We start from the raw sequence: 83,430 nt of genomic DNA on the forward strand, positions 1-83,430 counted from the left end.
CCGGCGTTTCGAGGGTCATCGTGGGAGAGATGACCGGGAACCCGGCGCGGCGGTCGACGCCGAGCTGCGGCACGCAGCCGAGCAGCGCCCGGGTGTACGGGTGCTTCGGCCGCGTCAGGACCTCGTCGCGTGACCCCACTTCGACCAGGCGCCCGCGGTACATCACCGCGATCCGGTCGGCGACCTGCGCGGCGACGCCCATGTCGTGGGTGATGAACACGCAGGCGGTGCCGTGGTCGCGGCGCACGCGGTCGAACAGCGTGAGGATCTCCGCCTGTGTGGTGACGTCGAGCGCGGTGGTCGGCTCGTCGGCGATGAGCAGGTCCGGGTCGGCCATCAGGGCCAGCGCGATCATCACGCGCTGCTGCATGCCGCCGGACATCTGGTGCGGGTACAGCCGCAGGATCCGGTCGGTGTCGGTGAGGCCGACCTCGGTCAGCAGCCGCCTCGCCTTGGCCTCGGCGCGGTGGCGCAGCGGGCTCCCGCGGCGGGCCGCCCGCCCGGGCGGCGATCCCGGCTCGCGGTAGGCCTCGGCCAGCTGGTGACCGACGCGGCGGCTCGGGTTCAGCGAATCGAGGGCCTCCTGGAAGATCATGCCGATCCGCGGCCCGCGGTAGGCACGCATCGCGTCGGCGGGCAGCTTCGCCAGGTCCACGCCGTCGAAGGCGATCTCGCCGCGGGTGCGCACGGGGGCGACGAATTCGAGCAGGCGGATGATCGACAGGGCGGTCACGGTCTTGCCGCTGCCGGACTCGCCGACCACGCAGAGCGTCCGCCCTTGCCCGAGGTCGAGGGAGAGCTCCCGCACGAGTTCACGTTCGATGTCGTCGGTGACGACGTCGACGGTGAGCTCCCGGATTTCGAGCAGCGTCATGGATTCCCCTTCCTCGCGCCCGCCGCGAGCGGGCGGGCCGGACTGCCGGGCACCGGCAGGGGTAGTTCTACGCATGTTGACACTGGCCGGGGGCCGTGTCAATGGTTTTATTCTACGAGTGTAGGAAGTTGAAACATCACGGCTTTTTGTTGCTGCACGGGGGAAATTCGTCCCTGGACTCTTTTATCTACGCATGTAGAGTGTCCGGGTCGAACACAAGGAGGACGACGTGACGCCCACCCCCGCCGCGCCCGACCGGATCGTGGACACCGCCATCGGCTACATGGCCGCCCAGCAGCTCTTCGCCGCCAACCGGATCGGCCTGTTCCCGGCGCTGGCGGCCGGCCCGCTCGGCCCGGCCGAGCTGGCCGAGCGCACCGGCAAGCCGGAGAAGATCGTCCGGATCCTCGGCGACACCCTCGCCGCGCGCGGCCTGCTGTCCCGCGTGGACGGTCGCTACGCGCTCACCCCCGACACCACCGAGTACCTCGGCGGAGGAGGTCTGGACCTCGCGCCGTTCCTGACCTTCCTCGAGACGATCAGCTACCCGCACTGGCTGCAGTTCGCGCACACCACCGACACCGGCGAACCCGGCGAGCTCGACCTCGGCGGCGACCGCTGGACGACATTCCTCGGCGGTGTCATGGTGTATAACGCCCTACACGCGCGGATGCTGACGCGGAACTTCGACTTCGGTGGGTACAAGAACCTCCTCGACCTGGGCGGTCTTTCCGCCGAGTTCGCGCTCCAGGCCCTTCACGCCAACGACGTCCTGCGGGCCACGTTCGTCTACGACCCGCGGTCGGTGGACTCGGTCACCGCGGCCGTCGCGGAGTTCGCCGGCCGGACGACCGTCGCCGGCGCGGCGACCCCGGACGCCGAACCCGAGGGCGAGTTCGACCTCGTCATGGTCAACCACGTGGTCCACCGGTTCTCCGTCGACGAGAACCGGGCCATCCTGCGGCACGCGCGGGCCGCGGCGGCGCCGGGTGCCCGGCTGCTGCTGCTGGACTTCTTCCTGGACGAGGACGATTCGCCGCGGGCGCTGGACGCGCTGCACGCGGGGGAGTACCTGGTCATCGACGGCACGGTCGTGTACCCCGAGCGGGACGTCCGGGGCTGGCTGACCGGGGCCGGGTGGCGCCCGGTGGACCGGCTCGCGCTGCCGGGTTCGCCGCGGGTGCTCGTCGCGGAGGCGGTGTGACCATGGGTCTCGACCCCGCGGTGCGGGAGCTGCTGGCCCGCACCCCCGATGGGCCCGCCCGCCCGATGACGGCCGCGGAGCTGCGGGCGGCGTTCGCGGCGTCGCGGCCGGAGCCCGGCCCGGTGGCGCCGGTGGCTTCGGTGACCGAGGTGTCCGTGCCCGGCCCGGGTGGCGACCTGCGCGTCCGGCTGTACCTGCCGGACGTGCCCGGCCCGGTGCCGGTGTTCGTGTGGATCCACGGCGGCGGCTGGACGATCGGCTCGATCGACGAGAACGAGGTCGCCTCCCGCGCGGTGTGCGCGGCGGCGTCGGTCGCGGTCGCGGCCGTCGAGTACCGCCTCGCCCCGGAGGACCCGTACCCGGCGGCGCCTGCGGACTGTTACGCGGTGGTCGAATGGCTGGCGGCGGGCGGCGCGGGCCCGGCGGTTTCGCCGTCCCGGCTCGCGGTCGGCGGCGAGAGCGCCGGCGGCAACCTGTCCACTGTGGTCTCCCTGATGGCCCGCGACCGTGGTGGGCCGCCGATCGCGGCGCAAGTGCTGATCTGCCCGGTCTTCGGCCACCCCGACGACGGCTACGCGTCCTATGTGGACTTCGCGACGGGCTACGGCATGACGGCCGACGCGATGCGGTTCTTCTTTGCCCAGTACGCCCCGCCTTCGCTGGGCGACCCGTACGCGCTGCCGTCGCGGGCGTCCGATCTGAGCGGCCTGCCGCCGGCGCTGGTGCTGACGGCGGAGTACGACGTCCTGCGGGACGAGGGGGAGGCGTTCGCCCGCCGGCTGGTGGAGGCCGGGGTGGCGGTGGACCTGCACCGGTACGCCGGGCAGATCCACGGTTTCTACGGGCTGTACACCGGCTTGCCCGCGTCCGCCCGGTCGCACGCCGAGGTGGCCGCGTACCTGCGGGGGATCTTCGCCTGAGGTCAGGGGCGGGTGAGGCGGTCCAGGAGCGACTCCAGGTGCCGGTGCTGGAGGTCGATCGTGGAGAACTCACCCGCCACCAGGCTCATCACGTTGGCGCCGGCGTTGAGCAGGACGATCTCGTCGACGATCTGCTCGTCGGGGGTCTCGGTGACGATGTCGCCGTCTTCGCGGCCCTCGGCGAGGAAGCGGTGCAGCAGCCCGCGCCACTCCCGGACGTGCTCGAGGTACTTGTCGTGCATCCGCCGGTTGCCCAGCGACATCTGCCAGAAGATGAGCAGCACCCGCCCGGCGGTGATCCGCTCTTCGTCGATCGGCATGGACGAAACGCAGATCTCGCGCAGCGCGGTGAGCCCCCGCAGGCCGTCGAGCTCGACGTATTGGCGCATCATGTCGAGGGCCCGCTCGTAGGTGGCCGCGATGATGTCTTCCTTGCTGGGGAAGTACAGCTTGAGGGCCCCGTTGGCGAACCCGGCCGAGGCGGCGATTTCGCGCATGGTGGCGGCTTCGATCCCGCCCTGCACGATCAGGTCCCAGGTGACGTCGACGATGTCGCTGCGCCGCTGGTCGTGGTCGATGATCTTGGGCACCCGGCACCTCCCGCACTGGTTTCTCTACCAGTGTAGGAGAAAGTGTGCGCGAGGACAGCTCCGGGGTCAGCGCCGGAACACGCGCCGCCCCGCGAACCACGTCTCCACGGCCTGCGTCTCCGCCACCTCCGCCGTCCGGAAGGGGTTGCGGTCCAGGACCACGAAGTCCGCCGACCGCCCCGGTGTCAGCGCGCCCGTCACGTCGTCCAGGCCGCACGCCCGCGCGCCGCCCAGGGTGAACACCTCGATCGCCTCGGCCAGGGTGATCGCCTGCTCCGGCCAGAGCGCCCCCGGCCGCCGTCCGTGCGGGTCCGCACGCGTCACCAGGCCCGCGATGCCTTCCCAGGCGTTCGGCGACTCGCTCACCGGCCAGTCCGAGCCGCCCGCCACCAGGGCACCGGTGTCCAGCAACGTCCGGTTCGGCTGCATCCGCGCCGCCCGGGCGGCCGGCAGCACCTCCGCGATCGCCGCCGGGATGACCCCCGGCACCCACAGGAACGGCGAGATGTCAGCCGCCACGCCCAGCGCGGCGAACCGCGGCAGGTCGTCCGGGTGCACGAACTGCCCGTGCGCCACCTGGAACCGGGTGCCGGCATACCCGGCCGCGCGCACCTCCTCGACCGCGTCCAGGAACTGCCGCACCGACGCGTCGCCCGTGCAGTGGACCTTCGCCGAGAAGCCCGCGGCGGCCGCCGTGAGGAGCCACTCGGTCAGTTCGGCCGGGGGCATCGTCGTGGCGCCGTGGAAGCAGCTGCCGTGGGTGTCGTCGGGCAGGTACGGCTCCAGGAACGCCGCCGTGCGGGTCGGCGGCACGCCGTCGAGGAAGATCTTCACGAAGTCCGGCCGGTGGTGCTCGGTGCGGTACTCGCCGGCGAGCTCCAGCAGGGGCGCCCCGACCGGGTCGAAGCCGAAGATCGGGTCGTTGACCAGCAACGACGACACCACCCAGGCGTCGAGCTCGCCGGCGGAGTCCAGCGAACGGAGCGCGCCCAGGATGTCGGTCGAGACCCCGGCGTCCTGGAACGCGGTGACGCCGAAGCCGTGCAGCACCTCGATCGCCCGCCGGGACGCCCGCCGGTGCTGCTCCGGGGTCAGCCCGGCGATCACGCGCTCGACCAGCACCCCGGCGGCCTCCAGCAGCAGCCCGCTGGGCTCGCCGCCGTCGCGGACGACGACCCCGCCGGGCGGGTCCGGCGTCGTCGCGGTGATCCCGGCCAGCTCCAGGGCCCGGCTGCTCACCCAGCGGTTGTGCCGGCTGTCGTCCGACAGCGACACCGGGCGCCCGCCCGCGGCCTCGTCCAGGGCCCGCCGGGCCGCCGGAACCGACAGCTCCGCAACCAGAGTGGACGCCCAGGCGCCCCCGGTGAGCCATTCGTCCGGTCCCAGTGCCGCGGCCCGCGCGCGGACGGCGGCCAGGATGTCCTCGACCCCGGCGTCCGCGCCGAAGGTGAGTTCGAACAGCTCCGCCCGTCCGGCCATCGCGTGGTGGTTGTGCACGTCGACGAGCCCCGGCATGACGAACGCGCCGCCGAGGTCGAGCACCTCGGTGTCCGGGCCGGCGACGTCGTCGACGACCTTGCCGCCGGTGACGGCCAGCGAGGACGCCCAGGGCCGCGCGGTGTCCACTGTGTACACCACCGCGTTCGTGAGCACCAGGTCGGCGGCCATCGTCAGCGCTCCGCGGGGTCGAACTCGGCGGGGTGGACGGTGGCGCTCAGCAGCTGCCCGTGCGCACCGAAGGTGAAGTGCGTCGGCCGGTCGCCGGTGGCGTCGAGTCCGAACAGGACGCCGTGCGAGCGCAAGGCGCGGGCGTTGCGGTGGTCCGCGACGGTCACCGACGCGCACGGGATGACCTTCTCCCGCCAGGCGAACACGTGGATGCCGGGACGTAGCTGGTAGACGGTGTTCTCGTCGGTGTCGGCCAGCCCGCGCTCGGGCCCGGCCAGGCACTGCCACGTGTACCAGTGCGGGCTGAGGTACACGTGTTCGTAGGCGTGTTCGGGGCTGTACACCCACAGGACCCGGCGGCCGATCAGCGCGGTGCTCGGGGCCATCGGCTCGCCGCGGGTTTCCTGGCCGTCGATGGTTGCGGGCCGGAACCGCTGGGTGACGCGCGGGGTACCGCGGTCGCCGATCGTGGTGGTGACGACGAGGGCTCGCCCGTCGCGCAGGTCCAGGAAGAGCGACACGGCCTCGCGTGCGTCCGGCGACGGGTGGTGCTGGACGTAGTAGAGGTCGTCGTCGACGAGGAACGTATCGCCGGTGCCGCGCCAGGTGAAGATCGGTCCGTGGTCGTCGCGCAGCACGAAGGAGCGGCCGTGCAGGTCGTCGACGGCCGGCGCCTTGTTGGCGTCGAAGCCGGGGGCGAGGCCGTCGAGCGGCAGCCAGGTGGAGGTGTCGGAGAGCGTCATCGTGTCCTCAGGGGGTGGCCTCGGCGGCGGTCAGCGGGTCGAGGGGGTGCGGCGTGCTCACCCTGACGAGTCTCGGCTCCGGTCGCCGCGCGCGCCATCGACCTTGCGGCGCCGGACAACAACGCTGCGCTCGCGGCCAACCGCCCGGCGGCCGCAAGCGGTGAGGATGGGCGGATGCGAACCGAACTCGCCGGGAAGGCGGTGCTGGTGACCGGCGGCGCGTCCGGCATCGGCCTGGCCTGCGTCCAGGCGTTCCGCGCCGAGGGTGCGCGCGTCGGCGTCGTCGACCGCCGGGCCGGTCCGGGCGTCGTCGAGGCGGACGTCACCGACGAACCCGCGCTGGCCGCCGCGGTCGACGCCGTGGCCCGGGGCTTCGGCGGCCTGGACGCCGTGGTCGGCTGCGCCGGGATCTCCGGCCCGGTCGGCACGCCGGTGTCCGCGACCACGGCTGCCGACGTCGCCCGGGTGCTCGCGGTGAACGTCACCGGGCAGTTCCTGCTGGTCAAGCACGCGCTGCCGTGGCTGGCCGACGGCGGCGCGGTGGTCCTGCTCGGCAGCGACTCGGCGTTCACGGCGGCGCCGGGCATGGTGCCCTACTGCGCGTCCAAGGGCGCGGTGGTCGCGATGACCCGCGCGCTGGCCGTCGAGGTGCCGGGCATCCGGGTCAACTGCGTCTGCCCGTCGGTGGTGGACACGCCGATGGCGCGCGCCGACCTCGGCACCGTCCTGGACGACCCGGTGTTCCCGGTGCAGGCGGCCGAAGACGTCGCCCGGCAGGTGCTGTTCCTCGCGTCCCCGGCTTCGCGGCCGGTCAACGGCCAGGCCCTGCTGGCCGACTTCGGGATGTCGGCGCGTTCCGCGTTCCCCGCTTAGGAAAGGATCCACAGTGGACTCATCAGGCAAGGTCGTCGCGATCACCGGCGGTGGCACCGGCATCGGCGCGGCGGTGGCCCGCCGGTACGCGGGCGAAGGCGCGCGCGTGGTCGTGCTGGGACGGCGTCGCGAGCCCCTCGAGAAGGTGGCCGCGGAAACCGGCGCGCACGTCATCACCGGCGACGCGAGCGTGCGCGAGGACGCCGAAAGCGCCGTCGCCGAGATCCTCGGCAAGTACGGGTGGCTGGACGTCGTGGTCGCCAACGCCGGCGGCCACGGCCTGTCGTCGGTGGTCGACACCGGCGATGACGAGTGGGAACTGGCCCTGCGCTCGAACCTCTCCAGCGCGTTCGTGTTCTGCCGGGCCGCGCTGCCGTCGCTGGTCGAGACGGGCGGGCAGGTGGTCGTGGTGTCGTCGCTGGCCGGGCTGTTCGCCGGGCCGAACGTCGCCGGCTACACGGTGGCGAAGCACGCGCTGATCGGCCTGACCCGCTCGATCGCCCGCGACTTCGGGCCGCGCGGGGTGCGGGCGAACGCGGTGTGCCCGGGCTGGGTCCGCACCCCGATGGCGGACGGCGAGATGGCCCAGTTCGCCGCGGCGGCGGGCTTCACCGGCGGCCACGACGAGGGCTACCGCCGCGTGACGGCCGAGGTCCCGCTGCGCCGCCCCGCCGAGCCCGGGGAGATCGCGGCGATCGTCCGGTTCCTGGGCTCGGCGGAGTCGTCGTACATCACCGGTGCGGTGATCGTCGCCGACGGCGGCGCCCACGCCGTGGACCTGCCGACCCTGGCCTTCGAGCGCGCCGGGATGTGAGTCAGGACCCGAGGTAGGCGGAGTGCAGGGTGGCGGGGGAGTCGAGGAGGGTCCGGGCGTCGCCGGTGTGGGTGACGCGGCCCGACGAGACCACCACCGCCTCCTGCGCGACGCCGAGGGCCAGGTGGGTGAACTGCTCCACCAGCAGGATCGCCGCGCCCTCGGCCGCGAACCGCGTCACGACCGGCAGCAGGCGGGTGAAGACCACCGGGGCCAGGCCCAGCGACATCTCGTCGATGAGCAGGTAGGCCGGGCGCGCGGCGAACGCCCGCGCCAGCACGACCATCTGCTGCTCGCCGCCGGACAGCAGGGCCGCGGGGGAGTCGCGCCGCTTCTCCAGCTCGGGGAACAGCTCGAGGACCTCGTCGACGGCCGCGGGCGTGCGAGCGGTCAGGCGGAGGTTCTCCAGCACCGTCAGGCCGGGGAACACCGCGCGGCCCTGTTCGATGTGGGCCAGCCCGAGCCGGGCCCGCGCCACCCGGGAATGCCGGGTCACGTTCACCCCGCCGAGGTGGACACTGCCCGCCGACGGTGGCACCACGCCCGACACCGCCTCCAGCAGGCTCGTCTTCCCGGCGCCGTTGGGCCCGACCAGCGCCGTGATCCGGCCCGGTTCGAGGACCAGGTCGACGTCGCGGATGACCGGGCCGGCCCCGCGCTTCACCGTCAGCCCGTGGACTCGCAACGCGTTCACAGCAGCTCCGTTTCGCCCATGTACGCCTTCAGCACGGCCGGATCGGCCAGGACGTCCGCCTGCGGCCCGCTCGCCAGCACCCGGCCGAAGTCGAGCACGGTGAGCGTGTCGCAGACCGACCGGACGAGGTCGAGGTCGTGCTCGATGAGCAGCACCGACACCCCGAACCGCGCGGGCACCTGCCGCAGCCGCCGCCCGAACGCCACGTGCTCCTCGTGCGGCAGGCCGGCCGCCGGCTCGTCGAGCAGCAGCACCCGCGGGCGGGCGAGCAGGTGCCCGACGACCTCGACGAGCCGCCGCGCACCCGCGTCGACCCGCGACAGCGGCGTCCGCGCCGCCGGGCAGCCGAAGAACGCCAGGGCGTCGTCGACCTCGCGGCCGGTGAGCCGCCGCCGGGCGACGAACCGGACGTAGGCGCCGACGGTGAGGCCGGGCGGGACGCGGTCCTGCTGGAACGTCCGCCGCAGCCCGCTGCGGGCCCGCCGGGAGGGCGAGCCGGTGAGCGGCCGGCCGCCGAGGGTGGCGGTGCCGGTGGCCCGGGGCAGGAAGCCGCTGATCGCGTCGACCAAAGTGGACTTGCCGGCGCCGTTCGGGCCGATCACGCCGAGAATCCCGTGTTCCGGCACCGTGATGTCCACAGCGGACAGCGCGGTGACGTGTCCGAAGGAGACGCTCAGCCCGCGGACCTCGAGCACCGGGTCGCCGGGTGGCAGTGGCTCGACGTCGGGGACGCCTTCGGTGAGCCCGACCCCGGCGGTCCGGCCGGAGCGGCGGCGGTACCAGAGGGCCCGCACGGCGGTGCCGAGGTTGCCGCGGCCGGTGAGGGCCTGGACGCCGAGCACGCCGAAGACGACGAAACCCCAGTCCTGCGGCACGCCCCAGCGCTTGAGCAGCTCGGGCACGGCGACCCAGAGCAGCGCGCCGAACACGGCCATGTCGATCAGGTGCGCGCCGGACATGATGGCCAGGACGTACAGCGCGAGGGACTGGATGGCGGTGAAACTGGCCGGGAAGGCCAGGCCGACCTGCCCGGTGAGCAGGCCTCCGCTGATCCCGCCGAGGGCGGCGCTGACCGCGAAGGCGGTGAGCTTCGACGTCCGCACGCCCGCGCCGACCGCCGCGGTCCCGCGCTCGGAGAAGGCGACGAGGTGCCAGCTGCTGCCCCACCGCCCGCGCCGCAGGAAGTGCACGATCAGCCCGCAGGCGACGAGCACCAGCACGGCGAACAGGAAGTAGGAGCGGTCGTCGGAGAACGCTTCGGGCCGCTCGACGGAGAGACCTTCGGTGGCGCCGGGGAACTGGATCTGCACGAGCGTGAGATCGGCGGCCGCGGCGAGCCCGAGGGTGACGACGGCGAGGGTGATGCCCCGCAGCCGCAACGCGGGCAGCCCGACGAGCACCCCGGCCACGGCGGCGGCGAGGCCGCCGAGCAGCAGCCAGGTGCCGAACCCGCCGGGCACACCGGCCACGTTGCAGGCGGAGACGACGAAGGCGCCGACGGCGGCGAAGGTCAGCTGGCACAGCGAGATCATCCCGGCGGTCCCGGTGACGACTCCCAGCCCGAGCAGCGCGATGGCCGCGACGACGGCACCGACCCCGAGGTAGACGAAGTACCCGGCGAGCCCGACGCTGAGCGCGTAGCCGACGGCGACCGCCGCCGCGGCGACGGCGAACGGCACGAGCTTCTCAGCGAGCCGCATCCCACACCTCCTTGCGCTGCGTCCACAGCAGCAGGGCCACGATCACCAGGAACGGGAGGAAGTACCGCAGCACCGACAGCCGGTCGCTCTGGGCGACCGCGCCCTGGGCCATGCCCAGCACCAGGCCGCCGAGCACCGCCAGGTCCAGCCGCCGGAAGCCGCCCAGCAGGGCCGCCGCCGCGGCCGGGACCACCAGCATCGCCAGCGAGGTCGGGTCGTTCGACTGCGACGGCGCCACGATCGACACCGCCAGGGTCGCGATCACCCCGGTCGCCGTCCACACCCCGACCGACAGCGGCCGGGCCGGGATGCCCAGCAGCTCCGCCGTCGTCGAGCGCTCCGACAGGGCCCGCAGACGCACCCCCAGCGCCGTCCGGGCCAGCACCGCCCGGCAGCCCAGGGCGACCAGGATCGCCAGCGCGACCGTGAGCACCGTGACCTGGCTGACCACCACACCGCCGATCGTGAACGCCGGGCCGGCCAGCAGCGGATGGAACGGCTGCGGCTTGTTCCCGAACAGGATGAACGCCAGCGAAATCAGCAGCAGGAGCACCGCGACGGTCGTCGCCGAGCGCGTGCCGGTGTCGGCCTCGGCCAGCCAGGTGGAGACGATCCAGCCGAGTACCGCGCTCAACGCGCCGCCGAGCAGGATGCCCGCCAGGGTGGCCAGCCACGACGGGACGCCGAGGTGGACGGCGAGGAAGACGGCGACGTAGCAGCCGAACATCCCGGTCGCGGACTGGGCGAAGTTGACCACCCGCACCAGCCGCGACATCAGGGTCAGGCACACCGCGAGCACCGCGTAGAGCCCGCCGGCGGCGAGACCGGCCAGAGCGCCCTGCAGCATCGACGTCCCCCTACTGTTTCGGGATCCGGAGCCAGTCCTGCGCCACGAGTTCCCACTTGCCGGCACCGGTGGCGAGCTTGATCGGCCAGCCCGCGGTGTTGTCGTGGTGCGCCTGCGCGGGCCCGAACACGTACGGCGTGCCGACCATCGGGTCGCTGATCGGCTTCATCTCGCGCAGCGCCTTCGACACCGTCTCGCGCGTGATGTCGCCCTTCATCCCGCGCAGCACGGCGAGGAAGTACTTCGCCGCCAGGTAGCCGCCCTGGCTGAACGACGTCAGCGGGATCCGGTTCTTCGCCATCAGTTCTCGCCAGTCCTTGTTGGCCGGGGCAGCCGCGTCGGTGAACGGGTAGAACTCCGCCGGGACGTACACGCCGGCGCCCGCGTTCGAGATCGCCTTGGCGTAGTTCTCGCTGTAGACGCTGGTCAGCAGCAGCCAGGTGACGTCGGTCCAGCCCTGCGCCTGCGCGGCCTTGAGCTGGCCGATCGAGTCCGGTTCCACCGGGTTGACGGTGATCGCCTTGCAACCCGCCGCCCGCGCCTTGACGATGTAGGGCGTGTAGTCCGATCCGCCGTAGGGCACGGTCGAGTCGACGTACTTCAGCTTCTTGCCGGTGATCTTCGTCCACTCGTCGATGGCCGCCCGGTAGGCCGGCAGCGTGTTGCCGGCGATCTCCAGCAACGCGCAGATGTCGTCCTGCTTCAGCACTTCCGAGCCGTAGAGGAGGGTGAGCGTCATGTCGTGGAACGGGCCGACGTTGACCGGCGCGATGTTCGGGCTGGAGAAGCACGCCGGGTCGACGCCGATGCCCGGCATCGACAGGATCTTCTGCTGCTCGTAGTACTTCTCGTTGATCTCGCACTCGATCAGGCTCGACGACCCGACGAGCGCGACGGCCTGGTCGCCGCCGACCACCTCGCGGGCGGCCGCCGCGGCGGCCGCCGGGTCGCCCTTGTCGTCGATCGCCTTGTACTCGATCTTGCGGCCGTTGACCCCGCCGGCCGCGTTGGCCGCGTCGAACACGGCTTTCGCGGCCTGGGACGCCTCCGGGAAGGTGGCCGCGCCGGACAGCGCGTTGACCGAACCGACCACGATCGGGCCGTTCGCGCCGGCGTCGGAACCGGCGCAGCCCGCGGCCGCCAGCAGGACGGCGATCGCGAGTACGGAGAAGGTTTTTCTCATTGCTGCTCCCGGAGGGCGGCCACGACGGGCGCGGAGTCGACGATCTGCTCGAAGGACACGACCTCGCCGCCCGCGAAGCGCCACAGGTGCGCGACGCGGGCGGTGAAAGACCGGCCGGTCCGGCGGTGGGTGCCGGTGTAGGTGCCGACGCCGATCACCGCGTCCCCGGCGTCGAGCAGGTCGCCGAGGGTGAAGCGGTAGCCGTCCCAGTCCCGGCCGATGGCCTCGAACACGTGCTCGCGCACCTCGTCCGGGCCGGTGTACGTGCCGGCGTAGGGGAACCCGGCCGCCTCCGTCCACGTCGTCGCGGGGCCGAGCGGGGCGAGCATGCCGGGCAGGTCGCCGGCGTCGCTGGCGGCGTAGTGCGCGCGGATGACGTCCACATTGGACACGAGTGGCTCCTTCAGACGGGCTGGGCGTCGGGGTAGGCCACCGCGCCCAGCGGGTAGATGTGCCCGCCGGCGCGGGAGTGCTCGGACTCCCCGTCGCCGGTCAGGCCGAGGAACACTCCGGTGGTGCGCAGGGCGTGGCCGAGGTCGTGCAGCCAGACGCTCGCCACGGCGATCCGGAACTCGCGGAAGCAGAACAGGTACAGCCCGTCGGCGAACTTCCACACCGTCGAGAGGTCCATGTCGCCGTGGCCGCGCTGCACGCCTTCCAGGCACTGCCAGGCGTAGCGCTGCGAAGAGACGTAGACGTGCTCGTACAGGTGGTCGGGGCTGTAGCGGTAGAGGTTCCGCTTGCCGATCAGGTCGCGCGACGGCCCGGGCACGGCCCCGGAGGGTGCGCCGCCGTCAGTGACACCCGCCCGGAAGGTCTGCGAAACGCGGGGAACGCCCTCGACGTCCTCGGCGCCGATCACCGAGCGGACGGCGAGGGCCCGGTGGGTGGCCGTCGAGTAGACGACGGTCAGCGCTTCGCCGTCGACGCTCGTGAGCGGCAGGTTCACGAAGAAGACGTCGTCGCGCACGGCGATGGCGTCGTAGGGGTCTTCGACGCCGTTGCACACGACGTGCCCGGCGTCCTTGAAGGTCAGCGCGAGGGTTTCGCCGTCGTCGAGGGTGATCGTGACGTCCCGGCCGGTGAGGTCGGCGTTCGGCAGCCGGTAGGTGGCGATGCCGGCCGCGAACTCGTCGTAGGTGCGCCAGTCGTCGGAGGGGGCTTCGGGCATGGCCTCATCGTCGGGCGGCCCCGGGATCCGGGCGAGCGGTCACGCGCTGGCAGGCAACTACCGGACGCTGACGGTCAACTCCCGGCGCACCTCGCTCGGCGCCCGGCCGAACGCGCTCTTGAACACCCGGCTGAAGTGCGCGGCGTCGACGAACCCCCAGCGGGCGGCGATGGCCGCGACCGGGCGGCCGGCGTGCACCGGGTCCAGCAGGTCGCGGCGGCAGTGCTCCAGCCGCCGGGTGCGGATCCAGCCGGACACCGTGGTGCCCTGCTCCTGGAACAGCCCGTGCAGGTGGCGGGTCGAGATGAAGTGCTCGGCGGCTATCCGCGCCGGCGTGAGGTCGGTCGACTGCAGGTTCGCGTCGATGTGGGCGCGGATGCGGCGCATCAGCTCGTGGTGCGGGTCGGCGTTCGCGCGCGCGAGGTCGAGCTCGGTGGCGACCAGCGTGGACAGCAGGTCGACGGCGCTGTGCGCCAGCCGCGCGCCCGCGGGGCCCGCCAGCTGCTCGAGGTTGCCGCCGAGCTGGGCGAGGAACGGCACGACGACGTTGCCGACGCCCTCCTTGCCCGACATCCGGACGGCGGTCAGCCGCCCGACGAGCTCGGTGGGCAGGTCGATCAGCCGCTGCGGGAACATCACGACGAGGGTCCGGAAGTCCTCTTCGAACACCAGCGAGTACGGCCGGTGCGTGTCGTAGAGGGCGACGTCGCCGGGGCGCAGCACGGCCTGCCGGTCGTCCTGCACCAGCAGCCCGGTGCCGGCCAGGATCAGGCTCAGCTTGTAGTAGCGCCGCTCGCCGCGCGCAATGAGTTCCGGCGTGCGCTCCACGACGTGGGGCGAGGCGGTCACCTCGGAAACCTGCACGTCGTCGGCCGCCGACGAGCGGATCCGGCCGCGAAAGCCGTCACCACCCGCGGTCACGTGCAGCGGCACGAAGGACTGGGAGACGGCGGCGCGGAATTCGGTGAAGTCACGGGCGATGAGGGTCGTCGGGGCAGACACGGGTCACCTCGCAGCGTCGGGAGGATGCAGCGTCGTATACGATAAGCGATACGATCTCCGCCGACAATGCTCGCCGTCCCGGCTCGGACAACCGCGCCCACGCTGCCCCGGAGCCGGGCGAGTTCTACCGGCCCTGCCTGGGCGCCGTGGTTACTGCGCTGCTCGGCCTGGTGGCGGGCTGGATCCCTCCAAGCGGTGCAGTCGAGGGTGTTTGGCCGTGCGCTGGTCCCCGGAAGACTGGCCGCGCAAGCGCCTGCCGAGCCAGGGGCCGAGAAAGGTGGCTGCCCATCGCAGTTCGGCGGCGGCGCGCGTGTGCGTCGACGGCGGGGTGGGCAACGGTGGTGCCGGTTCGCTCCAGGAATCGTTGCTGCCCGGCACCTGCAGGGCGTGCGCGACCGCGTCGGCGATCAGCTGGTGCCCCAGGGGGCTGCAGTGCAACCGGTCCTCGCTCCAGAACCGGCGGTCGGCGACGGAGGGGTGCCGGGCGATCTCCGCGACGGCGACTCCGTGCCGGGCGGCGGCGACGCAGATCCGGTCGTTGAGGTCGAGGATGCGGGAGCGAACCGGCCGGGCGAGGGGGATGATCCTGGTGATGTCGGGGAAGGTCAGGGTCGCCACGCGGGCTCCGGAGCCGGTGAGCGCGGCGAACATCGCTTCCAGGTGATCGGCCACCGTGGAAACCTCGACGCGGAGCCGAAGCAGGTCGTTGACCCCGGCGACCACGGTGGCCAGGTCGGGACGCAGCGCCAGAGCCGGCTCCAGTTGCCCGGCCCGGACCTCGTCGGCGCGGCGCCCGCGGACGGCGAGGTTGGCGTACTGGAGATCGGGGTTGTCGACGGTGAGGCGTTCGGCGAGCCGGTCGGCCCAGCCACGAAGGCCTGCGACGTCGTCACCGTCACCGACGCCTTCCGTCTGGCTGTCACCCAAGGCGACGTAGCGCCGGTACTTGCCGCTGCCTGTCACGGCATCCTCCTAGTCATAAAGTTGACTAATCATAACCTTGGCTATGATGGGCGTGCCCCCATGTCGACGACGAGGAGATGCGCCGGTGAGCCTGCGGCATGCTGTGCTCGCGGCCTTGCTGTCCGGCGAGTACAGCGGCTACGAGCTGGCCAAGGCGTTCGACGTGGGCGTGGCCAACTTCTGGTACGCCCGGCCGCAGCAGCTGTACCTGGAGCTGTCCAAGCTCGAGAACGACGGCTTGATCAGCGGCCGCGAGGTGGTGCAGCGGACGCGTCCCACCAAGCGGCTGTTCATGGTCACCGACGCCGGCCTCGCCGAGCTGGCGGACTTCGCCGCCGCCACGAGCAAGCCGTCGTTCATCCGCGACGACCTGCTGGTCAAGGTCCAAGCCGTCGACCACGTCGACCCGGCACCGGTGATCGCGCAATTGGACCGACGAGCCGCGGCGGCCGCGGCCAAGGTGGAGCTCCTCGACAAGATCCTGCGGCGGTTGCGCGGCGACCTCGACGAGGAGACCTACCTGCAGCGCGGATCTCCGATCGGGCCCTACCTGACGTGCTTGCGCGGTCGCCGGTTCGAGCAGGAACACCACGAATGGTCGGTACGGGCCGCGGCGATCCTGCGTGAACGGGCGGCTCGGTGAGGCACCCTCGGCACAGGACGTCGACGCAAGCGATACACGGCGTCAGCGGCTGAGGGCGGTCTCTCGCTCCACATGCGACAGCTTCTCGGGATTGCGCACGTGGTAGGCGGCGGTGACGTAGCCGTTCTCGAACCGTACCGCCACCACGCCGGTTTCGACCGCTCGCTGGAAGGCCTGGAGCGCGGCGCGGATCTCCGCGGGGGGAGGCGGTGCCACGTGGCCGGCGCGCGGAGACGTGGGCCCGCGCCCAATAGGCGAGCTGGCGGACCGCGGCCGGGGTCTTGCCGACGGCTTCGGCGATCTCGTCGTAGCCGAGGTCGAACACCTCGTGCAGCACGAACACCGCACCGGCCCGGCGTGATGGCCGGTGCTCTCTATGTCTTCCATCATACATAGCAAGCGGTAAGCTTTGAGTCATGGCTCGACGTTCGGACACCAAACAGCGCATGGTCGGGGCCGCCCGCCAGCTCATCCGCGAACACGGCTACCACTCCATGGCACTGTCCGACGTGGTCGAGCGCAGTGCCTCCCCGCGCGGGTCGCTCTACTACCACTTCCCCCAGGGCAAAGTGCAGATGGCCGCCGAGGCGGCCGAGGTGCACACCCGGGAGCAGGTCGATCTGATCAACCAGCTCGCCAGGGAAGCCGTCACGGTCGAAGGGCTGGTCCGGGCCTACGTCGACCTGGCCCGTGAAGGCATGCTGACCAGCGGTTATGGGCGGGGTTGCGCCATCGCCCCGCTGGTGCTCGAGGTGGGAGAAGCGTCCGAAGAACTGGGTGCCGCCAGTCGGCGCGCCTTCTTTCTCATGGTCGAGACGCTGACACTCCAGTGCGTCGTGCTCGGAGTGGACAACCCCGGCGCCCACGAGCTGGCGCACGCGACCATCGCGGGTGTCCAGGGTGCGATGGTGACCTCGCGCGCGTTGCGCAGCACCGAGCCGTTCGATGCGATCCGAGACGTCCTGGCCGCCCGCGCGCGCAGTCTGGTCGCCGACCACAGCTGACGGCGAATTATGTCGGTCGACATAGATAGATGATAGTGTCGCCGAGACGGCACCGGCGCGATCTCACCGCCTCTGCCGCAGATCACTCAGCGAACCGGGAGATCCCGACATGTCGTCCATCCTCATCACCGGCGCCTCACAGGGGATCGGCCGCGCCATGGCACTGGAGCTGACGAGCCGTGGCCACCGCGTGGTCGGCACCGCGCGCAATCCGGACAGCCTGGCCGACCTGCCCATCGCCGCGCGGCTCGCTCTCGACGTCACCGACCCGGCCAGTGTCGACGCCGCGGTCAAGGCCGCGGGCCCGATCGACGTCGTGGTCAACAACGCCGGCGAGACCATGCGCGCCCCGCTGGAGACCGTCCCGGTGTCCGAAGTCGCCCGGCTGTTCGACCTCAACACGCTCGGCGCGCTGCGCGTCGTCCAGGCCGCTCTGCCCGGCATGCGCGAACGGGGCTCCGGCCACCTGGTGTTCATGTCCAGCATCCAGGGCCGGATGGTGCTACCGATCATCGGCCCGTACGGCATGAGCAAGTGGGCGATGGAGGCCATGGCCGAGGCGCTGGCCATCGAAACCGGCCACTTCGGCGTGAAGGTCAGCGTGATCCAGCCGGGCGTGGTGGCCACCAACGGCGGCGCGAAGGCCAAGGTCTACCGCACCGACGACGACCCGTACGGTCCGCTGTTCGATCAGCTGGGCGAGATCCGGGGCGAGGTCGTGACCCCGGAGGAAGTCGCCACGGTCGTGGCCGACACGATCGAGCGGGAGAACCCACCGCTGCGCGTCGCGGCCGGCCCGTCGGCGACCAAGGTCCTCGCCGCCCGCAAGAGCTCACCGGAAGACCAGGTCTTCTTCCCCTACGAGATCAACTGGTGACCGCGCCGGCGGGCCGCGGGAGGCCGTCGTGAACCGGTCGTCACCCGGGGCGCAGGCGGCCGGGCGACGACCGGTGCCGGAAGGCCCGACGTTGGCCCTCACCTGCCTCGCCACGGCGCTGGCCATGGTCATGTTCACCATGCCGATGAGCACCCTGGTCGAGCTGGCGAGCACGCTGGGCGCGAACGTCACCGAGCGGACCTGGGTGCTCGCCGCGGCCAGCGTCGGGCTGGGCGCCGGGTTGCTGGTCAGCGGCGCGCTCGCGGACCGGTCGGGCCGCCGCACCGTGTTCGTGACCGGCGCCGCCGTCCAGGCGTTGTTCCTGTTCCTGGGCGCCTCGTGGCCGAGTCCGATCCTGTTCACCGTGGCGCGGGTCGGCCAGGGGCTGGGCGCGGCCGCCCTGATCGCGACCAGCCTGGGGTTGATCGCCCAGGTCACCCCGCACGCCGGACACCGCCGCACCCGCGCGACCGGCATCTGGGGCGCAAGCCTGGGCTGCGGGATCCTGATCGGGCCGTTGCTCACCGCCCTCCTCGGGCCCGTGACCGGCTGGCGCGTCCCGTACGTGCTCGTGGCGGTGCTCAGCCTGGCGCTGATCGCCTTCGCGCGTGTTCTGCCCGCGAACCCGCCGCCCTCCTCGGCCGCCCACGGCCGGATCGACTACCTCGCCGTGGCCTGCTTGGTCCTGGGGCCGAGCCTGCTGCTGGCCGGGCTGACCCTCGGCCGGGGCGGCTGGACCCGGCCCGCCGTGCCGGCCCTGCTGGTCGCCGGTCTGCTCGTGCTGGCCGTGTTCGCGATCCACGAGAGGCGGACCGCGGCACCGCTGGTCGACATCCGGCTGTTCGCCAACCCGCGGTTCGTCATCGTCACCGTGGTCGCGTTCGCCACCGGACTCGGCATCATCGCGGTCGCCTCCTGCACCCCCATCCTCGTCGACCAGGGCATGCACGGCTCCGCATTGGCCGGCGCCGTCCCCATCCTGGTGTGGTCCGGTGTCAGCGTCGTCGTCGCCGTGCTCGCCCGGCACCTGCGCCGGTGGATCAGCGCGGACGTGCAATTGGCGATCGGCTTGGTCGTCACCGGCGCCGGTCTGGCCACCCTCGGGCCCTTGCACGACGGCGACACGGTGGTCCGCCTGCTTCCCGGCTTCGCCATCGCCGGACTCGGCACCGGACTGCTCAACGCCGCCCTGGGCGGGCAAGCGGTGGCCACCGTCCCGGCACACCACGCAAGCATGGGCAGCGGCACGAACAACACCGCGCGCTACCTCGGCTCCGGCCTGGGGGTCGCCGTCGTCACCTCCACCGTCGACCCCACCTCCGCGGCCACGCTGCTGGACACCTGGGAGACGCCGATCCTGTTCGGCAGCGCGGTTTCCCTGCTGATCGGCATCGCCATTCCGATCTACCTCGTGCGGGCGGCGGCACCACCGGGCCCCTGAGGGTGCGTCACAGCAATTTGTCGAGGGTGATGGGGAGGTCGCGGATCCGCTTGCCGGTGGCGTGGTGGACCGCGTTCGCGATGGCCCCGGCGACGCCGGTGATGCCCACCTCGCCCACGCCGAGCGGCATCGTCGGGTCCGGGTCGTCGAGGTAGCCGACGTCGATCGGCGGGATGTCGGCGTGCACCGGGACGTGGTACTCGGCGAGGCTCGGGTTCATGATCCGGCCCGTGCGCGGGTCGACCAGGGTCTCCTCGGCCAGTGCCATGCCGATGCCCATCACGATCCCGCCCCGCAGCTGGCTGGACGCGGTCTTCGCGTTGATCACCCGGCCGACGTCGAACACCCCGACCCACCGCGACACCCGCACCTCGCCGGTGTCCGGATCGACGCGCACCTCGCAGAACTGGGCGCCGCAGGCGGCCTTCATCCAGCGCCGCTGGTCGCGCACGAACTTCGCCATGAACTTCAGCTGGCCGGCCATCCGGCCGAACCGGGTGTCCGAGCCGATGGCCGCCTCGACCGACGGCACGCCGGCCTCGGCCAGGATCGCCGCCGGGCTCTTCCCGGCCGAACCCGAGCGTTTCGCCAGTGCTCCCAGTTCCCGCTTCAGCTTCTCGCACGCGGCCAGGAGACTGTTGGCGATGCTCGCCGTCTGCATGGACCCGCCGGCTCCGGGGCTCACCGGCAGCGTGGAATCGCCGTACTCGACGCGGACCGCTTCGAACGGCACGCCGAGTGCGTCGGCGGCGATCTGCGCCTGCGCCGTCGCGCCGCCCATGCCCATCTCCTGGAAGCCGCACCGCACCAGGACGGTGCCGTCGACCGAAAGCCGGACCGTGACGCCGGCGGTGAACTGCCAGGACGGGTGGTACGCCGACGCGACGCCCATGCCGACCAGCCATCGCCCGTCGCGCATCGAGCCCGGTTCCGGCGTCCGGTCGGCCCAGCCGAACCGCTCGGCGCCCTGCGCGTAGGCCTCGCGCAGCATCCGGTGCGCGAACTTCTTGCCGTCGATGGGGTTGACCGCCGGTTCGTTGCGCATGCGCAGCTCGATCGGGTCGACGCCGACCCGGTAGGCGAGCTCGTCGATCGCCGCCTCCAGGGCGTAGGTCCCGATCGACTCGCCGGGCGCGCGCATCGAGGTGTTCGGGATCAGGTCCAGTTCGACCAGGTTCTGCTGCACCAGGATGTTCTCGGCGGCGTAGAGGTGCTTCGACTGCGACGTCACCTGCTCGGGCCCGCCGCCGACCCGCCCCGTGCGCGTCACGCTGGTGTGGATGAGCGCGGTCAGCCTGCCGTCGGTGCCGGCGCCGAGCGCCACCCGCTGCGTGGACGGGGTGCGGCCGCCGACCGTGCGGTAGACGCCTTCCCGGGTGAGCATCAACCGGACCGGCCGCCGGGTCGCGCGGGCCGCCAGTGCGGCGATGATCGTGCCGGGCCAGACCATGCCCTTGCCGCCGAAGCCGCCGCCGACGAACGGGGCGATCACCCGCACGTTCGCGGCCGGGACACCGAACCGCAGGGCCAGGTGCGTGCGGACCCAGTCGATGCTCTGCGTGCCGTCGTGGACGGTCAGCCGGTCGCCGTCCCAGGCGGCGGTGGTCGCGTGCGGCTCGATCGCGTTGTGGTGGTGCGTTGGCGTGGTGAACCGCAGGTCGAGCGACACCGGTGCCGCGGCGAGTGCGGCCTCGGCATCCCCTTTCTTCGCCGCGCCGGACATGATCAGGTTGCTCTTCTGGGGTTTGGCGTTCTTCTCCTCGGCAGCGAAGTCCACAGTGGATGGACGGGTTTCGTAGGTCACGGTGACCAGCCCGGCGGCTTCGCGAGCGGCGTCGAGGGTGTCGGCGACGACGACCGCCACCGGCTGGCCGTCCCAGTGCACCTCGTCGGTGTTGAGGTAGTCGACCGAGGTGCCGGAGGCCAGGGTGCTGAGGTCGAGCGGGCTGACCTTCGGGGCCGGTTTCAGCGGGGGAGCGTTCAGGTGGGTGAGCACGGCGACGACGCCGGGGACGGCGGCCGCGGCCTCGGTCCCGATCGCGGTGATCCGGCCGCGGCTGATCGTCGAGTGCACCAGCGCCGCGTGCGCCAGGTCGGGGAGGGGGTATTCGGCCGAAAAGCGCGCGGCGCCGGTGGTCTTGGCCGTGCCGTCGACCCGGTCGATCGGACGGCCGACGACCGGGCCGGCGATCTCCGTCGCGGGCAGGGTGGTGGTCATGCCGCACTCCCGTCGGTGCGCAGGCGGCGCAGCGTCGCGACGATCGTGCGCTGCGCCAGCTCGATCTTGAAGGTGTTGTCCGGCCGGGCCGCCGCGGGCGCGAGCTCGGCCGCGGCCGCCCGGCGGAAGGACTCTTCGGTCGCCGGTGCGCCGAGCAGGATCCGCTCGGCCTCGTGGGCTCGCCACGGTTTCGCGGAGACGCCGCCCAGGGCCAGCCGGACGTCGGTCACGACGCCGTCTTCGCTCTCCATCGCCGCCGCGACGGAGACGAGCGCGAAGGCGTAGGACGCGCGGTCGCGCACCTTGCGGTACCGGGAGTTCGCGGCCACCGGGAGGGCCGGCAGCTCGACGGCGGTGATCAGCTCGTCCGCGGCCAGCGCGGTCTCGACCTGCGGTGTGCTGCCGGGCAGGAGGTGCAGCTCGGCCAGCGGGATGCGGCGGACGCCACGCGTGCTCTCCACCTCGACCACCGCGTCGAGCGCGGCCAGCGCGACGGCCATGTCGGAGGGGTGGGTGGCGATGCAGTGGTCGCTGACCCCGAGGATTCCGGCGTTGCGGGCGAACCCGCCGATCGCCGCGCAGCCGCTGCCCGGTGCGCGCTTGTTGCACGCGGCCGCGCCGTCGTAGAAGTACAGGCACCGGGTGCGCTGCAGGAGGTTGCCGCCCACGGTCGCCATGTTCCGCAATTGCGCCGAAGCCCCGTTGAGGACGGCCTGGGCGAGCACCGGGTAGCGGGTCCGGACGCTCGCGTGGGCCGCCAGCCCGCTGTTGCGGACGAGCGCGCCGATCCGCAGGCCGCCGCCGGGCAGGTCCTCGATCCCGGTCAGCGGCAACCGGGTGATGTCGACGACCACGTCGGGCTGCTCGATGTCCTCCCGCATCAGGTCGACGAGGTTCGTCCCGCCGCCGAGGAACTTCGCGTTCGGCTCGGTGGCGATCGCGCGGACCGCCGTCTCGACGTCGGGGGCGCTCAGGTAGGTGAACGACCTCATCCCGCGACCTCCCGGATGGCGTCGACGATCCCGTTGTAGGCGCCGCAGCGGCACAGGTTGCCGCTCATGCGCTCCCGGATCTCCGCGCCGGTCAGTTCGGCGGGGCCGGCGAGGTGCTCGGTGACGGCGCTCGGCGCGCCCTGCGCGTGCTCGGCCAGCATTCCGATGGCCGAGCAGATCTGGCCGGAGGTGCAGTACCCGCACTGGAAGCCGTCGTGGCGGACGAAGGCTCGTTGCAGCGGGTCGTCGACGCCTTCGATGGTGGTGATTTCGCGGCCGGTGTACTGCACGGCGAGCGCGAGGCAGGAGTTGATCCGCTCGCCGTCGGCGAGCACCGTGCACGCCCCGCAGGCACCCTGGTCGCAGCCCTTCTTCGTGCCGGTCAGCCCCAGCCGCTCGCGCAGCGCGTCGAGCAGGCTGACCTGTGGTGGGAGATCGAGCAGCTCCTCGACCCCGTTGACCCGCAACCGCACCTCGACCACGTGAATCCCCTTCGCTCGTGACGGCGCCGCCAATTTAACAGAACGACGTTCTCCTAACAAGAGGACGTCGTTCTGTTAAGTGGACCGTATGATGGCTGAGAAATGTCTCAGTCGATGTTCATGCGGGCCAGGCGGCCGGAGCAGAAGGAGCAGCGGCGCGCGGCCATCCTCGAGGCGGCCCGTGAGCTGGCCCTGGAATCCGGCGTGCGCAACGTGACCCTGGGCAGCGTGGCCACGGCCGTGGGGCTCGCCAAGTCCAACGTCACCCGCTACTTCGGCACCCGCGAGGAGATCTACCTCGAGCTGGCGTCCGCGTGCTGGCGCGACTGGGTGGCCGAAGCCGCCCGCCGGCTCGCGGCCGGGGAAGACGTCGTCGACGTGCTGGCCGAGACGCTCGCCGAACGGACGCTGTTCTGCGACCTGCTGGGCCACACCGCGACGTCGCTGGAGCACAACGTCTCGGTCCCGGCCGCCCGCGACTTCAAGCGAGGGGTGCTCGCCGCCGTCGCCGAACTCGGCACGGCGGTCGCCGAGGCGAGTCCAGACCTGACCGAGGGCGAAGGGTTCGAGCTGGTGGCGGCGGCCAGCGGCTTGGCCGGGATGCTCTACCCGGCCGCGAACCCGCCGCCGACGCTGCTCGAGGTCTACGCCCAGAACCCGGAACTGGCCGTGGCGTGCCGGCCGCTCGCCCCGACGCTGAAGCGCGCCCTCGCCGCCTTGGCCGCCGGATTGCCGTCCTTGCGCTGAAGGCCGGGTGAGCCGGGCGTGCACCGGGGTTGTCCCTGCGTGCAGCACGCCTACCGGACCGGCCGCCCGGGCGGGCAAGGTCGGACCCATGACGAAGCTGAGCGCCGAGCAGATCGCCCGGCACGCCTACGCGGCCGGGTTCCGCGGTCAGGGCCTGACCACCGCGGTCGCGGTCGCGCTGGCCGAGTCCGGCGGCCGGACGACCGCGCACAACGCCACCCCGCCGGACGACTCCTACGGCCTCTGGCAGATCAACATGCTGGGCGCACTCGGGCCCGAACGGCGCCGGCAGTACCACCTGAAGTCCGACGACCAGCTGTTCGACCCGGACACCAACGCGCGGGTCGCGAACCGCATTTCGGGCGACGGCCACGACTTCACGCCCTGGTCGACGTACACGAACGGCGCGTACCGGCACCATCTGACGGCCGCGCGCGAGGCCGCCCGGGACGTCACGAAGCACCACGGGACAGCCGGCGGTGGCGCGCACCCGGGTGGCGGCCCGCTGCGGGTGGACGACGCGGTGCTGCACTCCTACGTGCACCGGACCCGGCACGTCGCCGACGCGCTGGGCACCGCGACCGGGCAGCTGCGCGACGTCCGCGAGATCGCCCGCGACAGCTTCGGGAAGATCGGCGAGGAGTCGGGGTTCGCCGACGCGCTGGCCGGGTTCGGCCTGGCGCTGCAGCGCCAGGTCAAGGGCGTCGGCGCGCACGCCGACGGGCTCGCGTCGGCGGCCGGGAAAGCCGCGAAGTCCTACCGCGACCACGAGACGGCGACCGCCGTCGCGCTGACCGGAAAGGGCTGACATGGACACCGCCGCGCTCGCGCGGTCCTTCGCGAAGGACCTCATCGCGCACCGCAACAAGCTCGCCGGGAAGGCCGAAGACGCCGTCCGCGCCGAATACGCCCTGCACCGGGTGGCCGCGGCGCTGGACGCCCAGCACGACGCCTACCACAAGGAAAGCACGACGGTCCTGGGCCATTGGCAGGGCCACGGCGCCGACGGCTTCCGGCACAACAGCGCGAAGCTGACGAAGGAACTGAAGGTCACCGGCGCGGCCGGTGCGGCGGCGGAGAAGGTCGTCGCGCACGTGGCATCCACAGTGGACAGCGGGCACACGGCCGTGCAGCGCCTGGTCGACGAGTACATCGCCCAGGCCAAGCAGGTGCTCGACGCCGGTGTCGCGGCCGGGACGCAGGCGGCGCTGATGCGGGCCGTCGGGCACGCCGCCGACCTGGCCCCGCGGTACACCCGGCAGTCGGCGTCGACCCTGCGGCACGTCGACGCGGAACTCGAGGCGGCGGCGAAGAAACTGCACGAGCTGCGCACGGACCTGACCCACGACGGGGTCGGGGACAAGACGGCGAAGGCGACGCACCCGAGCAAGGTCTCCGGGCGGGGCAAGGACATCGTCCACGCCGCCCGGAAAGAGCTCGGCACGCGCGAGAACCCGCCGGGCACCAACCGGAACCCGTACGGGCCGGCCGCCGCGTGGTGCTCGTCGTTCGCGACGGCGATGTGGCGCAAGGCCGGCGTGAAGATCCCGGTCCTGCCCTTCAGCGGCGACGTCTACCACTGGGGCGAACGCAACGGGCACGCCTACGGCAAGCACGCGCTGCACGAAGCGCGGCCGGGGGACGTGCTGATCTTCGGCACCGGCCCGCAGAACCCGTCGACGAGCACGCACATCGGCATCGTCGAGAAGGTCGAAGGGAACCAGGTCACGATGATCGAGGGCAACTCCGGGGACGCCGTCCGCCGGAACACGCATTCGCTCTCGGCGTCGACGTTCTACGGAGGGGTCCACCCGTGATCACCGGAAAAGCCGCCGACCGGACGGTCGCCGTGGAGGTCGCGCCCGGAGGGGCGCTGCAGGAGCTGACCCTGGAAGCCGCGGCGCTGCGGCTGGAGCCGGACGAGCTGGCGCGCCGGATCCTGCTGCTGACGGCGGCCGCGTCGGCGCGGGCCACGGCTTCGCTGTGGCACACCCACGACGGTGTCGGCGCCCTCGGCCTGCCCGAGCCGGGGGAAGCCGCGGAAGAGACCACTCCGGACAGCTGGCGGGCCCAGTGACCAGGACGGCGGTGGAGCTGGCCGACGATGCCTTCGCGGCCCCGGAGCCGGGCTACGGGGCCCGGCTGGCCGCGATCCGCGCTTCGGCGGCGGACGACGGCGTGTCGGTGGTGGTCGACCTGCACGGGGGACTGGTCGACCTGCGGTTCGACCGGTGGGCCCTGAACAAGCCGCCGGGGGAGCTGGCCCGGCTGATCCGCCGGCTGGCCGCGGAGGCGGGCGCGGACGCCCTGCGGCAGGGCCGCGAGCTGCTCGGCGACCTGCTGCCGGACGACCCTGACGACACCGACGGCCCGAAGATCGCGTCGCGGCCGGCGAGCGTGACCGACGCCGGGCCGCGGATCCGGCCCCGGCCGGACCCCGGACCCGCCGGCTTCCTGCCCGCGACCTGGGCGACGTGACGGCTCAGCGGACGTCGTCGACCATCCGGGCCAGGCGGTCTTCGAGCCAGGGGCCGTCGGCAGGGGTGAGGGTCACCCACGGCTCGCCGCCCACGTCCTCCGGGGTCACCGCATACCGGCCGGCCGCCGTGTCGAACCACGCCAGCACCGGGCCGCGGCCCGCGGGGCCGGTCGCCGCCAGCTGACCGGCCGTGTCCCGCTGCGCCGTCACCAGCGTCGCCAGCGGCCGGACCGCGCGGCCGGTGATCCCGGCCGTGCTCAGCGCCCGCTCGAACGCGTCGTACCCGCTGCGCGCGTAGGCGTCCATCGCCGCCGAGTACGCGGCCCGGGGGAGGCGCAGCTGGTCGCCGGGGCCCGGCTCGGCGGCGCCGAGCATCCGGGCCACCGCCGGGACAAGGCCGTCCGGGCGCACCGGCTCGAGCACCAGGTCGCGGTCGTCCAGCACGGCGACCACGCCGGCGCCGTTGCGCGCCGCCGCGAGCAGCCGCCACGGCGCTTCCCCCAGCACCAGCCCGTCGATGCTCAGCGACGGCGAACCCAGCAGCACGAGCAGGTCCGCCAGGTCGGGGTCGACGTCGTCGCCGTCGGTGAGGCCCGCCTCGGCGAGGCCGGCGAAGACCTGGACGCCGAGGTCGTCGCGCTCGGCGTGCGTCGCGCCGTGCGACGGCACGTCGAACGGGTACGGCGGCGGCCCGCCCGGCCCCAGGTCCTCCCAGAGGAGATCGAATTCCAGATGCGACAGGATCACTCCCGCCGCCGTCGCGGTGCGCCGCGCCATGGTCCCCCTTCCCGTGCCGAGCGGCCCGGGTCGGGCACGATGGTGCCGATGGCCGAGCCGCAGTCGATGGACGTCCCCGCGAGCGGGTACCTCGTGGTCCGCGCGTCCGGGGCGGCGGTCGCGCGCGCCGCGATCCTCGGCGGCCGCGCCGACCCCGAGGACGTCCAGCTGCTGCTGCGCTGTCCCGTCCCGCGGACGGTCGCCGAGTCCGGCGCGAAGCTGACGTTCGCCGACGCGACGCTGCACCTGCAGCCCTCGGGCGTCGTGCTGCTCACCGTCGCCGCGGCCAAGCTGTCGATCTCCTTCGCCGAGCTGCGGCCGCTGATGTTCCGGCCGGTCGAGGTGGATGCGCCGCTGCGGTCGCTGTTCGCGAGCGCGGTCGCGCACGTCGTGGCGGCCGGTCCGCGGCTCGACCCGCACGGGCTCGCGCACCACCTGCTGGGGCTGGCCGAACTGGTGCTGCGGAGTGCGCTGCGCGTCGAGCTCGACCGCGTCGACGCGTTGGCGGCCCGGCGGCGCGAAGCCCTGGAGTACATGCGCGCCCACCTCGGCGACCAGTCGCTCAGCGCGGACAGGATCGCCGAAGCGCTGTACATCTCGCGCCGGCGGCTGTACCAGCTGTTCGACGACGGCCAGGGCGTCTCGGAACGGCTCAAGGGCCTGCGGGTCGAGCGCGCGAAGGCGTTGCTGGCCGACCCGGCGAAGGCGGGGCGCGGGATCGCGGAGATCGCGCGGGACTGCGGGTTCACCAGCGCCCCGCACTTCTCGCGGACGTTCCGCCAGTCGACCGGCCGGACCCCGCGCGAGTTCCGGGAGCGGGCGCTGCGGGGGTGAGGTCGACGCCCGCGACGAGCGTCCCGGCCAGGCCGGCCACCTCCAGCCAGCCGCGGCCGCCGGGGGAGTGCAGGGTGAACACGGCCGCGCGCGGCCGGTCCGGGTCGAGCACGACGGCCTGCAGCTGCGCCCCGGACAGGCCGATCCGCTCGACGATCACCACCGGGTAGCCGCGGCCGGTCCGCGCGGTGCTGACTTCGCGGATGCCGGGGGTGGTGTCCGCGACGAAGTGACCGAGGTCGGCGGCCTCACCGGGGTCGTCGACGGGGACGACACCGGCGATGAGCAGGGCGGGATCGGCATCGCGGTGTTCGACCAGGGCCAGCAGGCCGGCCCTCTGCTCGTGGGCGATCTCGGCGGACTGGACGGCGGCGGCTTCCAGGCCGAGGTCGCGCGCGGCGTCGGGGCCGCGCAGGCGGGCCATCAGCGTGTGCAGCTCGGCGGTGGTGCGCTCGACGGAGACCAGGGTGACCGGGGTGATCCCCGGAACGGCGGGCAGTTTCACCGGCCACCCAGCGCCGCGGCGAACGCGCCGACGGCCCCCGGCGGCGGCGTGACCGGTGTGGCGGGGGTCTTCGCGACGGTGCCGCCGAGCTCGCGCCCGACGGCCGAGAACGTCTCGAGGTGGGCGGCGATCCCGGCGAAACCGGGAGCTTGGGGCAAGGGGGCGCCGTCGCCGAGGGCCGTCAGCCGCTCGGCGACGCGGGTCGCTTCGGTGTAGTGGGCGCGTTCCAGGTCGCGGGCTTCGGCGAGGACGCGGTCCAGGTCGTTCTGGCGGGCGGCCAGCCGGGCGCGGGCCGCGGTGAGGTCCGGCTGGGCGGCGGGGGAGAACTGCGCTTCGGTTTCGGCCTGTTCGACGTCGTCGCGCGCGGCGGTGACGGCCCGGCGCACGGCGCTGGCGCGCCGGTCGAGGTCCTCGGCCCGGCGGTGGTTCGCGAGGAGGGTGCCGGCCCAGCCTTCGAGGACCCCGGCGGCGGCCCGGAGGCCCTGGCAGGTGGCGGCCAGACCGCCGGCGGCGCGTCCGGCACGGTCCGCGAGCGCTTGCGCGGACCGGCCGGCCCACTCGGGAATCGTGCCGGGGGAGGGGATGTCTTCGAGCCGCGCCGCGGCGGCGGCGCAGCGGCGGGCGGCTTCGGCCACGGCGTCGGGGCTGCCGGGCACCGGGTCGAAGCCGAGGCCCCGGAACTCAGCCATGGGTGCGGGCCGGTCGGTTGGGGGCGGGGGTGGGGTTCGGCTCGGCGGGGGTGGGGCGGTCCAGTGTGGCGAGGGCGCGCTTCGGCTCAGCGGGGGTCGGGCGGTGGGGTGTGGTGAGGGCGGGGTTCGGCTCAGCGGGGGTCGGGGCGTGGGGTGTGGCGGGGGCGGGGTTCGGGTTGCCGAGGGTAGGGCGGTGGGGTGTGGTGAGTGCGCGCTTCGGCTCGCCGGTGGTGGGGCGGTGGGGTGTGGTGAGGGCGGGGTTGGGCTTGCCGGGGGCCGGTCGGCTGGGGGTGAGGGCGCGTTTCGGCTCGCCGGGGGTAGGGCGGTGGGGTGTGGCGAGGGCGCGCTTCGGCTCGCCGGAGGCAGGGCGGTCCGGCCCGCGATCCCGGTCAGCCATCGGCCCGGCCCAGCTCGTCGGCCGCGGCGGCGTCCGTTGCCCGGTATGCGTTCGCGGCCGTCCGGACATCCGCTGCCGCGCCGGCGAAGTCCCTTTCCACCGCCCGCATCCTGCCGGACCACTCGCCGGTCAGCGCGGTGAGTGCCGCCGAGACCCGGGCCGGGCCCAGGTCGTCCGGGACCTCCAGCGAGTGCGCGGCCGAGCGGTACTCCTCCGCCGTGTCCTCCAGGCGCAGCGCCAAGGCGTCGAGGGCGGCCGGGTCGGCGTGGAAGCCGGTCATTCGCCGAACACCGGGGGGTACGCCGGCGGGAGGTCGTCGAGCAGGTCGTAGCCCTTCGCGTACTTGTCGCGGTGCTCGGTGTCCTCCTCGCGCCGCGTGCCCTGGCCCGGCGGGTACATCCCGTACCCACCCGCCGGGCCGCGGCCGCTCGTCCCGCCCGGTCCGAAGCCTGATGTCCCGGCCCCGAACCGTCCCGCGCCGGCTCGGCCGCCTTCGCCGAGCGTCCCGGAGCCCGGCGTCCTGGAGCCCGGCGTTCCGGAGCCCGGCGTTCCGGCCACGGGAACGCCCGCGAAGCCGGGACCGTAGCCGGCCGCGGCCGGCGAACCCGGCCCGGCGGCGCCGATGACCCCGTCCAGCGCGCCCGGCAGCCCGGCGCCGGTGAACGTGGGCGGCAGCGCGGAGGCCGTCGACGTCGAGTCGCCCGGCCCGTCGGGGAAGTCCTCGTGCGGTGGAGCCGGATCGCGGGCGACCGGAGGTGCGGGCGGAGTCCGGACCACCGGTGGCCGTGGTCCGGACCCGGTGGTCACCGGCGGGGCCGTGTCGAACTCCGGGGGCAGGCGGTGGCGGACGTCGTGGCTCGCGCTCTCGTACTGTTCCATCACGCGGACGGCCGCGGCCTTGGCGTCGTCGGCCTCTTTCTTCGTCGGCAGCTTGTCGTCGAGCAGCTGCTCCAGCATGTACGTGCCTTCGGGGCCGTCGAACCGCTTCACCGCGTAGCCCTGCCGGAACCACCGCTCGGCCCAGTAGTGCACCGGCTCCGGCATCCGCTGCCGGGCTTCGCTGACCACGGACGTGTACGTGTCGAGGCCGGACCCGACGCGCTGGGCGTTCTCGCCCACGGTCCTCGCCCAGCCGGTCAGCCGGTCGACCGATGCCGCGGCCTGGTCGGCGGAAGGTCCGCTCCACGACTCCTGCAGCTTCCGGACCAGCACCGACACCTCTTCGGTCGCGTTGCGGACGCCGGCGGCCACTTCCTGCCACCAGGCCGCGTGCTGGCCGAGCTTCGCCGGGACGGCCGACTGCACCATGTCCCACAGCTCGCGGTGCTCGTAGCTGTCCCAATTGATCCGGCCGAACGTGGCTTCGCGGTTGTTGACGGCTTTTTCCCGGCGGACTCGCCGCGCCTTCGCCCGCTGCCGGGCGGTCGGAGCGTGGTGCGTCGAGTGGAACTCAGGCATCGGCTTCCCCCGTCGGCAGGGCCGCGGCGGCCGCTTCGTCGTTGCCCTGGTGCATCGCCACGACCGTGTCGAGCGTCTGCCGCAGCGTCGCGAGCTCGGCCAGGTACGACTGCAGGGCGGCCTGGACCCCGCCGGCCTCGGCGCCGCCGCGCGCCGCGAACGAGCGGCGCATCCAGTGGGCGACCGGTCCCTTGCCGTCGGCCAGGCCGGTGTCGAGGGCACGGGCCGTCTCGAGGTGACGGCTCAGCTCGTCGTAGCGCTCGTCGATGGCCCGCTTGACGTCCTCGACCCCGTCGTAGTGGAGTTCGATGCCGCCGGTGCCCGCGGTGGTCACCGGCTCCGCCACGACCGGCCCGGTCGTCTCGTGCCGCTGCTCGGCGCGCAGCTGCCGCCGCGCGTCGGCCTCGTCCCGCACAGTCGCCATGGAGGTCCTCCCTCGCCACCCAGGCGTCCATCCTGGCCAATGCCCGCCGCGTTGAGAAGAGCGACCCACCCGGGTGCACGGGTGGACAGGAACCCTGCACGGGCGGATACGGAGTCCGGCCGGAGAGTTCTCGGTTCGAGGCCGGGCGGGGGGCAAACCCCATGGGTTGCGAACGCGGCGAGGGCGTGAGTGCTCGGCATCCGGGTGATGACCGCGGGCGACCTCGGCGTGAACCCGTCGGCGGGCTGCTGTTCCCGGTTCAACCGAAGCGACGGCCGGGCGCCTGCGTCGCGGCGCGCACGGGGGCTTCGAAGATGTCCGCGAGGCGGGTGTAGCCGATGTCGTTCGGGTGGAACCAGTCGGCGGCGAGGTTGCCGCGCACCGGGCCCAGCGCGGGGCCCCGCAGGTCGGCCAGGTGCACGCGGGCATCGGTGGCCGCGGCGTCGATCAGCGCGTTGACCGCCCGGGCTTCGGCGTTGCGTCTCGGCAGGGTGGCGACCACCGACCGGCCTGGCGGGAGCTGCGCGAGGAGCCGGGCGAACCGGTCGGCGATGCCGCGGCGGCGGGCCCGGGTGAGCATGTCGTTGGCGCCGACCAGGACGGTCACCAGGGCCGGTGGCGTGGGCAGGGCGAGCAGCCGGGGGAGCTGGTCATCGAGGACGTCGGCGATCCGGGCGCCCGAAGCCGACAGGTTGACCACCGCGAACGGCACGTCGAGCCGGGCGTTCAGGCGGGGAACCCAGCCGCCGTCGACCGTCCCGGCGCCGATGCCTTGGGTCATAGAGTCACCGAGGGCGACCCAAAGGGGCCGGCCGGAGGCGAGTGCCGTGCGGTTGGCTTCGTCCCACGCCCGCGCGAAGGGGACCTTCTGCGCGCGGACCCGGCGTACGCCGGGCAGCACAGCGGCTGCCGCGTCGAGCAGCCGGCCCGACCAGGTGCGCCTCGGCACGGGTGCGTCCTCCTCATCGCCTCTCCCGGCATTCGGAGCCGGCCGCGCGGTGGATGGGGCTGCACTCGCCGGGCCCGAGGCTCGGCACGTCCTCGGGGTCCGGTCCGCGGTCACGAGCTCGCCGCGGGGGTGTCGATCGCGGGTTCGGTGGGCCTGTTCGGGACGTCTGGTCCGGGTGGGGCCGGCCAGTGGCCGTGGATGCGTTCGTGCACCGGGGCCGGGCGGTGCACGGTTCCCGGCGTCGGCCGCCACCGCGCGCGGGTCAGCACGCCCAGCCGGGCCAGCGGGCCGACCAACCGGTCGTAGAGCCGCGGCAGGAGCCGGAACCCGATGATGACGAGGGGATTGCCGGGGCCGACCGGGACGGAGACGTGCCGGCGGGGCCGGTCGGCCAGCCGGGTGATCGCCGCGGCCACCCGTTCCGGGGCCAGGACGGGCCACGGCGGACGGGTGGCGTGGCCGGTGTAGTTGGCCGCTTGGTAGTAGATGGGGGTGTTGATGCTGCCGGGGCTGACGATGCAGACCGACACCCCCGGCTGGTCCCGGGTTTCCTGCTGCAGGGTGCGCAGGACAGCGCGTTGGCCCCATTTCGAGGCGGCGTACGCGCCCATTTGGGGAACAGTGACCGAGCCCAACAGCGAGTTGACGCCGATGAACGTCCCGGCGTGCTGGGCGCGCATGACCGGGAGCACCGCGCGGGCCAGGTGGACGGTGCCGTGCACGGCGATGTCGACGACGGTGGTGAACACCTCCGCCGGCATTTCCTCGACGCTGCCGTAACCCATCACGGCCGCGGTGTGCACGACGACGTCCAGCCGTCCGTGGCGGTCCAGCGTCCGGGTGACGAGCCGGCCGGCCGCGGCGGCGTCGGCGATGTCTTCGGCGTGAGTGTCGACCGTGTCGGCTCCCGCGCGCCGGCAGGCTGCTTCGGCGGCGTCGAGGGCCTCGGGGCTGCGCGAGACCAGCACCAGCTTGTCGGCGCGGGCCGCGAACGCGACCGCGGCGGCCAAGCCGATTCCGCTGCTGGCGCCGACGATCAGCACGACCCGCCCGCCCGCGGGCCGGCTGCGTGAGGCGGCCGGGCTCAGGCGCTTGGGCACGGTGGTCCTCCGGCGCGACGACTGCGTCCCGCGGCCGTAGTCCGCGGAGGTGGTTGTGCGTGGACGGTCATGGGACCAAGCTGGACGCTGCGCAGACCGCGGCCCAGGCGAGGGCGAACACCGCGACTTTCTTCCGAGCCGAACGGTCGGGCAGGCCGGTGCCGAAGATGAGGGCATCGGCGGTGTCGGAGGCGACCCGGGCGGCGAGCGCGACCGTGAGGGGCCGGCCGGGCGGGGCGAACAGCATGGCGAGCCCGATGGCGGCGTCGCGGGCGCCGATGCCCCCGATGAGCGTCCGTGCGGCCGGGGGTACTTCACCCGTCGGTGTGGTCAGGCCGCACGGCTTGGCCAGGACCTTCGGTGCGGCGATGATGGTGGCGCTGTAGGCGGCGGTGGCCACCCCGAGCACGCGGGTCAGCGCGGGCATCGGACACTTCCTTCGCGTCGGATGGGATGTCGAGTGCTCGGCTACCCCGGCCGAAACGATGACAAACCGATGCAGCCGGGCAGCGACGGCGCGACCACGTGGAACGCGTCCGCCGGATCGCCGCCGTGGCCGCGCGGGTCGGTCAGCGGGCCGAGGACGTCCGGGAATTCGAGCACCGAACCCGGCCGGCCGTGGGTGAGCACGAGGGGAACGCGTCCGGCTCCGGCGAGTGACCCGGCCGGAACGGCCGCCCTGATCAACGAAGGCGGCGCCGTGGCCGACGGGGAGCAGGATGACCGGAGTTCCGCCGGGCGGGCCCGGTTGTTTACCTCCGAGGGAATTGGTTCGGTGCAAGCGGTCCCGCAGACTTCGAGCCATGACCGATTACCGGATCCACACCGCCGACACGGCCGACGAGGCCGCCAAGGAACCGCTCGAGGTGCTCGGAAGCGCTTTCGGATTCGTCCCCGCCGCCGCGGGCCTCATGGCGAACTCGCCGGCGCTGATCAACACCTTCTTCTCCGCCTTCGGGCACTTCCGGGGTGGCGGCACGTTCGGTCCGGACGAGCGGCAGGTCCTGCTGCTGGCCAACGCGGTCGCCAACCGCTGTGACTGGGCGGTGGCGTTCCACACGCTGGAGTCGCTCCAGGACGGTGTCGAGCCGGCCGTGGCCGAGGCGATCCGCCGGGGCGAGGCGCCGCCGGACGAGCGGATGGCGGCCCTGTCGGCGTTCACGCAGTCGCTGATCGAGAAGCGGGGCCACGTCGACGACGCGGAGGTGCGGGCGTTCAGGGCGGCAGGCTTCACCGAAGCGCAGGTCTTCGAGGTGATCACCGCGGTGGCGATCTCGGCGATGACGAACTACACAGCCAACCTGGTTCGGCCGCCGCTGGAGGACGCCGTGTTGCCCCACGCCTGGAAGACGGGATACTCGACGGGTGCCTGAGGTGGGTCCCCTGCTGAAACACTGGCGCGCCGCCCGGCGGCTGAGCCAGCTGGCGCTGGCCGCCGAGGCTGCGGTGTCGGTCCGCCACCTGAGTTTCGTCGAGACGGGACGGGCGAACCCGAGCCGCGCCATGGTGCTGAAGCTGGCGGAAGTGCTCGACGTCCCGATGCGGGAGCGCAACACGCTGTTGCTCAGCGCCGGGTTCTCGCCCGAATATCCGGAGTCCGCATTGGACGCACCAGCTCTCGCCGCGGTGCGGGAGGCGTTGGAGACCATTCTCGCCCAGCAGGAACCGTTCCCGGCGCTGGTGATGGACCGCAGCTGGGACATCCGGCACACCAACGACGCCGCCCGGCGCTTCTTCGCCTACCTGCGCAAGGGGCGGGCGGAGAACCCGCCGGGGCCGGCGAACGTGCTCCGCAGGATGTTCCACCCCGACGGGGTGCGGCCCCACGTCGCGAACTGGCCGGAGGTCGCCGAAGCGCTGGTGCGGCGAGCCCGGCGGGAGGCGATCGGTGGCGTCCTCGACGAACGGGCACAGGGCATCCTCGACGAGGTGCTGGCCTACCCGGGTGTGCCGGCACGCCTGCGGGTGGTGGACGCGACGGCGCCGGTCCTGCCGATCGTGCCGATCCGCTACGAGCGCGAGGGGCGGCGGTTCGACTACTTCTCCACGGTGACCACTTTGGGGACGCCGCAGGACGTGACCCTGCAGGAACTGCGCATCGAGTGCTTCTTCCCGATGAACGACGAGACCCGGCAGCACGCCCGCGAACTGGCCGGGCCGCCCGGGTAGCGCCGCCGGTGGTCCGCCGCGAACGCAAGGAGAGAACCATGTCCGACAGGCCCGTGCTCGCGGTCTCCGACGCCGAACTCGGCGAGCTGCGAACGCGGCTGGCCGGCACCCGGTGGCCGGCACCGTGGCCGGTGACCGGCAGGTCGGCGGGTACCGATCCCGGTGAGCTGCGGCGGCTGGTCGCCCATTGGTCGTCCGATTACGACTGGCGCAAGCACGAAGCCGCGATCAACGCCCTTCCCCACCACTTCGCGGACATCGCCGGGACGCCGGTGCACTACCTGCGTTTCGACGGCGAATCCCCGGACGCCTTGCCGATCGTCCTGACCAACGGGTGGCCCAGCTCGTTCCTGGAACTGGCCGGCTTCGCCCAGCGGCTGGCGACACCGTCGGAACACGGGGGTTCCGCGGCGGACTCGTTCACCGTCATCGTCCCGTCGCTGCCCGGTTTCGCCTTCTCCCCGCAACGCCCGTCGCTCGCGGATCCGGTGCAGACCCACGAACTGTGGCACCGGCTGATGCGAGGGGAACTGGGCTTCACCCGGTACGCGGCGCACGGCGGGGACCTGGGCGCGGGCATCACCTCGCGGCTGGCCGATGCCCATCCCGACGCGTTGGCCGGGATCCATCTGATGGCTGTCGCCGCGCCGCTCGCCTACGACGAGAAGAGCCTCACCGCGCAGGAGCGGGCCTACCTCGGCTCGGTGGCGACCTAGTCGGCGGAGGAGGGGGCTTACCAGCACCAGCAGAACACCCGGCCGGTCACCTTGGCCTACGGCCTGGCCGATTCGCCGGCCGGGTTGCTCGCGTGGATGCTCGAAAAGTACCGCGCGTGGAGCGATTGCGGAGGCGACCTGTCGTCGAGGTTCAGCGATGACTTCCTGCTGACGCAGGCGTCGCTCTACTGGTTCACCGACACCATTTCCACCTCGTTCCGGCCGTACTACGAGTACCACGAGAACCTGACCCGCCGGGTCGAGCGGGTCGACGTGCCGACCGCCGTCGCGCTGTTCCCGGCCGACCTCACCCAGCCGCCACGCAGCTGGGCCGAGCGCACCTACAACGTCACGAGGTACACGACGATGCCCCGCGGCGGTCACTTCGCGGCCCACGAAGAACCCGAACTGCTGGCCGGGGACATCACAGACTTCTTCCGGGACTTGCGATGAGGACGGTTCGGCTCAGCCCATCACCGTGCCCGAACTCGCGGTGTTCCGGTTGCGCTTGCGGGAGAACGCGCCCAGGTCGATCTCCAGGCCGGTGCGCGGGGCCCGGAACCGGATGGGCGCCGTGTCGTGGTCGGCGCCGTTCTCCACCTGGTTGATCAGCTCTGTCATCAGCTGCCCCACGACCGGCGCGTTCTTGAACTGGTTGCCGCTCGCGCCGATCGCGACGTAGAAGCCCGCGAGTTCGGTGCGGTCGTAGATCGGGGTCCAGTCGTCGGCGACGTCGTAGACGCCCACGACGCCGCGCGCCCGGTTGGGTACCGTCAGGCTGGGCAACCGCCGTGCCGCTCGTGTCACCTGGGCCTCGAACACCGCGGCCGTCGGGTGGATGTCGACGGTGTCCGGGTCGTCGAGCCACGGCAGCGGGTCGCACTCCGGTTCCGTTCCGCCGACGAGGAGGTCCCCTCCTGTTTCGCCGCGGAAATAGGTGCCCAGGTCCATGTCCGCCACCACGGGCCCGCCGTAGCCCTCACGGACCGGGACGTGCGCTACTTCCTGCCGCATCGGGCGGACCCCGACCGTGAAGTCGGAACCCACGCCGGCCAGCCGGTTCACCGCGCCCGACCACGGACCGGCCGCGTTGACCACGATGGCACCCGGAATCCGGGTGCCGTCCGACAGCCGCACCGACATCACCCGTCCGCCGGCCTGCTCCACCGCTGTCACCGTGCTGCGGAAGCGGAACTCCGCCCCGTGCGCCGAGGCCGCGGCGGCGAGGTTCACGGCGGCGAGGCCCGGGTCCGAGACGTAACCGGCATCCGGGGTGTACACGCCACCGAGCGAGTGTTCCGCGTCCTCCCAGAACTCCTCGTCGTCGAGCCGCTTCGGCGGCCAGTAGCGGCCGGTGTCGATGCCCGGAACGCGCTCGGCCAGGGTCGCGCTGTCCCATTCCTCGTAGGGAACGCCGATCTCGTCGAAGAGCGGCAGCCATGACGCCCGCGGAGCCGCCTCGACGTCGAGCATGACCAGCCCGCTCTTGCGGAACACCGCCAGGTCGCCGACGTCGTGCTCGAGGTGCCCGGCCCAGTCGAGCCAGCCGAACTGCGCCTCCCATGCCGTCGCCACCCCGGCGGTGGTGGAGAAGTTGAACCGGACGATCGCACTCGATGCCGAGGTCGACCCCTGTCCGGCCCCCGCGGCCCGGTCGAGCACGACCACCCGGTGCCCCGCCCGGGCGAGTTCGAGGGCGATCGACGAGCCGATCACCCCGGCCCCGATCACGACCACGTCGGCGCTCAGGCGTTCACCGGGCACGGCAGGTCCTGAGGTAGCTGAGGAACGAGGCCTGCAGGCCGGTCACGTGCGTTTCGCGCAGGACGGCGCTGGTGACGGCTCCGCCGCGGGCGGTCAGGCGGTGCAGGACGGTGGCCGCGTTCTTCGCGAGGTTCTGGTAGACGCCCAGGTCTCCGAGCAGCTCTTGGTCGTTGACAGTCAGGTGGAGTTTCGCGGAAGGCAGGCTGCCGCCCGGTTTTTCGAGCATCGCGAAGATCCGGCTGCCTTCACCGACGACACCGGGGCTGCCCGCTCCGACGCTCTCGAAGAGCGTGCCGCCGGTGAGCCAGGCGTAGAGACCGAAGAGCCCGCCGTAGGAGTAGCCGAAGAGGCCGTGACCGCTCGCTGCCGTGCCGTAGTCGCGTTCGATCCGCGGGTGCAGTTCCCCGGTGAGGAAGCTCAGGAACGCGTCGGCGTGGGTTTCCTTCAATTCGGCGAGGTAGGCGTCGGCTTCCTCGCGGGTCATCGCGCCCGTCCGGATTCCCGTCTCCACCGCCTCGACGAACTCCGGGGCGACGGGCTCGCCGGGTGGCACGAGGTCCCGGTTGCGCAGCCGTGCCCAGTGCTGGGCGTCCTCGCCCGCGTAGCCGACGCTGACTTGGAGGTAGGGCCGGATCCGGTGCATGGGGTCGTTCTGGGTGACGATGAGCGGAGCCGTCAGGCCCACGGCCCAGTTGCCGTCGAGCACGTACACGACCGGCGCCCGCGTCGTGGCGGGGTCGTAGCCGGGCGGGGTGGTGACCCAGACGCCGTAGCCGTGCCCTCCGCTGGAACGCAGCTCGAAGTAGTCGGTGTCGGCGAGGCAGCCTTGCCACATGGTGCTCATCGGAGGTCCTTCACGATTCGGCCGGCCTGGAGAACGAGGACGGCGTTGGCGGGATCAGCGAACAGTTCCGGGTCTTCGACCGGGTTGCCGTTCCACAGCACGAGGTCTGCCTGGGCGCCGGGAGCGATGACTCCCACCTGGCCGGACAGGCCGAGGCCTCCTTGGCGACGGCGAGTGCTTCGGCCATCCGCTCCCGAACCCCCAGCACCCGGTCGCGGGTCGAGGCGTCGAGGCCCGCTCCGGCGGTGTCGTGCAGCAGCTGCTCGACGACGGCGAAGGTGGGCACGAGGGCGACGTCGTGGGTGGCCATCAGGGCGGCCGTGGCTTCATCGAGGTCGGTGCCGTGTTCGACGCAGCGCACCCCGGCCTCGACAGCGTTCCGGATGCCGGCGTTGTTGTGGGCGTGCACCGTCACGTAGGTGCCGCGCGCCGCGGCTTCCTCGACGGCGACGCCGATCTCCTCGACGGTGAACTGGGTGTCGGTCAGCCGGTCGTGCGCGCCCACCACGCCGCCGGTCACACAGAGCTTCAGGAAGGAAGCTCCGCGACGGAAGGCCTCACGCACGTTGCGCCGCAGTTCGTCCGCGTTGCCCGCCATCATGGACAGCGCGCACAGACCCGGCACGTGATGGCTGCGCCACAGCTCGGTGGGTTCCCACTCGGCGCCGTAGTAGCCGTGCCCGCCGATCTGGCACTGCACCGGCCCGCACGACAGGACGCGCGGCCCCCTGATCTTGCCCTTCGCGATCGTGGTGACGAGGCCGCCGTCGACCCCGCCGGTGTCCCGGACGGTGGTGAAACCGGCGTCGAGCGTCGCGCCGGCCGTGGCGAAGATGTCCGCCGCGAGCTCGGCGGCGCTGATCCGGAACGAGAACTGCGGCTGAATCGGGCTCGACAAGCCCAGGTGGACGTGCGCGTCGATCAGGCCGGGCGTCATCGTCAGCCCCTCGGCATCGAGGCGCTCCCCGGCTGTTCCGGTGGCACCGACCTGGGTGATGTGCCCGTCTTCGATGCCGACATCGACGTCGGCCGGGTCGCGACCGGACCCGTCGACGACCGTCGCGCCGACCACCTGAAGACGTCCCACGAGCAGTTCCCTCCACTGGCGCGTTTCTTTTCCAATGGATAAACTGCGGGAGTGATCCTGTCAAGCACGGAACGCAACGGCGACGCACGGCAGCGTCTCCTGGCCCGGCTTCTCGATGCCTTCGGTGAAGCCCTTCCCGCGCCGGAGGTGTCGCTCCGTGAGATCGCCGCCAGGGCCGAGACCAGCCACGCCCTCTTGCGCTACCACTTCGGGTCACTCCCGGGTGTCTTGGCGGCCATGCTCGAGGCGCAGCGATCCCGCGACAACGAGGCACTGCTCGGCGCGGCCCGGCAAGGCAGCTTCGACGACCTCGTCGTGGCGATCTGGCGGACCTATACGCGCCCGGAGCAGCTGTCGCGGGTCCGCGGCTTCTTCCATGTCGTAGGGCTCGCCGCGTACCGCCCGGAGGACTTCCGTGCGTTCATCGACTCCCTCGGCGACCTGACCAAAATGCTGGCCTCGCTCGCCGAACGCGAAGGGCTCGGCAGCGAAGAAGCGCTGACTTTGGCCACCGTCACCGTTGCCGCGATGCGAGGCCTGCTCCTGCAAGAGGTTCTGACGCCGACCGCCCGCTCGGAGGACGCGGTCGCGTTGATCCTGCGCATGAGCAAGGACCGATCCGTTCCACGGACACGCCTGGAGCCTTGAAGCAGGGCACCGTTGCTCCGGAGCGGGCAGGATGGGGTGCAGGGGAGTCGTGCTGGTCGGACGCGCGATCCCGTTCCCGGCCCGAGGATTGGACGCGTACATGGCACGCTCGTCGGTATTCACCTTCCAGTACATCGCCATCGACACCGAGGCCGGGGTGACGCCGGAAGAGTTCGAGACCTTCGTGCGCGGTGAAGGCGTTCACCTGCCCTTGTACCCGGGGTGGCGGTGGACTCTGCTGCGCGGGTTGCGCGGCGAGCGAGCCGGGCAGTACCTGATGCTGTACGAGATCGACAGCGCCGAGCAGCGCGACCGCTACGTCACGGCCCGGGGTGAGCAGACCGAGGCGGCCCGGGCGTTCTGGGCGCGGCACCCGGAGGCGGAGGCGGTCCTGGCGCGGTGGCGGCGGCTGGGCACCTTCGGTGAGCTGCCGACGTTGTTCACCGACTACCGGCTCCTGGCCGACAACCCGCGGAGCACGGTCACGCCCGGCCCCCGCTATCGCGACCGCCCGGGGGAGGAGCCGGTCGCCCGGGTCATCGGGATCCACAACCTGGCGTTGCGCGCCGGGGTGACCGAGGAGACGTTCGACCGCTTCATCGCCGAGAACCACCACCGGATCGACGACTACCCGGACTGGCGGTTCCACGTGCTCAAGGGCGAGCGCGGCAACCGCCTCGACCAGTACGTGATGATGATGGAGATCGCGAGCCTGGCCGCGCTGGACGTCTTCTACCCCGAGCCCGACATCGCCACCGGCGAAGCCGCGGAGTTCGCGGCCGCCCACCGGGACACCAAGCAGATGTACGAGGAGTGGAAGCAGCTGGCCTCGTTCTCCGGCTCACCGCAGATCTACACGGACTACCTCGCCGTCGCGGAGAACCCGGCGTAGTCCCGCGCGGGCTCGTCACTCGGGAGCGAACACGATGTGCGACGCGCGTTCCCGGACGTCGGCGTCAGGGTGCTCACGCAGGGCCGATACCAGCTCGCGCCACAGACGTGGCCAGCCGGCGTGCGGGCCGGCTTGGCTCGCGATACTCGCTGCCAGCAACGCTTCCGCCGGGCTCGCCGTCAGGGCTTGCGCGGTGTCGAACAGCTCGGAGCGGCCGGGATCGTGGCCTGCCAACCAGGCCGCGAGCCGGTCCGCCGCTTGCCACGCCGATGTGGGACGGCCGGCGAGGGCGGCGATCCGGCGGAGGGCTGGCAGCAGGTCGCCGCGGCAGGGCAGGGCACTGACGGCGAGCAGGAGCGCGTCCGTCCGGGACTCCGTCCGTTCCGCCAGCGTCATGGACAGCTGCTCCGCCGCCGCGCGCATCGCTTCGCCACCGGCGTCCAAGCGGGCGGCGAGCCGCACGAGGAACAGGCGAAGCCGTTGCCGCGCCGGCTGGTCCCGCCCGGCGATGGCCACTTCGGACCGCTCGACGAGTGTCGTGACGACGTCGTGCACCGGCGCCGGGTCACCGGTGACCGCGCACGCGGTGAGCAGCGCGTCGACGGCGTACCGCCACGTCGCGGTGCTCGTCAGGTCGCCGATCAGGGTGACCACCGCAGCCGGTCCTTCACGGTCCCAGACGCTCCACGCGGGCCAGGCCGCCAAGCCGATCCGCGCGGTGTCCGGGTCGGCGCTGTCCACCACGGCCCGCACCAGTGCGCCGTAGGGTGCGCGGTGGTGCTCGGCGATGGTCAGCGGGTCCGCTTCGGTCACCGCTGTGGCCACCGCGGGCATCGTGGTCGCTTCGGTGAGCCATTGCCACGCGCGTTCGTCGTCGAGCAGCCGGCGCGCGGCCGACACGATGGCGCGGCGGAGATCGCGGTGCAGGTCCGGGTCCGCCCACAGCGCGGCCAGTTCGCCGGCCGCGCCCGGCACGCGGTGCTCGGCGAGCAGCCGGATCGCCTCCTTGCGCGAGGTCACCTTCGTGCCGGCCAGCACCGGCCGGAGCGCGGCACCCAATTCGGCGGGCGGGCTGGTCCGGGCGGCCCGGCCGGCCGCGTACACCGCGACCCGGGCGCGGTCGGTGTCGGCGTGGCCGAGCAAGGTGCCCAGTGCGTCGCCGGGCCGATCGACCCAGGCCAGCCCGGCCAGCGCGGCCTCGACCACGGCGACTTCGTCGTCCTGCAGGAACGGCTCCACGTCTTCGACACGGGCGCCGGGCAGGCCGGCCAGCCGCTGCACGGCGGAGACCCGCTCCCAGACCGGCGTGCGGGGCGCGGTGGCGAGGTCGGCCAGCAATTCGGCGTAGCGGGCGACCTGGCGCGGCAGCCAGTGCCACGCCGACCCGCCGAAGGCCGGCACCAGCCGGACGCCGCGGGTGACGAACCGTCCCCGCGGCGGCCGGGCCAGGACGCGGTCGAGCAGGTCGGTCCGGCGTCCGCCGACCGCGTTCGCCACCGCGGTCACCGTGATCGTGGACGAGTCGCGCCGCAGCACGGCCTCGACGCGTTCGTCGCGGGTCGCGGGCGGGGCCAGCCACAGCTCGAGGGCCCGGTGGACCGTGTGGTCCTCGGCCGCGCGGGTCGCTTCGCCGACGACCGCCTGCAGGTCGGCCATCGGCCACGCCCGCCGGTGGAGGCCCGCGGCCAGTGACAGGACCAGGTCGTAGCGGCCGGCGCGAGCGTCGGCGGCGATGCGCGGCCGCAGCGCCGCCCACACGACGTGCTCGGCGCCGCGGGGCAGGGACTGGTCGAGCCGGTGCAGGGCAAGGGTGTGCGCGTGGCCGCCGGACAGCTCCAAGATCCGCAGGCCGCCTTCGACCAAGCCGGGTTGGCTCGTGAGCGTGCCTTGGCGGACGAGGGTGACGGCCGTGGTGCCGACCGCTTGCCGGGTCCCCCACGACACGTCCCTGGCCTGGACGGCGTCGGCGGCCAGCTCGACCAGGGCCGACGGGTCGGCCGACCGCAGGAGCCAGCCCGGGACGGCGGCGACGGCGGCGAGCGCGGCGTGGCGGACCGGGTCCTGCTCGTTGGGCAGCCGGGTCAACGACGCCAGCAGGCCGGCGACGACGTCCGGGTCCCGCGTCGCGGCCGCCGCGCCGATCAGGAGCGGGTAGCCGAGGGCTCGCTCGGCGGCGGACGGCCGGGCGGTCGCGGCGCGCAGCGCCGGTTCGGCTTCCGGCCACGGCAGCCGGGCGGTCGCCTGCCGGCGCAGGTCGGGGTCGTCGGCCACCGGGCGGGTGGCGAGCAACCGGCGGGCGTGCTCGTGCCGGGAGCGCCACGGCAGGACGTCGAGCACCGTCATCGGCAGGCCGGCCTGCTGCAGGTTCCGTTCGCCCAGCGCTCCACTCAGGACGGTGGCCCGCCGGCCGGGCGGAAGCCCGCGCACCAACGCCGTCAACCGCGTCACATCGGTGAGCCAGGTGCGTGCGAGCGAAGTCAGTGATTCGTCCGATGCCCGCCGCAGTGCCCGTTCCGTGCTCCGGCCCGGCCGGAACCAGATGCGCCGCGTGGGATCGGCGAGGATTTCGACGACCCGGTCCGGATCGGCGGCGATCGCCGTGGCCAGCCAGCGGTTCGCGCCGGCCGGGAGCCCGGTCAGCGGTCCCGAGCGCGCGAGCAGGTCGACGAGCTGGGCCGGGTCGTGCCCGACCAGCTGCTGCAGCGCGGGTCCGAAGCGCGCCCAGGTGGCGTTGCGGCCGGCAGCACCGGCCACGGCCAGCCGGCGCCGCAGGTGCGCGAGCACGACGGCGGGGTGCCGGCGGGCCAGCGCGGCGAGGTTGGGCACGGCGAAGTCCAGTTCCGGCAGCAGGGCCGTCACCGTGCCGGCTTCGCAGGCCGGGAGCACGGCGGCCGCCTCGTGGTCACCGAAGCGAGTGCGCACCGGGGGCAGGAGAGCTTCGGCCCACTCGGTGGCGCCGGTGGCGCGCACGGTGCGGTAGAGGGTGTGCCGCCACGCGAGGGGCGCGGTCGGGAGGGCCGCGGCGAGGACGTCGAGATGCCGGTCGTGGCGGGCGCAGTGGGTCATCGCCAGACCGGCGACCCGGGTGTCGGCCGAGCCGAGGATGCGGCGCAAGTGCGTGTCGTCGTCCGCGACGACGGCCATCGTGGCGGCCCAGACCCGGGGGATCCCGGGGACGGCGTCCAGTTCCACGAGCAGGGCGGCGAGCTCCGGGGTACCGGCCAGCGCGCGTGCGGTGTCGGCGAGGACCCGCCGGCGCGCCGGCGCGGCCAGCGGGTCGATCCGGGCGAGAAGGGCGCGCATGTCCATTCCGGCGATTGTTCCCGATCATGCGGTGCGCACCAACGCAATTCCACCCGGTCACCACGTGATCAGCAGCCGCCGGAGTCCTCGGGTCAGGCTCTCGGGCTGCCACGCCAGCTCGTCGTCCTCCTCGGCCACCCGCAGCCCGGGCATCCTCGTCACCAGGCCGCGCAACGCCACCTGCAATTCCATCCGGGCCAGCGGCGCACCAAGACAGAAATGTGCACCCCGGCCGAAGGACAGGTGGTGGGCCGCTTCGCTGCGAGCCACGTCGAACCGGTCCGGGTCGGAGAAGACGGCCGGGTCGCGGTTGGCCGCGTTCACGACCGGGAAGACCGTCGTGCCCGCTTCCACGGTGTGGCCGGAGAATTCCACGTCCTCACGCGTCATGCGTGGCTGCCCGGCATGGCCCAGGGCGACCACCCGCAGCAGTTCCTCGACCGCGTTCGGCACCAGATCCGGCTCCGCCACCAGACGTGCCCACTGGTCCGGGTGCCGGGACAGCACCAGCACCGACTTGGCCAGCTGAGCCATCGTCGTCTCCTGGCCGGCGCCGATCAGCAGCATCACGGTGATCAGCAGTTCGGCTTCGCTGAGCCGGTCGCCGTCCTCGTCGTGCACCTGGGTCAGCCCGGAAAGCAGGTCGTCGCCGGGGTGCTGACGTTTCCGCTCGATCAGCCCGAGCAAGTGCGACGCCGCGACCGCTCCGGTCGCCGCGAAGGCCTCCTGGTCGAACGTGGTCGTGATGGACATGGCTTCGATGAACGCGAGCAGGGGTTCGCGCTCGTCGCGGGCGATGCCGAGCAGTTCGCAGATCACGATGCCGGGCAGCGGTTCGGCCAGCGCGCCGACCAGGTCCGCCGGCGGCCCGGCCGCCAGCATCCGGTCCATCAGCCCGGCTGCGACCTCCGCCACCCTCGGCCGCAGGAGTTCGACGTTGCGGATGGTGAACGCCTTGGCCACCAGGCGACGCAGTTTCGTGTGGCCGGGCGGGTCCATGTTCGGCATCATGTCCGGCGACTGCAGGCCGGGCACGATGGTGGGGGCGTCCGGGGTCGCCAGGGCGGCACGGCTCATCCGGGGGTCGGACATCGCGCGTTGGACGTCGTCGTAACGGGTGACCAGCCGGACCCGGTGCCCGCCGGCCAAGCGGACCACGGGCACCGGGTCGGTGTGCAACAGCCGGAGCGCCTCGGCGGCCGGATCGGTCGAAGGTGGATCGTCGAACGGGAACAGTGGTGGCCGGCCGTCCGCTGTCATCGGCGCCCTCCCGTTGCCGTGCCGAAGCGACGACGACAGTGTGCGGGCGGTGGAGGACGCCGGGCAAGGCTCCCGCGCCGCGGCAGCCCGGTCGGCCGGCCCGCGGGCCGGCAGCTCAGCCGAACACCGCGCCGATGAGCCCGCCCAGCGCCGCGGGGAACACGCCGGCCGGGTCGCTTTCCCCGGTGGTCAGGGTGGCGGTCAGGGTCCTGCTGCCGTCGGGTGTGCTGATCATCAGCGCTCCGTAGCCGCCCGGCGCGCTGCCGTTGTGGTGGACGATGGTGCCGTGGCCGAGGTCCTGCACCCAGAGGCCCAGGCCGAGCCCGAGTTTGCCCTGCGGCGTCAGCATTTCGGCCAGCAGCGCGGCGGGCAGGAGCCGGCCGCCCAGGAGCGCCGAGATGAAGGTGCCGAGGTCCTCGGCCGTCGAGACGAGGTGGCCGGCGCCGGCCAGCAGTGACGGGTTCTGGCGGCTGACGTCGACCACCTTCCACTCGCCGGCGTCCTGGTAGCGGTAGTAGCCGTGGGCGTGCGGCCCGGGCAGCTGCGGCGACGTCGCCGACACCACGGTGCCCGACAGGCCGAGCGGCTCCAGGATCCGCTGCTGCGCCTGCTCGGCGTAGGAGCGGCCGGTGACCTTCTCGATCAGCAGGAGGGCCACCGTGTAGTTCGTGTTGGAGTAGCTCTGGTCGGTCCCCGGCGCGAACCGCGCCGGCCGGGCCAGCGCGAACCGCACGAGCTCCTCGGGGTGGTAGGTGTGGAACCGGTTGTCCACCCACGGTTTGCCGACGGACGGCAGCCCCATCTCGAACGCGCCGTCGGTGCCGAGCTCGCCGGTGTAGTTGTACAGCCCGCTGGTGTGCTGCAGCAGCATCCGCACCGTGATCCGCGCGTCCAGCCCGAGCTCGGGCAGGTGCCCGGCCACCGGGTCGTCCAGCCCGATCCGGCCCTCGGCCACCAGCTGCAGCACCAGGGTCGCGGTGAAGGTCTTGGTGACGCTGCCCGCCCAGGCCGGCCCGTTCGCCGGCGGCTCGGCGGTGCCGCCCAGCTCGCCGACCCCGGCGCCCCCGGTCCAGTCGCCGTGTTCGTCGTGCACGCGGACCCGCGCCCCGGCGAATCCCGCGTCGACGAACGCCTGGACGGCCTGCTGCAGTTCGGGCCGGGCCTCGACGGCGGCGGTGTCGAGCTTCTGCATCGTGTTCTCCGAAGTGTCGGGCGTCCCGCTGGCGGTGGCGCGTCCGGTGGTGGCGAGGGCGATCGATGACCTGATCACGAGAACCACGGTCGCCTCCCGTCCTGACACCGGACGGCCACTGCGCTGACACGGCCGCTGACACGCTCAGTCCAAGCAGAACTCGTTGCCTTCGGGGTCGGTCAGCACGATGAACCCGGCGCTGAGCGGCGGCGCGGGTTCGCTGCGGTGGACCCGGGTCGCCCCGAGGGCGACCAGCCGTGCGCACTCCGCTTCGAGGGCCGCCATCCGCTCGTCGCCCTGCAGGCCGGGCGCGGCCCGGACGTCGAGGTGGACCCGGTTCTTCGCGGTCTTGCCCTCCGGCACCCGCTGGAAGAACAGGCGTGGCCCCTGCGCGTCGGGGTCTTCGACAGCGGAGCTGCTGGTGCGCTGCTCTTCCGGCACCCCGACCCGCTCGAGGAACTCGTCCCACGCGGCGAAGGGGTCGGCGCCTTCGGGCAGCTCGACGCCGGGTGGTGCGGGGTGGACGTAGCCCAGCACCTCGCGCCAGAACGCCGAAAGCGCTCGCGGATCGTGGGCGTCGAAGGTGACCTGGACGTGTCGGCTCATCGGGGTGCTCCGTCGGTCGTCGGGGTGAGGGTGCCCACCTTGCCACCGGATGCGGACAGCTGCCGTCCTCGATTCGGTCCTCACAGGTCCAGGACGACGTCGTCCTGCGGCTGGGCGCAGCAGACGAGTGCTTCGTCCGGCGCCGGCGGTTCGAGCGGTTCGGTGTCGTAGCGCACCCGGCCGGAAAGCACCGGTGTCACGCAGGTGTGGCAGACGCCGGTGCGGCACGACCAGCGCGTCGGGACGTCGCACGCTTCGGCGAACTCGAGCAGGCTGGGGTAGCGGTCGCTCCACGGCACCGTGAACCCGCTCCGCGCGAACGTGATCGCGGGGCCCGATCCGGCGGCGCCGGCCGGGGGATGCGGCGTCTTGCGGACGACGCCGGTGAGGCCGGGGTTGATCGCGGACACACCGCCGAACAGTTCACTGTGGACACGTCCCGGGTCGAAACCCGAGGAGATCAGGGATTCCCGCACGGTCGTCATGAAGGCGTCCGGTCCGCACAGGTAGACGGTGCCGTCGACCGGCAGCTCCGCCAGCGTTTCGCGGGTCAGCCGGCCGCGTTCGGCGGTGTAGTGGATGCGCTCGTGGCCGTGCGGGAGGCCGGCCAGCAAGGCGTGTGCTTCGGCGGCGAACGCGTGCTCGGCGGCGGTCCGGGTGGTGTGCAGCCACCAGACCTCCCGCGGAGTCCGGTTCGCGGCGAGGGTGTGCAGCATGGCCAGGACCGGGGTCACGCCGATGCCCGCGGAAAGGAGGACCACGGGACGGTCCTCGTCGGCCAGCACGAAGTCGCCGCGGGGGGCCGCGACGGCCACCACGGCGCCGGCGGCCAGCTGCGCGTGGAGGTAGCTGCTGACGACTCCGTCCCGTTTGACGCTGATGCGGTACTCGCGCTCCGACGGCGTTGCCGACAGCGAGTAGCTGCGGACCGGCGCCGGGTCGGCGGCGCCGGGGACGCGCAGGGTCAGGTACTGGCCCGGCTCGGGCCGGGGGAGTGGCGCGCCGTCCTCGGCGGCCAGGTGGAAGGAGACCACGGTCGTGCTCTCGGGCACCACGCGGGTGACGCGCAGGGGCCGGAACCCGCTCCAGCCGCGGGGTGCCGGGGGTTCCTCCGCCAGCAGGTCCCGGAACGATCCCCGCCAGCCGGGACTGAGCGCCGGGACGTCGACGGCCTTGCGCAGCAGGTCCCGGTCACGGCCGGGCAGGTAGAGCAGGGCGTCGACGGCCGCGACGCTCAGTTCGTGCCGTCCGGTCCGGGTGCGGACGATCTCGTCGCCGGCCTGGACGTGGCCTTCGGTGATGACCCGCAGGTAGAAGCCGGGCCGGCGGTGCGCCACCAGCAGCGACGGCATCCGGGGCTCGCCGAGGCGCATCCCGACGCGGAAGCACGTGACGCGCGGCTGGGTGACCTCGAATTCGGCCTCGCCGATGCGGTACCGGTCGCCGATGTGCACTTCGTCGTCGGGCAGGCCGTCGACGGTGAAGTTCTCGCCGAACTGGCCGTCTTCGAGGTCGTCACGGCCGAGGAACCGCCGCCAGTGTTCGTAGGACTGGCGCTGGTAGACGAGCACCGCGCGGTTCTCGCCGCCGTGGCCGCCCAGGTCGCCCTGGCCGTCGCCGTCGACGTTGAGCCGGCGGACCATGCGGCGGCCTTCGACCGGGTACTTGAAGATTCCCGTGTGGACGGTCCGCCCCTGCCAGGGCACGTCCCGGGGCAGTCCGACGTTCAGTGACACCAAGCGGGCCATGGTGGTCGTCTCCTTCAGCCGGCCGAGGTCCGGGTGCGCTGGTAGTGCCGCCGGGCCTTCATGCGGTTGCCGCACACGGCCATCGAACACCAGCGGGCGCTGTTGGGTTTGCTGTGGTCGATCAGGAACAGCCGGCATTCGGGGTTGGCGCACGGGCGCAGCCGGCCGGGGCTCGACTTCGCGAGCGCGTCCCAGGCCAGCACGGCCCGTGCGGCGGCGGACCGGCCGGCCGGGACGTCGAGGACCCACTCGACGCCGTCGTCGCCGAATGCGGCCCGGTAGTTCGCGCCGTCGACGAACCGCGCGGCGACAGCGGGGGAGGCAGCGCCGCGCACGACGGCCTGCAGCGCCGGGCGCACTTCGAGCAGGGCGCGGAGCTCGTCGTCGGTGGCCGGCTGCCCGTGGCCGGCCAGCCACGCCCGGCCCGCCTGGGGGTCGGCGAGGTCGTCCTCGGCCCGGCCGTCCCGGACCGGGGTGGTGTTGAGCAGGTCGAGCAGCAGCGTCTCGTCGGTCGTCGTCAACCTAACCTCCAAACCCATGCTTGACAGGTTACAGTACCCGCTGCTTCCATGTCTAACCATCAAATAGCTTTATAAGGGTTAGGAGAAGGTCATGGGATTGGCTTGGCAGCAAGGACCGCTGGCCACCCGGGCGGTGGGCCACTTCCTGGTCGAGCAGCCATTGCCCGAGCGCCTGCTGTTCGCCGAGCCGCTGCGGCGGCGGATGCGCGTGCGGTTCGGCGGCGACTGGGTGGCCGACAGCGAGGACGTCGTCCTGCTGCACGAACCCGGGCGCTACCCGGTCGCGTACTTCCCGGTCGCCGACGTCCGTGAAGACGTGCTGGCGGCCGAGAACCGGACGACGGACCACCGCGAGCTCGGCCCGGCCGAGTGGTTCACGGTGCGGGCGGGCGGCCAGGCGGCGCCGCGCGCGGCCTGGAGGTACACGGGCCTCCCCGGCCACGCGGACGTCCTGCGCGACCGCGTCGCCTTCGCCTGGCGGGCGATGGACGCCTTCTACGAGGAGGACGAGCGGATCGTCGGGCACGCGGCCGACCCGTACCACCGCATCGACATCCGGCAGACCTCACGGCACCTCGTCGTGCGCGATGGCGACCGCGTCGTCGCCGAAACGAGGCGCCCGGTCGTGCTGTACGAGTCGGGGTTCGCGCCGCGCTGGTACGTGCCGCGCGAGGACATCGACCTGACGGCGCTGACGCCGGTCGAGGGCGAGACGTTCTGCCCGTACAAGGGGCTGGCCGGCTACTTCGACATCGGCGCCGGCCGGCGCGCGGCCTGGTCGTACCCCGAGGCGTGGCCCGAGGTCGAGCGCGTGTCCGGGTTCGTGTCGTTCGAGCCCGACCTCGTCGAGGTGACCCTCGACGGCCGCAGACTCGCCCTCGAACCGGGCCAGACGGTCACCCCGCACGGCATCGACCGCGGCCTCGACCCCGGCGAGCTTCGCTCGCGCGTCCCGGAAGGGAACTGAGATGGCTTCGCTGGAAGGCCGCAAAGTCCTCGTCGTCGGCCGCGGCGGCGGCATCGCCCGGGCGGTGACGTCAGCGTTGCGGGCGGCCGGAGCGCAGGTCGTGGTGGCCGGGAGGGACCGAGCGGCACTGGCCGGGACGTACGACGACCCGGGCATCGAGACCGCGTACGTCGACCTGACCGACGAGGCTTCCGTCGCGGCGTTGGCCGAGGAGCTCGGCCGGGTCGACCACGTCGTGTCGACCGCGTCGGCCCGGGCCCGCGGTGCACTGGCGGAACTCGCGCACGACGTCGTGCTCAGGTCGTTCGACGTGAAGGTGCTGGGCCCGCTGCTGCTGGCGAAACACTTCGCGCCACGCCTGCCCGAGGACGGCTCGTTCGTCTTCTTCTCGGGTTCGTCCGCACGGAAGCCCGCCCCGGGCATGCTGGCCGTCGGTGCCACGAACGCGGCGGTGGACGCGCTGGTCCGCGGCCTGGCGGTGGAGCTGGCGCCGCGGCGGGTCAACGCCATCTCCCCGGGCACGATCGACACCGGCGCCTACGACGGCCTCGGCGAGCGGAAGAAGGCGGAGCTGTTCGCAGCCTGCGCGGCCACCAGCCCGGCGCGGCGCATCGGACGTCCGGAGGAGATCGCCGAAGCGGTCGTGTTCGCGCTGGGAAGCGCCTTCCTGACGGGGGTTTCGCTCGCCGTCGACGGTGGGGAGCCCCTGGTCTGAGCCGGCGCCGGCACCGCGGCCGACCTCGACGGCGTGCTGCCGGGCGGGCCGGTCACGGCATCGGCAAGCGGTCAGAACGCCTCGCCGCGGGAGGCGTTGTGGGCGCGCTGGTGCTCGGTGATGTCGATGAGCCGGCGCTTGAACCGCGCGTACTCCTCGTCGCCGAGGCGTTCGGCGTGCCGGTGCTGGATTTCCGCCATGATCGCGTCCGCGGTGCGCATCTGGGCGAGCCCGCGTTCGGTGGGGCGGACGAGCTTCGCCCGGCGGTCGTGCGGGTCGGGACGCCGCTCGACGTAGCCGAGCGACTCCAGCTCGTCGACGAGGATGCCGATGTTCTGCTTGTGCTGGCCCGAAAGCCTGGACAGGTCGGTCGCTCGCACCCCGTCCGGGTCGAGGTAGGCCAGCACCGCGCCGTGGCGGGGCTTCAGGTCGGCGAAGCCCCGCTCGGCCAGGGTCGAGAACAGCTCGCGCTGCACGGCGAACAGCAGGCGGCCCGCGAGGACGCCCAGGTCGGGATTCGTCGCGTTGCGTTCCGCCCGGGTGACCATCCGCCGCTCCTCGTCGCTGCTCGCCGCCGACAGCTTAACGATCAGCTTCGCCGTTCGAGTTCGCGTCCCAGGTCCTCCCGCAGGTGGACTTCGATGAACACCCGCAGGGAGCGCTCGTTCGCCAGCTCGTCGAACGCGGCCACCAGGGACTGGTCCGGTGCGCTGGTCAGGTGCACGATGCGCCAGAGGTTGAGCGGGGCGTCCTCCGCGCCGGCGACCGAGTGCTCGACGTGGAACAGGGGTTGCCCGGCGCCGGCGGTGAAAACCCGGCCGTCCGGGGCTTCGAAGCGTCCGGCGCCGATGAAGAACGCGCGGCGGTGCTCGTGGTCGAGGCGCACGTGCTCGATGATCGTCGCGAACCGCGAAGGGTCGGCCCACAGCCGCTGCTCGGACACGCGGGTGAAGTCCTCGAACCGGCCGTGGCGCACGCTCGGGAACTTCTCGGCGCTGCCGGCTTTCACGACCGTCGGGAGGTACTTGTCCGGCGCCGCGGCCTTGCGGACCTCCATGTCCCACAGCTGCGCGCCGGTGTAGTCGAACGGCGGCCGCACGTCGTAGCGCTCGTGCAGCACGTCGTTGACCGACACCGGCGGCAGTTCCACCGGTGTCGTGCCCGGCGCCGCCCACGCCTGTTCGAAGATCTCCTCGTGGTTCACGCCTGCACCGGTCCGGTGACGGTGTCGTGGATCCAGCCGGCGACTTCCCGCCAGACGGGGTGGCCGGGCTGCACGACGTCGAAGTGGGTGCCGCCGTCCACCTCGATGTAGCGAGCTTTGCCGCCCTCGGCGACGACCTTCTCGACGTAGCGGCGGCTCCACTCGGCGGGAACGGCTTCGTCGGCGGTGCCGTGCACGGCGAGGACCGGGACGCCGGCGCCGGCCAGCTCCACGGGGGACGTCCAGGCGTAGTGCTCGGGGACGGCGGCGAGGCGCCCGCCCACCAGCAGGGGCAGGATCCCGTCGCCGACGGCCTCCGCGACTCCCGCCCACGCTTCGGGCCGGGCGGGCTCGGGCGCGTCCTTCGGCGGTTCGGCGCCGGGGTCGGCGAGGATCTTCCCGAAGCCGGCCGCGTCGGCCGCCGCGAGGTCGAGCGCGCCGGCCAGCTCGACCACGCCGGCCGGCGTGATCTTCGGGTGCGCGCCGGGCGCCTCCGGCGGGAGCGCGCCGCGGTGGGCGGCCCACGTCGCCAGGTGTCCGCCCGCGGAGTGGCCGAGCAGCACGACGCGGCCGGTGTCGAGCGCCGAGTCCATGCCGTCGAGGGCGTCGATCGCGGCGGCGACGTCGAGGAAGGTGCCCGGCCAGCCGCCGCCCGGCTCGCCGATCCGGCGGTACTCGACGTTCCACACGGCACACCCCCGGGCGACGAGGTCGTCGGCGACGTCGGTGATCTGCCGGCGGTCCCACATGGCGGTCCAGTAACCGCCGTGCACGAGGGCGACCACGGGGAACGGACCCTCGCCCTCGGGCAGGTACAGCTCACCGACCTGCGACGGCTCGGGGCCGTAGGCGACGGTGCGGACCTTGCGGGAGCCGTCTTCGGCGTCGTCGTAGCGGACGCCGCGCTCGGCGCTCACCAGTGTGGCGATCGTCCCGAAGAAGGCTGCGATGGCCGGCCGGTTGGCGCCTTTGGCCTTCGACTCGTCCCACGCGGCGTCGTCGGTCCACTCGACGAAGTCCAGCCATGTCCGCTCGTCGAGGCGGACCAACCGGGCGGCGAGGAAGCCGCGCCGGTCCTCCCGGAACGCCGCCACCATCCCCGGGCGCGCGGCCAGCATCGCCTCGGTGTTCTCCGGTGTCACGGTGAAGGTGGTCAGTTCGATGACCGACATCGTCAGCTCCTCAGTCTCCGATCCGGATGTAGTCAAACTACATGATAGTCATAGATTATGACTAACTTGGTCGTGTGACGCGGGACACCCTGGGGCGGAGGACGCGGCTCGATCGGCCGCTTTCGGGTGAATGCTGCCCGTTGCCTTTGCGCGTCACCGGAAACATCGGTGGCGGCCGGTTTCCCTGAAAGTGTGTCGCGTGGTGAGCGGACGGGTGGTTCTGGGTTGCCCGCCGTCGTGATCGTGCCGACACTCGAGGCATGGAGAACACGGATTCCGAAACCGCCACGTTGCCGGAGTCCGACGTCCGATTCCCGATCGTCCTGCGGGGATACGACCGTCGGCAGGTGGACGAGTACGTGCGGGTCGCCGAGAAACGGGTGGACCGCCACGAAAAAGCGCGGCGGGTCGCGGAGCGCCGGCTGGCCAAAGCCCAGGTGCCGGCGCCCCGTGACCCGGAAGCGGAGGCGGCCGCGGGGCTGGGCAAACGGATCGAAAAGATCCTCCAGGTCGCGAAATCCGAGGCTGCCGAAATCAAGAAACAGGCTCACGAAGAGAGGGAAAAACTGCTGTCGGCGGCGGAGAAGACGGCGGCCGAGGCGGAAATCGCCCGCGCCGAAACCGAGCGGGCCGCGCAGCGAGACGCGGAGCTCATCGTTTCCCGCGCGGAAGAGGAAGCCGCGGCCATCCGGGCGGCCCACGAGGCGGTGCTGACCCAGCTGAGCCAGATCGCCGGCGGCGTCGAGGAACTGCGGACCCGGTTCGGCGGCGAGGCCGAGCCGGAGAACCCGGCCGAGCCGGAGATCCCGGATTCCGCCCCTTCGTTCATCCCGGCCCCGACGGCGTCGCCGTCCTGACGGAGCCGGTGCCTGCCGGAACCCGTCCGCGACCGCACGCATCGCCGTGAGAGCCGGGTCAGCCGCGCACCACGGTCAGGGTCGCGGGGCCGAGCCGCAGGATTCCGTCACCGAGCGGGGTGCAGCGCACGCCGCCGTGTCCGCGGAGGCCGCGGAACGCGCCGGGGGCCAGGACCACGTCCATCCAGGCGCACGGGTGGGCCGGGCGGTAAGCCTGGAACCGGACCTCGCCCGCTCCGGAGTCCAGGCCGAAGACGGCTCCGCTTCCGCCCCGCGGCGCGGCCAGCTCGTCGACGGGAAATCCGCGCACGACGATGTTGCGGCGCGGCAGGTGCAGGTCCGGCACCGCGGCGAGACCGAGGTCGTGGGCCAGCGTGTCGAGTGACTCGGCGGCGAAGAGGGTGACGGCGGCCCGGCGGTGGGCGGGCTGGTTGAAGTACCGGTCACCGACGAGCCCGAGCCCGGCGCGCACGGTCACCTCGTCGCGCTCGACGGGTTCCGGGTCGGGCCGCGGGCCGTCCGCGGGACGGCCTTCGAAGGCGTGTGCGGGGGAGACCAGCAGCGCGACGATCTCCACCGGGGCCGAGATCGGGTCGGGCGGTGCCGGCATGGTTCTCCTCGATCGGGCCGGCGTCGCCGGTGGACGTGCGGAGGTACAGACGTGCGGCGCACCCGCGCTATTCCGTTTGCCGGAGATCGAGCCGGGCACCCGGAGAGCCGACCTCGCGGATCGAGGAAGGGTTCGAGGATGAACGCCCAGCGAGAGGCCCTGGTGGTGGGGCTGCTGACCGATGAGGGGTTGCCCGGGCAGCTCGCCTGGAAAATCGCGGACGGGCTGCCCGCCCGCCTGGCCCGTGACCTCGGTGAAGAGACGTCTTGGCGCGTCGAGCACGAGACGCAGGCCCTTCCGCTGGACGAGGAGGGTGACATCCCGATGCTGGCGCTGGCGGAGGAGCGCCGGGAGAAGCACGGCTGGGATCTGCTGGTGCTGATCACGGACCTCCCGCGGCGGGCGGGGACGGTCCCGATCGCGTCGGACTACAACGCCGGCCACGGGGTGGCGATGGTGTCGCTGCCGGCGCTCGGTGCCGTGCGCCTGCGGCACCGGGCGCGCCGGCTGATCGTCCACCTGGTCCGGCACCTGGTGGCACACCGCTCGACGAAGGCGGCCGATCCGCCCCCGCGGACGCTCGACCGGCTGCGGGAGCTGGTGGCGCCGACGCGGCACATCGAGGGCCGCGGCGCCGCCGACGAGCACCTGGCGCTGGCGGGGGTGCGCGGGCGGGTGCGGCTGCTGGCGGGAATGATCCGCGACAACCGCCCGTGGCGGCTGGTGCCCACCCTGGCCGGGGCGACCGCGGCCGCGGCCGGGACCGCGGCGTACGGCATCATCACCACGTCGTTCTGGAAGCTGGCCGAGGCGTTGCCCGCGGTGCGGCTGGCCGGGATCACGGTGCTGGCGATCGTGGTCATGGCGGGCTGGCTGATGGTGCACAATCACCTGTGGGATTCGCCGTCCGGGCACGTGGACCGGCGGAAGGCGCTGCTGTACAACGCTTCGACCGCGCTGACGTTGTCGATCGGGGTCGCGTGCATGTACGCGATCCTGTTCGGGTTGGCGCTGGTGGCGTCGATCGTGCTGATCGAGGGGACCTATTTCGGGCAGACCCTCGGGCATCCGGCCGGGCCGGCGTCGTATCTGAAGCTGGTGTGGCTGGCCACCTCGGTCGGCATCGTCGCCGGGGCGTTGGGCTCCAGTGTCGAGGACGAGGAACGCGTCCGCCGGGCCACCTACAGCCGGCGCGAGCGGGAGCGGCAGCAACGCAACCACGAACGTGCCGAAGAACCCGGAAACGGCTGAGCGGCACCTCGCCGCCCTCCGGTGGACGGCGAGGCGCAGTTCCCTCAGCCGATGTTCTTCAGGAACAGGGACTTCGCCGCGCTGGTCTTCGTGTAGTCGACGCCCGTGTCCGTGGGTGTAGTCGCGTTGTTCGTTGTGGGCCCAATCCGTGATCGGTTTGCCGCCCACGTCCAGGTGGTGGAACGCCGAGCCGTCCCAGCCGAACTGTTAGATCTTCGTGTGGTCGGCGTAGTACGGCGTGTACGCCGCGCCCGCGGTGAACTGCTTGGTCATCGTGTTGTGGAAGAAGACGTTGCGCGGGCGGTGACGATCGGGTGCGAGCCGGTCATCGTCGCGTGCGTGTTGCGGACCCAGGAGTTGGCGGCCCACTTGAACACGATGCCGTGCATGGCCAGGCTCGGCGCGAGGTTGCCGTAGTTGTCCTTGGCCTGCGCCGGTGTCACGCCGGGCGGCGTGACCTGGCCGAAGGAGAAGTCCTCGAAGCCGACCCCGACGACCGGGTCGACGATCGGCGCGGAACCGTCCGAAGTGGAATCGACCGGGACGTCGTACTCGAGGGGCTTGTCGAGGGAAACGGTGTGGTTCCCGGTGTCGACGGCGGTGATGGTGAACCACTGCTGGCGCATGTGCAGGCTCTGCAGCGGCCACGTCGTGGGCACCGCGTTCATCGACTGGTAGAACTTCATCGTGTTCGCGGCCCGGATGTTGATGAAGCCGCCGACCTTCATGTTCGTGGTCTTGGCGCTGGTGGCGAGGTAGACGGGGCCCGGCACGGCGTCACGGCCGGGGCAAGTGCGCCGACAACAGCCAGGCCGGTGCCGACTTGCGGCCGTTGCCCTCGTCTCGGACGTCGCTGCCGGCGAAGGCCGAAAAGTTCGGGAAGTCTTCGGGGACGACGGCGTGGATGCGGGCCGGCCGGATCTCGTCGATCGCCCAGTAGGCGCCCACCACCTCCCGCAGCTCGTCCGGCGAGACCGGGTTGACCTTGTCCGAGGGCACGGTCGCACTGTCGAACACGAGCACGAAGTAGGACGCGCCGGGCGCCGCGGCGCGCACGATCGATTCCTGGTACCCCCGGCGCGCCTCGACCGGCATCGAGTGGAACAACGTGCTGTCGACGACGGTGCCGAAACGACCGTCGTAGCCGGTGAACGCGCTGATGTCCGCGACCGCGAAGCCGGCGTTGGCCAGACCGCGCCGGGCGGCTTCCGCGCGCGCCAGCTCGATCGCGGTCGGCGACAGGTCCAAGCCGATCGTCGTGAAGCCCCGCTCGGCGAGGTGGAGCGACGTCGCGCCCTCGCCGCAGCCGGCGTCGAGGACCTCGCCGTGGCAGGCGCCCGCGTTGATGAGCGCGGCGATCTCGGGCTGCGGCTCGCCGAGGCTCCACGGCGGGCGCAGGCCCGGCCCCATTTCGGGCGCCTGGCGCCGATAGGCGGATTCGAACAACGCGTCACGGGGTGAGCTCGTCATGCTCCCAGAGTGTCAACCAGGTTGATATATGTCAACATGGTTGACATGGAAGACGTCCGCGACGAGCCGCTCGGGTACCTGCTGCACCGGGTGACGTCGGCTTTGCGCGCCGAGGTGGCCGCCACCGTGCTCGAGCCGTCGGAGCTGGCGGCGCCGGAGTACTTCTGCCTGCGGATGCTGTCGCGGTCGCCGAAGTCCAACGCCCAGCTGGCCCGCGAGGCCCAGGTGTCGCCGCAGGCGATGAACAAGGTGGTTCGCGAGCTGCAGGAGCGCGGCCTGGTGACGCGGCCCGCCACGGTGCCGGCCGGGCGGTCGCTGCCCGCCACGCTGACGCGTGCGGGCGCGGCCGTGCTGGCACGTCTGGAGCCCGAGGTGGCCGAGGCGGAGGACCGGGTCCTGGCCAATCTCGGCGAGCGGGGCCGGCGCGAGCTCCGGCGGCTCCTCGTCGCGGTCGGCGAGGTGGCGCCCCGCCGGTGATCCATCGCTTCGCGGTGGAACCGGTTCCGAGGATCGCCGCGCGGTGCGGATCTGTCAAGGGTTGACAAGCCGGGTGCGGTGGTATGAACCTTCTTGACGATCGTTCCCGCCGGCCCACCAGGGCATCCGCCCGGCGCTCAGGACGAGCCGGACCACGTCGTCGCCTGACCGGCGGCGGGTCCGCCGCTTGCCCCGCCAGGAGGAACCATGTCCAGAACCGTCCTGCCGCGGCGCCGTCGCCTCGGCACCCGCTCGGCGATCCTCGCCGCCGCCCTCGCGGTGGCCGCCCTCGGCCTCGCCGTCCCGGCGGCGAGCGCCGCCGACACGGTGATTTCCCAAGGGAAAACCGCCACCGCGTCGTCGGTGGAGAACGCCGGCACCCCCGCGGCCGCCGCGGTCGACGGGAACACCGGCACCCGCTGGTCGTCGCAGTTCAGCGATCCACAGTGGATCCAGATCGACCTCGGCGGTGCCGCGACCGTCAGCCAGGTCGTGCTGCGCTGGGAGGCCGCCTACGCGACGGCGTACCAGATCCAGCTGTCCGACAACGGATCCAGCTGGTCCACTGTGTACCAGACGACCGTGGGCACCGGCGGCACGCAGACGCTGAACGTGACCGGATCCGGGCGGTACGTGCGGTTGTACGCGACCGCGCGGGCCACCCCCTACGGCGTCTCGCTGTGGGAGTTCCAGGTCATCGGCACCGGCGGCGGGACCACGCAGCCCGGGGCAGGCGTTCCGCCCGACTCCTTCTGGGGCGACACCGGCAGCATCCCGGCCGCGCGGAACGTGCTCACGGTCAAGGTGCTCAACCGGACGAACGGCAAGTACCCGGACAGCCAGGTGTACTGGAACTTCGGCGGCCAGACCCACTCGATCGCCGAGCAGCCCTACCTTGACATGCCGGCCAACTCGGCCGGGCGGATGTACTTCTACCTGGGCACGCCGAACGGCCAGTACGCCGACTTCATCGAGTTCACCGTCGGCCCGGACGTGTTCAACGGCAACACCACCCGGGTGGACGCGTTCGCGTTGAAGCTGGCCATGCGGCTGCACGCGCACGACGGCTACGACGTGCAGGTCGGCGACGACTACCCGACGTTCCAGGAGGACCGCTCGGCCACCTTCGCCAAGTTCCAGGCCGAGGTGCCGACGGAGTTCAAGGGCCTGGCGACGGTGAACGCGCCGTACCGCATCCCGGCGCCGGGCAGCGCCCCGGACTTCCGCACCGGCGGCAAGTACGCGAACTACTTCACCTCCTACGCCCAGTCGGTGGGGGTCAACGAGCCGACGTCGAACATCACCGGCTGCGCCGGATCGCTGGCCGGCAACCCGGACATGTGCGCGGCGCTGAACCGGCACACCGCCCACCTGCCGCAGTCGCAGTGGCAGGACCCGTCGCGGTACTACCAGGCGGCGCCGGCGAACTACTACGCGAAGTTCTGGCACGACCACGGCATCAACCACCTCGCCTACGGCTTCCCGTACGACGACGTGGCCGCTCAGTCTTCGTTCGTCTCGCACGGGGACCCGCAGTGGCTGGTGGTCGCCGTCGGCTGGTGACCGGAGGAGGCGCCCCGGGTTCGAGCGACCCGGGGCCGCCCTCGCCCGGGACAACGGCGCCCGCCACATTTCGATGAGGCCCCGGAGAAGGGCCGGCTCGAAATTTTCGTTGCCGGTATCGACGATTTCTCCGGCTGAGGACCACGGGTGAAATCGTTCGGGGCAAGTAACTTTCACCTCCGATCGCATGATCGTTGACCTGCCGGGCGACCGCTCTTATCGTGGCATTCCTGTCGGCCGGTGGATCTGGCGGCGAGGGCGGAGGAATGCGATGAAACGGGTGATCCGCGGTTTGCTGGCGGTGGTTCTGCTGTTGCCGCTGACCGTCGTGGGGGCGTTCCTCACCGCCGGTTCCGCCTCGGCCGCCACCTTGACCAGGGTCACCGACTTCGGCGCCAATCCCACCAATCTCGGCATGTACGTGTACGCGCCCGACTCGCTGGCGGCGAAGCCGGCGCTGCTCGTGCTGGTCCACTATTGCAGTGGTTCGGCGGGCGCGATCTTCAACGGCAACGGGCACGACTACGCGACGGCGGCCGACCGGTACGGCTACGTCGTCGTGGTGCCGGAGGCCACCCGGGACGGGCACTGCTTCGACGTCTCCACGAAGGCGGGCCTGACCCGCAACGGCGGCAGCGACTCCACCGGGATCATGTCGATGGTCGCGTGGGCCCGGCAGCGCTACAACGTGGACCCGGGCCGCATCGTCGTCAGCGGCTTCTCCTCGGGGGCCATGATGACGAACGTCCTCGCCGCCGAATACCCGGACGTGTTCTCCGCCGGCGCCGCGTTCTCCGGCGTGCCCGCGGGGTGCTTCGCGACCACGGACGGCTCGTTGTGGAACAGCCAGTGCGCCGGCGGGAACGTCGTCAAGTCCGCCCAGCAGTGGGCCGATCAGGCGCACGCCATGTACCCCGGTTACACCGGTGCCTATCCCCGGATGCAGCTGTGGCACGGCAATCAGGACACGACGCTGGCCTACCCGAACTACGGCGAAGAGATCAAGCAGTGGACGGCCCTCCACGGGCTGAACCAGACGCCGTCGGCCACCGACCGCCCGCAGTCGTCCTGGACGCGCAGCCGCTACGGCGACACCGGCAACCACGCTCCCGTGGAAGGCATCGTCGTCGCGGGCACCGGCCACACCCTGCCGCAGGCCGGGATGCTCGCGTACGCGATCTCCTTCCTCGGCCTCGACAGCGGCGGCAGCACCGGAACCCGCAGCGGCCCGGTGCGCTCGGTCGCCGCGGGGAGGTGCCTCGACGTGCCGGCCCGCTCGACGACGCAGGGCACCCGGTTGCAGGTGTGGGACTGCAACAGCGGGACGAACCAGACGTGGACCGCCACCGCCGCGGCCGAGCTGACGGTCTACTCCGGCGACACGCTGCGCTGCCTCGACGCCGAGGGCGGCGCCACCACCCCGGGCACGGCGGTGATCATCTGGGCGTGCCACGGCGGGGCCAACCAGAAGTGGCGGACCAACGCGGACGGCACCGTGACCGGGACGCAGTCAGGGCTCTGCATCGAGGTCGCGGCCGGCTCGACCGCCAACGGGACAGCCGTGCGGCTGGGCACCTGCAGCGGCGGCCAGAACCAGAAGTGGACCGTCCCGACCGCGCAGTGACCACGGCAGCCCGCGACAGCCGATGCGCGGGCGGCCTGGCACTGGAGCCGGCTCGGTCGCCTTGGCCTGACGTGTCGCGGAGGTATGAGAGCTGGACCGCCTGGTGCCTGCCTGCCGTATAACGGCCTATACGTCGATCCTTTAATCCTGCTTTCAGGTTGATCGGGGAGAGTGAGCGGCAAGGCATCGACGGGAAGAGGCGGGCCGGCGTGCGGATCATGATCGCGGATGACGAGGCGGCCATCCGGGAGTCGCTGGAGCGGGTGCTCCAGGTCGAGGGTTACGACACCAGGGCCGTCGCCAATGGTCTTGCCGTGCTCGATGGGGTCGATGATGATGCGCCGGATCTGCTGATCCTCGACGTGATGATGCCCCGGCTCGGCGGGCTGGAGACCTGCCGGCGGTTGCGGGCAGTGGGGCGGGATCTGCCGGTGCTGATGCTGACCGCGCGGGATCAGGTCGTCGACCGGGTTGCGGGGTTGGATGCGGGCGCCGACGACTACCTTCCCAAGCCCTTCGCCACCGAGGAGTTGCTGGCGCGGGTGCGGGCCCTGCTGCGCCGCTGCGTGCCGGGTGACGACGAGTCGGCGATTCTGACCTTTGCCGACGTCCGGGTCGATCCCGACCGGTTCGAGGCGTGGCGGGGCGAGCGGCCGCTTCGCCTGACCCGGACCGAGTTCTCGTTGCTGCACGTCCTCGTGCGCAACGCGACCCGGGTGCTGACCCGCGCCGCGCTGTTCGAGGCGATCTGGGGCTTCGACATGAGCGCCACCGCCAACAACTTGCAGGTTTACGTGAGCTACCTGCGCCGCAAGCTGGAGGCCGAGGGGGAGCCGCGGTTGATCTACACCCTGCGCGGCCTGGGGTACACCTTGCGGGAGACTCCTCCGTGATCCGGGCCGCCCGGCTGAGCCGGTGGTGGCGACGGCGGTCCCTGCGGACCAGGCTGACGGTGATCGCGGCGACGGCCATCGCGCTCAGCGTGTTCGCGGCCTTCCAAGTGGCCATCGAGCTGCTGGACCGGGAGCTGCAGGACACCGCCCGGAACCAGCTGCGCGCCGACACCCGCGTCCTGGCGGCGAACGCCGAGCACGCCGGTCTGGCGCAGGTCCCGCTACCGCCGTATCCCGGCTCCGGGGGGCTGATGCGGGTGATCCTGCCCGACGGCTCGACCCGGACGCCGGCCGGCCAGCCCGCGCTGCCCGCCGTCAGCGAGCCCGCGTGGCGCGTGGCGCAGGGCGCGTCGGCCGACCTGATGGAATCGAACGGCAGCGACGACGACGGCTACCTCGTCTACACGCTGCGGGCGGGCGGCGGCGCGGTCCAGGCGGCCCGCGTCGCCGATGGCAGCCAGAACAACCGGTTCGGGTGGGGCATGCTGCTGATCGGGCTGCTCTGCGTGGCCGGCGGTGCCCTCGTCGGGCGGACCGTGGCGCGCACCGGGCTGGCCCCGATCGACCGGCTGACCGCCGCCGCCGTCCGGGTCGCGCACACCCGGGACCTCGACGCCGACATCCCGGACGAGGGCGGCGGGGAGATCCGGCGGCTGATCCGGTCGATCAACGACATGCTCGCCGCGCTCCGAGAATCCCGTCGCGCCCAGCGACTGCTCGCCGAGGACGCCGCCCACGAGCTCAAGACCCCGCTCACCAGCCTGCGCCTCAACGTCGAGCTGCTGATCCGGCTCGATCGCCGCGGCACCCTGGACACCGCACTGCCGCCGGAGAGCCGGACCCGGCTGCTCACCGACGTCGGCGCCCAGGTGGCCGAGCTGAGCACCCTGGCCGCCGAGTTGACCGACCTGGCGCGCGGTGACGTCAGCGACGAGAGCACCGAGGTGCTCGACCTCGCCGACGTGGTGGTGGCCGCCGTGGCCCGGGCGCGGTCTCGGGTGCCCGACATCGAGGTCGCGCTCGACGTGACCACCGTGTGGGTGAGCGGGCGTCCGGCCGGCCTGCAACGGGCGGTGCTCAACCTCGTCGACAACGCCGGCAAGTGGTCTCCCGCTGGCCAGCCGGTCCAGGTCCGGCTCCGTGCCGAGGGCGCGTCGGCGGTGCTCGAGGTCGACGACGCCGGGCCGGGCATCGACGCCGCCGACGTGCCCCGGGTGTTCGACCGGTTCTACCGCGCCGACAGCGCCCGGGCGTTGCCGGGATCCGGCCTGGGGCTGTCGATCGTGCAGCGGGTCGTCGACGCCCACGGCGGCCGGGTCACCATCGCCCGGTCCGCACGCGGTGGCGCGCTGCTCAGGGTCGGCCTTCCGGCCGCGCGCCTCGGCGTTCCGCCGGATCCGAAGCAGCGCAGTACCGTGGTACCACCTCCCTCCTGAGAATGCCGACCGCAGTACGATGAAACGGGCCGGAATCGGGCCTAGCGTTCAGGTATGACGAAACCTGATGGTCCACTGTGGAGGCTCGGGGCGGCCGCCACGGCCCTGGCGACGACGTTCGCTGTCGTCGCCTGCGGCGCGGGCACCGGCACCAGCGCGGCGCCCACCCCGGTCGGCCCGCACAGCGCGCACGCGGGCGGGGCGTCGGCTCCGCCGCAGCCGCTGCGCGCCGGCGAGCGGTTCGCCGAACTGAAGATGAGCGAGTCCTACACGCCCGCGCCGCCGGAGGGCGGCGGCACGGACGAGTACCGGTGCCAGGTGATCGATCCGGGCCTGACCAAGACGGCGTTCCTGACCGGCACCCAGGTCACGCCGGAGAACGTCGCTCTCGCGCACCACGCCATCGTGTACGCGGTGCCGCCGGGCGGCGCGGCCGCGGTGCGCGCGCAGGACGCGAAGACCCCCGGCCCCGGCTGGCAGTGTTTCGGCGGGACCGGCGTGGCCGGCGCCGAAGTGGAAGAGGGGGAAGCGTCCTGGGTGGACACCTGGGCGCCGGGCGCCGCGGAGACGCTGTTCACCGAGGACGCCGGCTTCAAGCTGGAGCCGGGAACCCTGATCGTCCTCCAGATGCACTACAACCTGCTCGCGAGCGACGGCAAGCCGGCCGGGTCGGACCGCTCGGCGGTGCGGCTGCGGCTCACGGACGGCACGCCGCAGACTCGCGAATTCGACACCTTGGCGCTCGACGCGCCGACCGACCTGCCGTGCACCGCCGAGGAGTCGGGCCCGCTCTGTGACCGGGCGGCCTCGATCGCGGACGTGACGAAGCGGTTCGGGCCGGACGTCGGCGAGTCGGCGGACCGTCAGGTGGCGGAGTGCGGCCAGAGCGCACCGAAGCCCGGTGACACCCAGACCTGCGACCACAAGGTGGAGGCGCCGATGACGCTGTTCGCCGGTTTCGGCCACATGCACCTGCTCGGGCGGGCCATCAAGGTCGAACTCGACCCCGGCACGCCGAAGGCCAAGGTCGTGCTGGACGTGCCGCAGTTCGACTTCGACAACCAGCGGCTGGTGAAACTGCCGTCGCCGGTGGACATCGGTCCCGGGGACACGCTGCGGGTGACGTGCACGCACGACGCGAGCCTGCGCAAACGGCTGCCGCAGCTGAGCAAGCTGCCGCCGCGCTACGTGGTGTGGGGCGACGGCACCAGCGACGAGATGTGCACCGGCATCATGACGGTCTCGCCCCGCAAGTCCTGACGCAGCGTCGGACGTGGCGGAATGTGCGCCGGGCACCCGCAAAACGAAAGGTGACTCCTCTTGTCCTCCGAGCCTTCCCTCGGCGAAAAAACGCCACGGGCCGATGCACCACCACGGAGAACGATCTGGGCATTCTTGCCGCTACGCGTCTTTCTCGGTGGCACATTCCTCTACGCGGGTCTCTCCAAGCTCCTCGACACCCAGTACCTGGACCACACCTCACCCCTCGGCGTCCACGCGCAGATGCTGCACGCCGCGACGACCTCCCCGATCGGCCCGCTGGTGTCGTTCGCGGCCGAACACCCGACCGTCAGCGGCCTCGCCATCGCCCTCGGCGAGGTCGCTGTGGGGCTGGGGACGCTGCTCGGGCTGTTCACCCGCGTCGCCGCGGCCGGCGGGTTTCTCCTCGCGCTGAGCTTCTTCCTCACCGTGAGCTGGACGACCCGCCCGTACTACTTCGGCGCCGACATCGTTTTCATGGCCGCCTGGACCCCGCTGCTGGTGGCCGGTGACGCGGGCCTGTTCTCCACGACGGCCCGCCTGCGCGCCGCGATACACCGTCGCCGCCCGCCGAACTCGACCCCGGACGACGCCGAGCGGCGCATTCTGCTCTGGGGTGGCCTGGTCACCGCGACGGCCGCTGCCCTCGGCGGCGTTCTCATCGCCTTCGACCGCCGCATCACGACCACCCCGGAACCCAGCCGGCCGGCAGACCCGGGAACGACCTCCGGGACGGTGATCGCCGCGGTCGCGGCCGTCGCGGTCGGTTCGTCGACGAGCTTCACCACCCCGAGCGGGTCCGCCGCCTATCTGGTGCGCCCCTCGACCGACACCTTCCTGGCCTTCCTCGCCACCTGCACCCACCAGGGCTGCCCCGTCACGCCCGCCGGCTCCGGCTTCCGCTGTCCGTGCCACGGCTCGACTTTCGACGGCGGCGGCCAGGTCACCGGCGGGCCGGCGACAAGACCCCTGACCAGGGTGCCGGTGCGGGTCGTCGACGGGCAGGTCGTCACCGCATGACCCGGGGCGAAGCGCTACACCGGCCGGGTGAGTCTCAGGTCGTAGGCGAGGATGACGGCCTGGATCCGGTCCCGGGCGCCGATCTTGGCGAGGACCCGCCCGACGTGGGACTTCACCGTCGACTCCGACAGCGTGAACCGGTGCGCGATCTCGCCGTTGGTGAGGCCGCGGCCGATGGCGACGAGGATCTCGCGCTCGCGGCCGGTCAGGGCGTCCAGCCGGGGATCCGTCCGCGCGGGCCCGCAGAGGTCGTCGCCGAGCCGGTCGGTGAACGCGTCGAGCAGCCGCCGGGTCAGCGCCGGGGCGAGCACCACGTCCCCGGCGGCGACGGCCCGGATGCCGGCGAGCAGCTCCTCCGGGCGGGTGTCCTCCAATAGGAAACCGCTCGCGCCGGCCCGCAGCGCGGCGAGCGCGTACCGGTCCACGTCGAACGTCGTCAGCACCAGGATCCGCGAACGCCTCCCGGCGGCGGCGAGGCGCCGGGTGGCCTCGACCCCGGCCGCGCCCGGCATGCGGATGCCCATCAGCACCACGTCGGGGTGCAGCTCGGTGGTCCGCCGGACGGCCTCGGCGCTGGTCTCGGCTTCGCCGACGATCTCGGTGTCGGGAGTACTTTCCAGCAGCATGCGGAACCCGAAGCGCTGAAGTGGCTGGTTGCCCACCACGAGCACGGAGATCATGAATGGCGGCCTTTCGGGTTCGCGTGGACGGCGATGCCTCCGTGATATCGAGCGAACCTGAAACGATCGTTAAAACGGCACTCGGGCCTGGGTGACCGCGGCTCGGAGCGGGGCTGCCCGGAACCGCCGGCCGGCGCGTCCGGATCTACGGACGTCCGACACCCACCTGCTGGGCGAGCTGCTTCCATCCTCGCGGATCCTGTGCCTGTCCGCCGAACCGAGTTGACGGCCTGCCGGCGATCCGAGACTGGATCTTGAACGCGGGCGCGCCGTACGCTCCGGCTCGGACGGCCCGAACCGGGCCCGGACGACCGAGGAGGTCTGGTGGACGTACCCGCGGAACCCGCCGAGCAGATCCGGTGGCTGGCCGACCGGATGGCCATCACCGCGTTGATCAGCAGCTTCGCCGCCGATCTCGACACCCACGACCAAGTGGCCTTCACCGGCACCTTCACCGACGACGCCACGCTCCGGCTGCCGTTCGGCACGTTCGAGGGGCGGGAGGCGATCGCCGCGATGCCCACCGCGCCACCGCCGACGGCCTCGCACCACCTGGTGGGCACCCAGCGCATCGAGGTGGACGGCGACGAAGCGCGGGCCTGGTGGCACGTCATCGCGACCCACGTCTTCGACGCGGCCCAACCGGACAAGCATTCGCAAGCCGGCGGCTGGTACGAGGCGGCGCTGCGGCGCACCGAGCAGGGCTGGCGGTTTTCGTCGGTGGAGATGCACATCACGTGGACCAACGGCTGGGTGGTCCCCGAGCAACCTTCGTGACGAAGCGGCCCGGCCGGGAAGGCTTCCGATCGAAGCCTTGGACGAAGCCCTGAACCAAGGCGTGAAACCGGTCGGCGGCCGAAGGGTGCGGGCGGGCACGAAAATCGCCCCTTCGTACCCCCGTGCCGGGCTGCACCTGCTCTCGTTGTGGTAGAGGGAGAAGCACTCGGCCGGAGTGACTCCATTGGGCCGAAAGTGTTGCGCGGCAGGCGGTTTTACGCGCAGGTGACGTCCAGAGGGTGAATGTCGTGCGACATTCGGACGCAGGATCCGAGGAGGCCGGCCCGGAACGGCGTCCGTCCGGGATTTCGGAATCGGCTTCGGTCGAATCTGTTCGAATCCGTGGGAACCGGCCTGGGCGGCGGATCTTTCCGCCTCCGCGGCGGGACCGGGCGGGGGCCGGCGGTCCGGTTGTGCCGCGGGGCGTTCGCCGGCCGGGTGTGACTCGGAGGGGTGAATCTTGCGAATACTTGCGTCTGCTCGCTAGGATGAGTCGTGTGACGCTCAACCGGTGAAGGATTCACGACGGCCGGCGTCGCGGTGGACTGATTCCTCTCTTTCCTTCACGACGACGTGAAGATTTCGTGACCTGCACAATAACTCGGTACTCGCCCGGCCCTGTTCGGTGTTTTCCGGAACGCCGAACAGGGTCCGGGTTTTGTGTGTTCGCACTCAGGTCGGGAGAGATCGTGGTAATGGTGGCCTCGATTGCACGGAGTTTTCACCGGCGTTACGAACGAATGTCCGGCGGCGCTTCGCGGGTGGCGGTGCTCGTTTGAGCGTCCGGCTGCGACGGCGGCCAGGTGGAGCTGGAGTGGCTCCGGCTTTGGCGTGCGGTGCGCGTATCCGGCGCTGAGAGACATTTCGGCGGCGAATGTCAGAGTTTCGAAACATGCTCCGGGGCGGAAAGGCGAATTGCTCCGTGGGATCGGCGGGTTCCGTGGAGTACGGTGGATTTCGAGCGGATCTTCGAGGTGGGCTGCGGTCCACTCGCTGTGGAGATGGTGGGGATGACTTCCTATGCGCCTGATCTGGTGAGCTTGATCGCGGAAGGGGTGGATTCGGGCATTGTCGACCGGTTGCTGGCCGGTTGTTCGACGGGGCGGGGCGGGACTTTGCTGGTCACCGGCCCGGTGGCCTGCGGCAAGACCACGGTATTGCGGGAGATAGCGGCGAATGCGGGCGAACGCGGCTTTTCGGTGCTGACGGCGACTTGCGCCCACGCCGAGCGCGAGCTGCCGTTCGGGGTGATGGCGCAGTTGCTCCGGGCGGGCGGGTTCCCGGCGGACCTGCTGCCGTCGGTCTGCCTCGGGCAGCAGGAAGCCGGCGGTGGGCCGGAAACGGGTGAAGCGGCGATCGTCCGGCGCGGCGACCGGTTGTGCGCCAAGCTGATCGAGGCCGCCGCCCGCGAGCCGCTGCTGGTGGTGGTCGACGACCTGCGGCACGCCGATCTGGCTTCGGCCATCTGCCTCGCCCAGCTGATCCGCCGGGTGGACCAGAGCGCCATCACGGTGGTCGTGGGCGACGACCTGACCCTGCGGCCGTCGTACCCGCCGCTGCGGGCGGAGCTGCTGCACCGCCCGGAGGTCGGGCAGGTGGAGGTCGAGCCGTTGCCGCCCGAAGTCCTCGGTGACATCCTGGCGCGGCGGTTCGGCGGTGCCCTCGAAGACCGGTGCGTCACCGACTTCGGCAAGGTGTCCGGCGGGAACCCGGTGCTGCTGCAGGCCTTGATCGACGACTACGCCGAATGCGGCGAGGTGCGGGACGAAGGTTACGGCCGGGCGTTCCTGAGCTGCCTGTACCGCAACGAACCGATCCTCCTGGCGACGGTCCGCGCCTTGGCCGTGCTCGACGCCGACGTCTCGGACGCCGAGCTGGCCCGCGTCGCCGGCACCGAGCCGGCACTGGTGACGCAGGCGTTGCGCGCGGTCAACGAGGCGGGCCTGATGCACGCCGGCTCGTTCCGGCACGAGTCGGCCCGGCGGTCCGTGCTCGACGAACTGCCCTCGCGCGTGCGCGGGGACCTGCACCGCCGGGCGGCCGAGCTGCTGCACGACACGGGCGCGCCCGTCGTCACGGTGGGGCGCCACCTGATGAACGCCGGCGACGTCGACGCTCCGTGGAGCCGGGACGTGCTCCTGGAGGCCGCGGACCTGGCCTCCATCGCCGGGAACGCCGGCGCCGCGGCCGAGCTGCTGGAGCGGGCGCTGTCCTCGTGCGCGCCGCACGAGCGGTCCGCCGTCGAAGCCAAGCTCGCCGAGACCGAATGGCGGCTCGACCCGGCCACCGCGGCGCGGCACCTCGGGGCGCTGATCGACGCGGCGGGGGCCGGTGACCTGGCGGTGTCCGAATCGGTTTCGGTGGTGCGGCAGCTGCTGTGGCGCGGCCGGGTGAGCGAAGCCGAGGACCTCCTCGCGCGGCTGCGGGAGACGCCGGGCATCGACGACGAGCTCTACCTCGTGGACCAGTGGCTGACCTGCACGTACCCGGGGCTCGCCCGGCGCGGGGTCCGGCCGCCCGCCGATCGCGGGGCGGCCGCCGCCTGGGCGGTCAGCCTGCCCCGGGCCTCGGGCGTGCTGGCCGACGTCCTCGTCCGGGGCCGGAGCCAGGAGATCAGGCCCCGGGCCGAGGAGGTGCTCCGGGAACTGCACGTCGCCCACCGGGTGACGGGCCAGGAGGAGGACGGGCTGCTGGCGGTGCTGGCCCTCATCTACGCCGAACAGCTCGACGCCGCGGATTCCTGGTGCGACGACCTGCTCGGTGCGGTGGGGCCGTCGCGGCTGCCGGTGTGGCGATCGTTGTTCTCGGCGTGCAAGGCCGAGATCGCGGTGCGGCGGGGCGACCTGCCGGACGCGGTGAGCCTGGCCACCCAGGCGTTCGACGAGGTGTCGCCGGCGTCGTGGGGCACGGCGGCCGGCCTGCCGCTCGGAGCCCTGATCGTCGCGTACACGCGGATGGGGAAGTTCGGCGAAGCGGCCAGGTACGTCGGCCAGCCGATTCCGGCGGCCGGCCTGAAGAACCGCTACGGGCTGCACTACCTGCACGCGCGCGGGACGTTCTCCCTCGCCACGGAACGGCGCCAGGCGGCCCTCGCCGACTTCCTCCTCTGCGGCGAGCTCATCGACACCTGGGGGCTCAACGGCAGCGGCCTCGTGCCGTGGCGGACCAGCGCGGCCGAGGCGTGGCTCGCCCTCGGCAACCGCGATCAGGCCAAGCGGCTGATCACCGAGCAGCTCGCCCGGCCCGGTTCGGACGGGGACCGGTCGCGGGCGCTGTCGCTGCGGCTGCTGGCCGAGACGAGCTCGCCGCGCCGCCGCCTGCAGCTGCTCAACGAGGCGGTCGACATCCTCGAGGAGCGAGGGGACAAGTACGAGCTGGCCCGGGCCCTTCGCGACCTCAGCGGCGCCTGTTACGAAGTCGGCGAGCACAAGCAGGCGCGCCGGGTGATGCGCCGGGGCTGGTACGTCGCCAAGCGGTGCGAGGCGGAGCCGCTGTGCGAGGAACTGCTGCCGGCGGGCGGCGAGGAACCGGCCGCCGCGGCGAAACGGCCCGAGGGCGCCAAACAACTGACCGACACCGAAAGCCGGGTGGCTTCGCTCGCGGCCATCGGCTACACGAACCGGGAGATCGCCGGGCGGCTCTTCGTGACCCCCAGCACGGTCGAGCAGCACCTGACCCGGGTCTTCCGCAAGCTCGGCCTCAAGCGGCGCGAGGAACTACCCGACGAAATCGGGTTCTGGACCACGTGAAACCCCGTGCCGCCGGGCGATGCAGGGGATGCAGGGGGGACAGTTAGGGGAAGCGGCGGGGCTTCCTGCGCAAGACTGGTGGCGGGCCGGTGCCCGGAGGTTGTCGTCCGTTGCCGAAGGTGTGGGTGGTCGAACGTGTTGGTGCTGGGCTTGAACGGGAACTTCTCGACCGGGGGAGCCGACCTCGTGCCGTTGATGTCCGAGTTCTTCTTCCACGACGCTTCCGCGTCGCTCGTCCGGGACGGCGAACTGGTCGCCGCGGTCGAGGAGGAACGGCTCAACCGCATCAAGAAGACGACCAAGTTCCCGGTCAACGCGATCCGCGCGTGCCTCGACGCGGTCGGGGTGACCCCCGGCGAAATCGACGCGGTCGGGTTCTACTTCCGCGAAAACCACCTGGACGCCGTGCTCAACCACCTCTACACCGAACACCAGCGGGTGCCGGTCCGCTTCTCGCGGGAGCTCATCAAGCAGCGGCTCAGCGAGGAGTTCGGCTGGGACCTGCCCGACGAAAAGCTGGTCTACGCCCCGCACCACGACGCCCACGCGATGTCGGCCTACATGCACTCGGGCATGCGGGAAGCGCTGGTGGTCGTCCTGGACGGCCGGGGCGAGGAGAACTCCGGCACCGTCTACCACGCCGCCGACGGCCGGCTGGAAAAGCTGGCGGACTATTCGGTGATGCAGTCCCTCGGGGTGCTCTACCTCAACGCGACGCAGCTGCTCGGCTACGGCTTCGGCGACGAGTACAAGGTGATGGGGCTGGCGCCCTACGGTGACCCGGCGACCTACCGGAAGCTCTTCGCGCAGCTGTACACGTTGCGGGACAACGGAGCCTACGACCTGCACCCCAACCTGACCGTGCCGAGCCTCGTCAGCCCGCTGTTCCTGGAGCACGGGTTCCTGCCCCGGCGCAAGGGTGAACCGTTCACGCAGGAGCACAAGGACTTCGCCGCGGGACTGCAGGAGGCAGTGGAAACCATTGCGCTGCACGTGTTCCGCCACTGGGCGGCGGCGACCGGCCTGCCGGGCCTGTGCTTCGGCGGCGGCGTGGCGCACAACTCGAGCCTGAACGGCGTGCTGCTGAAGTCCGGCCTGTTCCGCGAGGTGTTCATCCACCCGGCGTCCCACGACGCCGGCGCGGGAGAAGGAGCGGCCTTCGTCGCGATGGCCGAGCTCGGGCACCGGCTGCCGCCCGGCGAACGGTTGCGCAGTGCCTGCGTGGGGCCGGACCTGGGCACCGAGGCGCAGGTCGAGGCGCGGCTCGCCGCTTGGGACGCGGTGGTCGAGGTCGAGCGGCAGGCCGACGTCGTGGACACCGCGGCGCGGCTGCTCGCGGACGGTTCGGTGCTGGGCTGGGCGCAGGGCCGGTCGGAGTTCGGCCCGCGCGCCCTCGGCAACCGCAGCATCATCGCCGACGCGCGGCCCGCGGAGAACCAGACCCGGATCAACGCGATGGTGAAGAAGCGCGAGAGCTTCCGGCCGTTCGCCCCGGTGGTCGCCGCCGAAGACGCGAAGTCCTATTTCGACCTGCCCGACACGGTGGCGGCCTACGAGTTCATGTCCTTCGTGGTCCCGGTGCTGCCGGAGCGCCGGGCGGAACTGGGCGCGGTCACCCACGTCGACGGCACCGCCCGCGTCCAGCTGGTGGATCCGCTGTCCAACGCGCGGTTCCACCGCCTGGTCACGAAGTTCGGCGAACTCACCGGAACACCGGTCCTGCTCAACACCTCGTTCAACAACCACGCCGAGCCGATCGTGCAGAGCGTCGACGACGTCGTGACCTCGTTCCTGACCACCGAGCTCGACTACCTGGTCGTCGAGGACTTCCTCGTCCGGCGCCGGAGCGACGCGCGGACCGGGCTCGACAGCCTGGTGCCGGCCTTCCGCCCGGTGACCCGGCTGGCCGAACGATCCGGTGACGGCTCGCCCGCCGCGGTCACCGTCGCCCGCGAGATCTCCCTGGACTACTCCGGCGGCCCGGTCGCGGCCGTGTCGGAGCCGCTGTACGAGCTGCTGCGCAAAGTGGACGGCCGGACGACGCTGGGTGCGCTGCTGGCCTCCGCGGGAGGCGAGCCGGACGCGGTCCGCGACGAACTGTACGACCTGTGGCAGCAACGGCTGCTGACCCTCACGCCTGCCTGAGCTCCGGCGATGAGGCAGGTGGTCGCCGGGGTCAGGGGAGGCAGCGTGTACCGGACACTCAACGAGCCCGTCGCCGGTCCGGCGCGGACGCGGGACGCGGCGACGATGACCACCGCGGCCGCGGTGCGCGCGGACCTGGACCGCCTCCTCACCGAGCTCGGCGAGCACCGCGTGCGGTCCGATGCACTGGTCGAGGCGTGTGTCGCCTGCCTGGAGGCGGCGCGGTGCGTGGCCGGCCTGGTCGCCGACGACGCCGCGGGAGTGGACCCTCGCGAGCAGGAGGCCGTGCACGCCCTGCGGGCGGCGACGGTGGCGATCAGGTTCGCGCTGGCCGAACAGTGAGCCGGGCCGCGGCCCGCGGCGGGGAGGTGCGTCATCGGGTGTCTCGGGATCGACATCGGCGGGACGAAGGTCGCTTTCCGGTTCGAGCACGAGGAAACCGGTGCGGCAGAGGAATTTTCCTTCACCTGGCCGGAACCGGGCCCGGACGCCGCCGAGGATCTGCGGCTGCTCGGCGCCCGGGTCGCGAACACCCTGCCGCACGAGCAGATCACCGCGGTCGGGGTCTCGGTGCCGGCGACCCTGGACCCGGCCGGCCGGGTCGTGGCCTGGCCGATGCGGCCGAGCTGGACCGGGGTCGATTTCGGGGCGGCCCTGCGGGCGTGGTTCCCCGACGTCCCGGTGTGCATCGCCGACGACGGCGACCTCGCCGCGCTTGCCGAGGCGAAAGCGGCCGGCTGCGCCGATCTGGTCTACTTCGGCGTCGGCACGGGCATCGGCGGCGGGATCGTGCTGGACGGCCGCTCGTGGCCCGGGCGCGCGTCCTGCGAGCTCGGGCACGTGGTGGTGGACCGATCCGGGCCCCGCTGCGCCTGCGGCCGCCGGGGCTGCGTCCAAGCGCTCGCCTCCGGACCGGCGACCCTGCACCGGGCGACGCGATTGCGCGGCGAGCCGACGGACCCGGCGCGGCTGCGCGCGGGGATCGAGGCCGGCGAGCCGTGGGCGGTCACGGCGGTGACCGAAAGCGCACGAGCGCTGGCGGTCGCGGTGGTGAGCATCGGGGAGGTCTGCGCGCCGGCCACGACTGTCATCGGTGGCGGGTTCGCTGCCGGTGTCCCGGTTCTCGTGCCGTTGGTCGCCGCTGAGGTGCGCCGGCTGGCGCGCCCGGGACGCCGGCCGGCGCCGGTCCGGCCGGCTGTCCTCGGTGGACTCTCTTCGTTGCACGGTGCGGTGGTTGCGGCGCGGGAGAAGAAGCGCGAGGCTCAAGCCCCGGAAATCTCCAGCAAGGCGCGCGCCGCGAGCCGGTAACCGAAAGCCCCGAGCCCGGCGATCAGGCCGCTGGCGAGGGGAGCCAAGACCGAATCGTGCCGGAACTGTTCCCGGGCCCAGATGTTGGACAGGTGCACTTCGATCCACGGGCGGGGGTAGTTCGCGAGCGCGTCGCGCAGGCTCCAGCCGGCGATCATCAGCGCGCCCGGGTTGAGGATCGCGCCGACGGTGTCGTAACTGCTCTGCAGGACACCGATCAGCTCGCTTTCGGCGTCCGACTGGACGGCGGTGACCCGCCAGCCGCGGGCGGCGACCTCGGCGGTCACCGCCTTTTCGATGTCGTCGAGCGTGGCCGTGCCGTAGATGTCGGGTTCGCGGCGGCCCAGGATGCCGAGATTGGGGCCGTTCAGCAGCAGCAATTCGTCCACGGTGCTCGCCGTCCTCAATTTTAGTTCCGGCCGACTGTCATTATCAGAATAGCATCGGGAAATGCTAGGGGGACCTTAGGGGGACGCCAGGGGATTGGGTGGCTTCGATTGTCGCCGGTAACCTGGCAGCATTCTCACGCGCGAAGGTAGGGGCGGAAATCCATGAGTGAAGTGCACCGAAAGCTGGAATTCCCGGTCTGGCCCCAGTACGGCGACGAGGAGCGGGCCGGCCTGCACCGGGCACTGGAGCAGGGGCAGTGGTGGCGGATGGGCGGGAGCGAGGTCGACGCGTTCGAGCGTGAGTTCGCCGAGTACCACGCCGCCGAGCACGCCCTGGCGGTCACCAACGGCACGCACGCGCTGGAACTCGCCCTCCAGGTGCTGGGGGTCACGCCCGGCAGCGAGGTCGTCGTCCCGGCGTTCACGTTCATCTCCTCGTCCCAGGCCGCGCAGCGCCTCGGGGCGGTGGCCGTGCCGGTCGACGTCGACCCGGGGACCTACAACATCGACGTGGCCGCGGCGGCGGCCGCGATCACGGCCAAGACCAGCGCGATCATGCCGGTGCACATGGCCGGGCTGGTGGCCGACATGGACGCGCTGGCGAAGCTTTCCGCCGATTCCGGCGTGCCGCTGCTGCAGGACGCCGCGCACGCGCACGGCGCGCGGTGGCGGAACCGGAAACTCGGCGACCTGGACTCGGTGGCCGCGTTCAGCTTCCAGAACGGCAAGCTGATGACGGCGGGCGAAGGCGGCGCGGTCCTCTTCGGCGACGCCGAACGGTACGAGACCGGCTTCGTCCGCCACAGCTGCGGCCGGCCCCGCGGCGACCGCGGCTACTTCCACCGCACCTCCGGGTCGAACTTCCGGATGAACGAGTTCTCGGCGGCCGTCCTCCGGGCCCAGCTGGCCCGGCTCGACGAGCAGATCGCCGTGCGGGAACAGCGCTGGCAGGTCCTCTCCGGGCTGCTCGGCGGGATCGACGGGGTCGTCCCGCAGGCGGGGGACGACCGGTGCGACCGCAATCCGCACTACATGGCCATGTTCCGCCTGCCGGGCGTCACCGAGCGGCGGCGCGCCGAGATCGTCGAAGCCCTCATCGCGCGCGGGATCCCGGCTTTCGTCGGGTTCCGGGCGGTCTACCGCACCGACGCCTTCTGGGAGACCGGGGCACCGGATCTGCCGGTCGACGAGCTCGCCCGGCGCTGCCCGAACGCCGAAGCGCTCACCACCGACTGCGTCTGGCTGCACCACCGTCTGCTGCTGGGCACCGAAGCGCAGATGCACGACGTGGCCGCGGCCGTGGCCGACGTGGCCGGCCGCGGATGACCGGCCGCCGGAAGCCGCCGGTCCGGGTCGCGGTGATCGGACTGGGCTGGGCGGGCCGCACCATCTGGCTCAGCCGGTTGCGCGCCCACCCGGCCTACGAGGTGGTGGCGCTGGTGGAGTCCGACCCGGTGCTGCGGGCGAGCGTGGCCAGGGAGGCGGCCGGCACGGCCGTGCACGCCTCGGCCGACCGGCTGCCGGTGGACGCGGTCGACCTGGCCGTCGTCGCGGTGCCCAACCACCTGCACGCCCCGGTCGCGGAACGCCTGCTGGCCGCGGGGATCCCGGTGTTCCTCGAAAAGCCGCTGTGCCTGACCGCGGCCGAGGTGGACCGGCTGGCGGCCGCCGAGGTCGCGGGCGGTGCGACGCTGCTGGGCGGCAGCGCGGCCGGTTACCGCGCCGACGTGACCGCGCTGCGGCGGCTGACCGGGTCGCTCGGCCGGGTCCGGCACGCGGAGCTGTCCTGGCGCCGGGCCCGGGGGGTGCCGGCCGGCGCCGGCTGGTTCACCGACCGGCACCGCGCCGGCGGTGGCGCGCTGGTCGACCTCGGCTGGCACCTGCTCGACGTCGCCCGGCTGCTGCTGGGCCCGCTGGTCTTCGAGCAGGTCGCCGGGTCGGTGTCGGCCGACTTCGTCGACGGCCGGTCGTTCCAGGCGGTGTGGCGGGAGGACGACCCGGCGGCCGGGGGACCCGGCGCCGACGTCGAGGACACCGCGCACGCGTTCCTGGTCACCGCGGACGGGCTGTCCGCCGGGCTCACCGCCGGGTGGGCCTCCCACGAGGCCCTGGACCGGACCGTGCTGCGGATCGAAGGCAGCGAGGGCACCGCGGAACTGCGGTGCACCTTCGGCTTCAGCCCGAACCGGCTCGACGGCTCCCGGCTCACCCACACGGTCGGCGGGGTGGCCGAGCCGGCCGAGGTGCCGGCCGAACCGATCGGCGCGGAGTACGACCGCCAGCTCGACGCCCTGCCCGCGCTGCTCGCCGATCCGGCGTCCCGCGGCCGGGCGGTCGAGGACGCCCGCTGGGTGATCGACGTCATCGAGCGGGTCTACGCCTCCGCGCCGGCCGGGCGCCCGTTGAGCGGCGTGGGCCGATGACCGGGCCGGTGCGCGCGGTCGTGTTCGACCTCGACGGCGTGCTGGTGGACAGCTTCGGCGTCATGCGCCAGGCCTTCGAAGCCGCCTACGCCGAGGTGGTGGGGGACGGTCCCGCGCCGTTCGCGGAGTACAACCGCCACCTCGGCCGGTACTTCCCCGACATCATGCGCATCATGGGGCTGCCCCTGGCGATGGAAGAGCCGTTCGTCCGGGAAAGCTACCGACTGGCCCACCTGGTCCGCGTGTTCCCCGGGGTGCGGGAGGTGCTCACCGCGTTGCGGGACAACGGCTTCGGCCTCGCGGTGGCGACCGGGAAGAGCGGGCCGCGCGCCCGGTCGCTGCTCGAGCGGCTCGAGCTGCTGCGCCTGTTCGACCACGTCCTCGGCTCGGACGAGGTGGCCCACCCCAAGCCGGCCCCGGACATCGTGCGGCGCGCGATGTCCCTGCTCGACGCGGGTGCCGGCGAGACGATCATGATCGGCGACGCCGTGACCGACCTGCAGAGCGCGCGCGGCGCCGGGGTCACCGCCGTCGCCGCGTTGTGGGGCGAAACGGACGAGGCGGCGCTGCTGGCGGCCGGACCGGACGTGACCCTGCGGAAGCCGGAGGACCTGCTCGAGTGGCTGGAGTCCGGCCGGGGCGAGCTCAGCCAGTGAAATTCCGACCACGAAGAGGATGAGATGGCATATTCGGCGACCGCGTCCGTGTACGAACACTTCCCCTTTCCGTCTTCGAACCTCGACAACGCGGACTTCAAGCTCCCGGACGACATCCCCGCGGTGGTCGACGGCGGGTTCAAGAGCGGGTGGACCGTGCTCGACGCCGGGTGCGGAACCGGGCAGACCGTGGTCGGCATGGCCCGCGCCTACCCGGAGGTGAACTTCGTCGGCCTGGAACCGAACGGCCCGTCCCGCGCGGTCGCCGAACGCCTCCGCGACCGGGCCGGCGTGGACAACCTGGAGTTCCTGGACGCGAGCATCTCGGGGGAGCCGCTCGGCACCGAGTTCGACTTCGTCTACAGCTACGGGGTGGTGCACCACATCCCGGACCCGGCCGCGGCGATCCGCTGGCTGAGCGACCACCTGGCCACCGACGCCCTGCTGCACCTGTGGATCTACGGCAGCATCGGCGAAGCCGAGCGGATGCGCCAGCGGGAGCTGGTGCAGCTGCTGAACCGCTTCGGGGGCAAGGACGGCATCCGGACCGTCCGGGCGCTGGGCGTGCAGTTGTCGCCGGCCAGTTACGGGCTGTCCGGAGACCACCTCGACCTCGCCGTGTCGGCCGACTACCAGGACATCGTGGACGCGGACGCGTTCCTCAACCCGGTCGTCCACACGATGCGGATCGGCGAGGTGGCCGCGGTGCTCGAGGATTCGGCCGACTGGGTGGCCGTGGACCGCGTCTGGGCTTCCCGGGGCAACCCGCACGTGGACCTGTCGGGCGCCGAGCCGGACGCGAGCGCGCTGTCGCTCCTGCGGCCGGAAGACCTGTACCAGGATCCGCTCCTGCTGGACAGCATCGCCTCGCTCAGCCCGCTCCAGAAGGCGGCGCTGATCGAGCTCGCGGTGTCGGCTTCGGGGTTCAACCTGATCGCCGGCCGCGGGGACGCGCTGTCGTGGTGCACGCCGCGGATCGCCGGCAACCTGCTGACGCCCTGACCGGGTGCGCGGCCGGGCCCCGGCTCACGTCCGGGGCATTCCGGCCAGCGCGCCGGCCACCGCGTCCGCGGGCACGTCCGGGACCAGGCCCGGCCCGTCCGGGCCGTCCAGGACGAAGCTCAGCCCTTCGGTCGCCTTTTTGTCCAGGCCCATCAACGTGATCAGCTCGCGGTCGTCGAGCCCGGACGGCAGCTCGGCCGGCAAGCCGTAGCCCGCCACCACCGTGTGGTGTTCCGCCACCCGGGCCGGTCCGATCCGCCCGAGCTCGCCGGCCAGCCGGCCCGCGAACACGGTGCCGATCGCCACCGCTTCGCCGTGGCGCAGAGCGAAATCCGTGGCCCGTTCCAGGGCGTGCCCCAGCGTGTGGCCGTAGTTGAGCAGGTGCCGTGCTCCGGTGTCGCGCTCGTCCGCCGCCACGATCCGGGCCTTCAGGGCGACGCTCGCCGCCACCTGGTCGAGCAGCGGCCGGCCGTGGAGACCCGGCGCGCCGATGAAGTGGCAGCGGGCCAGTTCGCCGTAGCCGTTGCGCCATTCCCGGGCGGGCAGCGTCTCCAGGTAGTCGAGGTCGCACAGCACCGCGCTCGGCTGCCAGTACGTGCCGACGAGGTTCTTGCCCTCCGGCAGGTTCACCGCGGTCTTGCCGCCCACGCTCGCGTCGACCTGGGCCAGCAGCGACGTCGGCAGGTGGAGCACCCGGATCCCGCGGTGGTACAGCGCGGCCGCCAGGCCTGCCGTGTCGGTCGTCGTGCCGCCGCCACAGGACACCACCACGTCCGAACGGGTCAGGCCGAAGTCGACGAACCGCCGGCAGAGCTCCTCCACGGCCGCCAGGGTCTTGGTCGTCTCCCCGTCGCGGGCCGGGACGACCGTGTGGGGCACGCCCGGGTCGGGGATCTCGGCCTCCGGCCGGGCCGTCACGACCGCCGCCTTGCGGGCGCCGAGGCCCGCGACGAGTTCCGGCAGCAGGCGGCGGACGCCGGAGCCGATGTGCACGGGGTAGGACCGCTCGGCCAGTTCGACCGTGACGCTTCTGCTTTCTTCGGGCACTTTCCGGACCTCTCGCGCGGGAAACCGTTACGGCCGAAGGGTATTACCGCCGCACCCGCCCGGGCGCGGATTGAGGGGGCCTACGGGGACCGGTCAGGGGGGTGCCGCCGCCGGGCGCCGGAGAGACTGGCTGGGCCCGCCCGATCGGGAAGTGTGGTGGCATGCTCCGTACCGACCTGATCCGCCCGGTGCCCGAATTGCTGCGCGAGCGCGCCCTTCGCGACGCCGACCGGCTCGCCTGCACCGACGGCGAGCGGTCGCTGACCTACGGCCAGCTCGAGGTGCGGACGCGGCGGCTCGCCGGGCACCTGGCCGGGCTGCGCCTGCAACCCGGTGACCGCGCGCTGATCTGCCTGGGCAACCGGGTCGAGGCGGTGGAAAGCTACTTCGCCGTGCTGCGGGCGAGCGCGCTCTCCGTCCCCGCCGATCCCGGCGCGACCGACGCGGAACTGGCCCACCAGCTGGAAGACTGCGGCGCCCGCCTGGTGATCACCGACCACGCGCACGCCGAGCGGTTCCGGCGGTTGCGGCCGGGCCGGCCGCTCGTACTGGTCGGCGCCGGACCGCCGGTGGCCGGCGGCGTGTCGTGGAATTCGCTGGTGGCCAGGGAACCGGAAGCGCCGGCTCGTGATGATCTGGGGTTGGACGAGCCGGCGTGGATTCTCTACACGTCGGGGACGACCGGGTCGCCGAAGGGCGTGGTGTCGACGCAGCGGAGTTGTCTGTGGTCGGTGGCGGCGAGTTACGTGCCGGCGTTGGGGTTGGGCCGGGACGATCGGGTGTTGTGGCCGTTGCCGTTGTTCCATTCGTTGTCACACGTGGTGTGTGTGCTGGGTGCGGTGTCGGTGGGGGCTTCGGTGTGGGTGCTGCCGGGCTCTTCGGTGGGCGACGTCCTGGGTGCGGCGGATGAATTCGAGCCGACCGTGCTGGCGGGGGTGCCGGCGCTGTACCAGGGACTGGTGAATGCGGGTGGTGCCGGGCTTTCCGGCGTGCGGGTGGGGTTGGTGGGGGGCGCGGTGCTGCCGTCCGGAGTGCGGCGGTCGTTCGAGGAGGTGTTCGGCGTGCCGTTGGTGGACGCCTACGGAAGCACGGAGTCGTGTGGCGCGATCGCGGTGAACTGGGTGCGCGGGGGCGGACCGGCGGGGTCCTGCGGGTTGCCGGTGCTGGGGCTGGCGGTGCGGTTGGTCGGCGTGGATTCGGGCCTGGACGTGGCGGCGGGCGCCGAAGGCGAGGTGTGGGTGCGGGGCCCGAACGTGATGCTGGGGTACTGGAACCAGCCGGTGGCGACGGCCGAGGTGCTGGTGGACGGCTGGTTGCGGACGGGTGACCTGGCCCGGGCCGACGAATCGGGGTTTCTGACGGTGACCGGCCGGGTGCGGGAATTGATCGTCCGGGGCGGGGAGAACGTGCACCCCGGGGAGGTCGAGGAGGTGGTGCGGACGGTCCCGGGGGTGGTGGACGTGGCGGTGGTGGGGCGGGCGCACGAGGTGCTGGGCGAGGTGCCGGTGGTGTTCGTGGTGGCGGGCGCGGGCGGCTTCGATCCGGGTGAGGTACTGCGAATCTGCCGGGAGCGGCTGGCGTTCTTCAAAGTGCCGGTGGCGGTCTACCAGATCGGTGCCGTGCCGCGGACGGCCTCGGGCAAGGTGAAGCGGCACGCGTTGCTCGACCTGCCCGCCCGGCTGCGTGCCGTCGGCGACGGCGAATACGAATCGCTGCTGCGCCTGGACTGGGTACCCCGCCCCCTGCTGCCCGCCTCGCCGGGACCGGCCGGTTCCTGGGCGGTGGCCGGGCCGGACGCCGACGCGCTGGCGGCCGCGCTGCGCCGGGCGGCCGGCGGGACCGCCGACGTCCGGACCGCCGCGTCCCCGGCCGGGTTCCGGGCCGCCGTCGCGGCCGGGGAGCCCGCCCCGGACGTCCTGGTGCTGCCGGCGCCGGACGGTGCCGCCGGGGACCTCGCGGAAGCGGTCGGGGCGGACGTGCCGGCCTTGACCGCCGAACTGGCCGCCTGGTGCGCCGACGAGCGGCTGAACGGGTCGCTGGTCGTGGTCCTCACCCGCGGCGCGGTCGTCACCAGCGACCAGGACGACGTGGTCCGGCTGCGGCACGCACCCCTGTGGGGAGCGGTGCGCTCGGTGCAGGACGCCCACCCCGGCCGGGTCCACCTCGTGGACGTCGACGAGACACCCGGACCGGCTTCGCTGGTCCGGGCCGTGCTCGGCGGTGAGCCCCAGGCCGCGGTCCGCGGCGAGGTCGTGCTGGTCCCTCGGCTGGCCCGCGTCTCGGTGCCGGATCCGCACCGCGGCCCCGCGGTCGATCCGGGCGGCACCGTCCTGGTCGCCGGCGCGGACGGGCTCCGCGGAGCCGCGTTCGCCCGGCACCTGGCGACCGCCCACGGGGTGCGCCACCTGCTGCTGCTGAGTGCCGAAGGCTGGCCGGACCGGACCGCGGCCGAGCTGACGGCGCGGTTCCGGGCCACCGGCACGGAAGTCACGCTCGCGACCGGAACGGCGGCCGACGGCGCGGGTCTCGCCGCGCTGCTTCGCCGGTTCAAGCGCCCGCTGACCGGGGTGGTGCACGCCGAGGAGACGTCCAGCCGGTACCCGGTGACCTCGGTCGTCCGGGGCATCTCGAACCTGCACGAACTCACCAGGCGCCACCGGCCGGGGGCGTTCGTGCTCCTGACGTCGGCCGGTGGCCCGCTCGGCCGCGCGGGCCACGCGGAC

The 83,430-nt window shown here is 72.5% G+C and carries 83 protein-coding genes and 2 pseudogenes; 41 read left to right on the plus strand and 44 right to left on the minus strand.

Going from position 1 to position 83,430, the window contains the following annotated elements:
- Positions 1-874, minus strand: an 874-nt coding sequence (locus tag ACWEVN_RS03885) for an ABC transporter ATP-binding protein (RefSeq protein ID WP_452050145.1), incomplete at its 3' end; no start/stop codon positions are given.
- A gap of 229 nt (positions 875-1,103) precedes the next feature.
- Between ACWEVN_RS03885 and ACWEVN_RS03890 the strand changes: the two genes are divergently transcribed.
- Together ACWEVN_RS03890 and ACWEVN_RS03895 are read left to right on the plus strand one after the other, a co-directional pair.
- Positions 1,104-2,078, plus strand: a complete 975-nt coding sequence (locus ACWEVN_RS03890) for a methyltransferase family protein (RefSeq protein WP_452050146.1) — start codon at positions 1,104-1,106, stop codon at positions 2,076-2,078.
- On the plus strand, positions 2,075-2,998 hold the full coding sequence (locus ACWEVN_RS03895) for an alpha/beta hydrolase (protein ID WP_452050147.1): 924 nt from the start codon (positions 2,075-2,077) through the stop codon (positions 2,996-2,998). Before ACWEVN_RS03890 ends, ACWEVN_RS03895 begins: the two co-directional genes overlap by 4 nt.
- A 2-nt stretch (positions 2,999-3,000) precedes the next feature.
- Here ACWEVN_RS03895 and ACWEVN_RS03900 read toward each other — a convergent pair whose 3' ends face one another.
- The 3 genes from ACWEVN_RS03900 to ACWEVN_RS03910 form a co-directional block, all read right to left on the minus strand.
- A complete protein-coding gene (locus ACWEVN_RS03900) occupies positions 3,001-3,588 on the minus strand; it encodes a TetR/AcrR family transcriptional regulator (protein ID WP_452050148.1) in 588 nt (195 codons plus the stop codon).
- A 66-nt stretch (positions 3,589-3,654) separates the two neighbouring features.
- The gene (locus ACWEVN_RS03905) at positions 3,655-5,256 is read right to left on the minus strand and encodes an amidohydrolase (RefSeq protein WP_452050149.1); all 1,602 of its coding nucleotides are present in this window, start codon (positions 5,254-5,256) and stop codon (positions 3,655-3,657) included.
- A 2-nt stretch (positions 5,257-5,258) separates the two neighbouring features.
- Positions 5,259-5,999: a MoaF C-terminal domain-containing protein gene (locus tag ACWEVN_RS03910; protein ID WP_452050150.1), complete on the minus strand. Its 741-nt coding sequence runs from the start codon at positions 5,997-5,999 to the stop codon at positions 5,259-5,261.
- A 174-nt stretch (positions 6,000-6,173) separates the two neighbouring features.
- On the opposite strand from ACWEVN_RS03910, the gene ACWEVN_RS03915 reads away from it, so the two are divergent.
- Both ACWEVN_RS03915 and ACWEVN_RS03920 read left to right on the plus strand, forming a co-directional pair.
- The gene (locus ACWEVN_RS03915; protein ID WP_452050151.1) at positions 6,174-6,872 is read left to right on the plus strand and encodes an SDR family NAD(P)-dependent oxidoreductase; all 699 of its coding nucleotides are present in this window, start codon (positions 6,174-6,176) and stop codon (positions 6,870-6,872) included.
- Positions 6,873-6,885: 13 nt separating this feature from the next.
- On the plus strand, positions 6,886-7,686 hold the full coding sequence (locus tag ACWEVN_RS03920; protein WP_452050152.1) for an SDR family NAD(P)-dependent oxidoreductase: 801 nt from the start codon (positions 6,886-6,888) through the stop codon (positions 7,684-7,686).
- 1 nt (position 7,687) lies between these two features.
- Here the strand turns inward: ACWEVN_RS03920 and ACWEVN_RS03925 are convergent, their stop codons facing one another.
- The 8 genes from ACWEVN_RS03925 to ACWEVN_RS03960 form a co-directional block, all read right to left on the minus strand.
- On the minus strand, positions 7,688-8,380 hold the full coding sequence (locus ACWEVN_RS03925; RefSeq protein ID WP_452050153.1) for an ABC transporter ATP-binding protein: 693 nt from the start codon (positions 8,378-8,380) through the stop codon (positions 7,688-7,690).
- Positions 8,377-10,080: a branched-chain amino acid ABC transporter ATP-binding protein/permease gene (locus tag ACWEVN_RS03930; protein WP_452050154.1), complete on the minus strand. Its 1,704-nt coding sequence runs from the start codon at positions 10,078-10,080 to the stop codon at positions 8,377-8,379. The genes ACWEVN_RS03925 and ACWEVN_RS03930 overlap by 4 nt, the downstream gene beginning before the upstream one ends.
- Entirely contained in the window at positions 10,067-10,927 is an 861-nt protein-coding gene (locus ACWEVN_RS03935; RefSeq protein WP_452050155.1) for a branched-chain amino acid ABC transporter permease, read from the minus strand. Before ACWEVN_RS03935 ends, ACWEVN_RS03930 begins: the two co-directional genes overlap by 14 nt.
- Before the next feature lie 10 nt (positions 10,928-10,937).
- A complete protein-coding gene (locus ACWEVN_RS03940) occupies positions 10,938-12,110 on the minus strand; it encodes an ABC transporter substrate-binding protein (RefSeq protein WP_452050156.1) in 1,173 nt (390 codons plus the stop codon).
- Positions 12,107-12,502: a nuclear transport factor 2 family protein gene (locus ACWEVN_RS03945; protein WP_452050157.1), complete on the minus strand. Its 396-nt coding sequence runs from the start codon at positions 12,500-12,502 to the stop codon at positions 12,107-12,109. The genes ACWEVN_RS03940 and ACWEVN_RS03945 overlap by 4 nt, the downstream gene beginning before the upstream one ends.
- An 11-nt stretch (positions 12,503-12,513) precedes the next feature.
- Entirely contained in the window at positions 12,514-13,281 is a 768-nt protein-coding gene (locus ACWEVN_RS03950) for a MoaF C-terminal domain-containing protein (protein ID WP_452050158.1), read from the minus strand.
- A 57-nt stretch (positions 13,282-13,338) separates the two neighbouring features.
- Entirely contained in the window at positions 13,339-14,283 is a 945-nt protein-coding gene (locus ACWEVN_RS03955) for an AraC-like ligand-binding domain-containing protein (RefSeq protein ID WP_452050159.1), read from the minus strand.
- Positions 14,284-14,433: 150 nt separating this feature from the next.
- On the minus strand, positions 14,434-15,246 hold the full coding sequence (locus tag ACWEVN_RS03960) for an SGNH/GDSL hydrolase family protein (protein ID WP_452050160.1): 813 nt from the start codon (positions 15,244-15,246) through the stop codon (positions 14,434-14,436).
- A gap of 85 nt (positions 15,247-15,331) precedes the next feature.
- Between ACWEVN_RS03960 and ACWEVN_RS03965 the strand changes: the two genes are divergently transcribed.
- On the plus strand, positions 15,332-15,889 hold the full coding sequence (locus ACWEVN_RS03965) for a PadR family transcriptional regulator (protein WP_452050161.1): 558 nt from the start codon (positions 15,332-15,334) through the stop codon (positions 15,887-15,889).
- 42 nt (positions 15,890-15,931) lie between these two features.
- Here the strand turns inward: ACWEVN_RS03965 and ACWEVN_RS03970 are convergent.
- A pseudogene (locus ACWEVN_RS03970) lies at positions 15,932-16,235 on the minus strand (sigma factor-like helix-turn-helix DNA-binding protein); the annotation flags it as partial.
- A gap of 70 nt (positions 16,236-16,305) precedes the next feature.
- Here ACWEVN_RS03970 and ACWEVN_RS03975 point away from each other — a divergent pair.
- From ACWEVN_RS03975 to ACWEVN_RS03985, 3 genes are all read left to right on the plus strand, one after another.
- The gene (locus tag ACWEVN_RS03975; protein WP_452050162.1) at positions 16,306-16,893 is read left to right on the plus strand and encodes a TetR/AcrR family transcriptional regulator; all 588 of its coding nucleotides are present in this window, start codon (positions 16,306-16,308) and stop codon (positions 16,891-16,893) included.
- Positions 16,894-17,002: 109 nt separating this feature from the next.
- Complete coding sequence (locus ACWEVN_RS03980) at positions 17,003-17,770, plus strand: SDR family NAD(P)-dependent oxidoreductase (protein WP_452050163.1); 768 nt, start codon at positions 17,003-17,005, stop codon at positions 17,768-17,770.
- Positions 17,771-17,798: 28 nt separating this feature from the next.
- Positions 17,799-19,211 carry an MFS transporter gene (locus ACWEVN_RS03985; protein WP_452050164.1) on the plus strand — a complete coding sequence of 471 codons (1,413 nt, stop codon included), beginning with the start codon at positions 17,799-17,801 and terminating at the stop codon, positions 19,209-19,211.
- A gap of 7 nt (positions 19,212-19,218) precedes the next feature.
- Here ACWEVN_RS03985 and ACWEVN_RS03990 read toward each other — a convergent pair whose 3' ends face one another.
- From ACWEVN_RS03990 to ACWEVN_RS04000, 3 genes are read right to left on the minus strand one after another with little or no spacing between them, the layout of a single operon-like run.
- Positions 19,219-21,429, minus strand: a complete 2,211-nt coding sequence (locus ACWEVN_RS03990) for a xanthine dehydrogenase family protein molybdopterin-binding subunit (protein ID WP_452050165.1) — start codon at positions 21,427-21,429, stop codon at positions 19,219-19,221.
- Positions 21,426-22,421, minus strand: a complete 996-nt coding sequence (locus ACWEVN_RS03995; RefSeq protein ID WP_452050166.1) for an FAD binding domain-containing protein — start codon at positions 22,419-22,421, stop codon at positions 21,426-21,428. The genes ACWEVN_RS03990 and ACWEVN_RS03995 overlap by 4 nt, the downstream gene beginning before the upstream one ends.
- Positions 22,418-22,903: a 2Fe-2S iron-sulfur cluster-binding protein gene (locus ACWEVN_RS04000; protein ID WP_452050167.1), complete on the minus strand. Its 486-nt coding sequence runs from the start codon at positions 22,901-22,903 to the stop codon at positions 22,418-22,420. The genes ACWEVN_RS03995 and ACWEVN_RS04000 overlap by 4 nt, the downstream gene beginning before the upstream one ends.
- Positions 22,904-23,005: 102 nt before the next feature.
- Between ACWEVN_RS04000 and ACWEVN_RS04005 the strand changes: the two genes are divergently transcribed.
- The 5 genes from ACWEVN_RS04005 to ACWEVN_RS04025 all read left to right on the plus strand — a co-directional run bounded on the left by ACWEVN_RS04005 (position 23,006) and on the right by ACWEVN_RS04025 (position 26,128).
- Positions 23,006-23,650 (plus strand): TetR family transcriptional regulator, encoded by a 645-nt coding sequence (locus ACWEVN_RS04005; protein ID WP_452050168.1) that lies wholly within the window; start codon positions 23,006-23,008, stop codon positions 23,648-23,650.
- Positions 23,651-23,738: 88 nt separating this feature from the next.
- Entirely contained in the window at positions 23,739-24,458 is a 720-nt protein-coding gene (locus ACWEVN_RS04010) for a transglycosylase SLT domain-containing protein (protein WP_452050169.1), read from the plus strand.
- Between the two features lies 1 nt (position 24,459).
- Positions 24,460-25,467: a CHAP domain-containing protein gene (locus tag ACWEVN_RS04015; protein WP_452050170.1), complete on the plus strand. Its 1,008-nt coding sequence runs from the start codon at positions 24,460-24,462 to the stop codon at positions 25,465-25,467.
- Positions 25,464-25,727, plus strand: a complete 264-nt coding sequence (locus ACWEVN_RS04020; RefSeq protein WP_452050171.1) for a YbaB/EbfC family DNA-binding protein — start codon at positions 25,464-25,466, stop codon at positions 25,725-25,727. Before ACWEVN_RS04015 ends, ACWEVN_RS04020 begins: the two co-directional genes overlap by 4 nt.
- Entirely contained in the window at positions 25,724-26,128 is a 405-nt protein-coding gene (locus tag ACWEVN_RS04025) for a hypothetical protein (RefSeq protein ID WP_452050172.1), read from the plus strand. The genes ACWEVN_RS04020 and ACWEVN_RS04025 overlap by 4 nt, the downstream gene beginning before the upstream one ends.
- A gap of 4 nt (positions 26,129-26,132) precedes the next feature.
- Here ACWEVN_RS04025 and ACWEVN_RS04030 read toward each other — a convergent pair whose 3' ends face one another.
- Positions 26,133-26,906 (minus strand): ESX secretion-associated protein EspG, encoded by a 774-nt coding sequence (locus ACWEVN_RS04030; RefSeq protein WP_452050173.1) that lies wholly within the window; start codon positions 26,904-26,906, stop codon positions 26,133-26,135.
- Between the two features lie 48 nt (positions 26,907-26,954).
- Between ACWEVN_RS04030 and ACWEVN_RS04035 the strand changes: the two genes are divergently transcribed.
- A complete protein-coding gene (locus tag ACWEVN_RS04035) occupies positions 26,955-27,740 on the plus strand; it encodes a helix-turn-helix transcriptional regulator (protein ID WP_452050174.1) in 786 nt (261 codons plus the stop codon).
- On the opposite strand, the gene ACWEVN_RS04040 is transcribed toward ACWEVN_RS04035, so the two are convergent.
- The 9 genes and pseudogenes from ACWEVN_RS04040 to ACWEVN_RS04080 all read right to left on the minus strand — a co-directional run.
- The gene (locus ACWEVN_RS04040) at positions 27,652-28,245 is read right to left on the minus strand and encodes a hypothetical protein (protein ID WP_452050175.1); all 594 of its coding nucleotides are present in this window, start codon (positions 28,243-28,245) and stop codon (positions 27,652-27,654) included. The genes ACWEVN_RS04035 and ACWEVN_RS04040 overlap by 89 nt on opposite strands.
- Entirely contained in the window at positions 28,242-28,934 is a 693-nt protein-coding gene (locus tag ACWEVN_RS04045) for a hypothetical protein (RefSeq protein ID WP_452050176.1), read from the minus strand. Before ACWEVN_RS04045 ends, ACWEVN_RS04040 begins: the two co-directional genes overlap by 4 nt.
- Before the next feature lie 389 nt (positions 28,935-29,323).
- Positions 29,324-29,611: a hypothetical protein gene (locus tag ACWEVN_RS04050; RefSeq protein ID WP_452050177.1), complete on the minus strand. Its 288-nt coding sequence runs from the start codon at positions 29,609-29,611 to the stop codon at positions 29,324-29,326.
- The gene (locus tag ACWEVN_RS04055; RefSeq protein ID WP_452050178.1) at positions 29,608-30,789 is read right to left on the minus strand and encodes a PPE domain-containing protein; all 1,182 of its coding nucleotides are present in this window, start codon (positions 30,787-30,789) and stop codon (positions 29,608-29,610) included. The genes ACWEVN_RS04050 and ACWEVN_RS04055 overlap by 4 nt, the downstream gene beginning before the upstream one ends.
- Positions 30,782-31,213 (minus strand): hypothetical protein, encoded by a 432-nt coding sequence (locus tag ACWEVN_RS04060; RefSeq protein ID WP_452050179.1) that lies wholly within the window; start codon positions 31,211-31,213, stop codon positions 30,782-30,784. Before ACWEVN_RS04060 ends, ACWEVN_RS04055 begins: the two co-directional genes overlap by 8 nt.
- Positions 31,214-31,472: 259 nt before the next feature.
- Positions 31,473-32,162, minus strand: a complete 690-nt coding sequence (locus tag ACWEVN_RS04065; RefSeq protein WP_452050180.1) for an SGNH/GDSL hydrolase family protein — start codon at positions 32,160-32,162, stop codon at positions 31,473-31,475.
- 110 nt (positions 32,163-32,272) lie between these two features.
- Positions 32,273-33,262, minus strand: coding sequence for an SDR family NAD(P)-dependent oxidoreductase (locus ACWEVN_RS04070; RefSeq protein ID WP_452050181.1), 990 nt, complete (start codon positions 33,260-33,262; stop codon positions 32,273-32,275).
- 67 nt (positions 33,263-33,329) lie between these two features.
- Positions 33,330-33,689 carry a hypothetical protein gene (locus ACWEVN_RS04075; protein ID WP_452050182.1) on the minus strand — a complete coding sequence of 120 codons (360 nt, stop codon included), beginning with the start codon at positions 33,687-33,689 and terminating at the stop codon, positions 33,330-33,332.
- Positions 33,690-33,763: 74 nt separating this feature from the next.
- Positions 33,764-33,918: pseudogene (locus ACWEVN_RS04080) on the minus strand (epoxide hydrolase); the annotation flags it as partial.
- Positions 33,919-34,065: 147 nt separating this feature from the next.
- Between ACWEVN_RS04080 and ACWEVN_RS04085 the strand changes: the two are divergent.
- The 4 genes from ACWEVN_RS04085 (at position 34,066) to ACWEVN_RS04100 (ending at position 36,600) form a co-directional block, all read left to right on the plus strand.
- On the plus strand, positions 34,066-34,635 hold the full coding sequence (locus ACWEVN_RS04085) for a carboxymuconolactone decarboxylase family protein (protein WP_452050183.1): 570 nt from the start codon (positions 34,066-34,068) through the stop codon (positions 34,633-34,635).
- On the plus strand, positions 34,628-35,431 hold the full coding sequence (locus ACWEVN_RS04090) for a helix-turn-helix domain-containing protein (RefSeq protein ID WP_452050184.1): 804 nt from the start codon (positions 34,628-34,630) through the stop codon (positions 35,429-35,431). The genes ACWEVN_RS04085 and ACWEVN_RS04090 overlap by 8 nt, the downstream gene beginning before the upstream one ends.
- A 38-nt stretch (positions 35,432-35,469) precedes the next feature.
- Complete coding sequence (locus ACWEVN_RS04095) at positions 35,470-36,147, plus strand: epoxide hydrolase family protein (RefSeq protein ID WP_452050185.1); 678 nt, start codon at positions 35,470-35,472, stop codon at positions 36,145-36,147.
- 96 nt (positions 36,148-36,243) lie between these two features.
- A complete protein-coding gene (locus ACWEVN_RS04100; protein WP_452050186.1) occupies positions 36,244-36,600 on the plus strand; it encodes an alpha/beta fold hydrolase in 357 nt (118 codons plus the stop codon).
- Between the two features lie 12 nt (positions 36,601-36,612).
- On the opposite strand, the gene ACWEVN_RS04105 is transcribed toward ACWEVN_RS04100, so the two are convergent.
- The 3 genes from ACWEVN_RS04105 to ACWEVN_RS04115 are packed head-to-tail and all read right to left on the minus strand — an operon-like array spanning position 36,613 to position 39,842.
- Positions 36,613-37,911, minus strand: coding sequence for an NAD(P)/FAD-dependent oxidoreductase (locus ACWEVN_RS04105; RefSeq protein ID WP_452050187.1), 1,299 nt, complete (start codon positions 37,909-37,911; stop codon positions 36,613-36,615).
- Positions 37,901-38,755 carry an alpha/beta hydrolase gene (locus ACWEVN_RS04110; protein ID WP_452050188.1) on the minus strand — a complete coding sequence of 285 codons (855 nt, stop codon included), beginning with the start codon at positions 38,753-38,755 and terminating at the stop codon, positions 37,901-37,903. Before ACWEVN_RS04110 ends, ACWEVN_RS04105 begins: the two co-directional genes overlap by 11 nt.
- A 10-nt stretch (positions 38,756-38,765) precedes the next feature.
- Positions 38,766-39,842: an amidohydrolase family protein gene (locus ACWEVN_RS04115; RefSeq protein ID WP_452050189.1), complete on the minus strand. Its 1,077-nt coding sequence runs from the start codon at positions 39,840-39,842 to the stop codon at positions 38,766-38,768.
- Positions 39,843-39,893: 51 nt separating this feature from the next.
- Between ACWEVN_RS04115 and ACWEVN_RS04120 the strand changes: the two genes are divergently transcribed.
- A complete protein-coding gene (locus ACWEVN_RS04120) occupies positions 39,894-40,490 on the plus strand; it encodes a TetR/AcrR family transcriptional regulator (RefSeq protein ID WP_452050190.1) in 597 nt (198 codons plus the stop codon).
- A 49-nt stretch (positions 40,491-40,539) separates the two neighbouring features.
- A complete protein-coding gene (locus tag ACWEVN_RS04125; protein WP_452050191.1) occupies positions 40,540-41,382 on the plus strand; it encodes a hypothetical protein in 843 nt (280 codons plus the stop codon).
- A 15-nt stretch (positions 41,383-41,397) separates the two neighbouring features.
- Here the strand turns inward: ACWEVN_RS04125 and ACWEVN_RS04130 are convergent, their stop codons facing one another.
- From ACWEVN_RS04130 to ACWEVN_RS04155, 6 genes are all read right to left on the minus strand, one after another.
- Positions 41,398-44,691 (minus strand): hypothetical protein, encoded by a 3,294-nt coding sequence (locus ACWEVN_RS04130; RefSeq protein WP_452050192.1) that lies wholly within the window; start codon positions 44,689-44,691, stop codon positions 41,398-41,400.
- A gap of 51 nt (positions 44,692-44,742) precedes the next feature.
- Positions 44,743-45,945 carry a cytochrome P450 gene (locus ACWEVN_RS04135; RefSeq protein WP_452050193.1) on the minus strand — a complete coding sequence of 401 codons (1,203 nt, stop codon included), beginning with the start codon at positions 45,943-45,945 and terminating at the stop codon, positions 44,743-44,745.
- A 115-nt stretch (positions 45,946-46,060) separates the two neighbouring features.
- Complete coding sequence (locus ACWEVN_RS04140) at positions 46,061-47,215, minus strand: serine hydrolase domain-containing protein (RefSeq protein ID WP_452050194.1); 1,155 nt, start codon at positions 47,213-47,215, stop codon at positions 46,061-46,063.
- A gap of 66 nt (positions 47,216-47,281) precedes the next feature.
- Positions 47,282-47,743: a VOC family protein gene (locus ACWEVN_RS04145; RefSeq protein ID WP_452050195.1), complete on the minus strand. Its 462-nt coding sequence runs from the start codon at positions 47,741-47,743 to the stop codon at positions 47,282-47,284.
- 80 nt (positions 47,744-47,823) lie between these two features.
- On the minus strand, positions 47,824-49,491 hold the full coding sequence (locus ACWEVN_RS04150; RefSeq protein ID WP_452050196.1) for an MOSC domain-containing protein: 1,668 nt from the start codon (positions 49,489-49,491) through the stop codon (positions 47,824-47,826).
- A 14-nt stretch (positions 49,492-49,505) separates the two neighbouring features.
- Positions 49,506-50,030 (minus strand): CGNR zinc finger domain-containing protein, encoded by a 525-nt coding sequence (locus ACWEVN_RS04155; protein ID WP_452050197.1) that lies wholly within the window; start codon positions 50,028-50,030, stop codon positions 49,506-49,508.
- A 73-nt stretch (positions 50,031-50,103) separates the two neighbouring features.
- Between ACWEVN_RS04155 and ACWEVN_RS04160 the strand changes: the two genes are divergently transcribed.
- Positions 50,104-50,979 carry a DUF427 domain-containing protein gene (locus ACWEVN_RS04160; RefSeq protein WP_452050198.1) on the plus strand — a complete coding sequence of 292 codons (876 nt, stop codon included), beginning with the start codon at positions 50,104-50,106 and terminating at the stop codon, positions 50,977-50,979.
- 1 nt (position 50,980) lies between these two features.
- On the plus strand, positions 50,981-51,694 hold the full coding sequence (locus ACWEVN_RS04165) for an SDR family oxidoreductase (protein WP_452050199.1): 714 nt from the start codon (positions 50,981-50,983) through the stop codon (positions 51,692-51,694).
- A gap of 71 nt (positions 51,695-51,765) precedes the next feature.
- Here ACWEVN_RS04165 and ACWEVN_RS04170 read toward each other — a convergent pair whose 3' ends face one another.
- The 3 genes from ACWEVN_RS04170 to ACWEVN_RS04180 are packed head-to-tail and all read right to left on the minus strand — an operon-like array spanning position 51,766 to position 54,070.
- Complete coding sequence (locus tag ACWEVN_RS04170; RefSeq protein WP_452050200.1) at positions 51,766-52,242, minus strand: MarR family winged helix-turn-helix transcriptional regulator; 477 nt, start codon at positions 52,240-52,242, stop codon at positions 51,766-51,768.
- Positions 52,243-52,283: 41 nt separating this feature from the next.
- Positions 52,284-52,898: a hypothetical protein gene (locus ACWEVN_RS04175; protein ID WP_452050201.1), complete on the minus strand. Its 615-nt coding sequence runs from the start codon at positions 52,896-52,898 to the stop codon at positions 52,284-52,286.
- On the minus strand, positions 52,895-54,070 hold the full coding sequence (locus ACWEVN_RS04180) for an alpha/beta hydrolase (RefSeq protein ID WP_452050202.1): 1,176 nt from the start codon (positions 54,068-54,070) through the stop codon (positions 52,895-52,897). Before ACWEVN_RS04180 ends, ACWEVN_RS04175 begins: the two co-directional genes overlap by 4 nt.
- A 260-nt stretch (positions 54,071-54,330) precedes the next feature.
- On the opposite strand from ACWEVN_RS04180, the gene ACWEVN_RS04185 reads away from it, so the two are divergent.
- Positions 54,331-54,927: a hypothetical protein gene (locus tag ACWEVN_RS04185; RefSeq protein WP_452050203.1), complete on the plus strand. Its 597-nt coding sequence runs from the start codon at positions 54,331-54,333 to the stop codon at positions 54,925-54,927.
- A 58-nt stretch (positions 54,928-54,985) separates the two neighbouring features.
- On the opposite strand, the gene ACWEVN_RS04190 is transcribed toward ACWEVN_RS04185, so the two are convergent.
- Positions 54,986-55,537: a molybdenum cofactor biosysynthesis protein gene (locus tag ACWEVN_RS04190; RefSeq protein ID WP_452050204.1), complete on the minus strand. Its 552-nt coding sequence runs from the start codon at positions 55,535-55,537 to the stop codon at positions 54,986-54,988.
- A 138-nt stretch (positions 55,538-55,675) separates the two neighbouring features.
- Here ACWEVN_RS04190 and ACWEVN_RS04195 point away from each other — a divergent pair, with 138 nt between their 5' ends.
- Positions 55,676-56,788 (plus strand): hypothetical protein, encoded by a 1,113-nt coding sequence (locus ACWEVN_RS04195; protein WP_452050205.1) that lies wholly within the window; start codon positions 55,676-55,678, stop codon positions 56,786-56,788.
- 269 nt (positions 56,789-57,057) lie between these two features.
- On the opposite strand, the gene ACWEVN_RS04200 is transcribed toward ACWEVN_RS04195, so the two are convergent.
- Complete coding sequence (locus tag ACWEVN_RS04200) at positions 57,058-57,561, minus strand: hypothetical protein (protein ID WP_452050206.1); 504 nt, start codon at positions 57,559-57,561, stop codon at positions 57,058-57,060.
- A 4-nt stretch (positions 57,562-57,565) separates the two neighbouring features.
- On the minus strand, positions 57,566-58,258 hold the full coding sequence (locus tag ACWEVN_RS04205; RefSeq protein ID WP_452050207.1) for a class I SAM-dependent methyltransferase: 693 nt from the start codon (positions 58,256-58,258) through the stop codon (positions 57,566-57,568).
- Between the two features lie 45 nt (positions 58,259-58,303).
- Here ACWEVN_RS04205 and ACWEVN_RS04210 point away from each other — a divergent pair, with 45 nt between their 5' ends.
- From ACWEVN_RS04210 to ACWEVN_RS04240, 7 genes are all read left to right on the plus strand, one after another.
- Positions 58,304-58,735, plus strand: a complete 432-nt coding sequence (locus tag ACWEVN_RS04210; protein ID WP_452050208.1) for a MarR family transcriptional regulator — start codon at positions 58,304-58,306, stop codon at positions 58,733-58,735.
- Between the two features lie 207 nt (positions 58,736-58,942).
- Positions 58,943-60,298, plus strand: coding sequence for a beta-1,3-glucanase family protein (locus ACWEVN_RS04215; protein WP_452050209.1), 1,356 nt, complete (start codon positions 58,943-58,945; stop codon positions 60,296-60,298).
- A 271-nt stretch (positions 60,299-60,569) separates the two neighbouring features.
- Complete coding sequence (locus tag ACWEVN_RS04220) at positions 60,570-61,922, plus strand: extracellular catalytic domain type 1 short-chain-length polyhydroxyalkanoate depolymerase (protein WP_452050210.1); 1,353 nt, start codon at positions 60,570-60,572, stop codon at positions 61,920-61,922.
- 209 nt (positions 61,923-62,131) lie between these two features.
- Positions 62,132-62,815 carry a response regulator transcription factor gene (locus ACWEVN_RS04225; RefSeq protein ID WP_452050211.1) on the plus strand — a complete coding sequence of 228 codons (684 nt, stop codon included), beginning with the start codon at positions 62,132-62,134 and terminating at the stop codon, positions 62,813-62,815.
- Positions 62,812-64,251 carry a HAMP domain-containing sensor histidine kinase gene (locus ACWEVN_RS04230; protein ID WP_452050212.1) on the plus strand — a complete coding sequence of 480 codons (1,440 nt, stop codon included), beginning with the start codon at positions 62,812-62,814 and terminating at the stop codon, positions 64,249-64,251. The genes ACWEVN_RS04225 and ACWEVN_RS04230 overlap by 4 nt, the downstream gene beginning before the upstream one ends.
- A 54-nt stretch (positions 64,252-64,305) precedes the next feature.
- Complete coding sequence (locus ACWEVN_RS04235) at positions 64,306-65,511, plus strand: monooxygenase (RefSeq protein ID WP_452050213.1); 1,206 nt, start codon at positions 64,306-64,308, stop codon at positions 65,509-65,511.
- A 135-nt stretch (positions 65,512-65,646) separates the two neighbouring features.
- On the plus strand, positions 65,647-66,531 hold the full coding sequence (locus tag ACWEVN_RS04240) for a Rieske 2Fe-2S domain-containing protein (protein ID WP_452050214.1): 885 nt from the start codon (positions 65,647-65,649) through the stop codon (positions 66,529-66,531).
- A gap of 14 nt (positions 66,532-66,545) precedes the next feature.
- On the opposite strand, the gene ACWEVN_RS04245 is transcribed toward ACWEVN_RS04240, so the two are convergent.
- Positions 66,546-67,211 carry a response regulator gene (locus ACWEVN_RS04245; protein WP_452050215.1) on the minus strand — a complete coding sequence of 222 codons (666 nt, stop codon included), beginning with the start codon at positions 67,209-67,211 and terminating at the stop codon, positions 66,546-66,548.
- 324 nt (positions 67,212-67,535) lie between these two features.
- Here ACWEVN_RS04245 and ACWEVN_RS04250 point away from each other — a divergent pair, with 324 nt between their 5' ends.
- The 5 genes from ACWEVN_RS04250 (at position 67,536) to ACWEVN_RS04270 (ending at position 75,190) form a co-directional block, all read left to right on the plus strand.
- Positions 67,536-67,988, plus strand: coding sequence for a nuclear transport factor 2 family protein (locus ACWEVN_RS04250; RefSeq protein WP_452050216.1), 453 nt, complete (start codon positions 67,536-67,538; stop codon positions 67,986-67,988).
- 1,010 nt (positions 67,989-68,998) lie between these two features.
- On the plus strand, positions 68,999-71,737 hold the full coding sequence (locus tag ACWEVN_RS04255) for an AAA family ATPase (protein ID WP_452050217.1): 2,739 nt from the start codon (positions 68,999-69,001) through the stop codon (positions 71,735-71,737).
- 135 nt (positions 71,738-71,872) lie between these two features.
- Positions 71,873-73,882 carry a carbamoyltransferase family protein gene (locus tag ACWEVN_RS04260; protein WP_452050218.1) on the plus strand — a complete coding sequence of 670 codons (2,010 nt, stop codon included), beginning with the start codon at positions 71,873-71,875 and terminating at the stop codon, positions 73,880-73,882.
- Between the two features lie 45 nt (positions 73,883-73,927).
- Positions 73,928-74,224 (plus strand): O-linked N-acetylglucosamine transferase, encoded by a 297-nt coding sequence (locus tag ACWEVN_RS04265; protein WP_452050219.1) that lies wholly within the window; start codon positions 73,928-73,930, stop codon positions 74,222-74,224.
- 48 nt (positions 74,225-74,272) lie between these two features.
- On the plus strand, positions 74,273-75,190 hold the full coding sequence (locus tag ACWEVN_RS04270) for an ROK family protein (protein WP_452050227.1): 918 nt from the start codon (positions 74,273-74,275) through the stop codon (positions 75,188-75,190).
- Here ACWEVN_RS04270 and ACWEVN_RS04275 read toward each other — a convergent pair.
- Positions 75,145-75,579 carry a type II 3-dehydroquinate dehydratase gene (locus ACWEVN_RS04275; protein WP_452050220.1) on the minus strand — a complete coding sequence of 145 codons (435 nt, stop codon included), beginning with the start codon at positions 75,577-75,579 and terminating at the stop codon, positions 75,145-75,147. The two genes, ACWEVN_RS04270 and ACWEVN_RS04275, sit on opposite strands and share 46 nt — an antisense overlap.
- 162 nt (positions 75,580-75,741) lie before the next feature.
- Here ACWEVN_RS04275 and ACWEVN_RS04280 point away from each other — a divergent pair, with 162 nt between their 5' ends.
- From ACWEVN_RS04280 to ACWEVN_RS04295, 4 genes are read left to right on the plus strand one after another with little or no spacing between them, the layout of a single operon-like run.
- Positions 75,742-76,905: an aminotransferase class I/II-fold pyridoxal phosphate-dependent enzyme gene (locus ACWEVN_RS04280; RefSeq protein WP_452050221.1), complete on the plus strand. Its 1,164-nt coding sequence runs from the start codon at positions 75,742-75,744 to the stop codon at positions 76,903-76,905.
- Complete coding sequence (locus ACWEVN_RS04285; protein WP_452050222.1) at positions 76,902-78,002, plus strand: Gfo/Idh/MocA family protein; 1,101 nt, start codon at positions 76,902-76,904, stop codon at positions 78,000-78,002. The genes ACWEVN_RS04280 and ACWEVN_RS04285 overlap by 4 nt, the downstream gene beginning before the upstream one ends.
- Entirely contained in the window at positions 77,999-78,658 is a 660-nt protein-coding gene (locus ACWEVN_RS04290; RefSeq protein WP_452050223.1) for an HAD-IA family hydrolase, read from the plus strand. The genes ACWEVN_RS04285 and ACWEVN_RS04290 overlap by 4 nt, the downstream gene beginning before the upstream one ends.
- A gap of 24 nt (positions 78,659-78,682) precedes the next feature.
- Positions 78,683-79,660, plus strand: coding sequence for a class I SAM-dependent methyltransferase (locus ACWEVN_RS04295; RefSeq protein ID WP_452050224.1), 978 nt, complete (start codon positions 78,683-78,685; stop codon positions 79,658-79,660).
- Between the two features lie 24 nt (positions 79,661-79,684).
- On the opposite strand, the gene ACWEVN_RS04300 is transcribed toward ACWEVN_RS04295, so the two are convergent.
- Complete coding sequence (locus tag ACWEVN_RS04300) at positions 79,685-80,707, minus strand: 3-dehydroquinate synthase family protein (RefSeq protein ID WP_452050225.1); 1,023 nt, start codon at positions 80,705-80,707, stop codon at positions 79,685-79,687.
- A gap of 161 nt (positions 80,708-80,868) precedes the next feature.
- On the opposite strand from ACWEVN_RS04300, the gene ACWEVN_RS04305 reads away from it, so the two are divergent.
- Positions 80,869-83,430: AMP-binding protein (locus ACWEVN_RS04305; protein ID WP_452050226.1), on the plus strand; the 2,562-nt coding region annotated here is incomplete at its 3' end.

This window comes from Amycolatopsis sp. NPDC003861 (assembly GCF_053605405.1).

Excerpts from the sequence above, each read along its gene's own strand:
- ACWEVN_RS03905 (WP_452050149.1), bottom strand. The coding sequence starts at position 5,256 with ATGGCCGCCGACCTGGTGCTCACGAACGCGGTGGTGTACACAGTGGAC.
- ACWEVN_RS03910 (WP_452050150.1), bottom strand. The coding sequence starts at position 5,999 with ATGACGCTCTCCGACACCTCCACCTGGCTGCCGCTCGACGGCCTCGCC.
- ACWEVN_RS03915 (WP_452050151.1), top strand. The coding sequence starts at position 6,174 with ATGCGAACCGAACTCGCCGGGAAGGCGGTGCTGGTGACCGGCGGCGCG.
- ACWEVN_RS03930 (WP_452050154.1), bottom strand. The coding sequence starts at position 10,080 with ATGCGGCTCGCTGAGAAGCTCGTGCCGTTCGCCGTCGCCGCGGCGGCG.
- ACWEVN_RS03935 (WP_452050155.1), bottom strand. The coding sequence starts at position 10,927 with ATGCTGCAGGGCGCTCTGGCCGGTCTCGCCGCCGGCGGGCTCTACGCG.
- ACWEVN_RS03940 (WP_452050156.1), bottom strand. The coding sequence starts at position 12,110 with ATGAGAAAAACCTTCTCCGTACTCGCGATCGCCGTCCTGCTGGCGGCC.
- ACWEVN_RS03950 (WP_452050158.1), bottom strand. The coding sequence starts at position 13,281 with ATGCCCGAAGCCCCCTCCGACGACTGGCGCACCTACGACGAGTTCGCG.
- ACWEVN_RS03975 (WP_452050162.1), top strand. The coding sequence starts at position 16,306 with ATGGCTCGACGTTCGGACACCAAACAGCGCATGGTCGGGGCCGCCCGC.
- ACWEVN_RS03980 (WP_452050163.1), top strand. The coding sequence starts at position 17,003 with ATGTCGTCCATCCTCATCACCGGCGCCTCACAGGGGATCGGCCGCGCC.
- ACWEVN_RS03990 (WP_452050165.1), bottom strand. The coding sequence starts at position 21,429 with ATGACCACCACCCTGCCCGCGACGGAGATCGCCGGCCCGGTCGTCGGC.
- ACWEVN_RS03995 (WP_452050166.1), bottom strand. The coding sequence starts at position 22,421 with ATGAGGTCGTTCACCTACCTGAGCGCCCCCGACGTCGAGACGGCGGTC.
- ACWEVN_RS04005 (WP_452050168.1), top strand. The coding sequence starts at position 23,006 with ATGTCTCAGTCGATGTTCATGCGGGCCAGGCGGCCGGAGCAGAAGGAG.
- ACWEVN_RS04010 (WP_452050169.1), top strand. The coding sequence starts at position 23,739 with ATGACGAAGCTGAGCGCCGAGCAGATCGCCCGGCACGCCTACGCGGCC.
- ACWEVN_RS04015 (WP_452050170.1), top strand. The coding sequence starts at position 24,460 with ATGGACACCGCCGCGCTCGCGCGGTCCTTCGCGAAGGACCTCATCGCG.
- ACWEVN_RS04030 (WP_452050173.1), bottom strand. The coding sequence starts at position 26,906 with ATGGCGCGGCGCACCGCGACGGCGGCGGGAGTGATCCTGTCGCATCTG.
- ACWEVN_RS04035 (WP_452050174.1), top strand. The coding sequence starts at position 26,955 with ATGGCCGAGCCGCAGTCGATGGACGTCCCCGCGAGCGGGTACCTCGTG.
- ACWEVN_RS04045 (WP_452050176.1), bottom strand. The coding sequence starts at position 28,934 with ATGGCTGAGTTCCGGGGCCTCGGCTTCGACCCGGTGCCCGGCAGCCCC.
- ACWEVN_RS04050 (WP_452050177.1), bottom strand. The coding sequence starts at position 29,611 with ATGACCGGCTTCCACGCCGACCCGGCCGCCCTCGACGCCTTGGCGCTG.
- ACWEVN_RS04055 (WP_452050178.1), bottom strand. The coding sequence starts at position 30,789 with ATGCCTGAGTTCCACTCGACGCACCACGCTCCGACCGCCCGGCAGCGG.
- ACWEVN_RS04060 (WP_452050179.1), bottom strand. The coding sequence starts at position 31,213 with ATGGCGACTGTGCGGGACGAGGCCGACGCGCGGCGGCAGCTGCGCGCC.
- ACWEVN_RS04075 (WP_452050182.1), bottom strand. The coding sequence starts at position 33,689 with ATGCCCGCGCTGACCCGCGTGCTCGGGGTGGCCACCGCCGCCTACAGC.
- ACWEVN_RS04085 (WP_452050183.1), top strand. The coding sequence starts at position 34,066 with ATGACCGATTACCGGATCCACACCGCCGACACGGCCGACGAGGCCGCC.
- ACWEVN_RS04095 (WP_452050185.1), top strand. The coding sequence starts at position 35,470 with ATGTCCGACAGGCCCGTGCTCGCGGTCTCCGACGCCGAACTCGGCGAG.
- ACWEVN_RS04100 (WP_452050186.1), top strand. The coding sequence starts at position 36,244 with ATGCTCGAAAAGTACCGCGCGTGGAGCGATTGCGGAGGCGACCTGTCG.
- ACWEVN_RS04110 (WP_452050188.1), bottom strand. The coding sequence starts at position 38,755 with ATGAGCACCATGTGGCAAGGCTGCCTCGCCGACACCGACTACTTCGAG.
- ACWEVN_RS04130 (WP_452050192.1), bottom strand. The coding sequence starts at position 44,691 with ATGGACATGCGCGCCCTTCTCGCCCGGATCGACCCGCTGGCCGCGCCG.
- ACWEVN_RS04135 (WP_452050193.1), bottom strand. The coding sequence starts at position 45,945 with ATGACAGCGGACGGCCGGCCACCACTGTTCCCGTTCGACGATCCACCT.
- ACWEVN_RS04145 (WP_452050195.1), bottom strand. The coding sequence starts at position 47,743 with ATGAGCCGACACGTCCAGGTCACCTTCGACGCCCACGATCCGCGAGCG.
- ACWEVN_RS04150 (WP_452050196.1), bottom strand. The coding sequence starts at position 49,491 with ATGGCCCGCTTGGTGTCACTGAACGTCGGACTGCCCCGGGACGTGCCC.
- ACWEVN_RS04155 (WP_452050197.1), bottom strand. The coding sequence starts at position 50,030 with ATGGGTTTGGAGGTTAGGTTGACGACGACCGACGAGACGCTGCTGCTC.
- ACWEVN_RS04160 (WP_452050198.1), top strand. The coding sequence starts at position 50,104 with ATGGGATTGGCTTGGCAGCAAGGACCGCTGGCCACCCGGGCGGTGGGC.
- ACWEVN_RS04165 (WP_452050199.1), top strand. The coding sequence starts at position 50,981 with ATGGCTTCGCTGGAAGGCCGCAAAGTCCTCGTCGTCGGCCGCGGCGGC.
- ACWEVN_RS04170 (WP_452050200.1), bottom strand. The coding sequence starts at position 52,242 with ATGGTCACCCGGGCGGAACGCAACGCGACGAATCCCGACCTGGGCGTC.
- ACWEVN_RS04180 (WP_452050202.1), bottom strand. The coding sequence starts at position 54,070 with ATGTCGGTCATCGAACTGACCACCTTCACCGTGACACCGGAGAACACC.
- ACWEVN_RS04185 (WP_452050203.1), top strand. The coding sequence starts at position 54,331 with ATGGAGAACACGGATTCCGAAACCGCCACGTTGCCGGAGTCCGACGTC.
- ACWEVN_RS04190 (WP_452050204.1), bottom strand. The coding sequence starts at position 55,537 with ATGCCGGCACCGCCCGACCCGATCTCGGCCCCGGTGGAGATCGTCGCG.
- ACWEVN_RS04195 (WP_452050205.1), top strand. The coding sequence starts at position 55,676 with ATGAACGCCCAGCGAGAGGCCCTGGTGGTGGGGCTGCTGACCGATGAG.
- ACWEVN_RS04205 (WP_452050207.1), bottom strand. The coding sequence starts at position 58,258 with ATGACGAGCTCACCCCGTGACGCGTTGTTCGAATCCGCCTATCGGCGC.
- ACWEVN_RS04210 (WP_452050208.1), top strand. The coding sequence starts at position 58,304 with ATGGAAGACGTCCGCGACGAGCCGCTCGGGTACCTGCTGCACCGGGTG.
- ACWEVN_RS04215 (WP_452050209.1), top strand. The coding sequence starts at position 58,943 with ATGTCCAGAACCGTCCTGCCGCGGCGCCGTCGCCTCGGCACCCGCTCG.
- ACWEVN_RS04220 (WP_452050210.1), top strand. The coding sequence starts at position 60,570 with ATGAAACGGGTGATCCGCGGTTTGCTGGCGGTGGTTCTGCTGTTGCCG.
- ACWEVN_RS04235 (WP_452050213.1), top strand. The coding sequence starts at position 64,306 with ATGACGAAACCTGATGGTCCACTGTGGAGGCTCGGGGCGGCCGCCACG.
- ACWEVN_RS04245 (WP_452050215.1), bottom strand. The coding sequence starts at position 67,211 with ATGATCTCCGTGCTCGTGGTGGGCAACCAGCCACTTCAGCGCTTCGGG.
- ACWEVN_RS04255 (WP_452050217.1), top strand. The coding sequence starts at position 68,999 with ATGACTTCCTATGCGCCTGATCTGGTGAGCTTGATCGCGGAAGGGGTG.
- ACWEVN_RS04280 (WP_452050221.1), top strand. The coding sequence starts at position 75,742 with ATGAGTGAAGTGCACCGAAAGCTGGAATTCCCGGTCTGGCCCCAGTAC.
- ACWEVN_RS04285 (WP_452050222.1), top strand. The coding sequence starts at position 76,902 with ATGACCGGCCGCCGGAAGCCGCCGGTCCGGGTCGCGGTGATCGGACTG.
- ACWEVN_RS04290 (WP_452050223.1), top strand. The coding sequence starts at position 77,999 with ATGACCGGGCCGGTGCGCGCGGTCGTGTTCGACCTCGACGGCGTGCTG.
- ACWEVN_RS04295 (WP_452050224.1), top strand. The coding sequence starts at position 78,683 with ATGGCATATTCGGCGACCGCGTCCGTGTACGAACACTTCCCCTTTCCG.